The sequence below is a fragment of the Bacillus sp. D48C genome (assembly GCF_053345735.1).
In genome coordinates this window covers 115,094-229,594 of sequence record NZ_JBKFAQ010000009.1, presented here as the reverse complement: position 1 = coordinate 229,594, position 114,501 = coordinate 115,094, and the positions used below count along the sequence as shown (strand labels likewise).

Here is a 114,501-nt window from a genome sequence, read left to right as displayed (position 1 = left end):
TAGAACGATTTGTATTTTTTCATCAGCTGTAAATTTAGCCATAGAAAAACTGCACCCCAATTGTTAGACTGTGTCTAACAATTGGGGTGCAGTTCAGCGGCGTTCTTTTTCTTTAAATAAATTGTTAAAAATCGTACTGATTATAATAAAGATTTATAAAAGTAATTTCTAATTTATGAAAATAAAAGGTTTTTTGAAGTGCTTTCCGAATCAATTTAGTAGTTTACATATTGAAAGTGAGGAAAAAGAATCATGAAGATAAGAGAAGCGTTATTAAGTGAAGCAAATGAATTAAGTGAATTCGCACTACATTCAAAAGCAACGTGGAACTATAGTGAAGAATTCATACTTGCCTGTAAGGAAGATTTAACAATTACGGAAGAGTACATAAAAAATAATTTTGTATATGTTTTAGAAAACGATAATACGAAGATTGGGTTTTTCTCATTTTTACATAACGATAAAGCTCTCGATTTCTTATACATTCATCCTCGTTACAAAGGAAAGGGGTATGGAAAAATAATGTGGAAGTTTGTAATAGAGTAAGCAAAGGAACTAGGAATAAAAAGCTTTACAATTGATAGTGATCCGAATGCAAAAGGGTTTTACTTGAAGATGGGAGCAAAGTTAATAGGAGAGACACCATCAACGGTTTTTGAGGATCGTTTACTGCCTCTTTTGCAACATGATGTGTAAAACAATTAATAGTAGGAGAAGATTAGAATGGATGATGTAAAGATAAAAAGGATATATGAAGCACTAGTAAAATCATGGTCGATTGAAACAAGTTTAAAGTGGACTATTGAGAATCCGGCAAAGGGATAGTGTGGTGTAACGGCTTTAGTCGTTCAAGATATATACGGAGGAAAAATCAAAAAGACAAAAGTAGGGGAGGTGTGGCATTTTTATATCTGTATAGTTGGACAGAGGTTTGATTTTACAGGGACTCAGTTCAATGGAAGATTGAATTATTTGGATGTGGAATCAAATCGAGAAGAAGCATTTGCAGATACAAATGAAAAACAATATAGCATTTTGAAGGAAAAGATAATGAAAGAATTCAAATTATCTTTTGACTCTTAATCTTTAATAAGTTACTATAATGGTGGTAACTTCATTAAAGGGAACTTCATAGAGTTGAAAGGGGAAATACTTTTGAAAACAACTTATGTAAACGCTACAATTGTAACGATGAATGAACAAAACGAAGTGATAGAAAATGGATATATCATTGTAGAAAATGATCAAATTATAGATGTAAAGAGCGGAGAATTTGCAAATGATTTTGAAGTAGATGAAGTAATTGACATGAAAGGAAAGTGGGTTTTACCAGGGCTTGTAAATACACATACACACGTTGTAATGAGTCTCCTAAGAGGTATTGGAGATGATATGTTATTACAGCCATGGCTTGAGACGAGAATTTGGCCACTGGAAAGTCAGTTTACTCCAGAGCTTGCGGTTGCTAGTACGGAATTAGGATTACTTGAAATGGTGAAAAGTGGTACAACATCATTCTCTGACATGTTTAATCCAATTGGAGTAGATCAAGATGCAATTATGGAAACGGTATCAAGGAGCGGGATGCGAGCTGCTGTTTCAAGGACTTTATTTAGCTTCGGAACGAAAGACGATGAAAAGAAAGCGATTGAAGAAGCTGAGAAATATGTGAAGCGTTATTATAAAGAAAGTGGCATGTTAACTACGATGGTTGCACCACATAGTCCATATACATGTAGTACAGAACTGTTAGAAGAGTGCGCTCGTATTGCAGTAGAAAATCAAACAATGGTTCATATCCACCTTTCTGAAACAGAGCGTGAAGTACGTGATATTGAAGCACAGTACGGAAAACGTCCAGTAGAATATGCAGCGAGCTGCGGGTTGTTTAAACGCCCAACAGTTATTGCACACGGTGTAGTATTAAATGAAAATGAACGTGCATTTTTAGCAGAACATGACGTTCGAGTAGCACATAATCCGAATAGTAATTTAAAACTAGGATCTGGTATAGCGAATGTAAAAGCGATGCTAGAAGCAGGAATGAAAGTAGGAATTGCAACAGATAGTGTGGCATCAAACAACAATTTAGATATGTTTGAAGAAATGCGTATAGCGACTTTACTACAAAAAGGTATTCACCAAGATGCAACAGCTTTACCGGTTGAAACTGCTCTTACACTTGCGACTAAAGGAGCTGCTGAAGTAATCGGGATGAAACAAACAGGATCACTTGAGGTTGGAAAGTGTGCTGATTTTATTACGATTGACCCATCTAATAAGCCGCATTTACAACCAGCAGATGAAGTGTTATCGCACCTGGTATATGCAGCTAGTGGAAAAGATATAAGCGATGTAATTATTAACGGAAAGCGTGTCGTTTGGAATGGCGAATGTAAAACGTTAGATGAAGAGCGTATTATATTTGAAGCGAGTCGTTATAAACGAGGTTTACAAAGATAGATAATTATGTGGCAGTTGAAAAAGCTATCCTTTTTTAAAAGGATAGCTTTTTTCTCGAACGAATAAATATTCAAAAGAATGTCGCATCTTTCTGTTAGTATTTCTGCTATAATATATTACGCTTTATAATATTTTATATTTAAGGAGAACAACTCATGAAGCGAAAAAAGAGCCATTTAATGGTAATGGCACTTGTTACATCTTTATTATTAACAGCTTGTAATAATAAAGCGGATAAAAGTGACATAGAGGTTAAAAAACAAGTGTTAAATGTAACAGTATCAGAAGAAATTCCTTCTCTGGACACTGTGAAAACAACAGATGGTACATCAGCGCACGTTATGCAGAATATATTTGAAGGGTTATATGTATTAAATGATCAAGATCAGCCTACTCCAGCCATAGCAAAATCGTTTAAAAGAAGTGAAGATGGTAAGAAATATACATTTGACTTGCGTAAAGATGCAAAATGGTCAAATGGGGATAATGTAACAGCAAATGATTTTATGTTTGCGTGGAAACGTGCAATTAACCCTGAAACAGCATCTCAATATGCGTCCATGCTCTTTTATGTAAAAAATGCGAAAGAGATTAATAAGGGAGCAATGTCTCTAGATGAACTTGGAGTTACGGTTATAAATGATTATAAGTTAGAAGTTGAACTAGAACAGCCAATTCCGTATTTTTTACAGTTGTTAGCATTACCTATATATTTACCACAGCATGAATCATTTTTGAAAGAACAAGGAAACAATTATGCATTGGAACCTAGTAATCTCATATATAACGGTCCATTTGTATTAGAAAAATGGAAGCATGAACAAGAGTTTCAATTAAAGAAAAATGCTACATATTGGGATCAAAAGAAAGTGAAACTAGACGAAATAAACTTTCATATCGTGAAGGATACAATGACAGCTGTAAATTTATATGAAGCCGGAGATTTGGACCGGGTACCTATTAATTCGCAAGTTGTAGACAAGTATAAGGGGAATAAGGAATTACATATGTCGAGTGATTCTGGAATTGCTATGCTTCGTTTTAATGAAAAAAATACCGCGTTAGCAAATAAAAAGGTGCGTCAATCTATTTCATTAGCGTTAAATAAAGATGATTTCGTTGCTCACTTTATTAATAACGGAGCAAAACCTGCAAGTGGACTTGTACCAATTGGTCATGTAAATGAAGAGACTGGCAAAGATTTTAGAAAAGAAAACGGAGATCTTTCTCTATATGACTTACAAAAGGCGAAAAAGATTTGGGAAGAAGCGAAAAAAGAACTTGGAGTAGGCGAAGTAAACCTTGAGTTTCTAACATTTGAACAAGATAACGCAAAACGTATGGCAGAATATATAAAAGGTGACTTAGAAAAGTATTTGCATGGATTAACGATACAAATTAAACAACAGCCATTTAAGCAAAAATTACAGTTAGAACAAACAGGTGATTACGATATAACTATGGCAAATTGGGGACCTGACTATAAAGACCCAATTAGTTATTTAGAGTTATTTACGACAGGGAATCCGAATAATAAAATGAATTATTCTAATGTTCGTTACGATGAATTAATAAAGAAAGCGAAAACGGATTTTGTACTAGATAGGGAAAAACGATGGGAAGCGTTGCGAGAAGCCGAGCAGGTATTATTAGAAGATGCTGCGGTGGCGCCGCTTTATCATATTGGCTCAGCGTATGTACAAAAGGAGTATGTAAAAGGGATTGAAAAACATCAATTTGGTGGTGTTTATACTTATAAGAATGCTTATATTGCTAATGAATAAATACAAAAAACCTTACTTTTTAAAAGTAAGGTTTTTTACACATGAATTCTATTAAACCGATTTTAATAAAGCGTAAAAATTCGTATCATATGGGATATCATCTTGATACATATAATTTTTTAGAACGCCTTCTTTTTCAAAGCCTAATTTTAATAGTACTTTATTGGAAGCTTCATTTTCAAGAAATACAATTGCCCCGATCCGCTTTAAATGAATCGTATGGAAACCGTATGATATAACCTCAGAAACAGCTTCAGTCGCATATCCTTTTCCCCAGTGTTCAGGTAAAAAGGCATAACTTATATTGGCTCGTTTATGCTCAGAAGACCAATCGTGAAAACCAATGGTACCGATGAGTTCTTTCTTGTCTTTTAATTCGATTCCCCATTTTATACCGTTTCTTGCATTGTAACTGAGCTTAAAGTTATGAATGATTTGTTTCACTTGATCAACATCTTGTAACGGTTTTTGGCCATAATAGCGCAGTACATTAGTATTAGAAAAGCATTGTAGTATACGCGGTGCATCTTCTTCGGTAAGTTCTCTTAAAATGAGTCGGTCTGTTTTCAATATAGGAAACATGCTTTCACTCCATTTCTTTTGAAACTAGAATGTGTTGTTATTATATAATCTAGTCTGAAAATAAAGATTATTCAAGAGGGGAGTAAGGTTTTAATTTATGATAAAATTGATTGTGGAATATATTTCAAAAAGAGGTTTGTATATGGAGAAAAATTCAATTTTAATTGTAGATGATGATCAAGATATTGTTCAATTTATAAAAGTGAATCTAATGCAAGAAGGTTTTAAAGTTTTTAGTGCTCATAACGGAGAAGAGGCTTTAGAAATAATAAATAATAACAGTATTCAACTTGCTATTTTGGATATTATGATGCCTCAAATGGATGGTATAGAACTTTGTAGAAGGGTTAGAGAGAAACATAGTTTACCAATTATGTTTTTAAGCGCGAAATCATCGGATGTAGATAAGGTAATTGGATTTAGTACTGGGGCAGATGATTATATTGTGAAGCCGTTCAGTACAATTGAATTTATCGCAAGAGTGAAAGCTCAATTAAGAAGGTATACATATTTCAACCAAAATGCTGTTCAAGTAATGGAAAAGAAAATAAATATTAGAGGTTTAGAAATAGATGAAGTGTCGAGAACAGTAATGTTATATGGAGAAACAATGAATCTTACGAAAACTGAATATGATATTTTGTACTTAATGGCCGCTGCAAAGAATCGTGTGTTCACTATTGAAGAAATGTATGAGAGCGTTTGGAAAGAAAGAGCCTATGAAAGTAATAATACAGTAATGGTTCATATTGCAAGATTAAGAAATAAAATTGAAGAGAATCCAAAAGAGCCGAAGTTTATTCAAAATGTTTGGGGAGTCGGATATAAAATTGAAGATTAAATCATTACAAGGCATTAGAGCTAAGTTTTTTATTGCATTCATATGTAGCATTTTGTTAGCAACTGTAAGTATAATAGCGTTTCAAATTGTAATTGGAAATATATATAGTCATGTTACTGCGTTAGAGGAAAAATATTCATTTTTATATTTTATAGTTTTTTTGATTTTTACTACAACATACTTTGCATTCATGACAAAAACGATGATGAAAAGATTATCTCAAATTAATAAGAACGTGAAGAAAATAAGTGATGGTAATTTTGAAATACATATACCTATTTCGAAAAGCGATGAGATTGGTGAACTAGCGGCAAATGTTAATAGAATGGCGAAAAGTTTAAAAGAGTCTATTGAGAATGAAAAAAAATCACAGGAAATGAAAAATGAAATGATTAGTAATATTTCTCATGACTTACGAACGCCAGTAACATCTTTAATAGGTTATGCGGACCTGTTAGGAAATAAACTTCATTCAAATGGAGAAGAATGTGAAGAGTATGTAAGTATATTAAAGCGAAAAAGTTATGAATTAAAAAATCAAGTAGATGATTTATTAGAATACTGTCAAATAAATTATAGAGAGATTGAATTACATAAAGATGAAATAGATATGAAAGCATTAATTGAACAAATCATGATTGACTTTGTACCACAATTAGATGATGCCAATATGAGCTTTTATATTAAAAGTGATGAAGTGCTACATGTAGAAGTTGATGTGGCACTTATAGTGAGACTATTTGAAAATGTAATAGGTAATAGTATTATGTATGGAAAAGATGGAAAGGAAATTGCAATTGGAATTTCCAATAAAACAATGAATGTTGAAGTAGAAATTAAAAATTTTGGACAATGCATTCCGAAAGAGGACCTTCCTTACGTTTTTGAGAAATTTTATCGTAGTGAAAAATCACGTAGCTCTCATACGGGTGGGAAAGGAATAGGACTTGCAATTTCGAAAAGTATAGCACAGCTCCATCAAGGGGATATAACTGTACGTAGTAACGATAAAGAAACAGTTTTTACTGTAAAATTACCGCAGTATAAAAAAGTAAGAAAGTCGTAAGTATTTCTTTCATATGTCGTAATTTTTACTTTGTATCATTGAGAAAAAGGATATGAGAGTAGGGATACGACATGTGGAAGAAATTTTTATTAGTAATTATAGTTCCTTTTTTAATTATAAGTTGGAGTTTAATTTATGTAGCTAATGGTGTTACATCAGTCTTTGTTTGGTGGTGTATACAGGCTTTTAGTGTAATTTCAGTTTTTCTCTTAATAGGATCAGTAATAATGTTTTTTTTTGAACGGCATTTTTAGAAAGCGGATAGATAGAACGCTACTTTTAATTATTCTGTTTTCTATCATTGGAGCTTGGCCTGTCGGTTGGTTTGCTAATATAGGTAGAATTGCTTATCCAGCAGATATACAATCGATGAGTCCTAAAGCAGTAGTTCGTGTTCCTTTGAATGAACGAGCATTGATAGGTTGGGGCGGTGATCGGTTAGAAACGAACTATCACGTTATAAAACCAAATGAAAGGTGGGCATATGATATCCTTATGCCGCCTGCTGAAGTGAAAAGTAGTATGTTAGAGGATTATGGAATATATGGAGCAGAAGTAATGGCACCAGCTTCTGGAACAGTTGTATCTATTAATAATGATGAAAAAGATGTAGTTCCAGGAGAGGATGATTTTCAGTCGATGGCGGGGAATCATATTTATTTACGACTAGATGAATCAGGGACATTTTTGATTCTTGCCCATTTAAAGAAAGGCTCAATTAAAGTGAGGGAAGACCAACATGTAAATGAAGGAGAGGTTCTTGCTCAAGTCGGTAACTCCGGAAGTTCAAGTGAGCCGCATTTACATATTCATCATCAAAGGCAGGATCCGTCCAAAGTAAATATGTTTTTTGCGGAAGGATTGCCACTTTACTTTCGAACTGAAAATGGTGTCATGATGCCGGAAAGAGGGACATACATAAGTGGTAAGTAGAAGAAAATCATTTCATCCAAAAAGGGTATTCCAAATTAAAATTGGAATACCCTTTTTTCATTACCCTACAAACGTTTGATACAGTAAGAAAATATTTAAAATGATAACGAGTGCTGCAATTATCCATGCGATAAATGTTGTTATACGGTGGTTAACGAGTGCACCCATAATCTTTTTATTACTTGTAAACATAATAAGTGGCACTAGTGCAAATGCAATACCAAATGATAAGACAACTTGACTCATAACGAGAGCGTAAGTTGGATTTACACCTAAAGCGATAATAACTAGTGGTGGAATCATTGTAATAAATCGACGTAAATATAACGGAATATGCATGCGAATGAATCCTTGCATAATAATATCACCTGACATTGTACCGACAGAAGAGCTTGATAAACCTGCTGATAAAAGTCCAATCCCAAATAATGCAGCCGATACAGGACCTACTAAGTTGGTAAATTGAGTGTAAGCAACATCTAAATCTTCAACGTGCATACCGTTTTTAAAGAATAGTGCAGCTGCTACAATTAACATACTTGCATTAATTGCTCCAGCGATAACCATTGCAATAATAATATCGATAAATTCGAAACGAAAAATCTTTTTCTTTTGTTCGTCAGTTGTTCCAACCACGCGGCGTTGTGTTAATGCAGAATGCAAGTATATTGCATGCGGCATAACTGTCGCACCTAAAATCCCTGCTGCAAGTAATATACTGTCTACACCTTGGAATTTCGGAATAAATAGTCCTGAAAGAAGGGGACTTAATTCTGGTTTTGCATAAAAAACTTGGATCCCAAATGCTATTACTACAATAAAGATCATCCCTGTAATAATAGCTTCTAGTGAGCGAAATCCTCTGCGTTGAAACTCAAGAATAATAAATGATCCGACTGCTGTAATTAAAGCAGCTGGTAACATAGGTATTCCAAATAATAAATACAATCCGAGTGCTGCCCCGATAAATTCAGCTAAATCTGTAGCCATAATAACGAGTTCACCTTGTATCCATAAGCCGATAGACACAGGCTTTGGAAAGTTTTCACGAGCTATTTCAGGTAAATTGTTTCCTGTAGCAATTCCTAATTTAGCCGATAAAGTTTGGATTAATACAGCCATTAAGTTAGAAGCGAATATAACCCATAATAGTAAATATCCATATTGTGAACCAGCTGCGATATTTGTAGCAAAGTTGCCAGGATCAATATAAGCAACGGACGCGATAAAAGCGGGCCCTAAAAATGGTAACAGTCTTTTCCAGCCTTTTGTTTCTCCACTTAAAGCTAAGTGAGCTGATTGTACAGTTGTACTTTCAGAAGGGAGATGTTCATCTTTTGTTATATCTTTATTCATAGTAGTTTTCCCCTTTAAAATGTTAACTTGATGAAATTATTGTATTTATTCTTACTCATTATTTCAATACATTTAAATATGGTATGTGATAATTTCATTTGAACACGAAAGTTTCCTTAATGCAAATTATATGCCTTTATGCAATGGATGGTGTGATAATGTAAAATGAATTGGGAGTTTATGGTGTGATGACATGGGGAAACATAGTGAATTAAAGGGCTGTTTTTGAAATTTATGTGAACATAAAGCCGATAATACAGCATATTAATTGATGGAATTGCATTTGTATGATATATAATATATTGGGATTACAACATAACCATAGTGTTTTGATGTGTAATCTTGTTTTTTTATTTTTGTTAACTGATAGAAAATAGTATAAAGAAAAGAAAATGGGATTCATTTTCTTATTATATATGTTTTGATATGAACGTTAACTTATACATGATTTTAAAAATTAGATAGGTGGTAGAAATACATTGGCAACTACAAAACCATACAGAGTATTACTATATTACATGTACACAACAATTGAAAATCCAGAAGAATTCGCGGCAGAGCATTTAGAATTTTGTAATTCACTTGAATTAAAAGGAAGAATTCTTGTAGCAAAAGAAGGTATTAACGGAACTTGTTCTGGAACTGTAGAGCAAACAGAAAAATACATGGAAGCAATGAACAATGATCCACGTTTTGATGGTATCGTATTTAAAATAGATGAAGAAGAAGGGCATGCATTCAAGAAAATGCACGTACGTCCTCGTCCAGAATTAGTTACACTTCGTCTAGAAGATGACATTAACCCACACGAAATAACTGGGAAGTATTTAGAGCCAAAAGATTTTTATGAGGCAATGAAACAAGAAGATACAGTTATCATTGATGCACGAAATGATTATGAATTTGATTTAGGACACTTCAAAGGTGCGATTAAACCTGATATTGAATCATTCCGTGAATTACCAGATTGGATTAGAGAAAACAAAGAAACACTTGAAGGTAAAAAGATTTTAACTTATTGTACAGGCGGAATTCGTTGTGAGAAATTCTCAGGTTGGTTAGTTCGTGAAGGTTATGAAGATGTGAGTCAGCTTCACGGCGGAATTGTAACGTACGGAAAAGACCCAGAAGTACAAGGTGAGCTTTGGGATGGACAATGTTACGTGTTTGATGAGCGTATCGCTGTACCAGTAAATCAAAAAGAACATGTTATCGTTGGTAAAGACCACTTTACAGGTGAACCATGTGAGCGCTATGTAAACTGTTCAAATCCAGAATGTAATAAGAAAATTTTATGTTCTGAAGAAAACGAAGCGAAATATTTACGTGCATGTTCTCATAAATGTCGTGTAAGTCCACGTAACCGCTACGTAATACAACATGAATTAACGGAAGAGCAAGTAGCTGCTGCATTAGAGAAAATCGAAGCAGGGAAGTAAGCTGAATTCGTATAATAAAAAGGTACTCCAAGCTTTATTTTGGAGTACCTTTTTTGTTATACGGTTCTGTCATTTGTCGGTAATTCGATATATTTGAAAAATCGCTGATAAAAATTTCATTTACTGCAGCATACCACATATTTGGAAATAACCTTCTTTAATTTTTATCCTCTTTTTCTTTTACAGCAGACAGTACAGTTTGTTTTACCCATGCTTTTCTTCTTTTGTGCTGCACAGCCCATTGGTATAACCCTTGAGCCCCTAAAATAAGTGAAATGACAATGCCGCTAATCGCAATTAATAGAGCGAAAAATTCAAGAGGTGACGATATTTTGTTTGAATCGGTGTTTCTTAGAAGATCGATCATAGTAAACCCTAACATTTGGCCTACTACAGAGTAGAGCGTTAAAATTAATAATAAGAGACTATCTTTTTTTGAGGCGACATTTTCTTGATATTTAAACAAACTATCAAGATTTTGTTTCGCGTTCGAGTATAAAACCTCAATATTAAAAAGTTTTCTTAAGCGGAAGAAAATATCTTCACTTTGTGATTGAGATACTAATTCTAAAGAAAAATAATTAGCAGTGAACGAATTAATCGAATAAATTAATTTCTCTATTTCATTAGTATCTTGTTCAATATTTAGCTCAGCATAGGCGTTTGCCATTTTTAATAAAACAATTTTATGGAATAGGTTTAATAATAAAGCGTAATAAAATTCTCCGTACATTTGACTAGCAAGTTTATCGATTTCGCGTTCTCCTTCATTTGTTACACATGTAAAAATATGTTCTTCCATAATGAAATAACGATTTGGAGCCCATCTCTGGTAAGCGTGTTTTTTTAAATAGTTATGAATGTAAGGAAGGTTACTTGCACTCACATATGGCTTACCATCACTTGTTAATCCGGAAAGACTGGAAGTACGATAAACATCCACTTCATTAAGTTCCATACCTTCTTTTAGTGACAATAAAGTTTGGACGTACATTCTCTGGTCTTCAAAGAAAGGGAAGGTTTGAAAGTATGAACTTCTTAATCTCTTCTTTTCAAAGAAATCAGTTACGCCATGAAATAAATAACCAAAAATGAATTTCTCAACTTGGGAATACTTTTTTCCGTTACATTCAATACAAATAGACTCATTTGTATCAGTTTTAGTTTCAAGTACACGGAAGCGATCTGCGAATTCGATTGCTTCAGATAAAGTCATGTTTGGAGCAGTGTTTACTTCTGTTCGAATTGTTAAGAAGCCAAGTTCATAAGGACAAAGTGTTACATCAATAGAGTGTATCTTGAATGGAATTGAAATAAGGTTTGTTGTTAAATGTCCAGTTAAGTTAAGATCTTTTGAATAACGTTGCAAGCCCTTTTGATGCTCTGAGTGAGGAAAGAGAATTTTATTTGTAAATGAAAGATAGTATGCTTCCATATTTTGATGTGAAACTTTAAACTCCCCATAATATGTATTTTCATCATCGAGATGATCGAGCCGAAAAGGACGAAAATCGTTTTTTTGTAAGAAAGGGAACATATTTTGTTCATATCCAGTTTTAAACGAAAACGGGAATATAAATTGGAATATAGCTGTTGCTACACCTTTTTCCTCAATTGTTTGTATTGCCTCCATCTACATTGTTTCCTTTCCATATATGCTATAGAAACAACATGCCCAAATTTATTTGAAAATAACCACTGTTTTATACTCAATTGAGAGTGAAAATTCAGCTTATTTAGCAGAGGACATGTATAATGTTATGTATACTAAAAGTTGTAAAATTGTATTTTGAAAAGGGGGATGCTGTATGCGGATTTTAGTATTAGGCGCTGGTGGAGTCGGAGGGTTTTTTGGTGGCAGATTAGTCGAAAAGGGAGAAGATGTTACATTTCTTGTTCGTAGTAAACGGAAAAAACAATTAGAGGAAAGAGGACTTGTAATCCGAAGTGTTAACGGGGATTTTTCCTTCCAACCGAAATTAATAACGAAAGAAGAGAGAACTTCTCCATTTGATGTCATTTTATTTTCAACAAAAGCGTATCACTTAAACGAGGCTATTCAAGATTTGAAGCCGTTTGTTGGCGAAAATACTGTAATCATTCCATTGTTAAATGGTATCGCTCATTTATCACTACTACAAAAAGAATTCGGCGAAGAAAAAGTAATTGGCGGTTTATGCTTTATCGAGACGACGTTAAACGATCAAGGAGAAATTGTACAAACTAGTGCTGCCAACAGACTTGTGTTTGGAGAAATTAAGTCTCAAAATTCAGAGAGAGTAAAGCATATTTCTAAAGCATTTGCAGGTACGAAGTCTAGTTTTGTTTTAAGTGAAAATATTACGCAAGATATGTGGCATAAATATTTATTTATTACTGTAATGTCAGGTGTGACAACGTTAATGCGTGCACCAATTGGACCAATTCGTGAAAGTGAAGGCGGCCGTGATTTTATCCGTAATGTGTTTGAGGAATCTGTACAAATCATGAGAGTATTAGGAGCTCCAGTAAAGGAAAATATTGCCCAGGAACATATGAAAACGATTGATAAAATTTCGTATGATATGAAGTCATCGATGCAGCGTGATATGGAAAAGGGTTCATTTATTGAAGGGAAGCACTTGCAAGGATATTTACTGGATGTAGCAGAGAAATTTTCTATAGCGGCACCATTATTAGGAACTATATATCAAAATTTAAAGGTGTATGAAGAGATGACCTTTAACAAATCTGTAATAGAATTAGATGTATGAAAAAATAAAAAAGATAGCAATATATAAGTGTATTGCTATCTTTTTTATTTTTTTGTATGACAAATCATTTATTTCTTTTCGTTCTATCTGTCAAATTTATTTCCTGTTCACGTTTACCATATAACTGATTAATTTCATTTGCTACTGCATCTAAATATGAATCGGAAAAAATAGGCTTCTTTTCTTTAGACATATGGGTCTCCTTTGTGGATTTTTTAGTATTCATTATGTATATTTCTCAGCGGATTATGCGCAATCATTTTAATTTTTTTCTTATTAAAAATTTTTGTTTACTTTTTGAAAATAAAGGAGTATTATAATCCACAGTTTCAATTTTCTAAATCGCTGAAACCGCATGGTACGGGGGACCCGTTTTTACGGATTAGTACATAATCCGATGGGGTGAATCCTTGAAAAAGGTAGGGCTACTCATAGGCCCGAATCCGACAGCTAACCTCGTAAGCGTTATATTGAGAAGGAAGGTGGAGCTTGTGCGACAAAAAAAATAATGTCTACAAGTCTATTTCGCTATGGCTTGTAGACATTTTTTGTTTTCTGAAGAAATAGTTTACTGGCTGTAACAAGCAGAAAAGTTCGTACAAAATTATTGGAGAGTGGACAGCATTGGTTTCATCTATTAAAAGATTTTTAATTGGAAGACCGTTAAAATCAACGGAGCTTGGAGAACAAAAGCTTAATAAAACGAAAGCTTTAGCTATTTTATCTTCTGACGCATTGTCATCAGTTGCTTACGGTCCAGAGCAAATTTTAATTGCTTTAGCAGGTGTTGGAGCGATCGCCTATTGGTATTCCATTCCGATCGCTGTTGGGGTATTAGTATTATTGACAGCCCTTATTTTATCTTATCGTCAAATTATTTTTGCTTATCCGCATGGCGGGGGAGCGTATGTTGTATCAAAAGAAAATTTAGGGATGAATCCAGGCTTAATTGCTGGAGGATCTTTATTAGTTGACTATATTTTAACTGTTGCGGTAAGTGTGTCCGCGGGTACAGATGCAATTACTTCTGCGTTTCCTAGCTTACATGCACATAACGTAATTATTGCGGTTATATTTGTTATATTAATTACGATATTAAATTTAAGAGGAGTAACGGAATCAGCTTCCGTGCTAGCATATCCTGTTTATTTATTCGTTTTAGCACTATTTATATTAATTGGTGTGGGCATATATAATATTTTAACTGGTCATGTTTCACCTACTTTACATGCGCCGATTGGAACACCAGTTGCAGGAATTAGTTTATTTTTATTACTAAGAGCATTTGCATCAGGTAGTTCTGCTTTAACAGGTGTTGAAGCAATTTCAAATGCAATTCCGAACTTTAAAGATCCTGCGCCAAACAATGCTGCAAAAACATTGCTTGCAATGGGTGCATTACTTGCTGTGTTATTTTCAGGAATTGTATTTTTAGCTTATTATTACGGAGTGACTCCGAGTAAAGAAGTAACAGTTGTTTCTCAAATTGCTGAACAAACATTTGGACGTAATTTCATGTACTATTTCATACAAGGTACAACAGCTTTAATATTAATTCTCGCTGCTAATACAGGCTATTCTGCATTTCCTTTATTAGCGGTTAACCTTGCAAAAGATAAATTCATACCGAGAATGTTTACGATTAGAGGAGACCGTTTAGGTTACTCAAACGGTATTATTATACTTGGAGTTGCTTCGATTATTTTAATTGTAGCTTTCCAAGGACAAACAGAACATTTAATTCCACTATATGCAGTAGGTGTATTTATTCCATTTACACTTTCTCAAACAGGGATGGTATTAAAATGGCTTCGGGAAAAACCTGAAGGATGGGCTTTAAGATTAACGGTTAATTTAATTGGTGCAGTTATTAGTTTTATCGTAATGAGCATGTTCTTTTTAACTAAATTTGCACAAGTTTGGTCGATACTTATTTTCTTACCTGCAATCATCTTCTTATTCCACAGAATTAAGAAGCACTATGATGCGGTAGGTGATCAGTTAAGTTTAAAAACTTGTGAACCACTTGTTCCGATTAAGGGAAATGTAATCGTCGTTCCGGTAGCTGGTATGACTCACGTAGTAGAAAATTCATTGAACTATGCTAAGGCTCTTTCGGCAGATCAAGTTATTGCTGTATATGTTGCTTTTGACAGGGAAGAGGAAAAGAAATTTGAAGAGAAATGGAAAAAGTGGCAACCTGAAGTTAGGCTTGTTACATTACATTCTCATTATAGAAGTATTATCCAGCCGCTAACGAAGTTCATCGATACAGTGCAATATAAGGCAAGTGAATCGAATTACCGCGTTACGGTCGTTATACCACAGTTCATTCCGAAAAAAGGTTGGCATAACATTCTTCATAATCAATCCAGTTTACTCATACGTGCGTATTTACTTTATAAAAGAAATGTTGTTATTACGACAGTTCCATATCATTTGAAAAAATAAGAAGATTTTTTAAGGATAGCTTCGTGAAAATGAAGCTATCCTTTTTGTGTATATGCTATGCATAATTGCATATGGGCTCGAAAATTATATTTATATAATTTTATCAGTTATTTTCAAGTAGTGTTTTCTGTTGTGATATGTAGATATTTCAATCTATAAAGTGAATCGGATTATATTTTGAAATAAGGACACGAAAGCTTGAAAATAAAGGGAATGAAAATACTTCTTTACGTTATATAAACAGCTGTGTTTAAATGACCTTACAGTACAAAACATATATGAAAACAAAACGAAATTTCATATTTACGTATGTTGTTTAGTTTAAAATGAATAATATTTTTATGTAATATATTCACTGTGTGAATGTGGGGATTTCGATGAAATAGAAAATTTATACAATATTATTCATACTAAACACATATGAAAAATAATAAAATGTTTTGTGACGATAAGTAAGTACTGTAGCAATACGAGAGAGGTGGTTCGTACATGGATCGCGGTGAGAACGTTCTCTATTTTAACCATCTCAAATTATAGGTAAGAAAATAGAATAATAAAATGCGATAGTAATAGTTGCTAATACATAGGAGGAGTTAAAGTGAAAAAGACTTTAATTACAGGGTTATTGGTTACAGCAGTATCTACGAGTTGCTTCATTCCTGTAAGCGCTTACGCTAAGGAGGGGCAGACGGAAGTGAAAACAGTATATGCACAAAATGTAATTGCTCCAAATACATTATCCAATTCAATTAGAATGTTAGGATCACAATCACCTCTTATTCAAGCATATGGATTAATTATTTTACAACAGCCAGATATTAAGGTAAATGCGATGAGTAGCTTAACGAATCATCAAAAGTTTGCAAAGGCGAATGTACGAGAATGGATTGATGAATATAATCCGAAGCTAATTGACTTAAATCAAGAGATGATGAGATACAGCACTAGATTTAATAGCTATTATAGTAAGCTCTATGAATTAGCAGGAAACGTAAATGAAGATCAGCAAGCAAAAGCAGATTTTATGAGTGCATATGGAAAATTACAATTGCAAGTACAAAGCATCCAAGAGAGTATGGAGCAAGATTTATTAGAGTTAAATCGATTTAAAACAGTATTAGACAAAGATAGTAACAACTTATCAATTAAAGCCGATGAAGCAATAAAAACACTGCAAGGATCAAGTGGAGATATTGTGAAATTAAGAGAAGATATTAAAAGAATTCAAGGTGAAATTCAAGCTGAATTAACTACTATTTTGAATAGACCTCAAGAAATCATTAAAGGTTCTATTAATATTGGTAAACAAGTATTTACAATCACAAATCAAACTGCACAAACGAAAACAATCGATTTTGTTTCTATCGGTACTTTAAGTAATGAAATTGTAAATGCTGCAGATAGTCAAACGAGGGAAGCAGCTCTTCGCATTCAACAAAAGCAAAAGGAGTTATTGCCACTTATTCAAAAGTTATCACAAACTGAAGCAGAGGCGACTCAAATTACATTCGTTGAAGATCAAGTAAATAGCTTTACAGAATTAATTGATCGTCAAATTACAACTTTAGAAACGTTATTAACGGATTGGAAAGTTTTAAATAATAATATGATTCAAATTCAAACAAATGTCGAAGAAGGCACGTATACAGACAGTAGTTTACTTCAAAAACATTTCAATCAAATTAAAAAAGTAAGTGATGAAATGAATAAGCAAACAAATCAATTTGAAGATTACGTTACAAACGTTGAAGTACATTAAACAGAAAAATAATTAGCGATATAGGGAGAGAAGAAAAATGACAAAAAAACCTTATAAAGTAATGGCTCTATCAGCACTTATGGCAGTATTTGCAGCAGGAAATATTATGCCGGCTCATACGTATGCAGCTGAAAGTACAGTGAAACAAGCTCCAGTTCATGCGGTAGCAAAAGCTTATAATGACTATGAAGAATATTCATTAGGACCAGAAGGCCTAAAAGATGCAATGGAAAGAACAGGTTCAAATGCTTTAGTAATGGATCTGTACGCTTTAACAATTATTAAACAAGGTAATGTTAACTTTGGAAATGTATCGTCTGTTGATGCGGCTTTAAAAGGGAAAGTAATTCAGCACCAAGATACAGCTAGAGGAAATGCGAAGCAATGGTTAGATGTATTAAAACCACAGCTTATTTCAACGAATCAAAATATCATTAACTACAATACGAAATTCCAAAACTATTATGATACTTTAGTTGCTGCAGTTGATGCAAAGGATAAAGCGACTCTTACGAAAGGCTTAACTAGATTATCAAGTAGTATTAATGAAAATAAAGCACAAGTGGATCAGTTAGTAGAAGACTTGAAGAAATTCCGAAATAAAATGACTTCGGATACGCAAAACTTCAAGGGTGATGCAAATCAAATTACATCTATATTAGCTAGTCAAGATGCAGGAATTCCGCTATTACAAAATCAAATTACAACGTACAATGAAGCAATTAGTAAATATAATGCAATTATTATCGGTTCATCTGTTGCGACAGCTCTAGGACCAATTGCAATTATCGGTGGTGCAGTAGTTATTGCTACGGGCGCAGGAACACCGCTAGGAGTAGCATTAATTGCAGGTGGTGCAGCAGCTGTAGGCGGTGGTACAGCTGGAATCGTATTAGCGAAGAAAGAGCTTGATAATGCACAAGCAGAAATTCAAAAGATAACAGGACAAGTTACAACTGCGCAATTAGAAGTAGCTGGATTAACGAACATTAAAACACAAACAGAGTATTTAACAAATACAATTGATACTGCAATTACAGCGTTACAAAATATTTCAAACCAATGGTACACAATGGGATCAAAATATAATTCTTTACTTCAAAATGTGGATTCAATTAGTCCAAACGACCTTGTTTTCATTAAAGAAGATTTAAACATTGCGAAAGATAGCTGGAAAAATATTAAAGACTATGCAGAAAAGATTTATGCTGAAGATATTAAAGTAGTAGATACGAAAAAAGCATAATTGAATACGAATCGTTAGAGCGTTAAGTGTTGATGAATGATTTGAAGCTCCTGTTCAGTTGTGAGCAGGAGCTTTTTATACTCTTATAAAGAAAATAGGTGAAAAGTATGCAGAAAAGATTTTATAAAAAATGTCTTTTAGCGGTAATGATTGCTGGGGTGGCAACGAGTAACGTATCTCCTTTACATCCTTTTGCAGCAGAACAAAATGTAAAGGTACTACAAGAAAATGTGAAAAACTATTCTCTTGGACCAGCTGGATTCCAAGATGTAATGGCACAAACGACATCGAGTATATTTGCAATGGATTCATATGCAAAATTAATTCAAAATCAACAAGAGACGGATTTAAGTAAAATAAGTTCGATTAATAGTGAATTTAAAGGGAATATGATTCAGCATCAAAGAGATGCAAAAATTAATGCAGCATATTGGTTAAATAATATGAAGCCTCAAATTATGAAAACGGATCAAAATATTATAAATTACAATAATACTTTTCAATCGTATTATAACGACATGTTAATAGCGATTGATCAAAAGGATAGCGGAAAATTAAAAGCGGATTTAGAAAAGTTGTATGCGGATATTGTAAAGAATCAAAATGAGGTAGATGGATTATTAGGAAATTTGAAAAGTTTTCGCGATAGAATGGCGAAAGATACAAATAGTTTCAAAGAGGATACAAATCAGTTAACAGCGATATTGGCAAGTACGAATGCTGGTATTCCAGCTCTAGAGCAACAAATAAATACATATAACGATTCGATTAAAAAGAGTAATGATATGGTCATTGCTGGTGGCGTACTTTGCGTAGCGCTAATAACATGTCTTGCTGGCGGGCCGATGATTGCGGTTGCAAAAAAAGATATCGCAAATGCAGAAAGAGAGATAGCTAATTTAAAAGATAGAATTTCAGGAGCACAAGCAGAAATCGTAATTTTGACTGATGTAAAAAATAAAACAACAAACATGACGGAAACAATTGATGCAGCAATTACAGCACTACAAAACATATCAAACCAATGGTATACAGTAGGTGCAAAATATAATAATTTACTACAAAACGTAAAAGGAATTAGTCCGGAAGAGTTTACGTTTATAAAAGAAGATTTACATACAGCGAAAGATAGCTGGAAAGATGTAAAGGATTATACAGAAAAATTACATGAAGGTGTGGCAAAGTAAACAGTGGGCTAGTTCCGCTGTTTATTTTTATTCCGTTTTTTTGTGAGAGTTGAACTTGTAATTTTATATATAAGTTTTCATGTGTTTTATCCATGTGTGTATAAAAAATCTTTTTGTTATCGCTCCCTTTGATAGAATCCATTTTCACATAGGTTTTTTACCGAATTTTTTAAAAATTAAATTTTACGGCTTGATAATTCGTTTAAAATGATTTAATCTTATGTCAAATGATATATTTATCTATCAAAAATGCTTTTGTAAAGATAAAGGAGTGATTGAGAATGTTAAACGCCCCATTGATGGTAAGCCTTTAGGTGCAACCACATTGAAAAGATTGGGAAGAAATGAGTGAGCTTTCACAATAAAGAACTCTATAACTTTATGTAGTGTTTGATGCCCTTTGATTAGATTTTTTTAAAAAACAAACCAATATTAATTGAATCAAAGTTTAGAAATTAAATATATGAGTAGTAGAAAAAAGCCATTAGTTGTTATCATGTCTTGATGAAAAACATAAAAAATAGGCAAGAAAAATTCTGAGAAAACCTGTTCAGAAAGTATGGTATGAAAGCAAGTTAGTGATGGGAATTCAAAACCAATTTGATAAAAGTGAGGTAAATAATATGACTTTTGAAGAAAAATTACAAGCATATGCAGAACTTACGGTGAAAATCGGTGTGAATATTCAACCAGGGCAATACTTATTAGTCAATACATCAGTGGATGCATTGGATTTCGCCCGTATAGTTGTGAAAGAGGCTTATAAGGCTGGGGCAGGGCGTGTTCATGTTAATTTCTCGGATGAAGAAATGGAACGTGCTTACTTTGATTATGCCTCAGATGAAGAATTTAATCGCTTCCCAGAGTGGATAGTCAAAATGAATGATGAGCTGATCGAATGTAAAGGAGCATTATTAATGATAGATGCTACAGATCCTGATAAATTTACAGGTATTTCATCTAATCGTCTAGCTACCTATCAAAAGGTAGCAGGAGCTGCTCTGAGCAACAATCGCAACGCCGTAATGAAGGATTCAGTAGCTTGGTCTATGGTAGCAGTTCCTTCACCAAAGTGGGCATCGAAGGTGTTCCCGGATTTAGCAGCTGAGGATCAAGTACCAGCATTATGGGAGGCTATTTTTAAAGCTGTTCGTATTGGTGAAGGCAGTGCTATTGAAAAATGGCGTGAACATGTAAAAAATTTAGAATCTCGTGCGGTCCTACTGAACAATAAAAAATATATAAAGCTTCACTATACAGCGCCAGGTACTGATTTAACAATTGCATTAGCACCACAGCATAAATGGATTACTGGAGGTGGTAAAACTCCTGATGATACTATCTTTATGGCTAATATGCCGACCGAAGAGGTTTATACGTTACCGATGAAACAAGGTGTAAATGGCTATGTAAGCAATACAAAACCATTAGTTTATCAAGGGAATATTATCGACGGCTTTAAACTGACATTTGAAGAAGGAAAAATTGTTAAAGCTGAAGCACAGGTAGGACATGATTTATTACAGGAGCTTATTAATGTGGATGAAGGCTCGTGCTATTTAGGTGAGATAGCACTTGTACCAAATGAATCACCAATTTCAGCATCGGGAATTTTATATTTTAATACATTGTTTGATGAAAATGCATCGAACCATTTAGCGATTGGTAAAGCTTATCCAACTTGCTTAGAGGATGGAAGAGATTTAGAAAACGATCAGCTTGAAACGTTAGGTGCAAATATTTCAGTAACACATGAGGATTTTATGATTGGCAGCAGTGAGATGGACATCGACGGTATTCTACCAGATGGAACTGTAGAACCAATTTTCCGTAAAGGTAGCTGGGCATTTTAAGTTTTTAATTTGAAGAAAGGAGTAGAGTGGATGAAACGGTTACTAAGCATAATTGGTGCAACTATATAGGGGGTTCATCTGCTTTTGCTTAGGCTGAAAACTACCTCTTTAATTAGAAGTAAAATACATTCAAAGGAGATAGGCCAATGAATTTCTGGGAAGTTGTTTTGATAGTAGTGAATTTTAGTCTATTGAGTTGGATACTGTTAATAGGCAGAGAAACGAAAAAGTGGTCTAAATTAGCTACTTTGATTGCCGTTGTAATGGTTACAGTTCAGTTATTGGCAGAAGGTTTTAGGTGGCAGATGATTCCGGCATATGTATCCCCAGTTATCTTAATTTTATGCTATTTATTAACTGGGCGGAAAAAGGGCTGTAGAAGTTGGGGTATATTCATAGTTAAGACCTCGTTGCTATGTATCTATTTGTCTGTAGCAGTGGCGCTACCCTTACTTATGCCAGTATTTTCATTTGAAGAACCAACCGGCCCACATAGGATCGGTACGAAGGTATATCATTGGATTGATCATCAGAGAAATGAACCATATTCGAAAAATCCAACCGATCGGCGCGAACTGATGGTGCAAATTTGGTATCCTACAGCTGAAAAAAGTAAGGGGGATCCAGAACCTTATATTCGTAACATAAATGAGCTTTCCAAGGGATTGGAAAAAACATTGTCCATTCCTGCATTTGCATTCAGCCACATGGAATTGGTAAAATCTCATTCGTTTATGGATTTACAACTCTCAGATTCAGAGAATCATTATCCCATATTACTTTTCTCTCATGGTTTTAATGGTTTTCGTAATCAAAACACGTTTCAAGTTGAGGAGTTGGCTAGTCAAGGATATATTGTTCTAAGTATCGATCATACCTTTGATGCTGCAGCTACCGTCTTTCCAGATGGTCGAACTGCTTACGTACAGCCCATCAATTTAACTGATGAAGGGGATAGCCACATAAAATTATGGGAGGAAGATGTCAGCTTTGTCCTTAATCAGATAGAGAAACTTAATCAAAACGATGAGACCGGCTTCTTTACAGGAAGAATGGATACTTCGCGAATTGGAATGTTTGGTCACTCTTACGGTGGAGCTACCGCAGCACAAATACTTGCAAAAGATTCTCGTGTCAAAGCAGCTATCAATATGGATGGTACATTGTATGGAGAAATCTTTCCTGAAAGTGGAATTGGAAAACCATTTCTACTCATGAGTGCAGAAGAGCCTGATGAAGCAGATCCCTATGAAGTGAGGGAGCGATATGGACGTGGGTTAGCTGGTGGTGGTATGTCAATGGTCATACCTCATACGGATCATACAAGCCTCACTGATTTACATTTGTTCTCCCCTCTGTTGCAGAGCCCAGGTGAAAATCCAAAGGAAGTTCATCGTATTATCAACGAATTCAGCCTGGCATTTTTTGACCAGTATGTAAAACAGAAGGATGACGGCTCAACCCTTAAAAGGCTGATGACCAAATACCCGGAAGTGAATTTTAAAGTAAACCGATAACTTTATGCAGAAAGAAGCTTCATTATAAAACATTCAGTAATTAAATGAAGTGCAACCGGATTTAATAAAAGTAGAAAAATTACTATAAGTATTAATGCGTCATGAAAAATAGTTTAAAAAACCTAGATAAGGTAATCAATTTCTCTACTAAGAAAGCGATTCGAACCATTTCCTTTGGTTCTTGTATTTATTACATTAAATAATTTAATTTCTTCATCGTTATCTAAATAATGAAATGCTAAAAATGAAACATTCAAAGTACTATCAGTTTCAGTAATATAATTCTTTTTGAAAAGCTACATTCAGCATCTGGACACTTTATTTGAGATTGTTTATTATAATATCAAATGATATATTTTTCTATCAAAAATGACGAATTTATACAGAAAAAGGGAGAGATTGACGATGAAGAAAGACTTGTCAGCGTTGAAGGAAGCGAGATTTAATGCAATTCTTGATTCGGCTACTATATTGCTTGTTGAAAATCCTACTGCTTCGATGAATGAAATTGCGGAATATGCGGGAATTGGAATTGCTACACTCCATCGCTACGTCGAAAGCAGGGAGAAATTGATGCTGTTCTTAGGCCATCGGGCTATACAACTGGTAAGTGATACTGTAAACCAGATTCCACTGGATGAGGAAAGAAGCGAAAACTATATCCCGGAACTCATTGAAGCGTTAATCCCTTTAGGTGACAAAATCTATTTTCTAGGTCATGATGCATCTGTATTTAACAACAAAGAATTAGGTAAAGCAGAAGAGAAGCTGAGGGAACCCTTACGACGCGTTATTGAGCTGTTACAACAAAGAGGTTATTTTCAGCAAACGGTTAGCAGCGAATGGATTTTGAATACGCTTTATGCTCTGCTTTTCCATACTTGGGAACAGGTACATGAAGGAAATGTGGCTAAAAAATCTGCTGCAGAGCTTGTTTTAAATACATTTTATTATGGTTTTAAAGCTAAGGATGATTTGAGAGGTAAGTGAACTGATTCAAATCCATGATAATTAATATCAATAATACAGAAAGCGAAAAGGAGGACTGGGAAATGAATCAAATCTCTATTGTAAAGGCTGTTCATCAATCCATGGTCGGCGCCCAGTTAAATGTAATGGCATTGGAATACATGGCGTTTCCACTTGCAGGATCTGAGGAGAAGAACACAGTCGAAGGGACATTTTGTAAGCTCTGGCGGCAGGAGAACAACCGTTTTAGTCATCAATACGCTTATGAAGCTCAAATGGACGGGAAAACTTTAGGGATGATTACTTGCTATCCCATACCCGTTTTAAACCGTCTTGCCTGGTCCACTTTTAAACAGCTGCTTTCATTCCGAAAGCTGGGTTTTGTTATTTATAACATTTTGAATATCAAAATGCTTTATTCCATGTTTACCTTGAAGGAGGGAGAAGATGACGAGTTTCACATCGGAACAATTGCCTTATTGCCCGAAAGTCGAGGACTAGGGATAGGTACCAGACTACTTAAGTTTGCCGAGGAACAAGCTTCCCTGCAAGGCTTTGCCAAATGCTCTCTGACGGTAAAGAAAGAGAATCAACTTGCCATTAAATTGTATCAGAGGATAGGCTACCAGATTACAGGCGAAATTAATAAACCAAAGTTATCGTTGTACAGAATGGTCAAAAACGTAGAATCTTACAACCGTTTATAAAAAATTTGTACCGTATCAGGGTACCGCCACATACCTATCAACCGAAATATTCTGAATTATCAACAAAATAAAAATGAACTTTTTGTTACAAGTTAATACAAAATTTCGTTCTAGAGGCACTAAAAAATTTTAGCTTGATAGTGATGGGATGGGGCCTCTATATAAAAAAACACAGTTTACACTCAAACTGTGTTTTTCGACGTACAATGATTTATCAACATCTCTTATTATTCTTTAAAATCTGCAACAGAACCAGGATTTCCCCTCAAAGTATAAATTCCAAGGGGAACCGTTTTTTTTATTTACTTATATACGTACAGCTGTACCACTGACAGCAACCATTAACATTCCATCACGAACAACTTCGTAATCTACGTCAATACCAACGATAGCGTTCGCACCTTTTTCTTTTGCAAGTTCTTTCATTTCGCCCATTGCAATATCACGAGCGTCTTTTAGCTTACTTTCATAAGCACCAACACGGCCACCGACAACATCACGAACGGAAGCGAATACATCGCGGACAATATTTGCACCCATAATAGCTTCACCATTTACAATATCAATATACTCAATAATCTCTTTACCTTGAATTCCAGAAGTTGTTGTTACAATCATGACTGACACTCTCCTAATATCTTATAATTTTTGATTAGCTTTCTTATGCCATAGAAAAAGTATTTTTGGCACCAGAAACAAGTCTAGTTTCTTACAGAATGAAACCAAGGCAATTGTTTAACATGTGTATCGCTATAACATATGCAATGGATCTTTTAGAAATAAGATAAGCCGCAGTAAGTATCAACGATCCAGGTAAATAAATAGCAATATCCGAAAGTTGGTTCGTATGAAGAAGTGTAAAAATCATAATCGAAATGATAGATGCAATAGCAGTACCAATATGGTAAGAAAAACGATTTATTAATATGTGACGAAACACAATTTCTTCAAGTATTGGACCCAGAATACCAAATACAAGCAATGTAAATACAAGAGGTACCTCCGCACCCGTTTCAAGGAGCTGCTCTTGGTTCTCTGGTTGACCAGTTGCTAGAAAACGCATAACACACTGTTCCACAATTACCGTAAATAAAACTACCATAGGAATACTTACTATTTTCAAAATTGTCTTCTCTTTAAAATAAGTAAAACTTTCAATAATTTCTTTCCTAAAGAAAATGATTCCTACAATAGCAGGTACAGTAAAACCGATGGCACTAAGAACAAATTCTGATTCAACTAAATTGACATTAGCTAAAAGTGATATGCCAAATAATATGTACAAGCCAATTTGAAATGGTACAAACATTGTAAAGATTATGAGCATAATGATTTCTTTTTTATTCATTTTTATAAAGTTCACTGTATTGCCCCCATAATTAAATTACCTATAATTTTTGATTTTTCTCTCTGCATAACGTTCTCCTTCTAAATATATTTATATAAGATTATAAACCGGACGGTTCGGTCCGGAACCTAATGATACTATAAGTTTCTAGTTTTTTAAACCCTTTTTATAAAGTATTAACAAAATCCAAATGGAAAAAAAGCAAATATATTTATATCTCAGTTTCTTTGGTACAATTTAATTCCAGTAATCATTAATGATTACCCTTTTATAGAATGAAGTGAAAGTGGGGATAGTTCAAACACTTTAGCTAAACATATTAATCAAAATTATATATAATAATCATATGTCTATACGTTAAATTTAACTATATATTTTTACACCTACTACGAAGTTAGGTGAAATTAGTTGTATAACATGACTGAATTAAATAATTGGTCATGTTAATTTTGACAGAAAATTCATTTGAATGATATAGATAATACAATTTGATTAATCTCTTTTCAAACTGTATTGTTTGAGGTTCACATAATATAGGGGTTGATAAGATATTTTCGCTTCAAACTTCTTTATACTTACAAAAAAATTCAAGAAAATAGATGGTAAATATCACCTGGAATATTAAGCTCGTTTTTATTAGGAGGATTACAAAGCATGACTAAAGTTGATAAGGTTAAAGAAAAAATTATTGAAACATCTTTATATTTATTTAATACTAATGGGATAACTCGCACATCCATCCAGGATATAATGACAGCTACTGAACTACCTAAAGGATCTATTTATCGTAGATTCAAAAGTAAAGAAGAAATTGTCCTTGCTGCCTACGACAAAAGTGGTGAGATTATGTGGAGTCATTTTCATAAAGCAATGGAAAATAAAAAGACAGCAATCGATAAAATCCTTGCAATTTTCCTTGTATATCAAGATGCAGCTAATAATCCTCCTATTGCTGGAGGCTGTCCATTACTTAATAGCGCAATTGAAAGTACTGGAGTATTTCCAGAATTACAAAAAGCAGCAGCAAAAGGTTATGATGATACAGTAATGTTAATGGCTTCTCTCATAAAAGAAGGAATAGAGAAACAAGAACTTAAAGAAGATATAGAGGTTATATCACTTGCTTCCTTTCTTGCATCTTCAATGGAGGGGGCTATTATGGCAAGTCGAGTATCTAACGATAATATACACCATCATTATTTTATTGAACAAATAAAACATCATCTTTTCACTTATTCTAAATAAGTGGGAACTTGCATTGTTTTCATCCAATTTTTATAAAATTAAATTGAATACATACCCCTTATAACCAGTATCTTCTGTTTATAAGGGGTATTTGAATAGTTTTTAGACGATGGTTTATGTTTCTTATTGAACGGTTTCATTGTATATAATAAGTGGAATATAAGTTCAGTTAGATAAAATTCGGTAGTCGAATTTTTTTGCATAAAGCTGTATAATGCTTGTAACGAAAGGGAAATACAGGAAGGGATTTGTAATGAGTTACTATGGAAAAAGATAAACAACAATTAAGCGTTGAAGTTGCAAGATTATATTATCAATCAGATTATAGTCAGCAAGAAATTGCTAACAAATTAAATATTTCAAGACCGACGATTTCTAGATTGTTAAAGTACGCGAAAGAAAAAGGGTTTGTTCAAATTAGCATCGCCGATCCATTTGCGGATTTAGATAACGTTGGGAATTTACTAAAAGAAAAGTACAACTTGTTAGAGGCACATGTTGTGTTTTCTCCAGTGCCAGAATATGCAACGATTACAGAGTATATTAGTAAATATGCAGCTGAGTATATGGAAAAGACGGTTAAAAATGGTGATATCGTTGGTGTAAGCTGGGGAATGACAATGTATGAAATCGCTAGAAAAATCGTACCGCAACATGTAAAAGGGATAGAGGTTGTCCAGCTAAAAGGTGGCATTAGTCACTCGAGTGTAAATACATATGCGAATGAGACGATAGCTTTATTTGCAGATGCTTTTCAAACGACGCCAAGAAATCTACCTCTTCCAGTTATATTTGATAATGCAGTGACAAAAGAATTAGTAGAGCAGGATCGACATATTCATCACATTATCGAAATGGGGAAGCAAGCGAATATTGCAATTTTTACTGTAGGAACAGTGCGAGATGAAGCGCTATTATTCCGATTAGGTTATTTCGATAAGGAGGAAACAAGTTTACTCAAAAAACAATCGGTCGGTGACATTTGTTCACGTTTCTTTGATGGAGACGGAAATATTAGTAGTGAAGAAATTAATAAGCGGACCATTGGAATTGAGTTAGAGGAACTGAAATTAAAAAAACGCTCTATTTTAGTTGCAGGTGGTAATAGAAAAATAAAAGCAATTGATGGTGCGTTACGTGGCGGGTATGCAAATGTATTAATTATCGATCAGCATACAGCAAAAGAATTGTTACATTATCAAAAAGATTAGAAATAAAAGGCGTTCTCAAAATGTTAATTTTGAGAACGCCTTTTATTTTGTTATGTATGAATGATAGGTGTTTTTTTTGAACACAAATTGCCTTTTTAAAAATAATTATGGATATGGAGATACATACTACCATTGTTAATATAAAAGTTTTGATTTTAAATAGGAATTGTTTCTTAGTTAGAATGCGCTTTATTTACTACAAGAAAATTCCTTTTAAAAAAGAATGAACAAAATTTCAAAAGTGTATTTACATTTGTTCAACTAAGAGTTAGAATGAAGTTGTTAAAAGATATGAGGAGTGAAGATAATGAACATTGCAAAGTTAATTGACCATACAATTTTAAAAGCTAATACTACTAAAGAAGATGTTATGAAAGTAATCGAAGAAGCAAAGGAATATAAATTCGCTTCTGTTTGTATTAACCCAACATGGGTAAAATTAGCGGCTGATGAACTAGCTGGACATGATGTAGACGTTTGTACTGTAATCGGTTTCCCATTAGGAGCAAGCACTACTGAAACAAAAGCATTTGAAACAAAAGATGCTATCGCAAAAGGTGCAACTGAAGTTGATATGGTAATCAACGTAGGCGCTTTAAAAGATGGCGACAACGAACTTGTTGAAAAAGATATTTATGAAGTAGTACAAGCAGCAAAAGGAAAAGCTCTTGTAAAAGTAATCATTGAAACTTGTCTATTAACAGATGAAGAAAAAGTACGCGCTTGTGAATTATCAGTAAAAGCTGGTGCTGACTTCGTAAAAACTTCAACTGGATTCTCAACTGGCGGAGCAACTGCTGAAGATATCGCATTAATGCGTAAAACAGTAGGACCAAACGTTGGTGTAAAAGCATCTGGCGGTGTTCGTACACGTGAAGATGCAGATAAAATGGTAGCTGCTGGAGCTTCTCGCGTTGGAGCAAGTGCTAGTGTTGCAATCGTATTAAATGATGCAAAAGGTGCTACAGATAACTACTAATCGATAAAAGGTTAAAGCAATAGATATACGTTTAAAGTATATCTATTGCTTTAACAATTAAAAAAAATGTAAGCGGATACGAATGGGAGGAAACGGCTTATGAAATACTTAATCGGTGTTTTTGGCCTCGTATTGATTTTAGGTATCGCTTGGCTTGCTAGTAATGATAGAAAGAAAGTCAAATATCGTCCAATCATAACGATGGTTATATTACAATTCATTTTGGGGTTTCTATTATTAAATACAAGTATAGGGAATATATTAATTAGCGGAATAGCAGATGGTTTTGGAGAGTTATTAAAATATGCCGCTGACGGTGTGAATTTCGTATTTGGTGGATTAGTAAATCAAAAAGAGTTTTCGTTCTTTTTAAGTGTATTAATGCCAATCGTATTTATATCAGCTTTAATCGGTATTTTGCAACATATTAAAGTATTACCTATTATTGTGAAATCTATCGGTCTAGCATTAAGTAAAGTAAATGGAATGGGGAAACTAGAATCATATAATGCTGTTGCTTCTGCGATTTTAGGACAATCTGAAGTATTTATATCAGTTAAGAAACAACTAGGGTTATTGCCAGAGAAAAGAATGTATACATTATGTGCATCGGCAATGTCTACAGTTTCTATGTCTATCGTTGGATCATATATGGTGTTATTAAAACCACAATATGTTGTAACCGCTTTAGTGCTTAACTTATTCGGTGGCTTCATCATCGCTTCTATCATTAACCCGTATGAAGTTACTGAGGAAGAAGATATGTTAGAAGTACAAGAAGAAGAGAAAAAGACCTTCTTTGAAGTATTAGGGGAATACATTATTGATGGATTTAAAGTTGCGATTACAGTAGCAGCTATGTTAGTCGGTTTCGTTGCTCTTATCGCATTCATTAATGCAGTATTTAAAGGTGTAATCGGTATTTCATTCCAAGAAATTCTTGGTTATGCATTTGCACCATTTGCATTTATTATGGGTGTACCTTGGCATGAAGCAGTTAATGCCGGAAATATTATGGCAACAAAATTAGTATCAAATGAATTTGTCGCAATGACAGATTTAGCACAAGGAAACTTTAATTTCTCAGATAGAACGACAGCAATTATATCTGTATTCTTAGTTTCATTTGCAAACTTCTCTTCAATTGGAATTATTGCAGGTGCAGTTAAGAGCTTAAATGAAAAGCAAGGGAATGTAGTCGCAAGATTTGGTTTGAAATTACTATTCGGTGCAACGTTAGTAAGTTTCTTATCAGCAACAATCGTTGGCTTATTATTTTAATAGATTCATATAATATAAAAAGGAATGGTGATTGTAATGAGAATGGTAGATATTATCGCAAAAAAACGTGACGGCAAAGAACTAACGACTGAAGAAATCAAATTCTTTATTAATGGATATACAGACGGAAGTATTCCTGATTATCAAGTGAGTGCGCTTGCAATGGCAATCTTCTTTAAAGATATGACAGATCGCGAACGTGCAGATTTAACGATGGCGATGGTTGAGTCTGGAGAAACGATCGACTTATCAGCAATTGAAGGAATTAAAGTAGACAAACATTCAACTGGCGGTGTTGGTGATACAACAACTTTAGTATTAGGACCATTAGTTGCTGCTTTAGATGTACCAGTAGCAAAAATGTCTGGTCGTGGTTTAGGACATACAGGCGGAACAATTGATAAATTAGAAGCGGTAGAAGGATTCCACGTTGAAATTACGAAAGAACAATTCATTGATATTGTAAACCGTGACAAAGTAGCTGTTATTGGACAAACAGGAAACTTAACACCTGCAGATAAAAAGATTTATGCATTACGCGACGTAACAGGAACTGTTAACTCAATTCCTTTAATCGCAAGTTCAATTATGAGTAAAAAAATTGCAGCTGGTGCTGACGCAATTGTACTTGATGTAAAAACAGGTGCTGGTGCATTTATGAAAACAGAAGAAGATGCAAAAGAATTAGCACATGCAATGGTACGTATCGGAAATAATGTAGGACGTCAAACTATGGCTGTTATTTCGGACATGTCACAACCGCTTGGTTTTGCGATTGGTAACGCTCTAGAAGTAAAAGAAGCGATTGACACGTTAAAAGGTGAAGGTCCAGAAGATTTAACAGAATTAGTACTTGTATTAGGTAGCCAAATGGTCGTACTTGCGAAAAAAGCAAATACGTTAGAAGAAGCTCGTGAAATGCTAATTGAAGTGATGAAAAACGGAAAAGCAACTGAGAAATTTAAAGAGTTCTTAAGCAATCAAGGCGGAGACAGCTCGATTGTAGACAATCCAGAAAAAATGCCACAAGCTAAGTATGTAATTGATGTACCTGCAAAAACTTCAGGTGTTATTTCTAACATTGTTGCAGATGAAATCGGTATCGCAGCTATGTTACTAGGTGCTGGCCGCGCGACAAAAGAAGATGAAATCGATTTAGCGGTAGGATTAATGTTACGTAAAAAAGTTGGCGATGCAGTAAAAGAAGGCGAGCCATTCGTAACAATCTATGCAAACCGTGAAAATGTAGAAGATGTAAAAGCAAAAATCTATGAGAACATTTCTATCGCTGAAACAGCAGTGGCTCCTAAATTAGTTCATACAGTTATTACTGACTAATCATCATTACATTATTTTAAGGGGGAAATAATATGGATAAGAAAAAATATATTGAAGAAGCAAATAAGATGTTAGCAAAAGCATATATTCCGTATTCAAAATTTCCTGTTGGTGCAGCATTAGTTACGAAAGAAGGTAAAATCTATACTGGTTGTAATATAGAAAATGCTTCTTACGGTCTATGTAACTGCGCAGAAAGAACAGCGATCTTTAAAGCAGTATCAGAAGGGGAGCGTGACTTTAGTTACTTAGTTATTACAGGCGAAACAGACGGACCGATTTCACCATGTGGTGCTTGTAGACAAGTAATTGCTGAATTCTGTGAACCGAAAATGCAAGTTTTACTAACGAATGTAAAAGGTGATGAAAAGGAAGTGACTGTTGAGCAATTACTTCCAGGTGCTTTCTCAATAGAAGATTTAAAATAAGTTGAAAAGTGAACTGCACCTCCAGTTGTTAGACACGAATAACAATTGGAGGTGCAGTTTTTTTACTTTATATTGCGGTGAATTATTTACTGATATTTTGTCCCCTTTTTCATCAATTTATTATTTTACCACATGTGAAATTTTAAAAATTAAATATTAATGTAGTGTAAGTACAATATAAATTCCCAATTAATATTAAAAGATGATAGGCTATTTTTATAATTGAATTACCTTTCGTACTCTAAAAAACACCCTACCAACAAAGGTTCTCTATCAATATAAAAATCTATACTAATATGGTATAAATTTCATGCTCTATTAAGTATAGAAGGGGTTTATACGATGGGACAATTTCAAAGTAATTTTCAAAGCGCTACACAAATCGCAACGCAAATGAGGGCAGCTTCAGATACAATCCAAAGCGCAACAAATCGTTCTATAAAAAAGGTGACACGTACTACGCTCTCAGTTAATTCAAAAGCACAAGAAGCGAACCAACAAGTTTTAGATTTGACGAAACAATTTTCCACCACCTTTCAACAAGCGGTCGATAACATTCATTCGGTAGCCAAAGAGTTTGAGAGAATGGATCACGAGCTTCACAATACTTTCCGCTAATATGACCACCTTCGTAAAGATAAAACGGTAGGAGGAAAAAAATGGATCGAGATATCAAAAACCAAATTAAACAGTTAAATCAAAAATTACGAAGTGTATTTGAAGAACAGGACCGAAATTAATCCGCGCTTCGAACTCAGGAACAAGCGGAAGCTGATTTTCACGAATTGAAAAATCGAAGCAACCGCTTATTTAACCGTATTTTAGAAACTTGGCACAATGATAAAGAGTTATCTCATTTCTTTATAAATATCCGTCAAGAAGCACAACACATTGAGCGAAAACTTACATTGAATGCAAAAGATTGGAGTACATGGCCGGGGCACCCTAAATACGGTAATGTTCCGGAAATTATAAGACTAGAAATGTTAGAACGTGAAGCAGTGGCTAGAGAAGCTTTGAAAAAATCAATAAAAGAGAGGTTACAATCCATTGAAAACAATAGTTAAAAATATAGGTGGTAAAAAGATAATAGCTACAGCAGAAGAACATTTAGGCCCCCAGATAGAAAAGTTATTGTATTTGCTAACTAAAGTAGAAGATAACAAATTAGTTGATAGATTTTCTATGCAAGTTGGTTGGTCTATTTTTGTTCTATCCAAACGTGAAGATGGGTATCATATTATTGCCCCAGATTATACAAAAAATCCATTTAAGGATACTACAGGTGATCTAACAATTGCTTTATGGGTGCAATTAGAACAAGTACATTGTTTACGTCAGTTAAATATTGACGGTGAAACAATAAAGTTTAGCGATAAAATAGTGACTTCAAAAAATGTGTTACAACTAGATGAGGTTTATTTACAAAGAGCTAGGGATTGTGACAAAGGTGATTCTGGTTGGTATATCGGTCCTGTCGATGAAACAGAAGAAACTGACGGTGAATTAGAAGTATATTACGCATATCAGCTACTAAAAATTAGACCTTCAATTATTCAAGTTTTAGCCTTACCTTATGAATATCTGGTAGTTTTTGAGAAAGATAAAATCAAAGCCATTTTAGATGATAATGATGTCGATGTTTGGAATGGAGTTACAAACTAAGATTAGTTAAGTTCTAAAATAATTGAGAGGGCTTAACCGCATGAACTCAAAAATCCCGGAAATTTTAGGAATATTAGACGGTTATGAGAAAAGGGTAATTTTAGTAATTATAGAAACTGAAGCAATGGTTTAAATTAAGCTAGAAACTTACAGGATGGAAAATAATCAATAATGAATAAATTATAAAAGAGCATCCCACCATTAAAAACTGAACTGCACCCCAATTGTTAGACACAGTCTAACAATTGGAGGTGCAGTTTTTCTATGGTTAAATTCACAACTGATGAAAAAATATACATCGTTCAACGTTATTTGAACGGAAATGAAAGTTACCGAGAAATTAGTAAAGCTATTGGTATAAGAGACACCGTAATTTTGAAATGGGTAAACCAATATAAACAAAATGGCTTTTTATTTGAAAATAGGATGTAATATTTTATTCATATTCCGTTCATAAACTTTCCGTAAAATGATTGCAGCGAATATAGAAAGTTTACAACAGGAGGAATAGAATGAAGAAATTATATAATGCGGCATTTATTTACTTAATTATTGGTTTATTATCAGGTGTATTTGCAAGAGAGTATACGAAAGCACAAGGAATTAAAGGATCCACAATGTTGCAATTAGTGCATACACATGTATTAGTGCTCGGTTTTGTATTCTTTTTAATTGCTTTAGCTTTATGTAAAGTGTTTCATGTACAAGAAACAAAGAGCTTTTGTGCATGGTTTGTTGTTTATAATGTAGGAGTAATCTTTACTATTGCTACAATGCTATGGAGAGGTCTTCTACAAGTAAATGGAACTGACTTTTACGGTTTAAGCCATATGGCTGGATTAGGTCATGTTATTATAAGTATCGGGCTCGTTTGGTTTATGATTTTGCTAAAAAAGTCATTTAAATAGATAGGAGTGGAAAGTATGATAGCACTTTTATCAAGTGTCGTAGCAGTTTGTATGGCTGTTGGGGTAATGTTTCTACGTTTTAAAGCAGCGAAAAAGCCGGTAACGAAAAAGAAAATTATATTGCCGCCAATTTTTATGAGTACAGGCGGGATGATGTACTTTTTACCAGAGTTTCGATTAACATCGTTAGAAATAGTCGAGGCAATTAGTATAGGGCTTATCTTTTCTATTTTTCTTATTAAAACAACTAAGTTCGAAATAAAAGGCGAACATATATTTATGAAACCGTCAAAAGCATTCATATTTATTTTAGTAGGCTTATTAGCTGTACGCGTGGCATTAAAGTCATATTTAAGCCAATCAATTGATTTGGCAGAGTTAAGCGGAATGTTTTTCTTACTTGCATTTGCGATGATTGTGTCGTGGAGAATTGCGATGTATCGCTCGTTTACTAAATTAGAAAAGACAATAAACAGAGCTGGAATTTCTATATAGGAAATCCAGCTCTGTTTATGTTTTATTAAAATTCTTTAGCGCGGAACTCATTTGCTTAATTTTAAACGTATTTGAGCATCTTGTAATGCGGCTGGTGTAACGTTAAGACCATTTTGATCAACAATTTTTGTGTTTAATAAAATGGAATCTAAGCTTCCACGAAATGTTTGTGTATAGTTTTGACGCAACATTTGTTGTTCTTGTTTTTCATCAACTGTTAATCCAGTTGCTTTTTCTTTTTTGGACAATTCGTTAATACGGAATAAAATATTTTTCATTTGTTTCACCTCTAGTTAGATTTAATTACATTAGCTACTTACTAATGTATAGTTATTTTAACCTATCTTTTAATAAGTGTCAATGTCTATAAAATGCCTTGTTTTGTAAGTGTATGGGGTGAGAGAGAATGTAAATGACTACTAATACTTGAAATAGAAAAGATGTTAATATACAATACCGTAGTAGGGTATAAAATTGTTGTTTTACATTATGAAAGAAATGAGCACAAAGGAGTATGTAATAATGAATGCAGTAATTTCAAAGAAAGAAACAATCATCTCATATACGATTGCTATTTTATTTATTTTAGCCATGGTAACAGCGGGTGTGTTATTAAATGATCCAGAAGTCATTTTGCCGGAAATAGCGGCGATGGCAATTGCTTTATGGGCGTATCGTGAGCCAGGATGGTTAAGACAACCAGAAAAAATTTTTATTGCACCGTCAATAACAGCTGTAATCGGTTTTATGGTGAATCAAATGGATATAGCCTATTTAGGGAAAGTAAGCTTAACGCTTGTATTCATGATGCTGTTTTTGCGTGTAATTCAATCCAATTTAGCACCATCAATTGCGACAGGTTTATTACCATTAGTAACAAATGCGACGGAATGGTCATTTGTTATCGCGGTCTGCGCTTTAACATTTATATTAATGGTTGGTGTACTTATATTTAAATTGAACAGTGGTCTGGAGCGAAAAGTGAATATACAGTATAAGTATATGATTGTATTTCTAATACTAAACTTTGTGTGGATCAGTTTATGTTGGATAACTGGTTATGAACAATTAGCAGTTATTCCACCAATATTAGTTGTCGTGTATGAATCACTTCAAAAGCCGATGTACAATGAAAAAATGGCTTTTAAACAAATAGTCGTATTAACTGCATCTGCAACTGTTGGAACAATATTGTACTTTGCGATTGATTCATGGATTGTAGTCACTTTATTAAATATGATATTAATGCTTATTTTATTAAAAATTGTTGGTGTACGTATTCCAGCAGTGTATGCATTTCCATTATTGCCGCTCGTATTTCCAGATGGAATGATAAAGATGTTACCAGTAGCTTCATTTGTTGCGGGAGTATTTTTATTTGGTGCAGTACTACTGTATAAAAAGTGGGAGATGAAGCAAAAGGGCATGGCAATGTAGATAGAGTAAAGATAGCTTTTAATTAGTAAAATAAATAGACACCTGTGAGTGTCTATTTATTTTATGAAAAATTTAGTTTAATTCATTTAAGTAATGAACAAGTGCCGATGCTTTAGAGAAAAATGGAGAATGATCAGCTTCTAAAGTAATAACTTTCTTGCAAGGTGTTTCTGTATTCATTCGGCGCTGAAAATCAATTGGAATCGCTCTATCTAGAGTCGTTTCAATATAAATGCGATCTATGGCTCCAAAGTTTTCTTCAGATATTTTCAGCTCTTGTTGGAAGGGTCCTAGTGGTTGAGGACGCATTTGATTAAAAGATGCTTCTTTAATAGAACCGTCTTCTGTAGCATTTAAAAATGTTTGTTCAATTAGATTAGGTATAAGTTCAGCAGTCAAGGCATTTTCATTTATAGTGAATTGCGGGCCATCTTCTCCGTCTAATTTACTACCAAGACTTTCTCCGTTTTGTGGTAAAAAGGCACAAAGATATACTAATTTATCGATTTTATTTGGTATAAGTTCAGCAGTTTGAGTAATAACGATTCCACCCATACTATGTCCAACAAGAATAACCTTTTCATTTTGTTGATTTATATTAGCTGTTACTGCATCAACATAGGAATCTAACGTTATATTTTGTGAAGGAGTTGTATCTTTCCCACTTCCAGGTAAGTCTAGTGTAATAACAGTGTGACCTAAAGCCTCTAGTTGAGGTTTTACTAATTCCCATGCCCATTCACCTTGCCATGCTCCATGTACTAAAATGTAAGTACTCATTTAATCAACACTCCTCTAGGGTATATAAGTTTCATCTATTTGTAATATTGATGATGTATACTCAGTGTAAATGAAGTGGTTTCATAAATATAATGAAGGTTATTTATAGATGATATAAATATATTTTATATAAGGAGAACAGAATGAATGTTTTTGATTTTAAAGTCTTTACATATGTGGCTCGTTTAAATAGTATTAGTCTGGCAGCAAAGGAATTACATATGACACAGCCAGCAATAACCCATATTATTAACAAATTAGAGAAACGATATGCTATAACGTTATTTGATCGCTCTAGACAAGGAACGATTCTAACTGAAAATGGCAAAGAATTTTTAGTTGGTGTGAATCGACTTCTAATGGAGTATGAAAAACTTGAGGAAACAGCTTTCCAGTTGAAAAATAAAAGCTTGTATAAAATTGTACTAGCTACGTATCCTTCCGTTACTGTATATTGTTTGGCGGAGTGTATTCAACTAGGGAATATTGATCATAGTCAATATGTACTTGCAGTTCGAGAAGGAAGCTATCAAGAAGTGTTAGATTGGCTATCATCAGGTAGTGCAGATTTTTCTATTTCTATAAAAGAAAATTTAATACAAGGATTTCATTATGATGTCATTGGTGAAGATCCGTATGTTATGGTTTCTTCAAAAAAAGTTCCGCCTAACCTTACTATTAATGATATAAAAAATTATCCTTTTATTATGCCGCTTTCTGGTTGCAAAGAAGTGCTCGAACCGTATTTGATGAAAAATGAAATAACAGTTAATAAAGTGATGGAGTCAGAATCAATTAGTTCAGCATTAGCACTTACTATACAAGTTAATGGCATAACAATCGTTCCGTTATCAGGACTACATAAGCAAATTATTCATGACTTCATTGTACAGCCGATAGAAATTACAATTCCACGACAACTTATTATGCAATGGTCACCTAAAAAAGAGAATGACCCGCTGTTTCTCGCGTTTGTTAAGAACTTATTAGCTCAACTACAGCAAAAGAAAAAATGAATATAATATTACAAAAGGTAAGCTCGTTTCACTGAAGCTTATCTTTTGTATGTATTACCAATAAAGAGCGGTATCATAAAGTCCGATTAATATAAGAAGAACACCGGCTACCTGTTGAACGCGTTTGCCAATATTCCTACTTTTTTTAAGTAATGTTCCATTTAATCCAAGATAAGAGATGATGAACATAATTCCAACGATAGGGAGAGCAGTTCCTAGCGAAAAGAATGTTGGAAACAAGTAACCATAATTATATGAGAAAGATAAAGGGATTAACGTTCCAAAAAATAGAACGAACATGGTCGGACAAAAAGCTAAGGAAAAGAAGAATCCAAGTAAAAATGAGCCAGTTTCATTTTGTTTTCTTATAAATTTGATTGAGAAGAAGTTTCTTGCTTTTATAATACCTGCCAACATTAACCCCATTAAAATTAATAGGGGTCCCATCATTTTGCGTAACCATGGGAAATACAAAGTTAATATTTGCTGAATCTCTTTTCCTAAAAACCATACTAATAGTCCAAGCGTCGTAAAAGCCATTATTTTTCCTAAAATGAATAAAAGTATATGTTTCCATACATGTCCTTTTTGTAAAGATTGGTTGCTATAAAGTGTAATAGCACTAATGTTTCCTGTTAATTGACAAGGAGCAAGTGTACCTACAATGCCTAATAAAAACGCAAATAAAAGAGGTACTGATTTCGTAGCATTCGCGGCATCCATTAAAGGAGACATGAGTTGATAGCTCCATTCACTAATTATTGAAAACACGTTATATTCACCCTTCTAATTAATTTGGAATATTCCTTCTTTAGTAAGCTGCTTCCATGTTTTACCCTCATCCGTAGAAAGGAACACATTTGCTTTCATTGTAGCAAATACAATTTCAGCTGAATTTTGAGGGTTTTGTGATATATACATAATTGTATCTTTAGGATCTAAAGGTGGAATTTGTATGTTTGTCTCCTCATTTGTAGCAATTGATTTCTTCGTTACGATTTGCTTATTGATAGGCGCGTAAATAACATCTTCATTACTTAATGTAATTGCGGTCGATTCAAGTGATTTAGCGAATATTTCAAACGTATTTCCGTAATCTGTAGATAAGTAAACACCGTCTTTGGCACTTACTGCGACTACACTAGATTGATTCGGATGTACGGAAAAGGAATGAATCGTACTTGAAAGACCTTTTAACTTACTATTTTCCCAATCTTGTCCGTTGTTCGTACTGAAATAAAAACCTTGTTGTAATTTAGAATTTGGACGCTCATTGTATAAATAAATTGCTTCTGTATTATATCCGACAGCAAGGTTATGAAAATCAGATTCTCCGTAAAATGCTAGCTTTTCAAGAGTATTACCACCATCAGAACTTTTCAATAATCCTAAAGGGTTTTTTAAATTTGCACCTGGTTCAGGGTGACCGCTGGCAAAGAATCCGTTCTTCGTTGCCTGAAATCCCATATAATCATGTAGCTCAGTCTTAGTTTCAAACCATTTGCCATCTTGATAAACTTTTATCCCGCTATGAGTGGCAATAGAAACACCTAGCATATTTCCTGCATAGCCAATTCCATGAATGTGCTCGATTTTTCCAGATGTAATTTCTTTATAGGAGTCTTGCGGATTCGTATTTGCTGTTTTTGTATTTTTTGGTTGAGATTGCGCCGTTCCTTTCTTCACTGGTGCTGTTTCGACGTTGCTAGAACATCCTGAAATTATTAATAAAGAAGTAATTGCTAACCCTGTTGCTACATAATGTTTCAAATTTGTAGGCCCCTTTCCTATATACGTGATTTTAAGTATATGGAATAAATGTCAAGAAATTGTGGAGTGGTATGCATAATTTAGCGTGGAAGGGACCTTAGTAATGAAAATTCTCCTTTGGCTATGAGTACTATTAATTGACGAAAAATTATAACAATAATAGAATGAATTGTATTGATGATTAGTTTCACAAGCATACATAGAACACTAGGGGGATTATTATGAAATCAACATTTTTTGCTCAAAATAGAGAACGATTAGCAAACACATTACCAGAGGGATCTATTACGATATTATTTGCGGGACAAGCACCGCATATGTCAGCTGATGCACATTATAAATTTGTACCGAATCGTAATTTTTACTACTTAACGGGAATCGATGAACCAAATGTTATTTTTATGCTGAAAAAGGTTGGAAGTAGTGTTGAAGAAACACTTTTCATTGAAAAGTCAGATCCAGTAATGGAAAAATGGGTCGGTAAAACAGTTTCTAACGAAGAAGCAGAGAAAATTTCAGGTATAAAGAAAGTTGTATATTTAGATAGCTTTGAAAAGACAATGTCAAATATACTTTTTACAGAAAATGCGAAGCATCTATATTTAGATATAGAACGTCGTGATTGGAATGGTACGGAGACAAAAACATTAGCATTTGCTAAACATGTAAGAGAAAAATTCCCACACGTAACAATTGGTAATGTATATCCGAACATTTGTGAATTACGAGTATTTAAAACAGAAGAAGAAATTGAAATTATTAAAGAAGCGATTGCTATAACGAAAGACGGTATTTACAACGTACTTAAGCATGCAAAAGCAGGCATGATGGAGTATGAATTAGAAGCACAATTTGATTTTACACTGAAATCATCTGGCATTAAGCACCATGCATTCAATACAATTTTGGCGAGTGGGAAAAATGCTACAGTTCTTCATTATGAAGATAATGATGCACAAATTCAAAATGGTGATTTAGTATTGCTAGATTTAGGCGCTCAAAAAGACTACTATAACGCTGATATTAGTTATACATTCCCGGCAAATGGAACATTCTCTAGTCGCCAAAAACAAATTTATAATATTGTATTAAAAGCATTAAAAGAAACAACAGAGATTATTAAGCCAGGATTAAAGTTCGCTGCATTAAATGAGCATACAAAAAAGGTACTGGCAGAAGAGTGTAAAGCAATTGGTTTAATTCAAGAAGATGAAGAGTTATCAAAATACTATTATCATGGTGTCAGCCATTTCCTTGGTTTAGATACACATGATGTAGGAACATATAAAGATAGAGTGTTAGAAGAAGGTATGGTTATAACAATTGAACCTGGTCTTTATATTGAGGAAGAGTCGATTGGTATTCGAATAGAAGATGATATTCTTGTAACGAAAGACGGGTATGAAAACTTATCAAAAGATATCATTAGAGAAGTTGAAGAAATTGAAGAATTTATGAGTGTAAATAATGAACATGTAAAAGGAAACCAAGCTGTAGTTAAATAATAAAAAAGTCATCACTAATTTATTTGAACTTTATCTCGAATCGTGGACAATTAAAAAATCCAGGATTCGGGATAGGGTTCTTTTTATCTTCGAAATACTAATCTTTAATTATTAATCCTAATAAAGTTGCAAACTGAACAGCTTGATATGTTGATACTTTACATCCTCTTAAATCGTTCACTGAAACTGTAAGTGTATCAAAGGTAGAAGAACTAATATCTATCCCCTTCAGTGATGTCTGATCAAAATTAGCTTCATCAAGACTACATAATTGGAATTCAACTTTTTTAAGTTTACAGTCAAAAAAATCTGCATTATTTAATGAAGTTTCATTAAATATAATTTTTTCTAGTTTAGAATTCCCAAATGCTGCTAAATTCAAAATTGAATTCTCAAATTTAACATTTCCTAAGCTAGATTCTGCAAAATTAACCCCGATTAATTTACTGTTTTTAAATTCGACTCTATGAACAGAAGAATTGCTTAAATTAACATTTGATAAATCGCAGTTTTCAAAACAAACATCTGTAATATCGATATTGCTAAAGTCTGTATTAGTGAATTTACAATTCTTTATCACTGCATCATACAATCGCACTCTATCTACAGATTCATTTTCGAAAGTGGAGTCTATAATTTCACACACTTCTAATGTTGGATCTTCTTCATAAAAAATATCTTGAAAATTCTTTGAAGATAACTCTGGTGAAATTTTTGGTCTATCAATTTTCATCGTATATCAATCCTCTTCTATTTGATATATTTGTGTAATTTGAGTCTATTGTCTTCTTGTAAGGAACATTAGTTCTTATTATACAAAAATGTAAGTTCTTTTGTGAAGAGCATTTTAGCTACATTTTTCTTATTTAATAATAGAAGTGTTATTGTTTCTTAAGAAATAACGTCAAAACAAATACGAGAACGGCTAATATAGTCGCTACAAGGAAAGCATTTTGTATTTCTAAAATATTCGCCTCTTGTAATGTCTCCGCTTTTAGTAATCTTCCAATTAGCTTACGTAAGATCTAATTACATCTCCTTATTTTCTTGAAAATCAACTTCTATAATGATTTTGAAAAAGAAAAAGGGGGGATTTTCCATGAAGCGATTTGTATTAGCAGCCGTTACAGTCTATGTAATATTTTTAATTGCTGCCTGTTCTGTGACGACAAATACAACAAATGATCATAAAAATATGAATGATAAAAAAACAATACAGACTGAAACAGCTACAACACCATTGAAGGTTGAAAAAGGACCAGAAGTTACTTTAATAGCGAAAGAAGAAAAGCAAAAATTAAGTAACGGTGTTATTGTTCCAGTCTGGACATTTAATGGCTCATCTCCTGGTCCAGAAATTCGGGTGAAAAAAGGTGAAAAGGTGAAAGTGACATTAAAAAATGAATTATCTGTACCAGTATCTATTCATTGGCATGGATATCCTGTCCCAAATAACATGGATGGAATTCCAGGCGTGACACAAGATGCAGTTGAACCAGGAAAAAGTTTCACTTACGAATTTGAAGCGAACGTACCAGGAACGTACTGGTATCACTCGCATCAAGATTCTGTAAATCAATTAGATAGAGGTTTGTATGGAGCGCTCATTGTAGAAGATGCAAAGGAAAAATATGATAAAGATTACACATTAATGTTGGATGAATGGGTTACAGATAAAGAAGAAATTAAAAAGCAGTTAAAAGAAATGACAAAAGGGCAAATAGGTAATAAATCTAAAGGTGATGAAAATACGAAAAAGAATGACGATAAGAACGGCATGGATCATTCCGGTATGGACATGGACAGTGATCAAAAAGACTCTGGCAATATGACAGGAATGGACCATGGAAATATGAAGATGGAAGGTCATGATATGAGTATGTATGATTTATTCACAATCAATGGAAAAAGCGGTGATTTAGTAGCGCCATTAAAAGTGAATAAGGGAGATAACGTTCGTCTTAGACTCGTCAATGCTGGTTATCTATCACATGATATACATGTTCATGGTCATGATATAAAAGTAATTGCGACAGATGGTCAACCAATAAACGATCCAAAAGTTATAAAGGATAAAGTAATTTCAATCGCACCGGGTGAACGTTATGATATTGAATTTACTGCTAATAATCCTGGGAAGTGGTATGTTGAAGACCATTCAAAAAATAAAGGTGCAAAAGGAATGAAAGCTGTTATTGAGTATGATGGTAGCAAAGAGATGAAAGATAAAGCAGACGAAAAAGAAAAACTACCGAAAGTAGATATAATGAAATATGGTACTAAAAAATTAGGTAGTTTCACGTTAAATCAAGAGTATACTGCCACATATAATATGGACTTAAATACGCAAATGAATGGAAATGAAATGGTATATACAATTAACGGAAAGGTATTTCCGGATATTGACCCAATTCAAGTGAAAAAGGGTGATTTAGTAAAAGTGAAGTTGGTAAATCGTTCTAAAATGGATGATCACCCAATGCATTTACACGGGCACTTCTTCCAGGTGTTGAGTAAAGATGGAAAACCGATAAAAGGTTCTCCAATTGTAAAAGATACATTGAACTTAAAACCGGGTGAAGAATATGAAGTAGCCTTTGTAGCAGACAATCCGGGTGAGTGGATGTTCCACTGTCACGACCTACATCATGCTTCAGCAGGGATGGTAACGGAAGTGAACTATACAGATTATAAATCTGACTATGTTCCAAACCAAAACATTCCTAATAAGCCAGAATAATAGGAAGCAGTTATCCTATGGATAGCTGCTTATTCATTTTTGTTGCAAGTACTAATGTATATGTTGATTATGCCCAGGTGAAGGAGTATGATCTGGGAATGTCGCGAATACGGCAACGATAATTACTACACTAATTGAAAGTAATAACAAAAAACGCTGTTGGATAAAAGTAGAAAAGTTCTCCGATAACAATTGAATCACACAGGACATAGTAATCGTTATAGTAAGTAAAAGGCTAATGAACAATATACTATGAGCTTGTTGAGCGTTTAACATTTCTGTAATCATTGCTCCCATCGTACTTGCCATTAATCCAGAGAACATTCCTTCTAAAGCAGTATATAGGTGAAAACGTAGACCGATTAAGAAACCGATAAAACCACTAATTAAAATAGCAAGCAAAGTAGAATATAGTAATTCCCCCTTAAAGAGAATGCCTAAGTAAAAACCAATACTTAAACCGATACTCATACTAAAAGACATAATAAATACCATATACTCCATTAGGGTACTCTTACGTTTAGAAATATTGGATGCAATAAGAATTGAGGTACAGCAAAGTGTTAAGGTAGTTAACGTATAAGCAAACATTATGATACCTCCTTGTCCTATCGTTCATTTCATCATATGTTTATATGGAGAGTACTTATGCTTATTAATATCTGCATATTATCTGCACAATTTCATAGATGTAAGCAAAGGAACGCTTGATTTTTTAGGGCGTCTTTTTTAATTGTAAGCATGTGAAAGAAATTGTTATATTATGAGTTTCTATTGTGAAGCCATAAAGAATAAGCGTATAATATTATAGGTCTCACATTTGCGAGACAAACCGCGAATGATAAATAAGATTGTTGTTTTATCATCGCTTCTAAACATATATACAATGAAAGTAACACTGGAATACAGATAGGGAGTTATAAAATGAAATTAATTATTGCCGAGAAACCAGATCAAGGGTTGGCTCTTGTTTCACAGTTTAAATATCGCCGGAAAGATGGATATTTAGAAGTAGAAGCGAATGAGTTATTTCCAAATGGAGCGTACTGTACATGGGCAATTGGTCATTTGACGCAGTTATGTAATCCAGAGCATTATCACGCAGAGTGGAAAAAATGGTCACTTAATACGTTACCGATGATTCCAGAGCGTTTTCAATTTGAAGTTACAAAGTCAAAGTATAAGCAATTTAACGTTGTGAAACAGCTGTTACATAATCCACAGGTAACAGAAATTATTCACGCAGGCGATGCTGGGCGTGAAGGGGAACTGATCGTACGAAATATTATTAATCTTTGTAACGTGCAAAAGCCGATGAAGCGTCTATGGATTTCGTCTTTAACGAAGCAAGCAATTTATCAAGGGTTTAAAAATTTACTTGATGAATCAGATACAATTAATACGTATTACGAAGCATACACAAGATCTTGTGCTGACTGGGTTGTTGGCATGAATGCATCACGTGTGTTTAGTATTTTGTTAAAGAAAAAAGGAATGAATGATGTATTTTCTGCTGGTCGTGTCCAAACACCAACGTTAGCATTGATTGTAAAGCGTGAGAAAGAAATTGAAAACTTTAAGTCAGAGCCTTTCTGGGAAGTGTTTGCAACCTTTAATATAGAAGGAAAGAAATATGACGGGAAATGGGAGAAGGATAATGAATCCCGCTTAAAAGACCCTGATATGGCGAATAAAATTGCGGCATTTTGCCAAGGGAAACCGGCTGTTGTGAAGGAAATGAAAACGGAGCGTAAAGAGTTTCAGCCGCCGCTTTTATTCAACTTATCATCACTGCAAGCAACGGCAAATAAAGCCTTTAAGTTTTCACCGAAAAAGACGCTTGATATAACGCAAGCACTCTATCAAAAAGGGATTGTTTCTTATCCACGTTCAGATTCTAACTATGTTACTCAAGGAGAAGCAGCGACTTTCCCTGATATTTTACAGAAGTTAAGTCAGTTTGATGAATATAAAGGTTTATTACCGGCTCCGGTTGAATCCATTATGAACAATAAGCGTTATGTAAATGAAAAGAAAGTAACAGATCACTACGCGATTATTCCGACAGAGCAAGTTACAAACCCAAGCAGACTATCAGGTGATGAAAAGAAAATATACGATATGATCGTAAGAAGGCTTATTGCAGCTCATTATGAAGTTGCAATCTTTGACTATACAACGATTGTAACGCTTGTAGATGAACGTGCTGAATTCATTTCAAAAGGAAAACAGCAAATTCAAGAAGGTTGGCGTAAAGTTATTTTCCAAGACGATAAAGATGACGAAACCATTCTTCCAATTGTAGCTGAAGGTGAAGAAGGAAAAGTTGTAAAGGTGAAAGTGAAAGAAGGAAAAACACAGCCACCGAAGCGTTATACAGAAGGACAACTTATTACGTTAATGAAAACAGCCGGTAAGTATTTAGAGAATGAAGAGCTAGAGAAGGTATTGAAGAAAACAGAAGGTTTAGGTACGGAAGCGACCCGCGCGGGTATTATTACGATGCTGAAAGACCGTAAATATATAGATGTAAAGAAAAACCAAGTGTATGCGACTGATAAAGGAAAAGTATTAATTACCGCAATTGGTGACAAAATACTAGCTTCACCGGAAATGACTGCGAAATGGGAACAACGTCTTGCGGAAATTGGTGAAGGTACAGCTTCACCAGCTACATTTATGGAACAGACGAAAAAGCTATCAGCTAAAATTATTGAAGACGCAGTGGAAATGTCTGAGAAGTGGGATTTCACGGGACTACATGTTGAATCGATTGAACGAAAAGGATCGAAATTTACAACGGGTAAAAAGGTTGGTAGCTGTAAAAAATGTGATGGCGATGTAATTGATAAGTCAACGTTTTACGGTTGTTCTAACTATAATACAACGCAATGTGATTTCACCATTTCAAAGAAGATATTAAGTAAAACAATTTCGCAAAAGAATATGACAAAGCTCTTAAAAGGTGAAAAGACTGATTTAATTAAAGGCTTTAAAAAGGGCGAGAAAACGTTTGATGCGAAATTAGAGTGGAAAGATAATAAGATTAATTTTGTATTTGAGAATTAATTTGTTAAAAGAGCATGACAGTTTTATGTCATGCTCTTTTGTTTTTTCTTTTATATAAAATTTAACGATAAAAAAAATCCTTTAAATAATAATTTTTTATTGTAAAACGATAAATTTTGTATTAAAATCAAAATCATAATAAATGAGTGAGGTGCTTTTGTTAAAAGGTAACAACCTTATTTTTAAAATTAGAGGAGGTATAACTATGAACAGTAACAATTTGATTGTTAAACATATGGATAACCCCCATGAGTTGGAGAAGATGTATAGAAAAGATCCGAAAGCTTTTAAAAAAGCATTCTCACAAGCATGGGACCAAAACCCTGATTCTCAAATTCTAGGTGCTTGGTATGAAAGGTTGCATTTTAAGGAGAAAGTAAATAAAGAAAAAACATCTTTGTTTCAAAAAGGTTTCTTATTCATGGGCCTTTTAGCTATTCTGGCCGGCATAAGCACCAGGATCATTTTCCACTTTGTTGAGCAGGAAGCAATTGCTCCAATTAATTTGGCTTTTGGTGTAATTCCCTTTATTGCTGCTTATTTTGTTTACAATAATAAGCCGAAAAAAAGTATTATTTATTCCCTTATAGCGTTATTCCTAGTTTCCGGGGTGTATCTTAATACGTTGCCAATAAATTATAAAGACAGTACCATACTTGCGTATTTACATCTTCCTATATTTTTATGGGTCTTAGTAGGGCTTGCATTTACAGGAAATGAATATTCAAAAGGCAGTACAAGATTAGCCTATATTAAATTTAATTTAGAATATTGTCTTCTCTACGGGAGCATGGCAGTGAGCGGAATGATACTAGCAATATTCACCATGCGTTTATTTAGCTTTGTTGACTTAGATATAGGAGAATTCTATTTTAGTAATGTTGTTTTATTTGGAGCAGCGGCTCTCGCTATTGTGACTGCATACTTAGTATCAATGAATCTTAAGCTTGCTAAAAATATTACACCATACATATCTAAAGTTTTTAGTCCTCTCGTCCTGATTACCTTGCTTATCTATCTTATAACGGTAATTTTGGTCGGGAAAAATCCATTCTTGGATCGCAATTTCCTAATGGCCTTCAACGGAATACTGCTTGGTGTATTGGCTGTTACTATATTTTCTATCGTTGAGAGTGACTCAGACGAGAAAAAGAGTATTTCAGATTATATAAATTTTGCCTTAATTGTTCTGGCACTTATTATTGATACTGTTGCATTGTCAGCCATCGTATTTAGACTTTCTTCTTACGGGATTACACCTAATAGACTAGCTGTTTTAGGTGTAAACATACTGATCTGGGCAAATCTAATTTGGATTATGTTTTCCTATATGCGTTTCTTGCAAAATAAATCAGGACCAAAAGCTATCCAAGATGCCGTTACGAAGTATTTGCCAATATACGGACTTTGGGCAGCTTTCGTCATATTTACGTTTCCTATCATTTTTAATTAGAAAGGATCTGTTAATGCGGGAGTGGTGAGGGCTAATAATCATTGGGGGAGGAACAAAACCCCCAATGATTAAAGTTTCACTTTATTATAATTGGTATTATTACGTTTGTAGTTTCGGTAATTTCATTTGTAATGATAAATAAGAAATAAGTGTTGTATGTAATCTTTCCATAATAAAAAACGTCCCAAAATGGGACGTTTTTTATTATGCGTATTGCCGTTTTTTCTTAATAAGCAACAAAACTTGTGACACACAAGCTAGTACTGGTAACTCAATCAATGGTCCAATAACGAGTGCAAGTGCGATAAGAGGCTCATCTGGAAAAGCGGTCACAGCGATAGCGAGTGCAACAGGTGAGTTTCTTGCTAACGTTGTTAAGCTTAGACTTACTGTATCTTTGTAAGATAAATGCATCATGCGCCCGATAAATTGTCCTAGTAAAAAATTAATGATGAAGAACAATAGAACAGGAACGAGTAATAATAAAACGACATTCATATTTTGCAGTAAATATTTACCTTGTGATGCAAACATCGCTACTATTGCTAAACTTAAAAATACAATTTGAGCAGAGCTGAAAAACGGAATGAGTTTATTCTCGAGAGTTTCAGCTTTTTTCATTTTATTCATAATGAATTTTGTAGCGTGTGCAAGTATAAATGGTAAGACGATTACGATAACAATACTTTCTACTAAAACAAAAACCGCTACAGTTTTCATGACACCAGCAAATAAAAATAAATAAATTGGAAGGAGTAGAACTTGCAAAATTAAATTTACAGGTAAAATTGCAGTAGAAAGTGCTACATTTCCTTTCGCTATTTCAGTAAAGATTAAGTACCAATCTGTGCATGGAGTAACCATTAACATTATAAATCCAACCCAAAGTGCTGGATGATCTGAAAGAAATAGTGCCCCTAACCCCCAAGCGAGTAAAGGTGTCCATAAGAAGTTAATAGTAAGACTTGTTCCAGCAAATTTTAAATTGCGAAATCCGTTTTTTATTTCTTTTAATGGGATGCTGAGGAATAATCCATATAGCATAAAAAATAAGAAGGGAACAATAAACTTGTCTGAATACGTATGTATCATATTAAATTGTCCGAGTACGATGCCGCATGTAACAGCAAAAAGAATAATAAAAGTTTGAATCTTTTCTATAGTGCTCATGAATAAATCCTTTCTATATATGAATTTTCCTCTCTAAGTTTATTATACAAGTAATAAAGATGTATTTGGTGTTCAATTGTATTTTAGTTAATATTTTTAAATTGAGATTTTGTTTTTTATTAAAAGTTACTTGACTAAAGTAAGTTGCTATATTACAATCACTTACATAAGGTAATTAAATAACAAAAAGTTTTGATTGGCTTTACTTAAGGTATCAATTGGAACTTTTTATTAGAATAAGAATTTTTATGATGATGAATAATGAATATGATAAGAAAGTTTAGGTGAAGAAAATGGGATTATTTAGCTCGTTATTTGGTAAAAAAGAAGAAAATAAGAATGTAGAGGGGAATAAAAAAATGTCAAAAGTATTATTTGTAAAAGCAAACGATCGTCCAGCGGAGCAAGCAGTTAGTTCAAAAATGTATGAAACATTTGTAAGTACTTATAAAGAAGCAAATCCAAATACAGAAATTACGGAATTAGATTTATTTGCATTAGATCTTCCTTATTACGGAAATATCGCGATTTCAGGTGGATATAAACGTAGCCAAGGCATGGAGTTAACAGCTGAAGAAGAGAAGGCAGTTGCTACAGTAGATCAATATTTAAATCAGTTTTTAGAAGCTGATAAGGTTGTATTTGCATTCCCATTATGGAACTTTACAGTACCAGCACCATTAATCACATATATTTCATACTTATCTCAAGCTGGAAAAACGTTTAAATATACAGCAAATGGCCCAGAAGGTTTAGTTGGTGGTAAAAAAGTAGTTGTGTTAGGTGCTCGTGGTTCAGATTACTCTTCAGAACAAATGGCTCCTATGGAAATGGCAGTTAATTACGTAACAACTGTACTTGGATTCTGGGGAATTACAAATCCAGAGACAGTTGTAATTGAAGGGCACAATCAATATCCAGATCGTTCACAACAAATTGTTGAAGAAGGTCTAGAAAACGTTAAAAAAGTAGCAGCGAAATTTTAATTCATGATAGTAAATGGAAAAACCAACATGGATGACCATGTTGGTTTTTTAGTCTATTTTTCATGTTAAAAAATGTATATTTATAAAATAAAAGAAAAGTTCGAAAATAGTATTGCAAAATATTATATAGCAAACTATAATGAGTTCAAGAATAGTTGATACTTAAATTAAATATTCAGAAAATTCAATTAGTTAAAATTGGAAAATGAGATAAGGAAATTTGAATGGGGGTTATATTATGGCGAATAAAGTACCGTTTTCGTTCATAGTAGTTATTGGATTAATGTTATTTGCACTATTTTTTGGAGCGGGAAATTTAATTTTCCCAGCGATGCTTGGTCAATCAGCAGGAGAGAATGTATGGATTGCTAACGCTGGATTTTTAGTAACTGGTGTTGGACTACCATTACTAGGTGTACTAGCATTTGGTTTTTCAGGTAAAGATGATTTGCAGTCATTAGCAAGTCGCGCTCACCCAGTGTTCGGGATTGTGTTTACAACAGTTTTATACTTAGCGATCGGTCCGTTATTTGCAATACCGAGAACAGGAAATGTATCTTATGAAATTGGTCTTAAGCCGTTTATGCCAGAGGGAGTAGGTTCTACACCTTTAATTCTTTTCACAATTATATTCTTTAGCATCACTTGTTTTTTTTCGCTAAATCCCGCGAAAATTGTCGATATTGTTGGAAAAATTTTAACGCCAATTAAGTTGACTTTCATCGGTATTTTAGTAATCGTTGCTTTTATACATCCGATTGGAGATATGCAAGCACCAGTGGAAGCTTATACATCACATGCATTCTTTAAAGGATTCCAAGAAGGATACTTAACGATGGATACGCTCGCATCATTCGTATTCGGGATTATTATCATTAATGCAATTAAAGAAAAAGGTGCAAAAACGAAAACACAAATTATGGTCGTTTGTGCAAAAGCGACCATAATTGCAGCATCTATTTTAGCAATTATCTATACAGCTCTTTCTTATATGGGTGCTTCAAGTGTTGCAAAGCTTGGACATTTAGAGAACGGTGGAGAAGTATTAGCGAAAGTTTCTAACTACTATTTTGGATCATACGGCGGAGTATTATTAGGATTAATGATTACAGTAGCGTGTTTAACAACTAGTGTGGGACTTGTATCAGCATGTTCTTCATTCTTCCATAAGTTATTCCCAAATGTTCCTTACAAAGCAATTGCAATCACGCTCTGTGTATTTAGTGCCATTGTTGCAAACGTAGGATTAACACAATTAATCGCAGTTTCTGTTCCAGTATTAACAGCAATTTATCCACTAGCAATCGTATTGATTTTCTTAACATTCTTCCATTCATTATTTAAAGGAAGAGCGGAAGTTTATCAAGTAAGCTTGATCGTAACATTTATCATCAGCTTATTCGATGGATTAAGTGCAGCTGGAGTTAACATTGAAGTAGTAAGCCAAGTGTTCACTAAATTCCTTCCGATGCAGGAAGTAGGACTAGGCTGGATCTTCCCAGCGATTATCGGTGGATTTATCGGATATGGCATTAGCATTTTAAAAGTGAAAAACCAAGTTCAACCAGCAACTAGAGCAGATAAGAAAATAGGTTAAATAAAAAAAGTTATAGACTTGTTTCTATAGCTTTTTTTGTTACTATTAATAATGAGAAAAAATAAAGTAGTAGGGGAAATAAAATGAAAAAAACAATTGATCATATCGGAATCGCAGTTCGTGATATAGATAGTACGATACGTTTTTATGAAAATGTGTTACTAGGAACTTTAATAGATCGTTACGTAAGTGAAGCTCCTGGTGTGGAAAGCGAAGTAGCCATTCTTGAAGTGGATGGAGATAGAATTGAATTACTTGCACCGACGAATAATACGACATCTCCAATTGCCCGTTTTATTAAACAAAAAGGTAAAGGTGTTCATCACGTTGCGTATCGAGTAGATGATTTAGATGTGGCTTTAGAGGAATTGAAAGAACAAGGTATTCGAACGTTAAAGCATACACTTCGAATTAATAAACACGGCAGAAGATTAATCTATCTTAACCCAGCGGATACAGAGGGAACAATCATAGAGTATTGTGATTATCCGGAAGAGAAATAGAAGAGGGATATTTTTTAAAAGGTGTTACGTAATAACGTAATACCTTTTTATTTATGTATTTCACACTTTCTTCACAAATGATTCACGATAACTTTTCTTCTTCAGGAACTTACGTAAATATATTTTATGATATAATAACAATCGACTTTAAAAATGTAAGTAGTATCTATGAAGGTAGTTACTATTATATTGGAAGTTTAGAGGTGAGAGAGAAATAAATAGTTATACTGTATAGAAGATTATATTTAATAAGGTTAATATTTCGCCCGATAATCAAACTTGGAAAGTTAAAGTAATGGAAGTATAGCGATGAGTAAGAAAGAAGTGAAGTGATTGTGAAAGTAATGAGAAAGTTAGGGACATGGTTATTAATTGCATGTGTGCTTATCATATCGATACCGAAAAGTACATCTGCTCATGCGTACGTTGTGAAATCAAACCCTGTTGAAAATGAAACTTTGAAGAAGGCACCATCTGTTGTGAAAATCGAATTCGATGAGGACATACAAGTTTCAAGTTTTAATACATTGTACGTGAGGGATACATCAGGTAAAAGGGTCGATTTGAAAGATGCTCATATTGATAAAAAAAACAAAAAACTATTAGAAGCAGGGTTAAAAGAAAATCTGAAAAACGGACTCTACTCTATTCAGTGGAAAGTGATTTCAGCTGATGGACATCCAATTCAAGGAGTTATTCCGTTCCGAATTGGGTCAGCGGAAGCGGGAGCAGATGATGTACAAGTAGAAGAGATGGGGTATGTCCCGCAAATAGATATGATTATGGAACGTGGGGTTCTATATACAAGTTTCTCACTATTTATAGGAGTGCTATTCTTTAATCTTATTATGTATAAAGGGAATGCAACCTCGGTTCGATCAAGGAGTAAGAACATAATATGGATTTCCTTATTTGGGATATTTATTAGCTTGTTATTCAATCTACCACTACAAGCAAAAATAAATGCAGATGTTTCATGGCTAGAAGCATTCAATCCTTTACTCTTAAAAGAAACGTTACAGCTTTCTGTTTTTGGATATGTATGGATTACTCAAATGGTTCTTATTAGTTCACTTATAATTGTTACGTATTTTGCGATGAAGTGTGGGAAGCTATCGTCGTTTAAAGTATGGAGTATTCCAATAGTATTGTTTATCGGGATACTTGTTATGAAAGCCTTTAATAGTCATGCATATGGTTTGAAGTTTAAAGAGATTGCTGTCGTTATGGATTTTCTGCATTTATTTGCAGCTTCATTATGGATTGGCGGTCTATCATCCATTATTCTTCTTTTACGTAAAGAGGATGACAAGTGGAGTATGTATTGGGATATGATTAAGCGTTTTTCACCGTGGGCAACAGGTGCTGTCATCGTGATTTTAATAACAGGTCTTTTTAACAGTACATTTTTTATTCCAACAATCCACTCTTTATTTGATACGAAGTATGGATTAGCTTTATTAGCAAAAATACTTTTATTCATTTTCATGGGGATATTGGGAATTGTACATTATGTGAAAGGGAAAATGAGAGCGCAGAAGGGATTAGGCGCTACGGTGAAAGTAGAGTTTATCATCGGAATTATCATTTTTGTCATCGTAGCTTTTATGACAAACGTACAAACACCACCGATGCCTCCTACTGGACCTTTTACAGAAAGTAAGCTACTGGATAATGGGTATGAACTTACTTTACATGTAAGTCCTAATAAAGTAGGACAAAATACATTTCATATTACTTTAAAGGATGAAAACGGACAACCTGTTACTGATATGGAGCAAATTATTTTAACTACTCAATCATTAGATATGAATATGGGAAAAGGTTCATTTAAAGTTTCAGCAGTTTCACCGGGAGAATATGAAGCAGAAGGTATGTATATTAACATGACAGGAAACTGGAATATACATGTTCATGGATTAACAAAATCTCTGGATAGCTTCGATACAGATTATAAATTTATTGTAGGTGGCAGATAAAGAGGCGTTATAGATGAAAGGGAGTTAATAGAAAATGAAACGTATAAAAAAATTAGGAACAACAATGATCGCAACAATAATTGCAATGGGAATCTTTTCGTTACCTGTTAGTGCTCATGTGACGGTAAAGCCAGAAACTTCTGATGTTAATTCATGGGAGACTTACACAATAAAGGTACCAGTTGAAAAAAATATAGCAACGACAAAAGTCACACTAAAAATACCGTCTGGCGTTGAGTTTCAACAGTATGAGCCAGTGCCAGGGTGGAAAGTGGAAGCGCAAAAAGATAGTGCTGGAAAAGTGAAAACTGTAGTATGGGAAGCGACAGGAGAAGGGATTTTAACCGGTCAATTCCAACGATTTACTTTCGTCGCTAAAAATCCGGATAAAGAGCAAAAAATAGCTTGGGACGCATATCAACAATATAAAGATGGAGAAATTGTTGAATGGACAGGCGATGAAAAAGCTGAAAAACCACATTCACTTACTACAATTGCAAAAGGTACGTCATTAACAGGAGAACATGGTGAAGTGTCTAGTGTAGAAAAGAATGAAGGCACTAGTAATATGCAAGTAATAGCGATTGTCTTATCTATTTTGGCGATTGTATCGTCGGTTGGTGCGTGTGTTTTTGTAGTACGTCGTAAAAAGTAAGACGTAAGAAAGAGCCTACAAACAGTAGGCTCTTTCTTACGTTTATTTCAATTCAACTTGCTGCCTTATAGCAAGTGCTTTTGGTTTTATATTTACAAAACAAATGCTCACAACAATAAATAATAGCCCAATAAATAAGCTCATTGTAATGGCCTCATGTAAGAAAATTGAACTTACAATAATAGCGATTAGTGGAATGAGGAATGTATAAGCCCCAACTTTACTTGCTTCACCAGCTCCAACAAGTGTGAAGTATGCAAGCCACCCCATTGCAATAACGAAGAACGAAATAAAGAGAAGTACGCTAACAAATGGTATACTCCAAGCGATACTAGACCAGCTTTCAAACTCTGAACCAAATCCAATTAAGCAAAGCCCGCCAATAATGAGCTGAAGTGTTACCATCCAAATGGAATTAACGCGGTGCCCAGTCTTCTTAATAAATACTGTTCCAAGTGCCCAGCCAATAGCGCATCCTATCGCGAGAAGGATTCCGATAATAGAGATATGTCCAGTTAAACTACTAGAGCTAATGACACCCACGCCAATAAATCCAAGAACAAGCCCAAAAATTTTTAAGCCGTACATAGATTCTTCAAGCCAAATCCATGAGAAAACGCCGAGTAAAACAGGTTGTAGAAATACAATGGCGGAAAATAACCCAGCTGGCATATATTGAAGGCCTACAGTTTGTAATCCGTAAAATATAATGATGTTAAGTAAAGAAGAAATAACGTATAAATGCCAAGTTTCTTTTAAGTGTAACTCTTTGTATTTCGGTAATGCGAAAAGGAGTAAAATGAATCCTCCAATTAAAGTTCGAACGCCTGCAAATAAAACGGGTGGTGTATAATGCAGGGCAAACTTAGATAAAGGCCAATTGATTCCCCACATGAAAACGAGAAAGGTAAGGATTATGGCCGTCTTAGTTCGAGAAAGCTGTGTCACGGTAAGACCTCCTTGTTGTTATTCATTTCACTATGATATGATATCGACTGTAATAAATAAAATGAATCTTTTTTATGGGGAGTATAAGTGATTAGTTATGACCATTACACAACTGCAAGTATTAATAAAAACCGTTGAGTTAGGTAGTTTTACGAAGGCAGCTCGGGTGTTAAATATGACGCAGCCAGCTGTTAGTCATGCGATTTCAAGTATTGAGTCAGAGATAGGAGTTACGATTCTTATACGTGATAAACGAAAAGGATTAATTGTTACGGATGTAGGAAACAGAATTCTTGTACATATTAGAGAGATTTTGAACGGTGTAGAGAAGATTGAACAAGAAGTTGCGATGGAGAAAGGGCACGAAGTTGGGACGATTCGAATTGGGAGTTTTCCGAGCGCTTCTGCACATTTCTTACCCAAAATGATAAACCTTTTTAAGGAGAAGTATCCGAACTTAGAAGTCGTTCTTTGTGAAGGAACGATTAAAGAAGTTGAAGATTGGTTAGTATCGAGGGTTATTGATATAGGAATTGTTATTTTGCCTAATAAAGATATGGAGATTGTTCCATTAACGAAGGGGAAAATGGTTGCTATCTTAAGAGAGGATCATCCTCTCTGTAAGAAGGACGCTCTTACAATTTGTGATTTAGAGAATGAACCGATCATATTATGTAAGGGTGGATACGAACCACCCATTATTGATATGTTTAAACAAGCAAACGTACCACTTCGGGCTGAATATGTAATTTCGACAGTTACTACAGCTTTAAATATGATTCAAGAAGGATTGGGCATTGCAATATTAGCTGAATTATCTTTAACGAATTTACCAAAAAATGTGCAAACGAGAGAATTGGAACCACAAGTATGGAGAGAAATTGCTTTAGCTGTTCCTTCATTAAAGGATTCTTCAATCGCTGTGCAGCTATTTATTGAAGAATTTCAATCGCTATTTGCAGAATAAAAAGAGGTGTCTCATATATCATAATGGGACACTTTTTAATTTACTTATAAAAAATCTATGAAAAGGATTGACTTATTTTTTAGTTGTAACTATAATGATTACATCGAGGTGGTGATTACGATGAAAATTAGTAGCCGCTTTTCCATAGCTGTTCATATTTTATCTATTTTGAAAAACAATCCATCTTCACTTTGTACTTCAGACTATATGGCTGAGAGTGTCAATACAAATCCAGTAGTCATTCGTAAAATCATGTCGTACTTGAAACAAGCTGGCTTTGTTTACGTAAATCGTGGACCGGGTGGCGCGGGATTACTAAAGGATTTATATGAAATCACATTGTTAGATGTGTATCATGCAGTGAACGTAGTCGAAGAAGACAAGCTATTTCATATTCACGAGCAACCGAATCCAGATTGTCCAATTGGGGCGAATATTCAAGCGGTGTTAGAAATTATTTTAATTCAAGCACAATCCGCGATGGAAGAAGTTTTGGGAAATATTACAATGGGGCAGTTGTTTGAAACTTTGCAAGAAAAAATGAATGCTTAAATCCTATTTATATTTTTTTGTCATTAATGTAACTGATTTGATTACAACAATAAAGGTAAGGTGTAAAAGTTATGACTGTAAAAATGAAAGTATACTCAGATTTTATATGTCCGTTTTGTTTTTTAGCAAAAGGTCCATTAGATGAGGTAGCGAAAGAGAAAGATGTAGAGATTGAATGGATGCCATTTGAATTACGTCCAAGTCCATATTCAAAAATAGATCCATGGAATGAACCAGAAAAATTAGGTTCATGGGATGCTTTCATTCTTCCGACAGCGAAGAAGTTAGGAATTGATATGCGCTTGCCACGTGTTTCACCACATCCATATACACATTTAGCTTTCGAAGGATGTCAATTTGCGAAAGAACGTGGACTAGGTAATGAGTATCATCACCGCGTATTCACAGCATTTTTCCAAGAAGAGCAAAACATTGAAGATATTGATTTGTTAACAAAATTAGCGGTAGAAGTAGGACTTCCTGAGGCGGAATTTAAAGATGCTTTAGTAACTCGTAAATATAAAGAAAAGCATCAAGAAGCAATTCAACACGCATATGATGAAGCGAATATTATGGCTGTTCCAACTGTCATGATTGGAGATGAAGTCATTCAAGGGCTTGCTAGTAAAGAAACACTAGAAAGGGTCATTGATAAAGAAATTGAAAAGGATAAAACAAATTCATTTGAAGGTATGCAATGTAATACCGATGGATATTGCTAATTCGCTTGTTATGAAATAACAAAATAAATTATAAAACAAACATTTGGAGGAATTAAAATGTCAGCAACTACAACAAACTTAAAAGAAGCAATTGTGAATCGCCGTTCAATTCGTAAAGTAGCAAAAAACGATGCAATTACGAAAGAAAGAATTGAAGAAGTGTTAAAAACAGCTTTACACGCACCAACATCTTTCAATATGCAAAGTGGTCGTATGGTTGTATTAATGGATGGAGAGCATGAAAAGTTTTGGGATATTGTTAAAGAAACACTAAGAGCTCGCGTACCAGCAGAAAACTTTGAAGCGACTGTAGAAAGACTAAAAGGCTTCCATGCAGGTGTAGGAACAGTTCTATTCTTTGAAGATCAAGCAACTGTACAAAAAATGCAAGAAAATGCGCCATTATATAAAGATCAGTTCCCATTCTGGTCTCATCAAGGAAATGCGATGTTACAACATACTGTGTGGATGCTATTATCTGCTGAAGGAATTGGAGCGTCATTACAACATTACAACCCAATCGTAGATGCTGAAGTGAAAGAAACTTGGAACATTCCAGCAGAGTGGAGCTTAGTAGGTCAAATGCCATTTGGTGAACCAAACGAACAACCAGCAGAAAGAACGTTCTTGCCTACTGAAGATGTAGTGAAATTTTATTAAGAAATACAATATGTAACGAGAAGGAAGCTGTGCTTAAAAACAGCTTCCTTTTTTGTAGTGGTGTTAATTTATGTGCATTTAGGGAAGAAATATAAGAAATAATCCGGTGAGAAGGGAATTAGAAAAATGAATGATGAGAAAAAATATACAGTGGTAGGTACTGATGTTGAGGAAGTAAAGCGTTTAAATAAAAATTCAGGGTTAACGTATAATCAAGTGAAAGAAATGTTAGCAAAGCAAATGCAAAAAAGAAGTAATTAGATTGAAATCTTTCATTTTTTCATTTAGCATTTTGATTGGAGAGAGTTAAGTAAAAGGTAACTCTCTTTTTCGTGTAACGAAGCACCTTATAGAGTGGAGGAAGCAACATGAAGAAATGGGTAAAGGTAACGCTGTCTATCGCTGGAGGCATTGTCTTATTAGCGTGTGTCGGCGGATATTACGTGTATAAAAATTATTTTCCAAAGGAACCTGAGCGTATTGTATATGATAAAGAAAGAGTGCTACAACCGATACATAATCAGCTTAAAGGAATCAATATAGAAAATGTAAAAATAAAAGAAAAAGAAGTCGTAAATGCGACTGTAGATGAGCTTCAAAAAATGATTGATGATGGAAAGTTGTCATATGAAGAATTAACGAGCATTTATCTCTTTAGAATACAAGAACATGATCAAAATGGAATAACATTAAATTCTGTTACAGAGATAAATCCTAATGCGATGGAAGAAGCAAGAAAGTTAGATCAAGAGCGGGGTAGAAACAAAAATTCGAATTTATATGGTATTCCTGTCGTTGTAAAAGATAATGTACAGACGGAAAAAGTGATGCCGACTAGTGCAGGAACTTATGTATTAAAAGATTGGATTGCAGATCAAGACGCAACAATTGTGAAGCAGTTGAAAGAAGAAGGAGCATTTGTTTTAGGAAAAGCGAATATGTCTGAGTGGGCGAATTATTTATCTTTTACAATGCCAAGTGGGTATAGCGGGAAGAAAGGACAAAATTTAAACCCGTACGGTCCGATTACATTCGATACTTCAGGATCAAGTTCAGGATCTGCTACAGTAGTTGCGGCAGATTTTGCGCCGCTTGCAATTGGAACAGAAACGACGGGATCGATTGTTGCACCAGCGGCGCAGCAATCAGTAGTTGGGTTACGTCCATCTTTAGGTATGGTAAGTAGAACAGGAATTATTCCATTAGCTGAAACTCTTGATACAGCAGGACCTATGGCAAGAACAGTAAAAGATGCAGCAACGTTATTTAATGCAATGATAGGTTATGACGAAAAAGATGTTATGACAGAAAAAATGAAAGATAAAGAAAGAATTGATTATACAAAGGATTTATCAATAGATGGATTAAAAGGGAAAAAGATAGGGCTTCTTTTTTCTGTAGACCAACAAGATGAAAATAGAAAAACAGTAGCAGAAAAAATTAGAAAAGACCTTCAAGATGCAGGTGCGATATTAGCTGATAATATCCAGTTAAGTGCTGAGGGTGTAGATAATTTGCAAACATTAGAATATGAGTTCAAGCATAATGTAAACGACTATTTTTCACAGCAAAAAAATATACCGGTAAAATCGTTAGAAGAGATTATAGCGTTTAATAAAAAGGATAGTAAAAGACGAATAAAATACGGACAAACATTAATTGAGGGGTCTGAAAAATCTGCTATAACGAAAGAAGAGTTCGAAAACGTAGTACAAACGAGTCAAGCAAATGCAAAAAAAGAGCTAGATAGGTATTTAGTAGAAAAAGGTTTGGATGCTCTAGTTATGATTAATAACGATGAAATTCTTCTATCAGCTGTAGCTGGTTATCCGGAATTAGCGGTTCCTGCTGGATATGATAAAAATGGAGAACCAATCGGTGTAGTGTTTGTAGGGAAACAGTTTGGTGAAAGAGAGCTTTTCAATATGGGATATGCGTATGAACAGCAGTCTAAAAATAGAAAATCACCTAGTTTATAAAAAGATTATATGAAAAATAACTGGAGTCCACCGAAATATGTTGGTGGATTCCAGTTAAACGAATCTAACAATATGAAAAGAAAAAAAGGATTCTTCTCAATTAGTAAGAAAGATTGTCTATAGGAGTTCATAAAATGTAATAGATTCAATTTCCATCCATTGGAGGGGGAGGTTAATTCTTAATGAATGAAGTAAAGAGTTTTTTTCGAAGTAGAGGGTTTCAACGGTTTCTCGTTTTAATAATAGTAGCGCTTGTATTATATGCATTAAAAAGTATGATCAATTTAATATTAATTACGTTTATACTGACGTTTTTAATGGATCGATTTCAACGTTTTATTTCAAGGGAATTGAAAGTAAACCGGAAAATTGTTATTGCATGTTTGTATATAATACTAGTTTCCTTTATAGGCACAACGTTATATAAATATTTACCTGTGCTGACGATACAAATTTCACAATTAATTTATCAATTTAAACTATTTTTTCAAAATCCACCTGATAATGAAATCGTTAAATATGTACTTTCGACAATTAATGGGATGGAAGTATCAAAATATATAGAACAAGGTGTAGATGTTATATATCAATCAATAGCAAATATAGGGAAGGTAAGTTTACAAATATTATTATCTCTAATTTTAAGCTTATTTTTCTTATTAGAAAAAGAGCGTATTATTACATTTACATCTAAGTTTAAAGATAGTAAGTTAAAAATCTTTTATGAGGAAATTGCATATTTTGGTGAAAGATTTGCAAGATCGTTCGGAAAAGTAATTGAAGCTCAGTTTTTAATTGCCGTTGTAAATTGTATTCTTACTGTCATTGCATTAATTGTTTTAGGATTTCCACAGCTACTTGTATTAGCTGTTATGGTTTTCTTACTAGGGTTGATTCCTGTTGCAGGTGTGATTATTTCTTTGTTTCCACTTTGTATCATTGCTTACAACGTAGGCGGAGTTATGTACGTAGTATACATACTCGTGTTCATAACAGTAATCCACGCTCTTGAAAGTTATTTTTTAAATCCGAAGTTTATGTCTGCAAAAACAAATTTACCAATCTTTTATACATTTATGATTCTCATCTTCTCAGAGCATTTCCTCGGAATATGGGGGCTTATTATCGGGATACCAATCTTTATCTTTTTATTAGATGTACTTGATATAAATAATGAGGATGCGACTAAAAAATAAGAAATGATAGAAAATCATTAAAAGGTCATAGGGGATAATTAAGATAAAAAAGCAATCCAAAATAAATTGGATTGCTTTTTTATCTTAATTAAAGAACCGGAGCCATTGTTTCTTTTAATACTTGAACAGAGTGATCGAATTTTAATTCTTCTTCTTCACTTAATTCAACCTCTAAAATTTCACGAACACCGCCGCGATTTAAAACAGCAGGCACCCCGATATAAACATCTTTTTGACCATATTGACCTTCTAAGTAAGCTGATACAGTTAATACACTATTTTCGTCGTTTAAAATTGCTTTTGTAACACGTAGAAGTGACATACCGATACCATAATAAGTTGCGCCTTTACGCTCAATAATATGGTAAGCTGCATCACGGACGTTTATGAAAATTTTGTCTAAATCTTCTTGATTATACGTGTTGTCTTTTTCAAGCAGTGTTTGTAGTTTTTGGATACCAACGGAAACATGACTCCAAACAGGAAGTTCAGTATCGCCGTGTTCTCCGATAATATAAGCGTGAATGTTGTGTGGACCAATATCGAAGTACTCACCTAACATATAGCGGAAACGAGCAGAATCAAGCGTTGTACCAGAACCGATTACACGTTCTTTCGGTAAACCAGATTCTTTCCAAGTTACGTAAGTTAAAATATCTACAGGGTTTGTTGCGATTAAGAAGATGCCATCAAATCCGCTATCCATAATACTGCGAACGATTTGTTTAAAGATTTTAGCGTTTTTCTCAACTAAATCTAAACGTGTTTCGCCTGGTTTTTGTGGTAATCCAGCTGTAATAACTACAAGGTCAGCATCTTTACAATCTTCGTAGCTGCCTTTCCATACTCTAGTTGGAGCTGGTGCGAATGGAACAGCATGACTTAAATCCATTGCCTCCCCTTCAGCTTTTGCCTCATTTACATCGACTAAAACAAATTCTTCAGCTACGGCTTGGTTAATCATGCAGTAAGCATAACTACATCCAACTGCTCCTGTTCCTACTAATACAACACGGTTAATACCTTTTTTCATTTCAAAATTCCTCGCAATTTCATTGATTTTATTATGTAAGATAATACGTCTTACTTCTATAGAGTCATATCTAGTTTATTACATTTTATAAAAGATATTCAAGTATTTGAAAATGTATCCGTGCAAATCCGCGAACAAAACATAGGAATTCAGTGAACCGAATATAATTCAGTAAAATCCTTTGTAAAAGGGGAAATGGCATGGGGAACCCATTAGCAATGGAAGAAATGCTTCATATTATTCATGCAGGGCTTGTCAAAAAGAATAACCCAAAACGGATTACGATTGCAGGTGCAGGGATTTCTGGATTAGTTGCAGGTTCTTTATTAAAAGAGGCTGGGCACGAAGTAACGATTATAGAAGCAAATAACAGAATAGGTGGCAGGGTGTATACGATTCGGGAACCATTTAGTGTGGGTTTATATTTTAATGCGGGACCGATGAGAATCCCTGACACCCATAAGTTAACCTTAGCGTATATTCATAAATTTAAACTACCTTTAAACCTTTTTATAAATAAAACTTTTGCAGATATCATTTATACGAATAACATTCAAACGAGATTGAATGTGTTTGAAAATGATCCAAGTGTACTTGAATATCCGGTTTTGGATAAAGAAAGAGGAAAAACGGCAGAAGAGCTAATGATTGAGGTATTAGAACCAATACTAAATTATATTAAGAAGGATCCTGATAAAAACTGGCTTATCGTTGAAAAAAAGTATAAAACGTATTCGCTTGGTTCATTTTTAATGGAGTATTATTCAGATAGTGCAATAGATATGATTGGGGTACTTCTTGATATGGAAGCTTATATGGGAATGTCCTTAATTGAAGTATTACGTGAAATGATTTTCTTTACTTCAACGACGAAATATTATGAAATAACTGGTGGAATGGATAAGTTATCGAATGCATTCTTACCACAATTAAGAGAACATATTTTAATGCCATATAAGGTTGATAAAATTATACAAGAAGATAATAAAGTAATGTTACAAGGAAATCATGAACAAACGTTAGAGCAATTTACAATAACAAGTGATTTTGCTATTATTACAATTCCATTTTCAGCGTTAAGATTTGTAGAAGTTCAGCCATACTATTTATTCTCTTATTTTAAAAAAAGAGCAATTCGTGAATTAAATTATATTGCTGCAACTAAAATTGCAATAGAGTTTAAAAGTAGATTTTGGGAGAAAGCGGGACAGTGTGGCGGTAAATCTATTACTGATTTACCGATACGGTTTACATACTATCCGAGTTATGGCATTCATACTCCAGGACCAGCTATCGTAATAGCAAGTTATACGTGGGCAGATGAGGCGTTAACATGGGATAGTCTCCCGCAAAGAGATCGTATTCGTTACGCATTAAAAAATTTAGCGGAAATATACGGTGACATCGTCTATAGTGAGTTTGTCACTGGAACATCTTTTAGCTGGAGTAAAAATCCGTATTCTTGCGGTGCATTTACAGCTTTCGAACCAGGCCAAGAGCTCGAGTTATTTCCGTATATTACACCACCATCTGGAAAAGTACATTTTGCAGGAGAGCATACGACATTAACACATGGATGGATGCAAGGGGCAATTGAGTCTGGAGTAAGAGTTGCATATGAAGTAAATGAACAGTGAATCTCTTATATTTACAAATGGTCATTCTTTTAATAAAATGATAAATATAAATCGTAATTATTACGCTTTGAATACATTTGAAGTAAAGAAATGGATGGTCGGTTGAATGAATAAAGTGGAGATTCATATATTAGGTGGTTTTTTAGGTAGTGGAAAATCAACATTATTACAAAATTTATTGTTAGCAGAGAAAAAGAAGAATAGAAAAGTTGCAGTATTAATGAATGAAATTGGTGAATACTCGGTAGATACAGATATTATTGGAAAAGAGAATGTTTTAAGAGAACTTCTTAAAGGCTGTATTTGTTGTACGTTAAAAGAAGAGCTTGAAATACAATTACATTCGTTATACCAACAAGAAAGACCAGATGTCATTTATATAGAAACGACAGGTGTTGCGCATCCAATTGAAGTGTTAGACGCGTGTGTCTCGCCAATTTTAGCTCCTTTCCTGGAAGTGAAATCAATTGTAGTCGTTTTAGATGCAGTAAGGTGGTTAAACAAAAGTATATTAAGTGCAAATGTACAACAGCTATTGCATGAGCAACTGAAATTTGGTAGTCACATTCTTGTTAATAAAGCAGATTTACTAACAGATGAAGATAAGAACATAGTACTTGAAGAAGTAAAGACAATAAATGATCATGCGAAAATGTATGAGACAAAGTATTGTAATATATCTTTAAAAGATATAGAAGAAGCAGAATTTCCAAATGATGAGGAACATGAGACACTACACGTTAAACAGCATTTACATATACAAACGATGACGTATCAATTTACGAAACCGATTGATCAAGACAAATTATATGAATGGCTTTCGAATTTACCAGATAGTATTTATCGAGTGAAAGGCTTTGTGAAATTCCATGGAGATAAATACCCTCACCTATTCCAATATTCGTTCGGAGTACCGACTTTACTGGAACAAGATTTCGGTTTCCCAACAAACTTAGTAGTAATTGGAGAAGGAATAGATAAGAAACGATTGGCTGAAGGGTTAGAGAAAGTAGAACTTAACTCTAATTAAGGTGAAAAGACTAACTTAAAAAATAAGTTAGTCTTTTTGTATGGCCATTACTAAAATGAAACAGTATTTTCAATTGGATTGCAGAATATATATTGATTGTATGTCCGTTTCCATTACATAGGAAGGTGATTATATATTTGTGCCGAATGTAGAGGGTACTACAAGAGTTTTCCATTATCTATCGTATTAGTTAGTCATGATTACGGACAGGGGATTTTGGCGTGTTTGATTCTATCAGAAAGTAAAGTATGGGGAGGATCACAATGTCGATGAAAAAACGTAAGTGGCTAAAGACAATGTTTACTGGTTGTGTTTTAGGTTCGTTATTAATAACGGCAGCTTGTTCAGGAAAGAAAACAAGTACAGAAGATGAAAAAACGATTAAGGTAGGAGTCCTTGCTTCTTTAACAGGACCGCTAGAATCGTATGGAAAACAAACAGTGAACGGATTTGAATTAGGGTTAGACTATGCAACTGGTGGGACTGGGAAAGTAGATGGGAAAAAGATTAAGTTTGTTGTAGAAGATACAGAAACGAAAGCGGATGTAGCAGTGAAGAAAGCTACGAAGTTATTAGAAGAAGAGAAAGTTGATTTTTTAGTTGGATCGTCTAGTTCAAGTGATACGTTAGCGGTTTTACCACTGGCAGAAGAATATGAAAAGATTATGGTTGTAGAACCGGCAGTTGCGGATAGTATTACCGGGAAGAACTGGAATAAATATATTTTTAGAACTGGAAGAAGTTCCTCACAAGATGCGATTGCAGGAGCAGCAGCAATTGCGAAAAAAGATGTAAAGATTGCGACATTTGCCCCAGATAACGCTTTTGGTCGTGAAGGGATTGCTGCATTTAAAGCGGGTGCGAAAAAATTAGGTGCGAACATTGTGAATGAGCAATACGCGGATACAAATTCAACAGATTTTACAGCGAATATTCAAAATATCATTAGTTCAAAACCAGATTATTTATTTATCGTTTGGGCAGGGGCAAATTCACCTTGGAAACAGTTGAAAGATATGAATGTGGAAGCGCAAGGTATTAAAATTTCTACAGGTGCGCCAGATATACCAGCATTAAAAACAATGGATGCATTAGTAGGTATGCAAGGTTTTTCTGTATATTATCACACGCTTCCAAAAAATAAAGTGAATGATTGGCTAGTTGAAGAGCATAAAAAACGTTTTAATGGTGCAGTGCCAGATTTGTTTACAGCGGGAGGAATGTCAGCAGCAATTTCTATTGTAGAAGCCTTAAAGAAAACAAAAGGTGATACAGATGTAGATACCTTGATTAAGAAAATGGAAGGAATGGAATTTGATACACCAAAAGGAAAGATGAAGTTTAGAGAGAAGGATCACCAAGCGATGCAGACACTGTATTCTATCACATTGAAAAAGCAAGACGGTGTTGATTATCCGGTGCCAGTGTTAGAGCGAGAATTAACGATGAAAGAAACAGAACCACCAGTTCAAAATAAATAGACTGAATTTTCTGTTGTTTTTGTATAAAGAGGGGGGACCCTCTTTATACATATTTCTTTCATACTCACGGCTTTAAAGGGAGGGGATTTCGTGACACATTTGTTAGAGACGAAAAATCTTAGCGTATCTTTTGGTGAAGATCATGTTATTAAAGATGTAAATTTAACTGTCCAAAAAGGAAAACTCATTTCTATTATCGGGCCAAATGGTGCGGGGAAGACAACATTATTTAATTTACTAAGTGGACAGATTTCACCCACAACAGGTGAAGTGTATTTTAAAGGGCAAGATATTACAAAACTATCGATTTCAGATCGAACACGCTTAGGAATCGGTCGCTCTTTTCAGCTTACAAACATATTCCCAGAATTAACGGTACTTGAAAATGTCCGTTTAAGTGTTCAATCATTCGTACAAGATTACTATAGTTTTTTCCCGAGTCCAGCAAAATTAAAGCAACAAGTTGGAGAGGCGAGACGTTTCTTAAAAACAGTATTACTTCACGAGAAAGAGAACGTATTAGCGAAAGATTTGGCACATGGAGAGAAAAGAAAGCTAGAACTTGCGATGTTATTAGCTTTAAAAACGGATGTGTTATTACTTGATGAGCCGACGGCAGGTATTTCGGTTGAGGAAGTCCCTGCTATATTACAAGTGATTGAAAATATTAAGAAACATCCAGAGAGCACAATTGTACTTATCGAACACAAAATGGATATGATACTAGGTTTGTCAGATCATCTTATCGTTTTATTTCATGGAGAGTTATTGGCTGAAGGATTGCCAGAAGAAATTATAAAAGATGAGCGTGTACAAAGTGCTTATTTAGGGGGATTATATAGTGGCACTATTACAAGTGAATAATATAGAAACGTATTTAGATCAGTTTCATATTTTGCAAGGAGTATCTCTTACTGTTGAGAAAGGGACGATTACTGTACTGTTTGGTAGAAACGGGGCAGGGAAAACAACGACATTACGCTCAGTTATGGGGTTTCACCGGATTGCAGATGGTGAAATTTATTATGATAGTGCAAAAGTAAGTGGATTACCTACACATTTAATTTCAAGGAAAGGAATAGGGTATGTACCAGAAAATCAAGGTATTTTTCATGATTTGACAGTAGAAGAAACATTCGCTCTTGCTAGGGGGAAAGGTGAAGAAGTAGAAGGGAAAATAGAGTGGATGCTGGAACTATTTCCGGATTTAAAGCAGTTTTGGAATAAGAAAAGTGGGCTCTTGAGCGGAGGGCAAAAGCAAATGTTGGCTATTTCAAGAGCTTTTATTAATAGTGATGGATTATTACTTATTGATGAACCGAGCAAAGGGCTATCCCCGATAATGGTGGAGAAATTAATGGTAGCTATTTTGAAGATGAAAGAGAAAACAACAGTTTTACTTGTTGAGCAAAATTTTATGATGGCTAGTCAAATTGGCGATTATTTTTACATTATGGATAACGGACGAATTGTTCATAACGGTTTTATGAATGAATTAAAAAAGGATAAGGAAATGTGTCATAAATATTTAGGAATCTCTTAACATGAACCCGAGGTGAAAAGGATGGATGTGTTAATAAATTTATTTGTAAATGGGATTTCAACAGGGATGCTCATTTTTTTGTTAGCATCAGGTCTTTCACTTATTTTCGGTCTAATGAGCGTTTTAAACTTTGCACACGGTGGTTTATTTGCGTGGGGAGCATTTACAGGTGTTTGGTTATTTAATATGACAGGAAGTTATATATTAGCTTTAGTTGGAGCAGTAGCTATGGGAATGTTCCTAGGATTTATTTTAGAAAGGTTTCTTATTAGACCAGTATATGGAAATCATGTTCGACAGCTGCTCGTTACGCTTGGAGGAATGCTCGTTCTTAGTGAGTGTATTAAAATATTTTGGGGGCCAAACCCTATTAGTGCAAAATTACCGTTATGGTTACAAGGAAGTTTTACATCCGGAGGTATTATATTAATTAAATATCGTCTATTCGTTATTTTGATTGGGATAATTATTTACATTGCACTACTATTATTACTCAAAAAGACGAAGATAGGTCTTATGATCCGTGCTGGTGTAATGGATAAAGAAATGGTTCAAGCGCTTGGTATTAATGTAAAAGCGATATTTTCTTTCGTCTTTTTATTAGGAGCAGGGATGGCAGCTTTGGGAGGATTCTTATTAGCACCGTATTCGGGTGTTATTTTCGCCGAGATGGGCATGCAGTATGCAATTTTAGCATTTATAGTAGTAATTATCGGTGGATTAGGAAGCGTACAAGGTTCAGCTATTGCTTCTTTAATTGTCGGATTAGCTGGTGCTTTTACAGCGTATTTTATACCAGATTTATCACTTGCAATTAATATGTTAATGTTACTATTTTTCTTAATAGTGAAGCCAACTGGACTTGTTGGTGAAAAGGGGTGAAATGGTGAACAACACATCGGACCGAATTAAAGTATACTCCGGAGTATGTATGCTCATTTGTTTAAGTGTATTTCCGTTCGTAAATGATTCACGGAGCCTGTTAATTTTGTTCACTCAAATCTTCATCTTTGCTATTTTTGCAATGAGTTTTGATGTATTGCTTGGGTATACAGGAATTGTATCGTTCGGTCATTGTATGTTCTTTGGGATAGGAGCATATGGGGTAGCGCTTTTATTTGATCGACAAGGCGTATCAATAACGAACTTTTTAATTGGAATAGTAGCTGCAATTATCGTTTCAGCAATCGTTAGTTATATAATTGGTTTGCTTTCTTTACGATTGAAAAGTCATTTTTATGCAATGTTAACACTTGCTATTTCACAGTTGTTTTTCGTACTTGCTGAAAAATGGCGTGTGCTTACTCACGGAGGAGATGGTTTTACATTTGGGGTACCAGAAATATTCCGTGATCGTTTTACTTTTTATTATGTATCACTTGTATGTTTATGCTTCATTTTTATTCTATTACGTCTTTTTACAAAGTCTTCTATTGGGAAAGTATTAAAGGCAATTTCACAAAATGAACAACGTGTTGAAGCACTTGGATATAAAGTCCTCCATTATAAAATAATCGCAAGTGTAGTCGCAGGAATAGTAGCTGCAATTAGCGGTGGTTTATTTGTTATTACATTACGCTTTGTCAATACGACTGTATTTTCAATTGAAATGACACTAAATGCACTCTTAATGACAATGATTGGAGGAGTCGGAACATTAATTGGAGCTATTGCTGGGTCTGGGATTATTGAATCACTAAAATATTATTTATCAGAACTAGCGACGGAATATCCGATTTTTGAAAGATGGACGATTATTCTAGGTTTATTGTATATTATCGTGCTACTCGTTTTTCCGAAAGGATTGGTTGGGACGGTTAAGAAATTGAAGAGTTTTAAAAGGAATAAAAAGGAGAAAAGTACAGAAGTGGAGCAAAACGTGTGAAAAATCAATTGTATACAAAATAAAAATCCCTCTTGTATATTCGTTAAAGAGGGATTTTTATTTTGAAAAAAGTTTGTAATCAAAGTCATTTTATTAATCAAATAGTTCATCAGGGATATGCTTGATAAAGGTTTGATTCGTAAAAAAATGAACAGCTAAATTCTCAAGGGGAACATCTTCAATTATTACTAATGTATCATTTTTAATCGGTAAAAAAGCTATTCCTTTTCCATCAGCAATAAACTCTTCCATAAGCGAATAAGAATCCAACTGTTGAAGTTGTCGCTGAGATAGATTGTTTTCTTTTAGAAATTGTATTGTCTTATTCCTAAAAGGGCACTTTTTGTCATTGCTAACGAAGAAAATTTCTTTTGAATAATCAATGGTACATTTTTCTTTCGCTTTTAATAAGCCTACAGAAATTGAGGTTGTGAACACTTTTTTAAACGATGCGTCAGGATAATCCTCATAAGTTATGACCATATCAACTTTTTGTTGCTGCAGTAATTTTTGCAAATGACTACTACTTTCTACATATATTTGATAATTTCTGAAATTTACTTTAATACGCTTACTTAAATAATTTGTCAAAATAGATTGTGACGTCGCTATTATATAAGAAGAACCACTCGTTTTAATTTCATCTTTTACTTCTTATAATAGAGTTAATATTTTATTCGTGTAATCTAATAAAATGTCACCAGCAGGTAACAAGGAAACACCTTTGTTATCTCTATGTAGTAAAGGCGTTTCTAATTCTTGTTCTAATTTTTTGATTCGCTCAGTTACGTTCGGTTGAACATATCCTAACTCTTTAGCAGCTTTACTAATAGAACCCTCACTGGCCACAGTTTTGAATATAATAAGATCATTTATTTCCATGTATCTCAGCCCCTTATGCACTATCATTATAAATGATACCAAACATAATTTATACCTATTTTACGTTAGCCGCTTATCGATTTATCATAATGTATATAAGATTGAAAGCGAGTGATAAACATGATTGGAATGCAATATAAGGTCATTCTTCCAAAGGATTATGACATGGAAATTATTAAGAAAAGGGTAAAGGATAATGGCTATAAAACTGATGGTTTCCAAGAACTAAATTTTAAAGCTTATTTAATTACGGAAACGGAGAAAGACGGGAATTTTTATAACTGCTATGCACCTTTATATATTTGGAATGGTCATGAAGGGATGAATAAATTTATCTTTGAAGGGTATTACGATAACATTTTACAATCTTTTGGATGGCAACAAATACATATAGGTGTTCCATTAGTGGTTAATCTAAGTGATGGATTTAAGAAAAGTAGATATGTTGTTGAATATGCAGGAAGTATTTCTCAAAGTAAAACGTTGATTGGGACTCAATTAAGCACGATAAATGAAGATGTACAAAACAACGAAAAGTGTTTAGGGAATGTAATCGTTTATAATCCGGATAAATGGGGATATAGTAGGTTTGAGTTTTATGAAGAGAAGCCTGAAATGGTAACAAATAAAGGTGTTACAGTATATGAGATTTTGCACATTTCACGATGAAAACTTGTTGAAATTAAATTAAGAAAAAGGAATGAAAATGTATGCCTTTTGTGAACGTTTATTATCATGAAAATATATTAAATAAAGAAGAGTTGAAAAAGATAGGTGAATGTAGCCTATATAAATGTAACTACAGCTAAAACCTCTGAAGATGTGACGTAAAGTAAGCGATATCTACAGTGGAGATGGTTTTTCTATTTTTTTAATCATAACTTACAGAATTATTCTTTTGAATAAGACGTCTTTCACCAGTGTTAATTGGTTCAATATCTTATAAAATAATGTATAGTAAATTAAAAACTAAAAGTGGAGTAAACATATGGACAAAAATCGGAGTTGAAAATGGAATATTATAAGGTTAGTTTTATAAAAATGAAGACTATAGTTCTATTATTGTTAGTAAATTCTAAATAGTAAATTACATTTTAGCTTACTGAACAAGTGATAATCCCCATGCCCAGTAAGCTAAAAAAATTATAAATTTGTACATCAAAATTCCGGGCGTTTTGTAAGGTTTACACCAACCCCACTTTATGGAAGCCTATTAATCGTTTACGTCTATTGTCTGCTCTAGCCAATACATGCTCAGGAACCCTATAATTTAAGAGGGGATAAAATGACTGAGAAATATAAGATTTACTATAAACAACTTGCTGTACGATTCTTGGTTTTTGATTAAGGTTTAAACCGCCACGGTGCCAAACCTGATTGTTAAAAATTAGACAATCACCAGCTTTTGCTTTAAAAGTCACGGGTTTTTTTCCATTATAAACAGGGAGTTCTTGTTTAGTGTCTGGAAATTTACCGCTTCTATGGCTACCAGGAACTAATTGTGTAGGTCCCATATCTTCCTCAACATCCGCGAGATAGTATAGACAGTTGACAATAAATACTGGCATTTGAATATTATTATCCCAATCAACATTTTTTGGAAGTGGGAAAAACATTTCATCATCAATTAAATCGATATGCCATTGATCTATTCCTGTTCTTCTAGGGGTCTTAATTGCATTCATACTACGCAAATGACAATTATCCCCTAAAATTGCTTCGACTAAATTAATAACTGGAGGCAAATCGATTAAATTTTCAAAGACTTCACCACGTTCGAACATCATACCACGAAAAATAGGAGCGTACCCATTCCTTGGACCTCGAAAAGCTTCTTCAACCCCGGTATTCAATAAATTGATTTGGTCTTCATTTAGAACATTACTCATAAAAACAAAGCCATCACTATGAAATTGTTTCACTTTATCACTTAGATCATGCATAAAATATTTCCCCCTGAATCCTAGAGTTTTTTATAATTTCCTATTGCTGAAGATAATTATTAGATAAAAAATTCACTTTACTGTTCAATAAAAACTAATATAACAGTACAAAAAAATGCAACCGATTGCATTTTGGAGGGGAGGAAGGTTTATTTAGAAAAAACATATTCTATCATCTCCGCCTCTTGGATGAAAGTGTTTTCATTCCACCTTCGGTAATTAGTCTAACATTATTTTTGGTAAAAATAAACAAGAGTAGTAACTTCAATTGTTTATTTTCCGAGTTTGATTTTTTTGAAAAGTATGTTTGATGAAGTAACAGGCAGTAAATATTATGAAAATATCTTGATTTATAAGCTTTTTGTATATTTTTCACAAAAAAATAATAGTAAAGAAGTTAATGTAGAAGTAGATATTGAATTATTATTAGAATATTTAATTTATTTATCAGGTTGCGTTTTGTTTTGTTGGATAATTCATAATTAGATAAAAATAGTAAAAAAATGTATTTACAATTTATAGTAATAGGTTTATAATCCATAACTGTGCAAACGTTTTCTTTTATGGTTCGAATTTTAAGAATCAATAAAATATTTGCTTAGTAAAATACATACGAAAGGATGAGATAGGTGAAAGTAGTTATTCTTTGTGGTGGTTTTGGAACGAGAATGCAATCGCATAAAGATAATATTCCTAAACCGATGATTACGATAGGGGACAAGCCAATATTATGGCACATTATGAAATACTATTCTTCATGGGGACATAATGAATTTATTTTATGTTTAGGTTATCAAGGGTGGAAAATAAAAGAGTATTTCATGAATTATAAGTTAATCAATAGTGATTTTTCAATTTCTCTTAATCAGCCCAATGATATTCAATACCATAATAGATTGAGTGAGGAAGATTGGAAAATTACGATGGTAGAAACAGGTTTAGATTCAATGACAGGGAGTCGTATTAAACAAATTCAAAAGTATATTGGAGATGATTCAACCTTTATGCTTACTTATGGAGATGGAGTTTGTAATCTTAATATTAATCGTCAATTGGACTTTCATCATTCACATGGAAAAATACTAACTGTTACAGGTATTTCAAGAACAGGGCAGTATGGGGAGTTGCAATGTGACAGTGAGGGGCATGTAACAGAGTTTCAAGAAAAACCTCAAGTTGCTGATGCAAAAATTTCTGGTGGATATTTCATTTGTAACAGAGGGATTTTTGAATATCTAGACAATGATAAAGAATTAGTATTTGAAAAAGAACCGCTACAAAAATTAATGGGAAATAAACAAATGATGGTATATAACCATAGTGATTTTTGGGGAAGTATGGATACATATAAAGATCAATTAACTTTAAATCAAATGTATGAAAATATGGAGGCACCTTGGAAATTATGGAATTAACTAAAGACTTGTCTATATTTAAAGGGAAAAAGGTACTTGTTACTGGGGATACAGGATTTAAAGGTGCATGGCTTTGTATGTGGTTAGATATGTTAGGTGCAGATGTTGTCGGATATTCACTACCTCCTGATAAAAAAGATTGTCTTTACAATATATTAGGTTTAGAGGAAAGGATTTTACATATTGATGGAGACATACTAGATTTAGAATATCTAAAAGAAGTTTTCAGAAAACAAAATCCAGAATTTGTTTTTCATCTGGCTGCTCAACCACTTGTAGGAGTTTCGTATACAGAACCCAAACGCACTTTTGATGTTAATGTAATTGGTTCAGTGAATTTGTTAGAAGTTGTTCGTCACAATAAGTCGGTTAAGTCGGTAGTATATGTTACGTCTGATAAGTGCTATAAAAATAAAGAATGGTTATGGGGGTATAGGGAAAATGATGAATTAGGAGGAGGAGATCCTTATAGCGTTTCTAAAGCAGCTGCAGAGCTAATATTTACTGCATATATAGATGCTTATTTTTCTGAGGACAGTAAAATTGGTTTAGCGAGTGCGAGAACAGGAAATGTAATTGGTGGAGGAGATTGGGCGGAGGGGCGAATTATACCTGACTGTGTTAGAGCTCTTTCAGCGAAAAAAGTAATTGAATTAAGAAAGCCCTATGCTTTTAGACCTTGGCAGCATGTACTTGACGTATTGTATGGTTATTTGCTACTAAGTATAAATTTGTTTCACAACCCTAAAAAGTATAGTGGAAGTTGGAACTTTGGGCCAACTAATACTTCCATTTTACCAGTACAAAGATTAGTAGAAACGTTTATTGATAATTGGGGGAACGGGTCCTATAACTCCGAAAATTATAATGAAAATTTTTATGAATCTAATAGTCTAAGTGTTAATTCTGAAAAAGCTGTTTATCAATTAAAGTGGAATTCAAAATGGGATTTTAATCGTACAGTTAGTGAAACAGTAAACTGGTATAAAAATTTTGAAGAAGGTAAGGATTCTTATCATTTCACGTTAGAACAAATTCAGGCATATATGAAAATACATAAAGAAAGGGAAGTGAAACCTTGAAAGTATTAATTTTTTCGCGTGAGTATCCGCCTAATACAATTGGCGGAACAAGTACAGTAGCCAGATCATTGGCTGAAGGTCTAGCAAAATCAGGATATAAAGTAGGAGTAATTACAAATAATATAGAGGAAATTTTAGTAACAGAAGTAATTAATGATGTTAATATATATCGAATTAGCAATAAATCTTTATATACAGAAGAAGCTGGTATAAGTGACAATTCTCTTGTTTCTCATAGAAGATTAATGAAGGGTGTAAATCATTTCGTAAATAAGTTTGGTGCACCATCAATAATTATTTTTCCGGACTTGTTTTGTTTTCCTGAAGCTTCTATTTTAGCAAAACAGTTTGGATGCCCACTCATTAATATCCTTTTACAAGATTTTTCAAAGATGGTTCCTTACGATAGAAATGGGGTTCATCGAGTTTCAAATAATGTTGAAGCTAGGAAAGAGTTAATTCTTGAATTGGAGAGAAAAGCATTAATGCACTCTACCCATACTGTGTTTATTAGTAATGCGTTATCCGAAAGTATACATAAGCAGTATGAGGATTTATCGAGAGATAAAACAAGCGTAATTCATTTAGGAATTTATCCAGATGAACTTGCAAGAAAAGAAAATGTAAATTATAGACGAAGAAGAAGCGTTCTAGCAAAAGAGGAAGAAATTATAATTTTAGGTTGCGGTAGATTAGTACCAGTGAAAGGATTTGATTATTTAATTAAAGGATTTGCAAAAGTTTGGAGAAATTACCCAAAAGTTAAGCTCGGAATTATTGGTGTTGGACCAGAGCTAGAATATCTCAAGGAACTAACTAAAAAGTTAAATGTAAGCGATTCAGTAATTTTCTTAGGTGATATAACACGAGAGGAGGCAATTGAATACTTTCATGTAGCAGATATATGTGTAGTACCTTCATTATGGGAGTCGTTTTGTTATGTTGCTGCTGAATTTATGGCTGTAGGTAAGCCTATAATAGCCTCTTCGGTTGATTCGTTAAATGAGTTATTACGTGATAACAAAGAAGCTTTGAAATTAACTGTAAACGAAGATAAGTATGGTATACGTGAGTTAGATGAAAATGAAATTGCCTATAAGATTGAAAGATTGTTAAATAATCAAGAATTAGGTGATAGTTTAGCAAACGCGGCTAGAGAAAGAGTATCAAGGTATTTCATTAATCAACATTTTATTAATGGTGTATCAGAATTAATAGAGGAGAAACTCCATAAGAACACAGATAAAATTGCGGGGTGTTCTGAATGAAAGAGAATATTCAATCATTAAAAGAACTTATTGATAAGATAACACCTATCGATAAATATGCCGAAAGAAAATTTCACATTAGCCAAATGCGAATAGCAAAGCCATTAAAAAGTTTAGGGGCGTTAGATAAGATAGCCTATCAGATTGCAGGTGTACGAGGAATAACTCAGATAGATGATTTCAAAAAAAGTATTGTTATTTTTGCAGGTGACCATGGTATAGCATCAAAGCATGTATCATTATTTAAATCAAATGTTACGAGTAAGGTATTCAAAACGATAGCCGATGGTTTAGCACCTATTAATGTAATTGCTAAGCAGGTTGGGGCAGATATTACTTTAGTTGATTTGGGTTTGAAAGAATGTATTGATTCAGATAATTTTCTTAACTGGAAGGTTAAGGAAGGAACGAATGATATGACGAATACAGTGGCAATGAGTATATCTGAAACAATAGAGGCTATATTAAAAGGTGCTAAAGTACTAGAGACTGAAAAAAATCAAAATTCAAATATTATAGCAGTTGGGGAAATTGGTATTGGAAATACCACAGCCGCTAGCGCTATAACTTCAGTTGTTTGTAATATCTCACCAAATGATGTTGTAGGAAAAGGAACGGGTATATCGTGCGAAAAGGTTAAATATAAAACTGAAATTGTAAAAAAGAGTATAGATTATCATAATCTCAAGGTCACTGATGATCCTCTTCGTATAATTAGTTCTATTGGTGGACTGGAAATAGCTGGGGTAGTAGGGCTAATTCTGGGAGCAGCAGCACGGAAAATACCTATAATTATTGATGGATTTATAACTACAGCTGCGGCTAGTATTGCGCAATTATTATGTCCAGATATATCTAATTATCTTATTGCGTCCCATGTCTCTTCTGAACCTGGGCATAAATTCTTACTGGAAAAGATGGGGTTGTCACCATTACTTGATTTACAGATGAGATTAGGAATGGCTTCGGGAGCGGCAATTGCAACTTCATTAGTAGAAATAGCCTGCAAAGTAAGCTGTCAGACTGGACCATATATCGATATGAATATTGAACATATTGATCGAAATTTAAACTGGGGGAGTACTGAACATTAATGATTAATAAAGTATCCACAGTCATATTTGATTTAGATGGAACGTTGGTTAATAGTTGGAAAATTCATTTGGAAAGTTGTAAATATGCTTATTCAAGGGTTATGAATAAAACTTGTAGTACACTTCTAATCAAAAGATATGCTATGCCTACAGAAGAGGCTACACTTGGTTGTTTAGTAGGAGAAGAAAATAAAGAAAGAGCATTAAAATTTTATAATAAGTATTTCCTAGATAATTTGTGTGAATTATTTTTAATACCTCCAATTGATATACACAATATGTTGGAGTACCTAAAAGATAGGAAAATGAAACTAGGGATTTTTACGGGCAGATCAAGAGAAACGACTTACGCACTACTTAAATATACCGATTTAATTAAATATTTCGATGTAATTATTACTTCTAGTGATAATATACCAAGTAAACCCAATCCAGATGGATTAGCTTTAGCAATAGAGATGTTGGAGGCAAAAAAAGAAGAAAGTATATTTATTGGGGATACAGAGAGTGATTTGGATATAGGTAAGAAAGTAGATGTTTATACAATCAAAGTAGATTGGTTTACTGAAAATTTTTCAATGAATAAATCATACGAGGTAGTTACCGCTAGTACGCCAATGGATTTGAAAAATAGAATAACTTCAAAGATATGAGGGGTTTTTAGTGATATACAATCAGATCAAGAAGAACAATCCAGAACACATCGCTTTTATAAGAGACGAAAAAGAGGTTAGTTACAAAGAGTATATAGAAGAAATTGAAAAATGCCGTAGTACGATTATTAAGATTGGGTTATCTCAAAGTAAATTAGTAGGATTATGTTTAAAAGATTCATATAGATTCTCAATACTTTTCGTTTCATTATGTTCTTTGAAAATTCCAATTATACTATTGGATCCTTATACAAAAAGTGAAGAATTTCAAACTGTTATCAACATGTATAAGCCAAGTATTTTAATAACAGATACAAAAAAACTAATAGATATAGAAGATGATATGGTAATTGAAGAAAAAATGGAGTTTGAGAAGCCCATAAGACTATTTAATTTAAGAACACAAAATTTGTTCTTTAAGAAGAACAAAAGTGTTGATGAAGGGAACTTAGTTATCTTTTTATCATCGGGATCCACCAATATTCCAAAAGCTGTTTTGAAATCAGAGAAACGATTATTAAATGAAGGTTTACAACTTAAAAAAACATTAGATTTAAAAGAAGAAGAAAGAATACTGTCTATTGCACCAATATTCCATGCGTATGGTTTTGCTTTTGGGTTTATTGCACCATTAATTTCGGGTGTAACAATAACTTATTTACCCGCGTTAACTCTCGCAACAAAGATTGAGAAGGTAATTTTAGAAAGGGAAATTGAAATTTTAATTGCACTTCCAGTTCATTATGAGATGTTAGCAAGCCATTGTAAAAGTAAGTTAACAAACTTGAGATACGCTCTTACCGCAGGAGGGATATTAAACCAAGAAGTGTTAACAAAGTGTGAGGAATTAATTGGATTAAATTTAAACAATGTATACGGTATGACAGAAACAGGTGCCATTTCAATCTTACATGAAAAGTATGAAAATAAACTATATAATCAACCATCTGTTGGAAAAGTAATATCGGATACAAGTGTATTACTAAATTATTCAGATCCTGTGGAATCAAAAGGGTTACAAATTTTCGAAATACTGATCAAAAATAAAAGTATGACAATGGGTTATCTAGATGGTGAAGGTAATTTGGATTCCATTATCGATAAAAAAGAGTATTTTAAGACTGGAGATTTAGGGATATTAGATGAAAAGTGTCATCTTTATATATATGGGAAGCAAAAACTCACTATTAATGTATCCGGAAAGAAGGTAAATCCTTTAGAAGTTGAAGAGGTTATTCAAACTCATCCTGCTGTTAAAGAAGCAGTAGTAGTGGGACAAGAAGATTCAATTAGAGGAGAAATACCAGTCGCCCATATAGTTTTAAATCATCCTTCTAAGCAAGAAGAAATATTATCCCATTGCAGAAGGTATTTATCAGCATATAAGGTACCTAGAAAGATATTTTTTCAAGAAAAACTTGAGCAGACTTCAACAGGTAAGGTGAAAAGGCAAGCGTTGAAAGAGAATTTATAATCTAATTATAAAAAATAAAAGACAAAAAAGGGGTTAATAAAAATGAACACACATGTTGAGATGGAAAACATTCAAAAGGTATTAAAAAACATCATTGCTGAGGGTGTAACAGAAGGAACCGAAACTAATATTTCACCAAATGAAATCCCTAACGATAGCAATTTAATTGATTATTATAATATAGATTCAATAATGGTTTTAGAAATTTTATTGAAAATAGAACAAACATTTGAAATAGAAATTCCAGATGAAGAACTTAGTGTCGATCTTGTTAGCACAGTTGAATCTTTAACTACTTATATTATAGAAAAGTTAAATAAATAATAAGAAGAACTATGGGGGGAGGAAAAGGTGTGTATTCAATAAAAGTAAATAATCTTCAGAAAGAATATCGCTTTCATCGAAAGGAGCCTGGGTTTCTTGGTTCTATTAAATCTATGGTAAATAGAAAGTACGAGCAGAAAATAGCGGTTAATGATTTAAGTTTTAAATTAAAACAAGGAGATTTTGCTGGTTTTATTGGTCCTAATGGAGCAGGTAAAACTACAACTCTAAAAATCTTAACGGGAATTTTAACGCCCTCCCATGGTGAAGTTGAAATAATGGGATGTGTACCGTGGAAGAGAAGTTTGGAACATCGAAGACAAATATCGATTATGATGGGAAATCGAGGACAACTAATTTGGGATTTACCTCCATTGGAAACTTTTGAACTTAATAAGGAATTATATTCTATATCAAGTAAGGATTATAAAAATCGGCTTGAAGAATTATCTGGTTTATTAGAAGTTGAGCATTTGCTCAAAGTTCAAACAAGAAAATTATCTCTTGGTGAAAGAATGAAAATGGAAATGATTGCAGCTCTTCTTCATGCTCCTAAAGTTCTGTTTTTAGATGAACCAACTATAGGGTTAGATTTGTTTGCTCAAAAAAAAATTAGGGGTTTTCTCAAAGAATATAATCAACGTTATAATGCTACAATTCTGCTAACAAGTCATTATTTAGATGATATACAAGATCTTTGTGAGAAGTTAATGATATTAAATAAAGGGAATTTAGTATATAACGGTTTAACAGCAGATATAATGAAAGATTTTGATGTTAATAAGTATATATCTGTTAGTTTTAAAGAAAAAATATCCTCATCACAAATTGAACGATTAGGAGCAAAAGTTACATTGCAAGAGCAAAACAAAATGGTATTATGTGTGAATAAAAATGAAATGAAAAATGTAGCTACAATTTTATTAAATTCTTTTCCTATAGAGGACTTAACAGTAGAGAATATCTCAATAGAAGGCGTAATAGAGAAAATTTACTCAAAATCCAACAAACAGCTAATTAGGGGTTAATCACATGAAAAAAGCTATACCAATAAATGCTTATTTTAAAATTGCACAAACAAGTTGGCTTAGAGGAATAGAATATCGTTTTGGGGTATTCTATATGATTTTAGAAGCTTTTTTACCCACAGTTGCAATGTTTTTGATGTGGAAAGCTATTTATGCAAACGGAGATACAGTAGCTAATTATTCACTTAATCAATTAATAACTTATTTTATTGGTGCTCGAATAATAAACTATTTAATTTGGTATCAGGTAGATTGGGATTTGAATGAGAAAATAAATAAAGGAATATTAAGCAGTCTGTTATTGAAACCAATTGATGTTCAAGCTTACTATGTTTCTGAAATGATAGGTGATAGGTTTGTAAAGTTTTTCTTGGGTTGTATACCTTTGTCCATAATCATGCTAATTTTAAAAAAATATATTAGTATATCTTTAGATTTAAAGTCCATAATAATATTTATTATTGCAATTATAGGATCAGCGGCTCTATGGTTTCTATTGTCATGGATAATTGGCTGCTATGCATTCTGGGCACATAACCTGGTAAATATTTTATTTGTAAAGCATTTAATTATAACTATACTGTCAGGAGGATTTTTTCCGCTAGATTTGTTACCACATACAATAGTAAGGGTAATAGATTTTACACCTTTTCCATATCTAGCATTTTTTCCATTAAAAATAATTACTGGATCCGCTAGTCAAGATTATATAGTACATGGACTTATAGTCCAACTGATTTGGATAATATTATTTTTCATATTAGGGAGAGTAATTTGGAGAAAAGGGGTTAAAAATTATGTGGAAGTAGGTGGATAAAATGAATAAAATAAAGGTTTTTAAAAAAATAGCTACATTAAGTTTACAAAAGGATTTAGAATACCGAGCAAATTTTTTCGCTATGGTTGTATCAGGATTACTTTGGATTAGTGTACCATTAATATTCTTTAAAGCTATATATTTAAATGTAGAAAATATATTGGGATGGCAATGGGCCGAAATGTTAATTTTAGTAGGGACATATATGATTATTGATGCAATTATGATGTTCTTAATGATACATAATATGGGTATGCTTCAAAATGACATTATGGATGGAAGACTGGATTTATTGTTGATAAAGCCTATTGATTCTCAATTTTACGCATCATTTAGAACTTTGAATTATACCCAAATATTGAATGTAATTCCAGGGATGATAGTTGTAATTATTGGAATGAATTCAATGTCCAATGTTTTAAATTCAATTAATTTATTGGGATATTTTCTCTATTTATTTTCAGGAATGATTATTTACTACTGTATTTGGTTTATGTGGACCATTACAGCTTTTTGGTGGCCAAGTATTCAAAATAGAGAAGGAATGTTTTTAAGTACAATAATAATGGCTAGATTTCCAGATGATATTTATCAAGGCATAATAGGAATGATCTTCAAGTATATGTTCCCCATTGCTTTAGTTGCTAGCCCTGCTGCAAAAATAGTTACTGGAAAATTAGATATTGTATTGGGAATACTTACTTTTGGGATTAGTATAGTGCTTTTAATTATTACACGTTTTGTGTGGAATAGGGGATTAAAAGCGTACAATAGTTCTGGAAACTAAATAAAAGGAGTTTTATTAACATGGCAAATATCGCTGCTAGCATTGTACTAATCACAAGAAACAAGCTCGAACGTATACAGCATACTTTGAAATCGCTTTCTCTACAGAATACCAGGGGGATTCTTTTTGAAGTAGTTATTGTTAATAACGGTTCTACTGTGGATTACACGTCAGTAATAGAGTTGTATAAGGGGCAACTACATATGCAGTATACAGAAAGAGAAGCTGCATCTATTGCAAAAGCTAGGAATATAGGAATTAAAATGGCAAAAGGAGATATCATCATTTTTTTAGATGATGATATCTTATTTGGATCGCAATTTATATACGAGCATATAAAACCGCATTTAGAAAGTAAAGATGAAGTCGTTGTTGTAGGTGACCGTTATAATGTATTTTTTGGGAATATAACTTCTCATAGGACAGAAACAATCATACATAATGCATTATTAAATGATATAAATCAACTAAATGGAACAGCTAGAGAAGATTTTTATGCCAAACAAACGTTTAAATTGTTTGGGTGGCATCCAAATGGAGGGCATATTGCATGGACCTGCTTTGTAACACGAAATGCCTCGGTTAGTAAAAAGTTGTTAGAAAAGGTAAATTATTTTGATGAAAAGTTCCTTGGTTGGGGGGGAGAAGATATTGAATTAGGATATCGCTTATATAATCAGAATGCTAGATTCATATATCAGAAAAACGCTAAAGTTTATCACATGGAACATCCAGTTGGTAAAAATAGAATTGAAAATTTGGCTAAAAATATGAACTATTTCTGTGAAAAATATTCTGAGCACTTAGATCCCAAATTATTTGTAAAATTTATAAATAATCAAATATCATTAGAGGAATTTTATAACTCAAATAATGCTTTAAAGCTACACATTAAAAATAGTTCACAAACCTATTTTAAAATGATTAGGTAATGAAGAACTGGAGAGTAGGAGGAAAATAAAATGAAGGTTTTAGGATTGGGTGGATCTTTACATGATTTTTCAGCATGTTTAGTTGATAATAGTGAAATTAAGGTTGCTGTAGAAGAGGAAAGGTTAGTACGGGTTAAATATGCATATAAGCTAGGTGAACGTGTTTCGAGGTGTAAGGCTGCAAAATATTGTTTAGATTCGGAAGGAATTTCTATTGATGATGTAGATTTAATAGTGGCAAATGATTATCTAACACCTGGTTATTACCTTAAATATAGAAAAAAAGTTAAGTTAATTAGTCATCATCTTAGTCATGCAGCTAGTGTATTTTATCCATCGAAATTTGAAAAATCAGCTATTTTAGTTTTAGATGGTGGAGGGAGCCAAATAAATAGTAAGAATCAAATATTTGGAGAAACAATAACATATTATTTAGGAGAAGGATCTCAGATTTCTACTTTAAAGGATATTAAAGGCGAAGTAGTAGGTGAGGATTATGAACAGGTTTATACAAATTCATTAGGATTTTTTTATGGAATAGTTACTAATAGCATAGGATTTAACTCACAGGGTTATATTGAACCTGGTAAAACAATGGGCTTAGCTCCTTATGGTACGGACAAATATGTGAAGGAATTTTATAAATTCTATAATTGTGATATAAATGGGAATTTCAATCAAAGCTTAGAGCAACAGAGAGAAATGGAACAGTACATAAATCACGTATTGGAAAATATGAAAACGCTTAAGAGATTGGAGCAAGCAAAAGCTGATTTTGCTTTTGCAGTTCAATATCATACTGAGGATATTGTAATTAAACTTTGCAATTATTTATATGAAAAAACTCAAATAAAAAACTTATGTATTTCTGGAGGTGTAGCTTTAAATAGTGTTGTAAACTATAAAGTTTTAGAGAATACTCCTTTTGAAAATATATTTGTAATGCCTGCAACAGGTGATACCGGTACTGGAATTGGAGCGGCCCTTTATGGGTATTATGCTTTAGGAGGAAAGCATAGGAATCCCTCTAAAACAGATTTTTCTCCGTACTTAGGAAAGGAATACACTGAAATAGAAATAAAACAGTCTCTAGAACAATATAAAGAATCAATAATAGTATCAGAACCAAAAAATTTGCATAAAACGGTTGCTAAATTAATTAGTGATAAAAATATTATAGGGTGGTTTCAGGGGAAATCAGAAGTAGGTCCAAGAGCATTAGGAAATCGTAGTATATTAGCAGATCCTAGATATAATGATATGAAGGACCTTATAAATACAAGAATTAAGCATAGAGAACCGTTTCGACCATTTGCACCTGCTGTTTTAGAAGAAGAACAAGATAAATATTTTTCTATGAAAGAAAGTTCTTACTATATGTTGTTTGTTCCGAAAATCCATAATTCTAAACAAAAGGATGTACCTTCAATTACTCATATTGATGGGACTGGAAGAATGCAAACAGTATCAAAGGATATGAATCTGAATTTTCATAAATTAATTTCTGAGTTTAAAAATTTAACAGGTATTCCAATTCTTTTGAATACTTCATTTAATGATAATGGAGAACCGATAGTTGAATCACCAAATGATGCTATTAAATGCTTTTTAAATATAGATTTGGATTATTTAGTAATCGGAAAGTATTTAATTCAAAAAAATAAAAATTAGGAGAGAATGCCGTGTGCATATAAAAGAATACGAACTAAGTAGTTATGGGCGACTAGTGACATATACTAAATCTTCGATGACTGAATTACTAGAAATATACCATAATACTATTATAAAAGTGAATTTAATACGGCAGAATACAGATCTGCCTATACTAAAAGTATTTAATACAAAATTACCTGATTATTTCCTAGTTAGAGAAGCAACTTTAGAAAGTGAAGAAACAGGCGAAATATTCTTATATGCCATTTCTATTGTATTTATAGAAAAGTTTCAAAAAGAAGTTATGGAAGATTTGATAAAAGGGGTTGAGCCAATCGGAAAAATTTTAGATAAGTATAAGCTAGATACCAGTAGGAAAATTGAAAATGTAAATATATATCAAGAAGAGGGGATGGCTAAACATCTTCAAATAGGGTGTGAAGACAAAATTTTAGGGAAAACCTATACTATTAACAGTGAAAAAGAACCACTGTTTCTAATTTCTGAATTTTTCCCTTTAAAAAAACTAATTGAATAGGAGAAAATAATGGGTAAAAAAAAGTTGCCAATAGAAAAACCACCAGTTTATGGATATCAATTTTACGCCTATCCATTAGCCATTATCTTAAATCACGAAGAAGCGTATCCATGGTTCTATAGTAATTACATTCAAGTAGCATTTGATAAGGAATTTAAATCACCGGTACCATTTTGTTTTTATATGTATGATCATACTATTTGTCCATGGTTAAAAGTACAGAAGCTACAAAGAGATTTAATTAAATTTACAAATCAGGACATAATAGATTTTGTAATAAAGTCCCTGAATGAAAATTATTATGTGTATTTGAATGTAGATGAATATTATATTCCGGATAGACGTACCTATAAAAAGAGACATTTTTCTCATGATATATTAGTATATGGTTATGACATAAATTCAGAGACGTTTGATGTATTAGGGTTTAATAAGAATGTTTCTTTTAAGAGTTCAAAAGTAAGTTTTTCTGAATTTAGAAAATCCTATTTATACCTAGAGAATATAGAGAATGAATGTAATCAAGTTTACTTATATAAGTTTAATCCAGAAGGAGAATATGAATTTAATAAAAAATTAGTGATTGAATCTTTGGAAGATTATCTTCATTCGAGAAATACTTCTGAGAAGTTTAGTATGTTATTGGAACCCTGGGAAAGATTTTATGGTATGGAATCTTATAAGCAACTTTATAATTACTTCGAAGCATTAATCCAGGGAGAGGTATATATAGATATAAGAAATACACATATTTTGTGGGAGCATAAAAAGGTTATGGCCTCCCGGATTAACTTTATGTTAGAAAATCAAATAATAGAAACGAAAATATATCAAGATGCAAAGAAAATTGAAGATCGAGCATTAATTATACGCAATATGTTTGTTAAATATAGCTTAGTAAAAGATAATGATATTATTTTGAAAATTGTAGATAGGCTAGAAGAATTAAAAAATGATGAGGAAAAATTGATAAAAGATTTGATTAATGCATTAAAAATATAGATAAATTTCATTATTTCATTAGGTAGCTTCTTGGGCATGAATCCGATATTGTATCGGACTCATGCCTTTTAGTTTTGCCTTAATTCTTTTATGATTATAGTACGCTATGTACTTTGTTAGTTCGTGTTTAAAGTGGTCTATATTTTTAAATTCTTTTCGGTATAGAAATTCAGACTTCATGATTCCAAAGAGATTTTCAATTACTGCGTTATCGTAACAGCTGATGCATCCATATCAAAATTAAAATTGGTTATTAAATATTTAGGCATTAATTTATGAAATACAGTAGAATTTGAAGGTGCTTCAGCTCTTATGTGCAGTTGAGATAACTAACTCAATTGGGAAATCAATAACACAGCTGTAATTACAACTATACTCCATTTTTTGAATAGATTTTGGCTCGTTTCTAGGATTCACATCGTTAAATAATCCATCAATTTTCTGAAAATAGATAAATCAGAAATTCATTAATAAGAATATTTGTAATTAATAAATGATTAACTTGAATTCATTTTACATACCTTCACAAATGTAATTAGCCGTACATAAGGATATTGTAGTAGATAGGATAAGGGTATAACCAGTGTTATATTACGCTATAAGAGTGATTATGAATATTCATTTTTTAGTTTTTTACATTTATTCAATAATTATTTATTATTTTCATACCCTAAAATCTACAAAGATATCAGAGTGTTAGGAAACCTAAAGGGTTTATCTAAGCACTCTTGTTTGTTTATTGGTGATTCAGGAGTTATATAGATTGGTTTAGTGGATACGTAATATAATGTCGAATACTTTTTCACTTGCATTACCATCACTTGAGTGGTAAAGTGATAGTAAGATGAACGCTAGGAAGTGATGAAACATGCGTGATAATACGATAGGATCATTAATATGGTTACGTTTAATACGATTTACGAACCAAAGTAATCAAATGTCAAATGAGTTTTTAAAACGTTTTGATTTAACGACAGCTCAATTTGATGTGCTTTTGCAAATACGTACGTATCAACCACTAACACAAATGGAGTTAGCTGAAAAGGTAACTGTTACACAAGGTGGCATTTCTCGAATGTTAACTCGTCTTGAAAAAGAAGGATATATTGTACGAAAACAAGATTGGAAAACGAAAACAATTAGTCTTACAGAGCAAGGAGAAGCAGCTTTAGAGAGAGCATTGCCAGAGCAACTTGCATTTCAATCTTCGTTTTTTGATGATGTATTAAATGAAGAAGAGCAGAAAATATTATACGAGCTGATGACGAAAGTTCATAAGCATAGCGAAAAAAAAGAATTACCGCAAGAGTAATTTTTTTTACATCATCAATTGACTAATCAAGTGATGAGATAGGTAATACGGAGATATACTTGACTTACCAACGTTTTTAGAAGAAAAACTAATACTACTTTATTAAAGGGGAGAGTAACTATGGAAAAATACCGTATAGATACAAGAAAAGGAATTGAGTTTGGGTTATATTCAATTGGCGATCATGTATTAAATCCACATAATGGGGAGAAAGTTACGCCAGAAAAAAGAATTCACGAACTAATTGAAACAGCTAAGTTAGCAGATGAGGCAGGGCTTGATGTGTTTGCTGTAGGTGAAAGTCATCAAACGCATTTTACAACGCAAGCTCATACAGTTATTTTAGGTGCGGTCGCGCAAGCTACGAAAAATATAAAAATTGCAAGTTCCGCAACGATATTAAGTACATCTGACCCAGTTCGAGTATATGAGGATTTCGCTACCATTGACTTGATTTCTAATGGTCGTGCTGAAATCGTAGCTGGTCGTGGATCTCGTATTGGAGGATATAGTTTACTTGGTTATGACGTGAATGATTATGAAGAATTATTTGAAGAGAAGATGGATCTTTTATTAAAAATTAATAACGAGGAACATGTAACATGGAATGGACAGTTCAGAGCACCGCTCGCACATGCATCGGTTATTCCAAGAGCGAAAAATAATAACTTACCAATTTGGCGTGCAGTTGGAGGTCCACCAGCTAGTGCAATTAAAGCAGGACGTGCAGGTGTGCCAATGATGATAACAACACTTGGTGGTCCAGCAATTAACTTTAAAGTGTCAGTAGATGCTTACCGCGAGGCTGCTCAGCAAAGTGGATTTGATCCAGCTAGTTTACCAGTTGCGACAACGAGTTTATTTTATACGGCAAAAAATTCACAAGATGCACTTAGTGAATATTATCCTCACATTAATGCTGGTATGCTTACACTGCGCGGTGGTGGGTATCCGAAACAGCAATTTACAAATGCAATAGATTACCGTGATGCTTTAATGGTTGGTAGCCCACAACAAATCATTGAGAAAATGCTTTACCAATATGAATTGTTTGGCCAACAACGCTTTATGGCACAAATTGATTTTGGCGGTGTACCATTTGATAAAATTGAGAAAAATATTGAATTAATTGCTACTGAAATATTACCAGCCGTTAGAAAACATACAGCAAAATAAATAAAAAAACTGGGAGTCTAATTGACTCTCAGTTTTTTATTTGTTATGGAAAAATGACAAAAAAATGAACTTTTAGTCGAGGGAGAGGGAAGTTGTTTTCTATTTTTGAATAACATTATTTCGAGTTTGAATTTTGAAAATACATTTTTCTCTTGACAAAAAATAAGCATTTATCGAGGGTAGTTTCGAGGACATTTTTTCGGTTGAAAGTCAAGTGTATGAAGAAAAAACGATTGTTTTATAGATATAAAAGTAAGAAGTATATTGAAAAAACACATTTTGCTAATGAAAAAAATCTGATTCAAAAAAATGACAAAAGACATATTTCAGACAAAATGATGTCAATAATACGTCAAAAATAACCTGAATTTACTATGCAGGTATATTATACAATTCGATTAACGAATAAAACACTACAGAAATAGTGAAAAGGTAAAAATTAGCATTGCAATAGTTTGAAAAACTGAAACTTCATATTTTTCGACAATACATACAAAATGTTTTTGTCTTTTCGTATTTCTTAATAATTGAGTTTGATAAGATTGCTCAATTAACTTTTATTATAAAAACTATGAAGGAAGTGATTTTAGTATGGAAACGCTCGAATTGGCACGAATACAGTTCGCATCAACAACGATTTTCCATTACTTTTTTGTTCCGCTGTCAATTGGTTTAGCTTTTATTATTGCGATCATGCAAACGTTGTATGTGGTAAAAGGGCAAGAAGTATATAAGAAGATGGCAAAGTTTTGGACGCAATTATTCCTTATTAACTTTGCAGTAGGTGTAGTAACAGGTATTTTACAAGAATTTCAGTTTGGTATGAACTGGTCAACGTATTCACGTTTTGTAGGTGATGTATTTGGTCCCTCGCTTGCAATTGAAGGATTACTGGCATTTTTCATTGAGTCTACATTCCTAGGTTTATGGGTATTCGGTGAGGATAAATTACCGAAGCGAATTCACTTAATGTGTATTTGGCTCCTTTCAATTGGAACGATGTTATCAGCATTCTGGATTTTAACTGCAAGTGCATTTATGCAGTCACCTGTCGGGTATGAAATGGCAGCTGATGGTCGTGCACAAATGAATGATTTCTTAGCCATTATTCAAAACCCACAACTATGGGTACAATTCCCGCATACAATTACAGCAGCAATTGCAACAGGTGCATTCTTTATTGCGGGTGTAAGTGCATGGAAAATTACAAAAGGACAAGAAACTGTAGTATTTAAAAAATCTTTCCGCATTTCTATCATTGTTGGAACAATTACAACGGCGCTTGTATTATTCTTCGGTCATGCACAAGCGCAACAATTAATTAAGACACATCCAATGAAGATGGCGGCAGCTGAAGCACTATGGAATACAAGTGAGGATCCAGCGCCATTTACAGTATTTTCGAAAATTGATACAGAGAAGAAAGAAAATTCGTTTGAAATTCAAATCCCTTATATGCTAAGTCTATTATCGTATGATAAGTTTAGCGGTCAAGTTGAAGGGATGAATCAAATTCAAAAACAATATGAAGAAAAATATGGACCTGGGGATTATATTCCTCCAGTGCATACAATGTTTTGGAGTTTTAGAGCGATGGTAATGAGTGGAACATTCATGCTTCTTCTAGGAGCTTACGGATGGTTCTTATCAAGAAAAGATCGTTTAGCTGAAAAAACGTGGTATTTAAAATTAATGGTGTATGCAATTTCTCTTCCATTCATCGGTAATACAGTAGGGTGGATTATGACTGAAATGGGTCGTCAACCTTGGGTTGTATTTGGTGTAATGAAAACAGAAGATGCTGTATCACCAAATGTAACATTCGGTGAAGTATTATTCTCACTTATTTCATTCACATCAATGTATTTAATTATGGGTGGAATTTGTGTGTACTTATTTGTTCGTACCATTAAGGGCCACACGAATAAGAAAACGAAAAAGGATTATCAAAGCCATGATCCATTTGATAAGGAGGAAGAGTATGTTATCTCTTAATGAGTTATGGTTTTTAGTTATTGCAATCTTATTTGTTGGATTCTTCGTACTGGAAGGTTTCGACTTTGGGGTAGGAATGGTTTCGAGGTTTTTAGGAAAGAATGATTTTGAAAAACGAGTTTACTTAAATACAATAGGACCGTTCTGGCACGCGAATGAAGTATGGCTTGTTTGTGCTGGTGGAGCCATGTTTGCGGCATTTCCGCACTGGTATGCAACTTTATTTAGTGGTTTTTATATTCCGTTTGTATTTATGCTTCTTGCTTTAATTTTAAGAGGTGTTTCCTTTAAATTTCGTGCGAAAATAGATAATCATAAATGGAAGAGTGCGTGGGATTGGGGGATGTTTATTGGAAGTATGTTACCTCCTATCCTTTGGGGAGTTGCGATTGCAAACTTTATGGTAGGTGTACCTATTGATGAGAGTAAAAATGTTGTAGGTGGATTCCTGCAATTACTTCATCCATTTGCGTTACTTGGGGGAGTAATGTTTCTCCTACTATGTATTGTTCACGGATTACAATTTCTTACGATACGTACAACTGGTAAATTGAGAGAACGTGCACGAATTGCTGCAATAAAAATTGCACCATTTTCATTAATTACACTTCTTGTTTTTGCTGGTGTGGGGTTATGGAAAACCGACATTTTCACTGCTCATGGAACAGAATGGATTATGGTACCAATCGGAGCTTTTGTAGCACTATTAGTGTCCACTTTATTAAATAAAAGAAGAAGAGATGGTTGGGCTTTCTTTATGACGAGTTTAACAATCATTTTACTAAGTGCGAGTGTATTTATCGGTATGTTCCCACGTGTTATGATTAGCTCTTTAGGAGCAATGAATGATTTGACAATTTACAACGCAGCATCAGGAGCTTATGCATTAAAACTTATGACTTACTTTGCGATTGCTATTTTGCCTTTCGTTATCGGAAGTCAAATATGGAGTTATTATGTATTTAGACAACCTGTTAAGTCAGACAACGATTTGGAGTACTAATGAAAAGAAAAAGAGGACTTCCGTCTTATCCCGGTAGCCGTATTTTATATGTAGCGTTAACGATTATTAGTATTTTAGAAGCTTTTAGTATTATTGCGCAAACAATCTTTTTAGCACGAGCTATTACGTTTTTATTTCATGGAGAGACAGTACAAACAATATTAAGTGAAATTGTTTATTTTGGTATCGCGTTTGCAGCGCGTCACATAGTAGTTCGAACATCACAAATATTAGTGGAACGTTTTGCCGAAAAAACAGGGTCGTTACTAAGAAAACAATTGATAGAGGCATATTTCACATTAGGTCCAAGGTATGTTCAAACGGTTGGAACTGGTCATCTGGTTACCTTATCAATTGAGGGGATTGAGAAATTTAAAACATATATTGAATTAACGATTCCTAAAATGATTAGAAGCAGTATCGTTCCAGGTCTAATTGTACTATATGTTTTTACGCTAGATATTGAGTCTGGAATCATTTTAGTTGTAACGATTCCTATCGTGATCATATTTATGATTCTTCTCGGATTAGCAGCGCAAAAAATGGCAGATAGTCAGTATGAGATATATCGTGTACTTTCGAACCATTTTGTAGATACGTTAAAAGGTTTAGAAACATTAAAGTATTTAGGGAAAAGTGAACAGCACGAAGGAAAGATTGAAAAAGTAAGTAAAAGATATAGAAAAGCAACGATGCGTACTTTGCGAGTTGCTTTTCTTTCTTCTTTTGCATTAGATTTCTTTACGAGTTTATCAATCGCGTTTGTGGCAGTTGGATTAGGGATACGCTTAATAGATGGAACGATTATACTATTACCAGCCCTTACAATTTTGATTTTAGCTCCGGAATATTTTCTGCCGATTAAACAAGTGGGAGCAAATTATCATGCGACATTAGATGGACAAATTGCGATGGAGCAAATAGAAGAGATTTTGCAACAACAAAAAGGAATAGAAAAGAAAGATTTAAATGAAGATATAGTATGGAATGCCTCTAGTAGCTTGAAATTACAAGATATCAAAGTTAATAATACTGAATCTGAGAAGGCTATATTAGAAAGGATTAATTTTACTTGGGAAGGTAACGGTGCTATTGGTGTTATTGGTGAAAGTGGTGCGGGGAAATCGACGTTAATCGACGTATTAGCCGGGTTTTTATCTCCTTCGAGTGGAAAGATGTTAGTAAATGGTCTAGAAGTTGATGGATCTACTCGTGAAGATTGGCAAAAAAATATTGCTTACATTCCGCAGCAACCTTATATTTTTCCGCTTTCATTAAAGGATAACATTCGTTTTTATGAAACAAAAGCAACAGATGAAGAAGTTGAAAGAGTTATTAATGAAGTCGGCCTTCGTTCACTCGTTACATCACTTCCAAATGGGATGCACGAAAGAATTGGGGAAGGTGGACGTATGCTAAGTGGCGGACAAGAACAGCGTGTAGCTATGGCGCGTGCACTTTTAAGTAAAAAACCAATCATTTTATTAGATGAGCCTACGGCACATCTTGATATTGAAACCGAATTTGAAATAAAGCAAGCGATGTTACGTCTATTTAATGGAAAGTTAGTATTTTTAGCAACTCACCGTCTACATTGGATGAAACAAATGGACCATATCCTTATTTTAAATAAAGGGGAAATGAAAGAAAGTGGGACGTATGAAGAACTTTTAGAGAGTGAGACATTACATTTTCATAGGGAAGAGAGGGGAGAGAAATGAGTAACTGGGTTAAACCTTATATAAAACAAAATAAAGGTAGAATGACTTTAACTATTTTCCTTGGTCTTCTTGGAGTTAGTTCAGGAGCGATGTTACTTTTTATTTCAGGTTATTTAATCTCAAAATCTGCCCTTAGACCAGAAAATGTAATGGCTGTATATGTTCCTATTGTTGCAACAAGAGCGTTTAGTATAGGGCAAGCTGTGTTTCATTATATAGAGCGCTTAGTCGGACATGATGTCGTACTACGTATATTAGAAAAAATGAGAACGAAGCTATATAGAATAGTAGAACCACAGGCGTTATTTTTCCGTTCTCGATTTCAAACGGGTGATATGTTAGGAGTGTTATCCGAAGATATAGAGCATTTGCAAAACCTATATTTACGTACAATATTTCCTAGTATATTAGCGCTAGTTGTTTATAGTATCTTCGTACTTGTTATCGGTGCATTTGACCTTGTGTTTGCACTTATTGTAGGTTGTATGTTAGCTATTATCGTGTTTCTTCTTCCATTTGTATCATTACTTTTGATGAAGAAACACCATGTTACTTTAAAGCAAGGCAGAAGCCGTTTGTATCAACAACTGACGGATGCTGTTTTTGGATTATCTGATTGGCAGGCAAGTGGTCGTAAAGGTGAATTTATTAATGAGTATGTAAAACAAAATGATCAGTTGTTAAAAATCGAAAAGAGAGTGAAACGCTGGTATCATATTCGGGACAGTATCATTCAATCAGTAGTAGGTATTGTAGTTATTTCGATGATTATATGGACTGGAAATGAAGCGGCAAGTGAGCAAATTACTCCTACAGTTATCGCAGCTTTCGTATTAATGACTTTATCTGTAACGAATGCGCTTATTCCTATTGCAGATGCCATCGATCGAATCCCGTCGTATGTAGAATCTACCCATCGTCTTAATGGCGTAGAAAGTGATATTGTTTTACATGATAAAATGGATTTGTATGGAGATAATGATTACGTTGAACCAAGACATGTAGATATTGAACTGAATCACGTATCGTATAGTTATCCAGATAGTAATGAGATTGTATTAAAAGACGTATCATTACAAATAAAAGCAGGGAAGAAAATTGCTATTTTAGGCAGAAGTGGGACAGGGAAATCTACTTTACTAAAATTGTTAACAGGGGCGTTAAGCCCAGTAAACGGCCAAGTTGTATTGAATGGTGAACGAGCTCATACGAATCTTTTATCTAAATATATTTCTGTATTAAATCAAAAGCCCCATTTGTTTGATACGACAATTGGAAATAATGTACGAATTGGCAAACCAGAGGCGACGGACGAAGAGATATGGAAAGCTTTAGAGAAAGCACAATTAGCTTCACATATTACTTCTCTTCCGGACGGATTACAAACAAAAATGCATGAAATGGGAAAGCGGTTTTCTGGTGGTGAAAGACAAAGGGTTGCTTTTGCTAGAACTCTTATGCAAGAAACACCCATCATTGTACTTGATGAACCGACTATCGGTTTAGATCCGAAAACAGAATTGTCTTTAATTGAAACAATGTTTTCTGCAACGGAAGAAAAGACGGTTATTTGGATTACGCACCATCTTGTAGGAATAGAACATGTAGACGAAGTTATATTCCTTGATCGTGGCCAAATTGTCATGCAAGGTAGTCATAAACAACTTCTGAAAGAAAATGAAAAGTATCGTAAACTTTATGAGTTAGATAAAGGAATATGATTTGAATAAGCAATAATTGTAAAAATAGCTACGCCTAATGGTGGAGCTATTTTTTTGTTAGATTGCAGGTGTATATGATTGTTACGAATTAAAAATGAATTTCATATTATACATATAATGGAGGGGATGTACATGAAGGAGCAGTATAAAATCATTGTTTTAAGTGATGAATTATCCGGGGAGAGGATTCGAAATACATTAGACAAAAATAAATGTAAAACAATAGTTCATGTTGTAGACGTTTCAGATGTTGTTCGAATAGAAAATTCTTTTCAATATATAGTCATTTGGAGAGTGGAAGCAGAAAAACTTACAAATGACTTGATAAATAGGGGCGTGCAAAGTTCAAAAATTATTAATTTAACAAAATACATGTATGAATGGAAGGATAAATTAATTTCTATCTATCAAATAAATCCAGAGCTTATGTCTTTATACATTTCTATGAAAAAAGCAAAGAGTGATCCGACGTATGAATTGTTTGCTACCGGTTTGTCTTATCCACATTGTGGCATAAGTACGGAGCTCCTCTCAAAAAAGTCAATAAAATTAACACTTCCATCGCAAGATCTATACTATGATTATTTAATAGCGTCACAACTTCTATCAAACACTCATTCATTTCAATATTGTTTAATAGGAATAGCCTATTTTTCGTTTTTCTTTGATATGTCGTTATCATCTGAATCATATAGAATTCACAAAGTATATTATCCATTGTTTCAAGATGGTCATCATACTGTAGTTCATTCTCCTCTACCCACTGATGGATTCTCACATCTAAATACTCCGAAACCACTTCTTTCTATTTTTAATTTGCATTTTGAATATATTTTATTAGATGAACTAAAAGATGAATCATTGGTACTGCCTTGGATAAATGCTGAATGGAATACTACTCCTCTTTACATTCCTTTTGAAGAACACGGGAAAATAAGAGCAGCTTCACACGCTAAATTGGCGTATCCTCATACTTTAGTTGAAAATAAAATGATTTTTAAGAAATATTTAGAATTACTATTAAAAAACGATATAAAGCCATTAATTGTTGTATTCCCTGTTACTTCACATTATTTCAATTGTAGTAGTAAGAAATTAAAAGAAGATTTTTATAAAGTTATAAATGAGTTTCAAACTCAATATTCTTTTCAAATCATAGATCTATTTGATTCGCCATTATTTTGTGAGGATGATTTTTATGATAGTGATCATATGAATAAAAAAGGTGCAAATAAAATGTCCGCGTTATTAAATATGTTTATTCAGGAACGAAAAGTATGATATTTTGTTTCATGTTTGCATAAAAGTATATAGGCTCCATACAGTTAAAGTAATGTGATTTTTGTGTCGCGTATATAAATAATATGCGAAGAGGTGAGAGAGTTAAAATGAGAAATCGTATTGAAAGAATTGAAGAGGTCGTAGAGCAACTTCCGTTGGTAAGTGTGTTAATTCCTACGTATAATCGTCCTCGCTACTTTGAAAAGGCGTTATGTAGTGTGTTAGAACAAACGTACCCTAATATAGAAATTATAGTTGGAGATGACAGCACGAATGACGAAACAGAAAAGGTGTTACAAAAATATTTATGTGATCATTTAAATATTATTTATATAAAAAACAGATCAACTCTCGGACAATTTGAAAATGCGCTAATGTTATTTCATGAAGCGAACGGTGAGTATATAAATTTTTTAATGGATGATGATATATTTCATGTGAATAAAATTGAAAAGATGATGAAGTATTTTTTCAATGATCTAGATAATGAAATTAAGCTAGTAACATCTCATCGTCAAGTAATTGATGATAAAGGGAAAGAACTACGACATATTTATTCAACTGTTCGTTTATTTGAAGAGGATACGATTATAGAGGGAATAGAATTAGGAAATAAGGTAATTGTGGATCAAAAAAATTATATTGGAGAACCAACAACAGTTTTATTTCGTAAAAATGAGTTACAAGAACCGTATGGGATTTTTGATAAGAGGCGGTATTTATGTAATGTAGATATAGCTTCATGGTTATCTTTATTAAGTGAAGGAAAAGCAGTATATATAGCAGAGACACTTAGTTACTTTCGATTACATCCAGATCAACAGTTAAATGAATCTAATAAAATAATGGATGGGTTAGAAGATTTTTCACACAGTATTATAGCGGGAGAAAAATATGGTTTCTTATCCAACGAAAAAGATTTAGACAAAGCGATAACTAATTTTCTAGATTATGCAAGAAGGATAGTTCCATCATCGATATTATATACATTAGACTATTACCAAAAAATTAGAGGAAAGAAAATAAATATAGAAAAGAAAAAACAGCATATAAATAATAATTCTTCTTTACCGAAAGTAAGTATACTTATTCCTGCATACAATAGACCTTATTACTTGGAATTAGCGCTCAACAGTGCTCTGAATCAAACATATGAAAATATAGAAATTATTATTTCTGACGACAGTACAAATAATGAAGTCAATGTTATGATTCAACCGTACTTACTTGAATATGAGTGTATTACATATGTTAAAAATGAAACGCCATTAGTTGCTGAAAACTTTAATAAGTGTATAGAACTTGCGAATGGCGATTATATAAACTTTTTATTAGATGATGACTTATTTCATCATGAAAAGATCGAGAGAATGATGAAATACTTTTTGGCATTAGAAAACATTTCATTTGTGACGTCATATCGTGAACTGATTGATGAGAATGGAGAGATATTACCACCTTCAACATTGAATATGAAAATCGCGAAAGAAACAACACTTTTTGAAGGAAAAGAATTAGGGAATTATATGTTAAAAAACTTAAAAAATATAGTTGGTGAGCCGACAACTGTTTTGTTTAATCGGGATTTGTTTGAAGGTAAGTTTGGGTATTTTAAAGGAAAGGCTTATTCTGCTATTAATGATATTGCAACTTGGATAGATATGATGAGAAAAGGAAAAGTAGTTTATATACAAGAACCTCTTAGTTATTTTAGACAACATAGTGGACAAAATCAAAAACAAATGCATTTTATGTTAATGACAATTGAAGAGTGGATTGAATTAATTATAGATGCATATAATAGTGGATTTTTAAGTTCTGAAAGTGAGTATAAAGAGAGTTTATCTTATTGTTTAGAAAATGCGGGATTTATAGTTAAGGATGCAGTAAGAAACGGCGAAATAGATCAAATTTATAATGAAAAGATAAAAAAAGGGTTACACAAATTAGTTGCTCACATGTTTGAGAAAGAATTCTGTTATTGTCAATATTGCAATCAACAATTTGAAAAATTTTCACCTTGGCCAGCACATTATGATTTTCCGAAATATAAATTTGAGATGTGGAATAAAGATACAGGGATATGTCCAGTTTGTAATTCGATGGATCGTGAAAGATTGTATCGTACATACATTGAAACGGAAACAGACTTGTTAAATAGAAACTATACTATGCTTCATATTGCACCTGAAGCGAAGTTAAGAGATTGGTTTAACGAGTATAAAAATATTACGTACGTATGTGGTGACTTAGAACCAAAGGATCCATTAATGAAGGAAATTGATGTTACAAGGATTACATATGATAGTAATACCTTTGATGTAATATTATGTAGCCATGTGTTAGAACACGTTCCTGATGATGACAAAGCAATGCGAGAGTTATATAGAGTGTTAAAGCCAAATGGATGGGGAATTATTCAAGTACCAATCGTAATGAATGTAGATTTTATTGTAGAGAATGAATTAATTGTAACACCACAATTGAGGAAATTAGCTTTTGGTCAAGAAGATCATGTGAGAATTTATAATCAATCGGGATTTATTCAACGATTAATGAATGCAGGATTTAAGGTGGAATTATATAACATAGCGGAAAAACAAGGAATGAAAAGTGCTAGGAAATTTGGATTATCTGAAACAGATATGCTCTATATTGTCCGAAAATGATAGGAAGGAATAGATAGATATGGAGAATATTCCTTTTTTACGTGCTTCAACTGTACCTGTAATTGAGTATTTGGACGAATTGAAGGAAATTGATACATCTCACATATATACGAATTATGGACCTATAAATCAACGTTTTGAGGAAACAATTATGTCGGTATTTTTTCAAAACAGGGGAGCTGTTACAACAGTAGCAAACGCAACGTTAGGGTTAATGGCGGCTATTCAACTAAAGAAAAGAAGAAAGGGAAAGTATGCTCTCATGCCTAGCTTTACATTCCCTGCGACTGCCTTAGCCGCTATTTGGTGTGGATTGGAACCTTACTTTATTGATATTTCAATAGATGATTGGTATATGGATAAAACCGTACTTTTGGATAAGATAGAAGAATTAAAAGAAGAGGTTGCGATTGTTGTCCCGTACGCCACTTTTGGATCATGGATGAACTTAGAAGAATATGAAGAATTAGAGAAGAAGGGGATTCCGGTTGTCGTAGATGCGGCACCGGGATTTGGATTAATGAATAGAGGGATGCATTACGGTCAAGATTTTAGTGGAATGATCGTATATAGCTTTCATGCAACAAAGCCTTTCGGAATTGGTGAAGGAGGGCTCATATATAGTAAAAACGAAGAAGATATACAACGTATTAAAAGAATGGGGAATTTCGGATTTGATAAAAATCGTGAATGCACGATGATGGGGTTTAATTGCAAAATGTCTGAATACGCAGCGGCTATTGGGATTGCGACTATAAAAAAGTGGGATCAAAAATTAAAAGAACGAACCCGTATTTCTAAATGGTATAAACAGTTGTTACAAAGTACTGGGTTAATGAAAAAAGGGTGGGGAGTTCAAAAGACAGAAGCAGTTATTCACCAATTTATGCCTATCATTTGTCCAGAAGAAGTTCACAACATACAAGTAATAGAAGAGCTGAAAAAACAGAAAATAGAAGCTAGATTATACTTTTCACCATCTTGCCACCAACAAGTTCTTTTTAGAAAATATAAGTCTACAGATTTAACAAAAACGAATAAAATAGCAAAACGAATCGTAAGTTTACCTTTATGGGAAGGAATGACGAAAGAACTAGTAGAGCAAATTGTAATCTGTTTAGAGCAGAAGGTGGTGTCGGTAGATGAATAGTTTTTATAGTCAAGAAGAGCTAAAGAAAATTGGGTTTTTATCTGTTGGGAAAAATGTATTGATTAGTAAAAAAGCAAGTATATATAATCCGGGTGCTATATCAATTGGTAATCATGTAAGAATTGATGATTTTTGCATTTTAAGTGGCAAAATCACAATTGGAAGTTATTCGCACATATCAGCGTATACAGCGTTATATGGAGGGGAAGTTGGGATTGAAATGCATGATTTTGCAAACATCTCAGCTAAAACAATTGTATATGCAGTACTTGATGATTTCAGTGGAAATACATTAATGGGGCCAACCGTCCCGAATCAATATAGGGATGTGAAAGCAGAAAAAGTTATTTTAAAAAAACATGTGATTATTGGTGCTAATTCTATTGTTTTTCCAAATGTAACTGTAGGAGAAGGTACGGCAGTCGGCGCGATGAGTATGGTAAAAGAGAGTTTAGATGATTGGTATATTTACGCTGGAGTTCCCGTAAGGAAAGTAAAACCTCGTCAAAAAAAGATGCTAGAGTTAGAAATTGATTTTTTAAAAAGCATTCATTCTTAACAAAAAAGAATGAATGCTTTTTATTTTTATCCCGCTATTTGCCGGTAAAGATTCGACTGGTGAGGGCTAATTAAAGTTTCACTTTATGATAGAGCAGAGTGTATCTTAACTTATTATGTTTTAAATTTTGCTGACCAAGGCAATACTGAGCCATAGTGAATGTAAAGTTGGAGGGCGAGCGTATATGTTTGATGAGGATGGGATTGTATTAATTATGGAACCAGCTGATGAAAGAAACTTGAGGAGATTTATTTTTTCAGTGCCAAAGTCAGTGTATGAAAAGAAGGGGCTTACATTACACTATGGAACAGCTATAGGACAAGGATATATGGATATAATTGAAGATATTATAAGCGTACATATAGAAATAGATGTTGTAACGATAATAGGGCATGTAAGAGGATAAATAGCTATTTGAAAAAGGTTATAAACAATTTAGCTAGAAGTTATGTATAGAGAAAACTACAGACAATTATAAAAACGAAGGGAGTCTAAAATGAAAATAAAATCAATTTTATTAGTATTTATAGTTTCAATTGGTTTAATGGGATGTTCAATAGTGGAGGAAGGAAAGAACTCGATAGATTATGCTCAAAAGGCGACAGACTATGTAAATGAAATAAGTGCATTTGCAAATGATGCACCAGCATTAGCAGAAAAGGCCGTTAATGATAGTGAGGCTCGAAAAGAATTAGAAACGAAGCTTAGTGAAATTAAACAAGATATACCCGCATTCAATGAATTAACGCCACCTGATGTAGCAAAGGATCTTCATCAACAAATCGTCGGATATAACGAAAAGTTAAATACGTTAATTGATACGGCGATGACAAAGATAGAAGAAGGGAAAGTGGATGTAGAGCAATTTAAAAACTCAGAGCTTATGCAGACGGTAGATCAAGTTCGAGATTTGAAAGATAAGGTGCAAAATTTAGGTCAATAGTAAAAAGCTCCGTTTGTGATAAACGGAGCTTTTTACTATTGGATACAATAAACGATTACACCAAAGATAATAATCATGTTACCGATGAGTTTACGTTTCGTTATTTTTTCCCCTAGGAAATACCAACCGAAAATTAATATGATGATATAACTTAAGGATTCTAATGCTGATGCTTGTTTTAATTCCATGCCCTTCATGGCGATTACATTTAATCCAGCGTTAAGTACAAATAAAGAGTAGCCGATAATAACATAAGGATTCACATATTCTTTTATTCTAGAATCGTATTGTTGTAAAGTAGCTTTTTTTAATAATATTTGTGAGTAATTAGCTAAAATTATCCCGAAAATAAATAATAACATATAACTATTCATCTTTTGTCACCACCACAATTCCGACGATAATAATAGCTGCACCAAGTAAATGATTCCACTGAATCGTATCTCCAAATAGAAATACTGACCAAAGCATTGACCATAGTATAATAATCCCGCGATGTGAATATGCTTTTGAAATTTCGAAATGTTTAATTACTTGTTGCCATAAAATTGCATATCCGAATAAAAGTACAACTAGTCCGAAATAAGCAATAAAAAATGAGATTGAAGCAATTGGAAATTGAGCTGCCCATTTCATGTAAACCATAATGATAGAATATATCAAAAAAGCTACATGTAAAAATACATAATTTTTAATAGTTGGTTTCATTTATTCACTCTCTTTTGCATATAAATATATATCTATACCTAATTTTTCTAATGATAGATATTGGAACGTATTTTGTTTAATCTTTCACATTCCAAAGTATATAGTATCATGGCTTTTATTGTAAAACAATAGAAGCCATGCATTCATTTTTTCCAAGGTTCTACAATATGTATCGTTTTATTTGTTGCATCTAACTCTACTTGAACACCGATAGGCATGGTAATCATTGGATGTGTATGACAACAATCGAAGTCGGCTAGAAAAGGAATTCTTTGATTTTGAAGTACTTCTAATAGTATTTCAAAAGGTTTTCGATTTGTACCACAATCATCAAATTGCTCATGTTTTCCAAGAATGATACCTGAAATTTTATCGAATACACCGTTAATTTTAAGGAATGAAAAGCTTCTTTCGATAGTAGCTGCATCTTTTGAACTGTCCTCAATAAAGAGAATATCGCCCTCTTGAATATGTGGCATATAGGGGCTACCAAAAATTCCTTGTATCGTGTTTAAATTCCCGCCAATAATACGCCCAGTAGCTTTTCCATCAATTACTGAAATCCAATTGTTTGGTCGAAGTTCTTTCTCCTTCGTCTTTTTTTCCCAATTAATAAATTCATCTGACCAAAATAATGGTTGTTTTATATGATAAGGAAGAGATTGATCATGTAGTAAAGTTTCTGCAAAATATTTGTATGTGCAATTAACAAAAGGTTCAAATTCGCCAAAGGAAGGGACGAGAGCTGGCCCATAAAATGTAGGAATTCCTGTTTTAACATAAATTCCTAGTAATAAAGCAGTTGCATCTGAATATCCAATCATTATTTTAGGGTTATTTAGAAAAGCATCATAATCAATATAAGGTAATAGTGAATTTGAATTCATCCCACCAATTGTTGACATAATACAAGAAATATTAGGATTTCTTATCAAGGCATTTAGTTCCTCAGCGCGCTCTTGTATACTACCAGAACGATAAAAATCATATCGACCTGTTAATGAACCTTCTAATATATGAAACCCTTTCTGTTGTAAGTAAGATTTTGCTCGTTCAAATCTTTTTAGAGAAGTGTAAGTTACTGGTGAAGAAGGGGAATAGATCCCAATTGTGTCTCCGTATTGCAATGATTTTGGAAGTAGCATTTGAATGAATCCCTTCTATTAAATAGTTTATCCCGCTATTTGCTGTGCAGTAAGATCCCCACCTCAAAATTCAGTGAAAGCGAAGAAGTTAGGTGGGGGGCGGGCTGCCCGTAAAAGCCCGATTGGTGGGGCTGATTAAAGTTTCCTTTATTTACGAGAATTCATTATTGAATATTCTTACGTTTCAATATTGTAAGTTTACCATAAATAAATTAAAATAATCATTGCTGTATATGAATAAACATACCTTTTTGCCTTGACTGTATAAAGGAATTGTTGTTAAGGTTAAATGTGAGTGTATAAAAGGTTTGCTAAAGGAGTTTTGAAATGAATCGGTTAAAATGGGGAAGGATGACAGTCCTATTAGTCATTATTTTAGGGGTATGTTGGTTCTTATTCCAAGGAAATCAAAAGAGCGTAGCAAATGTAGAGGGACAACCTTTGCAAGTGGCAGAACTACCTAAAGCAGGATTTTCTGAAAAAGTAGTCCCGCCAAAGTACATCCCACCAGAAATTAATGCAAAAGCAGCTATGATTATCGATGCGAGTGATGGAGATATTATTTATCAATATAATGAAAATGAAGCTTTTGCACCGGCTAGTATGTCTAAGATGATGACAGCGTATCTCCTACTAGAGAGTATACATAACGGGAAAGTTCGCTGGGAAGATCCAGTTAAAATGAGTGCGAAGGCGGCACAAACAGAGGGAGCGAGAATCCCAGTACAAGTTAATGACACATTAACTGTTAAAGATTTATATCATGCATTAATGATTGAGTCAGCTAATAATTCAGCTGTGGCTTTAGCAGAACATATGGCAAAATCGGAGAAAGATTTCGTTCAGCTTATGGATGCAAAAGCGAAACAGTTAAAAATGTCGGAACATGCTAAATTTGCAAATGCTTCTGGATTACAAGAGCCAGATGGAAGTGAAACAAAAATGACGGCTGCTGATGTAGCACAATTGGCGTATCATCTTATAAAAGATTATCCGGAAATATTAGAAGTGACTCACTTGCGTCAAAGTCAGCTAGCATTTAATAATATTAATGTTATAAGCACAAACGACATGTTAAACAAAAATAATAAAAGTTTATATATAGAAGGAATGGACGGACTAAAAACAGGATTTACAGATAGTGCAGGATATTGTTTTACTGGGACTGCCAAGCAAGGTGATAACAGAATTATTACAGTAGTCATGGGGACCTCAAGTAAAACAAAACGTTTTACAGAGACGAATAAGTTAATGTCGTATGCATTTGGATTAGTTAATTAAGTAAGTAAAATACCAATCTAGATCGCTACATAAGTAAGGCTGTTTGTTGTTACTAATTTTAGATAACAATAAACAGTCTTTTTATTTTAACTTTAAAAAGGCAAAAGATTCTAAATACAAGTGTTATCATTTGAGTTTATTTGTTGCTGTGATATTATAAAGTTATAAGCTTATTAATAATAAGTTTGAGGGGCGTAATATGATGTATACATATGAAATAGCCTCAATTGAAAATTGGAGGGAATTATGATGGCAAAAGATTTTTACTCAGCAATTGAAGACAGAAGATCTATTTATGCAATTAGTAAAGAGCAAGTAGTTTCTGATGAGAAAATTCAAGAAGTGATTTATCATGCTGTAAAACATACACCTTCAGCTTTTAATTCTCAAAGTGCTCGTGTTGTTGTTTTATTAGGAGAACAACATGATAAATTATGGGATATTACGAAAGAAACGTTAAGAAAAATTGTACCTGAAAATAACTTTGCACCTACTGAAGAAAAAATGAATGCATTTAAAAGTGGTTATGGGACGGTTTTATATTTTGAAGACAGTGAAGTAGTGGAAGGCCTTCAAGCAAACTTTGCATTATATAAAGATAATTTCCCAACTTGGTCTCAGCAATCATCAGGAATGTTACAATTTGCAATTTGGACAGCTTTAGAAATTGAAGGGTTTGGTGCTACGTTACAGCATTACAATCCGCTAATTGATGAAGAAGTGAGAAAAGAGTGGGATGTTCCAGGAAATTGGAAACTCACTGCGCAAATGCCATTTGGTAAACCGGTAGTACAGGCTGGTGAAAAAGAATTCCAATCGTTAGAAAACCGTGTAAAAATTTATAAATAATTTGATAAAAGGTGAACAGGAATATAACCTGTTCGCCTTTTTTTATAAGTAATAAGGTTTTTTTTGTCCTTCATTTTTTATCTGATTTTTCAATTCATCTTTACGTGTTTCAACAACTGATATTTTTTGTAATGTTATCATTGAAACGAATTGAATAAAAGCATAGTACAGCTCTATATTTTTTTGTATAGGATCATCTATTATATGTCTCACAAATATGCCTCCTCTTTTTATTAGGATATGTATATAATACTATGGTTATCCTATAAATTCTATAATCAGAAAAAGAGAACAATTGGTATAGTGTGTGCTTTCTTTAAAGGAGAAATGGTTTTTATAAAATAAATCTTACAATTCGTCAAATTATTTCAAAATTGTAGATAGTATAGAAAATTAGTTTTCTAAAAATATTATACTATTGATTAATAGAGTGATTTTTGTCATGATGAAAGTATACTTTATGTAAGGAGCTTTATAAGGAAATACATAATGTAGTTTGTATTAGGTTAATAGAATTTTTCATAGAAGATAGAAAAGGGATATTTTATATTGAGATATTAAATGAAATGTCGAATTTTTATGCGATATACAAGAAATTTGAAAAAATCATTGCAAAAACACTATGTTTAATGATAAAGTTCACATGAAGTTCACACGGATTTCACTTTGTTCATTTAAAATGAACTCTGTGTGAAAAATAAAACTCTTGCTAAAAAATGGAACTGGATGAATATTTTACTTTGATAATATTGTAAAGTATTAAAGTTTTAAGTTTTTTTAAGAGGATAGTAGGGAAAGGAAGTAAAGACAACTTATGAAAAAAGTAATTGCAGGTTTAGCAGCAGCTTCTGTAGCTGGCGTTGCAGTTCCAGGAATGGATTCTGCTCATGCACAAGTTTCAAATGAAGCGCTAAAAGAAATTAATGGACAAACTCAAACTCAAACTCAAACGACTGTAACTGAAACAAAAACTGTAGAAACAACTTCTGAATTAAAATACACAGTAACTGCTGATGTATTAAATGTTCGTTCAGGTGCTGGTACAGGACATAACGTTATTTCTAAAGTAAAATCAGGCCAAGTGCTACAAGTAGTTGGACAAGAAAATGGTTGGTTCAAAGTAAACGTAAATGGTCAAACAGGTTATGTAAGTGGTGACTTCGTAACGACTGGTGGCAAAACAGGAACGACTGTTCAACAAGGAACAGGTACTTACACAGTAAACGTTTCTTCACTTAACGTACGTACAGGCCCAAGTACATCTCATACAGTATTAGGTTCTGTAAACAAAGGTAAAACAGTACAAGTTGTAGGTGAAGTACAAGATTGGTTTAAAATCAACTTCAATGGTGGAACTGGATACGTAAGCAAAGACTTCGTAACAAAAGGTGGTTCTGCTGTATCTAACGAAACACAACAACCAACTACAAACAACAATACTACAATAGTTCAAACTGGTGGTTCTTATGTTGTTAACACTGGTGCTTTAAAAGTACGTACAGGCCCAGCTACATACAACGCTGTAATCGGTGGAGTAACAAATGGTAAAGTATTAAACGTTACTGGCGCTGAAAATGGTTGGTACAAAATTAACCATAACGGCCGCACAGGTTACGTAAGTGCAGACTTCGTTAAGTTTGTAAAAGGCGGAGTAAATAACGTTACAAATAACAATAACAATAACGTTACAAATAACGTTCAACAACCAGGTAAAGACGTACAAAAACCAACAACAGGTGGAGATACATCTTCAATCGCTGGATTCGCTAGATCTTTAAATGGTTCACCATACAGAACTGCTGGTACAACACCTGCTGGTTTTGACTGCAGTGGATTCATTCACTACGTATTAAATCAAACTGGTCATAAAGGCGCTCGTCAAACAGTTGCTGGATACTGGAGCTCTAAAACAAAAACTAGCAATCCACAACCAGGTGATTTAGTATACTTCCAAAATACTTATAAATCAGGTCCTTCTCACATGGGTGTTTACTTAGGAAACGGTCAGTTCATTAGTGCAGAAACAGATGCAACTGGTGTACGTATTAGTTCTGTAAGTAACTCTTACTGGAGCAAGCACATTTTAGGTTACACAAAAGCATACTAAGAAAAAGTAGTTTTATATACTTTTCGTATAGAGAAAAGGCTTTCCAAGGAAACTTGGGAAGCCTTTTTATAGTTGAATAAATTGGAAGTTTAATAGTTTTTATTTTAACTTTCCATTTAAAAATCGATCATATAAGTCGTGGAAATAGTTAGGACGAAATAAGTTCGCTGCATGTCCTGCTAAAGGTATTTCCTTGTATAGAACGTTAGGTAAAATAGATTTCAAATCAAATAGACAAGATTTATAGAGATGATCATGCTCTCCCATTACCCATAGTATAGGGTGAGGGAGTGATTTTAATTTAGATTTTAAATCGAATTCTAACCGATGTCGTAATGACTGGGCAATTATGGATGAATGTAATTGTAATCCGAAACGGTAGTAAATATTTCTTGAAATGACTGCGAATGGATTTGCTTTTAGTATACCACTTGGAAAAATAGTATTTGCGTATTGAGAGAGCCATTTAGAGTATTCATCTCCTCGCTTCTCCCAAAAATTTTGAAATACATTATATAAACGAGAAGGGTTATTGTAATGTCCTCCAATATGACAAATACTTAATACTTTTTCTGGATGCATTTGTGCAAAAATTGTAGAGATGTAACAGCCGTAACTTAGTGCACAAATATGAGCTTTTTTAATATTTTCTTGTTCATATAAGTTTAATAATTGATCTACGAGGCGCTGTAATGAAAAGTCGATTGCTTCTCCTTTATCATCACCGTGACCTAATAAGTCATAAGTTATAATGTTGTAGGAGGCAGAAAATCGTTTTTGCTCCTTTTTGAAGGCGCGACGATTACCAACTAACCCATGAATAAAAATAATTGTTTCCTTTTCAGAATGTATATTTGTTTGCAAAAAGGATACTCCTTTCACTAACTGGAGATTTATATCGTGTTGTAAATTATTTATAATTTACATAGAATAATATTAAGTACCAGGTAATAATATCAGATGTTTATATCTGTTGTAAAGATGAGTTTTTATGTATATTTTGTAAAAATAGAAAAAGTGTGTTTACATTCAGTTTACATTTGTATCGTATTCTAATTTTAGAAAGAACAGATTTGTTTAACACGAGGAGATGAACAGGAATGGAAGTTAGAAATGAAATGAAGAAAAAAGGGAGTTGGAGGCAGTTTTTACGCCTTATTCAAGATACAAATCCTCCGAAAGGAATTTTAGTTTTTGCATTATTAATGAGTTTGCTTTCTACGGGAGCGAGTTTATTTATTCCCATGCTAACAAAAGGATTAGTAGATAATTTTTCGCTTTCTTCAATTAGTGCAGGACAAATTGTTGGGTTAGTTGCTTTCTTTGTAATGCAAACTATTGCGGCAGGGTTATCTATATATTTACTAAATTATATTGGGCAGAAGATTGTAGCGGGACTAAGAGAACGTTTGTGGAAAAAGGTACTTATCTTGCCGGTATCTTATTACGATCAAAATAGAACAGGTGATACGATTAGCCGTATGACGAATGATACAGGTGTTGTGAAAACGTTAATTTCTGAGCATTTGTCAAACTTATTAACAGGTGGTATTTCAATTGTTGGATCGTTAATTGTATTATTTGTTTTAGATTGGAAAATGACTGCGTTACTTTTAACGGTTATTCCGTTGTCTGTATTAATTTTAGTTCCACTTGGACGAAAAATGTATAAGATTTCAAAAGCGCTTCAAGATGAAACGGCATCTTTTACAAGTGTGTTAACGCAAGTGTTATCGGAAATTCGTTTAGTGAAATCTTCAAATACAGAAAAAAGAGAATATGAAACGGGTAATACAGGTATACAAAAGTTATTACAATTTGGTTTGAAAGAAGGAAAAGTGCAAGCATTAATTTCGCCAGTTATGTCGTTTGTTTTAATGGCACTACTTGTTATTATCGTAGGATATGGCGGGATGCGAGTTTCTAGCGGTGCATTAACAACTGGTGAACTTGTAGCGTTTATTTTGTATTTAGTTCAAATTATAATGCCGATGAGTCAATTATCTATGTTCTTTACACAATTTCAAAAGGCAATCGGTGCAACGGAAAGAATTAGTACGATTTTAGAATATGAAGTAGAAGATCATGAAACTGGTGTGAAAGTGGCAAATGCTAAGCAGCCGATCGTTCTTGAAAATGTACATTTTGAGTATAACGAAGAAGAGCAAGTTTTGAAAAATATTGATTTCATAATTGAATCTGGAAAAGTGACAGCGATTGTAGGACCAAGTGGTAGTGGGAAAACAACGTTATTCTCATTACTGGAACGTTTTTATGAGCCAACTAGTGGTGCCATTAAATTAGGAAAAGAATCAATTACGAGTTATTCATTACAGTCATGGCGACGTCAAATCGGTTACGTATCACAAGATAGTCCGTTAATCGATGGAACGATTCGTGATAATATTTGTTACGGTGTTGAAGGCGAAGTAACGGATGAAGAAATTGAAAAAGTAGCAGCAATGGCATATGTTGATGCATTTATTCATGACTTACCAAACGGTTATGCAACAGAAGTTGGAGAACGCGGTGTGAAGCTTTCTGGTGGACAAAGACAGCGAATTGCCATTGCCCGAGCGTTACTTCGAAATCCGCAAATTCTTATGCTAGATGAGGCAACTTCAAGCTTAGATAGTAAATCTGAGTCTGTCGTTCAAAAAGCGTTAAATAACTTAATGAAAGGCAGAACAACGTTAGTGATTGCGCATAGACTTTCTACTGTTGTAGATGCAGATAAAATTATCTTTATTGAGAAAGGGAATCTTACAGGTAGTGGTACGCATGATGAATTATTACAGACGCATGATATGTATCGTGAGTTTGCAACGCAACAATTGAAAATTAAAGAGGGTGCCTTATAAAATGAATCATCAGCGGGGATTTTACTCCATTGATGATTCATTTTTAAAAAATATATTAGATGCTAAGTAGAAAGGAAATGGTTCCTTTGATACCTAAAATTTTAATAGTAGATGACGATCCACACATTAGAGAACTCGTTTCTGTATTTTTAGAACGAGAAGGTTTTCAAACATATGAGGCAATTGATGGAGTAGATGCACTTCAGAAAATGGATGACGTAAAAGTCGATATGGTTATTCTTGATATCATGATGCCAAATATGGATGGATTTGATGTATGTTTTGAATTAAGAAAATACTATGATATCCCGGTGCTGATGCTAACTGCCAAAGGGGAAACATCACAAAAAGTAAAAGGATTTCACCTTGGGACAGATGACTATCTTGTAAAGCCATTTGACCCTATAGAACTAGTAGTGAGAGTAAAGGCATTGTTAAAACGTTACCAAATTACAGTTTCGCAATCGATTCAAGTTGGAAATGTATTATTAAATCGTAAAACATTCGAAGTTACATCTGGAGAACAAACGGTTACGTTACCGTTAAAAGAATTTGAGCTGCTCTTTACTTTAGGGTCTAAATCGGGAAGAACTTGTTCGAGAGAACAATTAATTGAAGAAATATGGGGATATGATTTTGAAGGGAATGAACGTACACTAGACGTTCATATTAATCGGTTACGTGAGAAGTTTCAAGAAGAGCAGTCGAAATTTAGTATTAAAACAATAAGAGGATTAGGGTATCGCTTAGAGGTAAGTAAATGAGAAAAAGAAAACGAATGAGTAAGTTGAAGATGCTGAAAGTATTTGGAGCGGTATTAGCGCTCTTTTCTTTTCTTACTATCATTTGGTCTATCGCATTTTATGTAGCAACTAGTTTATTGAATGCTTTTGACGTAAACGTATCGCCGTTTGTTGCCTTTCTAATTAGTGATATGGTCGGTTTTGTATTTATTATTCTTATTTGGACATTAATTGGAATATTAATGAGGCCAAAACGAGAGGCAATGATTTGGACTATTATTGAACCGA

103 protein-coding genes, 8 pseudogenes and 1 riboswitch (1 of these 112 running past the window's edge) are annotated in these 114,501 nt (G+C 33.4%); of the genes and pseudogenes, 88 read left to right on the top strand and 23 right to left on the bottom strand.

Annotated elements, in window-relative coordinates:
- The first annotated feature begins 252 nt into the window (after nt 1-252).
- The 4 genes and pseudogenes from ACLBXA_RS21350 (at nt 253) to ACLBXA_RS21335 (ending at nt 4,247) form a co-directional block, all read left to right on the top strand.
- Nucleotides 253-696: pseudogene (locus tag ACLBXA_RS21350) on the top strand (GNAT family N-acetyltransferase).
- Nucleotides 697-723: 27 nt separating this feature from the next.
- A pseudogene (locus ACLBXA_RS21345) lies at nt 724-1,083 on the top strand (YunG family protein).
- 54 nt (nt 1,084-1,137) lie between these two features.
- Nucleotides 1,138-2,463, top strand: coding sequence for a bifunctional S-methyl-5'-thioadenosine deaminase/S-adenosylhomocysteine deaminase (locus ACLBXA_RS21340; RefSeq protein ID WP_141526677.1), 1,326 nt, complete (start codon nt 1,138-1,140; stop codon nt 2,461-2,463).
- 155 nt (nt 2,464-2,618) lie between these two features.
- A complete protein-coding gene (locus ACLBXA_RS21335; protein ID WP_098832842.1) occupies nt 2,619-4,247 on the top strand; it encodes a peptide ABC transporter substrate-binding protein in 1,629 nt (542 codons plus the stop codon).
- A 51-nt stretch (nt 4,248-4,298) separates the two neighbouring features.
- Here the strand turns inward: ACLBXA_RS21335 and ACLBXA_RS21330 are convergent, their stop codons facing one another.
- Entirely contained in the window at nt 4,299-4,829 is a 531-nt protein-coding gene (locus tag ACLBXA_RS21330) for a GNAT family N-acetyltransferase (protein WP_000483974.1), read from the bottom strand.
- A 142-nt stretch (nt 4,830-4,971) separates the two neighbouring features.
- Here ACLBXA_RS21330 and ACLBXA_RS21325 point away from each other — a divergent pair, with 142 nt between their 5' ends.
- The 3 genes and pseudogenes from ACLBXA_RS21325 to ACLBXA_RS21315 all read left to right on the top strand — a co-directional run bounded on the left by ACLBXA_RS21325 (nt 4,972) and on the right by ACLBXA_RS21315 (nt 7,669).
- Entirely contained in the window at nt 4,972-5,670 is a 699-nt protein-coding gene (locus tag ACLBXA_RS21325; RefSeq protein ID WP_447617440.1) for a response regulator transcription factor, read from the top strand.
- Nucleotides 5,636-6,736, top strand: a complete 1,101-nt coding sequence (locus ACLBXA_RS21320; RefSeq protein WP_114365417.1) for a HAMP domain-containing sensor histidine kinase — start codon at nt 5,636-5,638, stop codon at nt 6,734-6,736. Before ACLBXA_RS21325 ends, ACLBXA_RS21320 begins: the two co-directional genes overlap by 35 nt.
- Before the next feature lie 71 nt (nt 6,737-6,807).
- Nucleotides 6,808-7,669: pseudogene (locus tag ACLBXA_RS21315) on the top strand (M23 family metallopeptidase).
- Nucleotides 7,670-7,729: 60 nt separating this feature from the next.
- Here ACLBXA_RS21315 and ACLBXA_RS21310 read toward each other — a convergent pair.
- Nucleotides 7,730-9,025, bottom strand: a complete 1,296-nt coding sequence (locus ACLBXA_RS21310) for an Nramp family divalent metal transporter (protein WP_001030674.1) — start codon at nt 9,023-9,025, stop codon at nt 7,730-7,732.
- 479 nt (nt 9,026-9,504) lie between these two features.
- Between ACLBXA_RS21310 and trhO the strand changes: the two genes are divergently transcribed.
- Nucleotides 9,505-10,464, top strand: coding sequence for an oxygen-dependent tRNA uridine(34) hydroxylase TrhO (gene trhO / locus ACLBXA_RS21305; RefSeq protein WP_000246235.1), 960 nt, complete (start codon nt 9,505-9,507; stop codon nt 10,462-10,464).
- Nucleotides 10,465-10,621: 157 nt separating this feature from the next.
- Here trhO and ACLBXA_RS21300 read toward each other — a convergent pair whose 3' ends face one another.
- Nucleotides 10,622-12,097 carry a hypothetical protein gene (locus tag ACLBXA_RS21300; protein WP_000387459.1) on the bottom strand — a complete coding sequence of 492 codons (1,476 nt, stop codon included), beginning with the start codon at nt 12,095-12,097 and terminating at the stop codon, nt 10,622-10,624.
- Between the two features lie 175 nt (nt 12,098-12,272).
- Here ACLBXA_RS21300 and panE point away from each other — a divergent pair, with 175 nt between their 5' ends.
- On the top strand, nt 12,273-13,217 hold the full coding sequence (gene panE, locus ACLBXA_RS21295; protein ID WP_001221905.1) for a 2-dehydropantoate 2-reductase: 945 nt from the start codon (nt 12,273-12,275) through the stop codon (nt 13,215-13,217).
- 64 nt (nt 13,218-13,281) lie between these two features.
- On the opposite strand, the gene ACLBXA_RS21290 is transcribed toward panE, so the two are convergent.
- Complete coding sequence (locus ACLBXA_RS21290) at nt 13,282-13,410, bottom strand: hypothetical protein (RefSeq protein WP_000031873.1); 129 nt, start codon at nt 13,408-13,410, stop codon at nt 13,282-13,284.
- 140 nt (nt 13,411-13,550) lie between these two features.
- A riboswitch (cyclic di-AMP (ydaO/yuaA leader) is annotated at nt 13,551-13,697 on the top strand.
- A gap of 144 nt (nt 13,698-13,841) precedes the next feature.
- Here ACLBXA_RS21290 and ACLBXA_RS21285 point away from each other — a divergent pair.
- The 8 genes from ACLBXA_RS21285 (at nt 13,842) to ACLBXA_RS21250 (ending at nt 24,906) form a co-directional block, all read left to right on the top strand.
- Entirely contained in the window at nt 13,842-15,668 is a 1,827-nt protein-coding gene (locus tag ACLBXA_RS21285; protein WP_000254886.1) for an APC family permease, read from the top strand.
- Nucleotides 15,669-16,266: 598 nt separating this feature from the next.
- Nucleotides 16,267-17,427 (top strand): non-hemolytic enterotoxin NHE subunit A, encoded by a 1,161-nt coding sequence (nheA, locus tag ACLBXA_RS21280; RefSeq protein WP_000751828.1) that lies wholly within the window; start codon nt 16,267-16,269, stop codon nt 17,425-17,427.
- Nucleotides 17,428-17,464: 37 nt separating this feature from the next.
- Nucleotides 17,465-18,673 (top strand): non-hemolytic enterotoxin NHE subunit B, encoded by a 1,209-nt coding sequence (nheB, locus tag ACLBXA_RS21275; protein WP_000162968.1) that lies wholly within the window; start codon nt 17,465-17,467, stop codon nt 18,671-18,673.
- A 107-nt stretch (nt 18,674-18,780) separates the two neighbouring features.
- Entirely contained in the window at nt 18,781-19,860 is a 1,080-nt protein-coding gene (nheC, locus tag ACLBXA_RS21270) for a non-hemolytic enterotoxin NHE subunit C (protein WP_001172000.1), read from the top strand.
- A 623-nt stretch (nt 19,861-20,483) separates the two neighbouring features.
- Nucleotides 20,484-21,713: an aminopeptidase gene (locus ACLBXA_RS21265; protein WP_000141970.1), complete on the top strand. Its 1,230-nt coding sequence runs from the start codon at nt 20,484-20,486 to the stop codon at nt 21,711-21,713.
- A 146-nt stretch (nt 21,714-21,859) separates the two neighbouring features.
- Nucleotides 21,860-23,230: an alpha/beta hydrolase family protein gene (locus ACLBXA_RS21260; protein ID WP_001012300.1), complete on the top strand. Its 1,371-nt coding sequence runs from the start codon at nt 21,860-21,862 to the stop codon at nt 23,228-23,230.
- Between the two features lie 405 nt (nt 23,231-23,635).
- The gene (locus ACLBXA_RS21255) at nt 23,636-24,220 is read left to right on the top strand and encodes a TetR/AcrR family transcriptional regulator (protein ID WP_000710982.1); all 585 of its coding nucleotides are present in this window, start codon (nt 23,636-23,638) and stop codon (nt 24,218-24,220) included.
- 62 nt (nt 24,221-24,282) lie between these two features.
- Nucleotides 24,283-24,906 (top strand): GNAT family N-acetyltransferase, encoded by a 624-nt coding sequence (locus ACLBXA_RS21250; protein ID WP_001071938.1) that lies wholly within the window; start codon nt 24,283-24,285, stop codon nt 24,904-24,906.
- 306 nt (nt 24,907-25,212) lie between these two features.
- Here ACLBXA_RS21250 and ACLBXA_RS21245 read toward each other — a convergent pair whose 3' ends face one another.
- Nucleotides 25,213-25,524: a heavy metal-binding domain-containing protein gene (locus ACLBXA_RS21245; protein WP_000637518.1), complete on the bottom strand. Its 312-nt coding sequence runs from the start codon at nt 25,522-25,524 to the stop codon at nt 25,213-25,215.
- Between the two features lie 91 nt (nt 25,525-25,615).
- The gene (locus tag ACLBXA_RS21240; protein ID WP_001009305.1) at nt 25,616-26,269 is read right to left on the bottom strand and encodes a CPBP family intramembrane glutamic endopeptidase; all 654 of its coding nucleotides are present in this window, start codon (nt 26,267-26,269) and stop codon (nt 25,616-25,618) included.
- A 639-nt stretch (nt 26,270-26,908) separates the two neighbouring features.
- On the opposite strand from ACLBXA_RS21240, the gene ACLBXA_RS21235 reads away from it, so the two are divergent.
- From ACLBXA_RS21235 to ACLBXA_RS21180, 12 genes and pseudogenes are all read left to right on the top strand, one after another.
- On the top strand, nt 26,909-27,499 hold the full coding sequence (locus tag ACLBXA_RS21235; protein WP_000169651.1) for a TetR/AcrR family transcriptional regulator: 591 nt from the start codon (nt 26,909-26,911) through the stop codon (nt 27,497-27,499).
- A 263-nt stretch (nt 27,500-27,762) separates the two neighbouring features.
- Entirely contained in the window at nt 27,763-28,710 is a 948-nt protein-coding gene (locus tag ACLBXA_RS21230) for a sugar-binding transcriptional regulator (protein ID WP_000409779.1), read from the top strand.
- Nucleotides 28,711-29,017: 307 nt separating this feature from the next.
- On the top strand, nt 29,018-29,689 hold the full coding sequence (gene deoC / locus ACLBXA_RS21225) for a deoxyribose-phosphate aldolase (RefSeq protein WP_001017441.1): 672 nt from the start codon (nt 29,018-29,020) through the stop codon (nt 29,687-29,689).
- Nucleotides 29,690-29,788: 99 nt separating this feature from the next.
- Entirely contained in the window at nt 29,789-30,970 is a 1,182-nt protein-coding gene (locus tag ACLBXA_RS21220; protein ID WP_000876177.1) for a NupC/NupG family nucleoside CNT transporter, read from the top strand.
- Between the two features lie 36 nt (nt 30,971-31,006).
- Nucleotides 31,007-32,308, top strand: coding sequence for a pyrimidine-nucleoside phosphorylase (locus ACLBXA_RS21215; RefSeq protein WP_001983022.1), 1,302 nt, complete (start codon nt 31,007-31,009; stop codon nt 32,306-32,308).
- A gap of 32 nt (nt 32,309-32,340) precedes the next feature.
- Nucleotides 32,341-32,736: a cytidine deaminase gene (locus tag ACLBXA_RS21210; RefSeq protein ID WP_079245343.1), complete on the top strand. Its 396-nt coding sequence runs from the start codon at nt 32,341-32,343 to the stop codon at nt 32,734-32,736.
- Between the two features lie 342 nt (nt 32,737-33,078).
- A complete protein-coding gene (locus ACLBXA_RS21205; RefSeq protein ID WP_046392616.1) occupies nt 33,079-33,354 on the top strand; it encodes a TIGR04197 family type VII secretion effector in 276 nt (91 codons plus the stop codon).
- A gap of 41 nt (nt 33,355-33,395) precedes the next feature.
- Nucleotides 33,396-33,659 (top strand): annotated as a pseudogene (locus ACLBXA_RS21200) (DUF3958 family protein); the annotation flags it as partial.
- A 127-nt stretch (nt 33,660-33,786) separates the two neighbouring features.
- Nucleotides 33,787-34,401 (top strand): immunity protein Imm33 domain-containing protein, encoded by a 615-nt coding sequence (locus ACLBXA_RS21195; protein ID WP_447617439.1) that lies wholly within the window; start codon nt 33,787-33,789, stop codon nt 34,399-34,401.
- Nucleotides 34,402-34,665: 264 nt separating this feature from the next.
- Nucleotides 34,666-34,809 (top strand): annotated as a pseudogene (locus ACLBXA_RS21190) (transposase); the annotation flags it as partial.
- A 104-nt stretch (nt 34,810-34,913) separates the two neighbouring features.
- A complete protein-coding gene (locus ACLBXA_RS21185) occupies nt 34,914-35,309 on the top strand; it encodes a DUF2871 domain-containing protein (RefSeq protein ID WP_000737876.1) in 396 nt (131 codons plus the stop codon).
- Between the two features lie 15 nt (nt 35,310-35,324).
- Entirely contained in the window at nt 35,325-35,804 is a 480-nt protein-coding gene (locus ACLBXA_RS21180; RefSeq protein ID WP_000561076.1) for a CcdC family protein, read from the top strand.
- 47 nt (nt 35,805-35,851) lie between these two features.
- On the opposite strand, the gene ACLBXA_RS21175 is transcribed toward ACLBXA_RS21180, so the two are convergent.
- Nucleotides 35,852-36,082: a DUF896 domain-containing protein gene (locus ACLBXA_RS21175; protein ID WP_000789783.1), complete on the bottom strand. Its 231-nt coding sequence runs from the start codon at nt 36,080-36,082 to the stop codon at nt 35,852-35,854.
- 244 nt (nt 36,083-36,326) lie between these two features.
- Between ACLBXA_RS21175 and ACLBXA_RS21170 the strand changes: the two genes are divergently transcribed.
- Nucleotides 36,327-37,241, top strand: coding sequence for a hypothetical protein (locus ACLBXA_RS21170; RefSeq protein ID WP_000994721.1), 915 nt, complete (start codon nt 36,327-36,329; stop codon nt 37,239-37,241).
- A gap of 72 nt (nt 37,242-37,313) precedes the next feature.
- Here ACLBXA_RS21170 and ACLBXA_RS21165 read toward each other — a convergent pair whose 3' ends face one another.
- Complete coding sequence (locus ACLBXA_RS21165; RefSeq protein ID WP_447617437.1) at nt 37,314-38,021, bottom strand: alpha/beta fold hydrolase; 708 nt, start codon at nt 38,019-38,021, stop codon at nt 37,314-37,316.
- 143 nt (nt 38,022-38,164) lie between these two features.
- Between ACLBXA_RS21165 and ACLBXA_RS21160 the strand changes: the two genes are divergently transcribed.
- Nucleotides 38,165-39,037, top strand: a complete 873-nt coding sequence (locus ACLBXA_RS21160; protein WP_001100328.1) for a LysR family transcriptional regulator — start codon at nt 38,165-38,167, stop codon at nt 39,035-39,037.
- A gap of 54 nt (nt 39,038-39,091) precedes the next feature.
- Here the strand turns inward: ACLBXA_RS21160 and ACLBXA_RS21155 are convergent, their stop codons facing one another.
- Together ACLBXA_RS21155 and ACLBXA_RS21150 are read right to left on the bottom strand one after the other, a co-directional pair.
- Entirely contained in the window at nt 39,092-39,808 is a 717-nt protein-coding gene (locus ACLBXA_RS21155) for an urease accessory protein UreH domain-containing protein (protein WP_222124715.1), read from the bottom strand.
- Between the two features lie 15 nt (nt 39,809-39,823).
- Nucleotides 39,824-40,807 (bottom strand): F510_1955 family glycosylhydrolase, encoded by a 984-nt coding sequence (locus tag ACLBXA_RS21150; RefSeq protein ID WP_025710125.1) that lies wholly within the window; start codon nt 40,805-40,807, stop codon nt 39,824-39,826.
- Between the two features lie 221 nt (nt 40,808-41,028).
- On the opposite strand from ACLBXA_RS21150, the gene ACLBXA_RS21145 reads away from it, so the two are divergent.
- On the top strand, nt 41,029-42,312 hold the full coding sequence (locus ACLBXA_RS21145) for an aminopeptidase P family protein (RefSeq protein WP_447617436.1): 1,284 nt from the start codon (nt 41,029-41,031) through the stop codon (nt 42,310-42,312).
- Nucleotides 42,313-42,409: 97 nt separating this feature from the next.
- Here the strand turns inward: ACLBXA_RS21145 and ACLBXA_RS21140 are convergent, their stop codons facing one another.
- A complete protein-coding gene (locus ACLBXA_RS21140; RefSeq protein ID WP_000687268.1) occupies nt 42,410-43,045 on the bottom strand; it encodes a pentapeptide repeat-containing protein in 636 nt (211 codons plus the stop codon).
- Nucleotides 43,046-43,411: 366 nt separating this feature from the next.
- On the opposite strand from ACLBXA_RS21140, the gene ACLBXA_RS21135 reads away from it, so the two are divergent.
- Nucleotides 43,412-45,052: a multicopper oxidase family protein gene (locus ACLBXA_RS21135; RefSeq protein WP_098832836.1), complete on the top strand. Its 1,641-nt coding sequence runs from the start codon at nt 43,412-43,414 to the stop codon at nt 45,050-45,052.
- Nucleotides 45,053-45,103: 51 nt separating this feature from the next.
- Here the strand turns inward: ACLBXA_RS21135 and ACLBXA_RS21130 are convergent, their stop codons facing one another.
- A complete protein-coding gene (locus ACLBXA_RS21130; protein ID WP_086403329.1) occupies nt 45,104-45,643 on the bottom strand; it encodes a hypothetical protein in 540 nt (179 codons plus the stop codon).
- A 333-nt stretch (nt 45,644-45,976) separates the two neighbouring features.
- On the opposite strand from ACLBXA_RS21130, the gene topB reads away from it, so the two are divergent.
- Nucleotides 45,977-48,121: a DNA topoisomerase III gene (gene topB / locus ACLBXA_RS21125; RefSeq protein ID WP_000766771.1), complete on the top strand. Its 2,145-nt coding sequence runs from the start codon at nt 45,977-45,979 to the stop codon at nt 48,119-48,121.
- 205 nt (nt 48,122-48,326) lie between these two features.
- Entirely contained in the window at nt 48,327-49,574 is a 1,248-nt protein-coding gene (locus ACLBXA_RS21120) for a DUF4153 domain-containing protein (RefSeq protein WP_447617435.1), read from the top strand.
- 204 nt (nt 49,575-49,778) lie between these two features.
- Here the strand turns inward: ACLBXA_RS21120 and ACLBXA_RS21115 are convergent, their stop codons facing one another.
- A complete protein-coding gene (locus ACLBXA_RS21115) occupies nt 49,779-50,744 on the bottom strand; it encodes an arsenic resistance protein (RefSeq protein ID WP_000103812.1) in 966 nt (321 codons plus the stop codon).
- Between the two features lie 293 nt (nt 50,745-51,037).
- Here ACLBXA_RS21115 and ACLBXA_RS21110 point away from each other — a divergent pair, with 293 nt between their 5' ends.
- The 5 genes from ACLBXA_RS21110 to ACLBXA_RS21090 all read left to right on the top strand — a co-directional run bounded on the left by ACLBXA_RS21110 (nt 51,038) and on the right by ACLBXA_RS21090 (nt 56,464).
- Complete coding sequence (locus ACLBXA_RS21110; protein WP_000522502.1) at nt 51,038-51,730, top strand: FMN-dependent NADH-azoreductase; 693 nt, start codon at nt 51,038-51,040, stop codon at nt 51,728-51,730.
- Nucleotides 51,731-51,968: 238 nt separating this feature from the next.
- Nucleotides 51,969-53,327, top strand: a complete 1,359-nt coding sequence (gene brnQ, locus ACLBXA_RS21105) for a branched-chain amino acid transport system II carrier protein (RefSeq protein WP_001284783.1) — start codon at nt 51,969-51,971, stop codon at nt 53,325-53,327.
- A gap of 83 nt (nt 53,328-53,410) precedes the next feature.
- Entirely contained in the window at nt 53,411-53,830 is a 420-nt protein-coding gene (locus tag ACLBXA_RS21100) for a VOC family protein (protein ID WP_000750851.1), read from the top strand.
- A gap of 329 nt (nt 53,831-54,159) precedes the next feature.
- On the top strand, nt 54,160-55,809 hold the full coding sequence (locus ACLBXA_RS21095; protein WP_041488119.1) for a copper resistance CopC/CopD family protein: 1,650 nt from the start codon (nt 54,160-54,162) through the stop codon (nt 55,807-55,809).
- A gap of 34 nt (nt 55,810-55,843) precedes the next feature.
- Entirely contained in the window at nt 55,844-56,464 is a 621-nt protein-coding gene (locus ACLBXA_RS21090) for a YcnI family copper-binding membrane protein (RefSeq protein WP_000821388.1), read from the top strand.
- A 42-nt stretch (nt 56,465-56,506) separates the two neighbouring features.
- On the opposite strand, the gene ACLBXA_RS21085 is transcribed toward ACLBXA_RS21090, so the two are convergent.
- Nucleotides 56,507-57,412: a DMT family transporter gene (locus ACLBXA_RS21085; RefSeq protein ID WP_000192819.1), complete on the bottom strand. Its 906-nt coding sequence runs from the start codon at nt 57,410-57,412 to the stop codon at nt 56,507-56,509.
- 97 nt (nt 57,413-57,509) lie between these two features.
- On the opposite strand from ACLBXA_RS21085, the gene ACLBXA_RS21080 reads away from it, so the two are divergent.
- The 7 genes from ACLBXA_RS21080 (at nt 57,510) to ACLBXA_RS21050 (ending at nt 63,488) form a co-directional block, all read left to right on the top strand.
- Nucleotides 57,510-58,379 (top strand): LysR family transcriptional regulator, encoded by an 870-nt coding sequence (locus tag ACLBXA_RS21080; RefSeq protein WP_000156761.1) that lies wholly within the window; start codon nt 57,510-57,512, stop codon nt 58,377-58,379.
- Nucleotides 58,380-58,499: 120 nt separating this feature from the next.
- Nucleotides 58,500-58,931 carry an Rrf2 family transcriptional regulator gene (locus ACLBXA_RS21075; protein WP_000704083.1) on the top strand — a complete coding sequence of 144 codons (432 nt, stop codon included), beginning with the start codon at nt 58,500-58,502 and terminating at the stop codon, nt 58,929-58,931.
- A gap of 71 nt (nt 58,932-59,002) precedes the next feature.
- Nucleotides 59,003-59,653 carry a DsbA family oxidoreductase gene (locus ACLBXA_RS21070; RefSeq protein WP_000216665.1) on the top strand — a complete coding sequence of 217 codons (651 nt, stop codon included), beginning with the start codon at nt 59,003-59,005 and terminating at the stop codon, nt 59,651-59,653.
- 57 nt (nt 59,654-59,710) lie between these two features.
- Nucleotides 59,711-60,313 (top strand): nitroreductase family protein, encoded by a 603-nt coding sequence (locus tag ACLBXA_RS21065; RefSeq protein ID WP_001277013.1) that lies wholly within the window; start codon nt 59,711-59,713, stop codon nt 60,311-60,313.
- Between the two features lie 126 nt (nt 60,314-60,439).
- A complete protein-coding gene (locus ACLBXA_RS21060) occupies nt 60,440-60,574 on the top strand; it encodes a hypothetical protein (protein WP_000997346.1) in 135 nt (44 codons plus the stop codon).
- A 107-nt stretch (nt 60,575-60,681) separates the two neighbouring features.
- Nucleotides 60,682-62,292, top strand: coding sequence for an amidase family protein (locus ACLBXA_RS21055; RefSeq protein ID WP_000759451.1), 1,611 nt, complete (start codon nt 60,682-60,684; stop codon nt 62,290-62,292).
- Nucleotides 62,293-62,474: 182 nt separating this feature from the next.
- A complete protein-coding gene (locus ACLBXA_RS21050; RefSeq protein ID WP_001006594.1) occupies nt 62,475-63,488 on the top strand; it encodes an AI-2E family transporter in 1,014 nt (337 codons plus the stop codon).
- An 88-nt stretch (nt 63,489-63,576) separates the two neighbouring features.
- Here the strand turns inward: ACLBXA_RS21050 and ACLBXA_RS21045 are convergent, their stop codons facing one another.
- Nucleotides 63,577-64,521 carry an L-lactate dehydrogenase gene (locus ACLBXA_RS21045; RefSeq protein WP_000715322.1) on the bottom strand — a complete coding sequence of 315 codons (945 nt, stop codon included), beginning with the start codon at nt 64,519-64,521 and terminating at the stop codon, nt 63,577-63,579.
- A gap of 200 nt (nt 64,522-64,721) precedes the next feature.
- On the opposite strand from ACLBXA_RS21045, the gene ACLBXA_RS21040 reads away from it, so the two are divergent.
- The 7 genes from ACLBXA_RS21040 to ACLBXA_RS21010 all read left to right on the top strand — a co-directional run bounded on the left by ACLBXA_RS21040 (nt 64,722) and on the right by ACLBXA_RS21010 (nt 72,097).
- The gene (locus ACLBXA_RS21040; protein WP_000528005.1) at nt 64,722-66,158 is read left to right on the top strand and encodes a flavin monoamine oxidase family protein; all 1,437 of its coding nucleotides are present in this window, start codon (nt 64,722-64,724) and stop codon (nt 66,156-66,158) included.
- A 106-nt stretch (nt 66,159-66,264) separates the two neighbouring features.
- Nucleotides 66,265-67,188, top strand: a complete 924-nt coding sequence (locus tag ACLBXA_RS21035) for a CobW family GTP-binding protein (RefSeq protein ID WP_001044926.1) — start codon at nt 66,265-66,267, stop codon at nt 67,186-67,188.
- Between the two features lie 263 nt (nt 67,189-67,451).
- A complete protein-coding gene (locus ACLBXA_RS21030) occupies nt 67,452-68,669 on the top strand; it encodes a substrate-binding domain-containing protein (protein ID WP_000061996.1) in 1,218 nt (405 codons plus the stop codon).
- A gap of 90 nt (nt 68,670-68,759) precedes the next feature.
- Nucleotides 68,760-69,533 carry an ABC transporter ATP-binding protein gene (locus ACLBXA_RS21025; RefSeq protein ID WP_000149310.1) on the top strand — a complete coding sequence of 258 codons (774 nt, stop codon included), beginning with the start codon at nt 68,760-68,762 and terminating at the stop codon, nt 69,531-69,533.
- Entirely contained in the window at nt 69,511-70,212 is a 702-nt protein-coding gene (locus ACLBXA_RS21020; RefSeq protein ID WP_001196709.1) for an ABC transporter ATP-binding protein, read from the top strand. The genes ACLBXA_RS21025 and ACLBXA_RS21020 overlap by 23 nt, the downstream gene beginning before the upstream one ends.
- A 21-nt stretch (nt 70,213-70,233) precedes the next feature.
- Complete coding sequence (locus ACLBXA_RS21015; protein ID WP_000382788.1) at nt 70,234-71,094, top strand: branched-chain amino acid ABC transporter permease; 861 nt, start codon at nt 70,234-70,236, stop codon at nt 71,092-71,094.
- A gap of 49 nt (nt 71,095-71,143) precedes the next feature.
- Nucleotides 71,144-72,097 (top strand): branched-chain amino acid ABC transporter permease, encoded by a 954-nt coding sequence (locus ACLBXA_RS21010; protein WP_447617441.1) that lies wholly within the window; start codon nt 71,144-71,146, stop codon nt 72,095-72,097.
- A gap of 93 nt (nt 72,098-72,190) precedes the next feature.
- On the opposite strand, the pseudogene ACLBXA_RS21005 reads toward ACLBXA_RS21010, so the two are convergent.
- A pseudogene (locus ACLBXA_RS21005) lies at nt 72,191-72,979 on the bottom strand (LysR family transcriptional regulator).
- Nucleotides 72,980-73,099: 120 nt separating this feature from the next.
- On the opposite strand from ACLBXA_RS21005, the gene ACLBXA_RS21000 reads away from it, so the two are divergent.
- Together ACLBXA_RS21000 and ACLBXA_RS20995 are read left to right on the top strand one after the other, a co-directional pair.
- Nucleotides 73,100-73,648 carry a DUF4865 family protein gene (locus ACLBXA_RS21000; RefSeq protein WP_000579907.1) on the top strand — a complete coding sequence of 183 codons (549 nt, stop codon included), beginning with the start codon at nt 73,100-73,102 and terminating at the stop codon, nt 73,646-73,648.
- A gap of 41 nt (nt 73,649-73,689) precedes the next feature.
- Nucleotides 73,690-73,761: pseudogene (locus ACLBXA_RS20995) on the top strand (tautomerase family protein); the annotation flags it as partial.
- A gap of 402 nt (nt 73,762-74,163) precedes the next feature.
- Here the strand turns inward: ACLBXA_RS20995 and ACLBXA_RS20990 are convergent.
- A complete protein-coding gene (locus ACLBXA_RS20990; RefSeq protein WP_000543792.1) occupies nt 74,164-74,922 on the bottom strand; it encodes a phytanoyl-CoA dioxygenase family protein in 759 nt (252 codons plus the stop codon).
- Nucleotides 74,923-75,551: 629 nt separating this feature from the next.
- On the opposite strand from ACLBXA_RS20990, the gene rfbF reads away from it, so the two are divergent.
- Genes rfbF through ACLBXA_RS20920 form a run of 14 tightly spaced genes read left to right on the top strand, consistent with a single transcriptional unit; the run spans nt 75,552 to nt 88,989 of the window.
- Entirely contained in the window at nt 75,552-76,337 is a 786-nt protein-coding gene (rfbF, locus tag ACLBXA_RS20985; protein ID WP_000869622.1) for a glucose-1-phosphate cytidylyltransferase, read from the top strand.
- Nucleotides 76,328-77,419 carry a CDP-glucose 4,6-dehydratase gene (gene rfbG, locus ACLBXA_RS20980; protein WP_242297115.1) on the top strand — a complete coding sequence of 364 codons (1,092 nt, stop codon included), beginning with the start codon at nt 76,328-76,330 and terminating at the stop codon, nt 77,417-77,419. Before rfbF ends, rfbG begins: the two co-directional genes overlap by 10 nt.
- Nucleotides 77,416-78,687 (top strand): glycosyltransferase family 4 protein, encoded by a 1,272-nt coding sequence (locus tag ACLBXA_RS20975; RefSeq protein ID WP_044783463.1) that lies wholly within the window; start codon nt 77,416-77,418, stop codon nt 78,685-78,687. The genes rfbG and ACLBXA_RS20975 overlap by 4 nt, the downstream gene beginning before the upstream one ends.
- On the top strand, nt 78,684-79,781 hold the full coding sequence (cobT, locus tag ACLBXA_RS20970; RefSeq protein ID WP_000662058.1) for a nicotinate-nucleotide--dimethylbenzimidazole phosphoribosyltransferase: 1,098 nt from the start codon (nt 78,684-78,686) through the stop codon (nt 79,779-79,781). Before ACLBXA_RS20975 ends, cobT begins: the two co-directional genes overlap by 4 nt.
- Nucleotides 79,781-80,434 carry an HAD family hydrolase gene (locus ACLBXA_RS20965; protein WP_000608988.1) on the top strand — a complete coding sequence of 218 codons (654 nt, stop codon included), beginning with the start codon at nt 79,781-79,783 and terminating at the stop codon, nt 80,432-80,434. The genes cobT and ACLBXA_RS20965 overlap by 1 nt, the downstream gene beginning before the upstream one ends.
- 10 nt (nt 80,435-80,444) lie before the next feature.
- Nucleotides 80,445-81,908 (top strand): class I adenylate-forming enzyme family protein, encoded by a 1,464-nt coding sequence (locus ACLBXA_RS20960; protein WP_000639966.1) that lies wholly within the window; start codon nt 80,445-80,447, stop codon nt 81,906-81,908.
- A 42-nt stretch (nt 81,909-81,950) separates the two neighbouring features.
- Nucleotides 81,951-82,232 carry an acyl carrier protein gene (locus ACLBXA_RS20955; protein ID WP_001091896.1) on the top strand — a complete coding sequence of 94 codons (282 nt, stop codon included), beginning with the start codon at nt 81,951-81,953 and terminating at the stop codon, nt 82,230-82,232.
- 29 nt (nt 82,233-82,261) lie between these two features.
- Nucleotides 82,262-83,260: an ABC transporter ATP-binding protein gene (locus tag ACLBXA_RS20950; protein ID WP_000286890.1), complete on the top strand. Its 999-nt coding sequence runs from the start codon at nt 82,262-82,264 to the stop codon at nt 83,258-83,260.
- A 4-nt stretch (nt 83,261-83,264) separates the two neighbouring features.
- Nucleotides 83,265-84,077, top strand: a complete 813-nt coding sequence (locus ACLBXA_RS20945; RefSeq protein ID WP_000709301.1) for an ABC transporter permease — start codon at nt 83,265-83,267, stop codon at nt 84,075-84,077.
- Nucleotide 84,078: 1 nt separating this feature from the next.
- Nucleotides 84,079-84,864 (top strand): ABC transporter permease, encoded by a 786-nt coding sequence (locus ACLBXA_RS20940; RefSeq protein ID WP_001033633.1) that lies wholly within the window; start codon nt 84,079-84,081, stop codon nt 84,862-84,864.
- A 20-nt stretch (nt 84,865-84,884) separates the two neighbouring features.
- The gene (locus tag ACLBXA_RS20935) at nt 84,885-85,796 is read left to right on the top strand and encodes a glycosyltransferase family 2 protein (protein WP_001273689.1); all 912 of its coding nucleotides are present in this window, start codon (nt 84,885-84,887) and stop codon (nt 85,794-85,796) included.
- A gap of 30 nt (nt 85,797-85,826) precedes the next feature.
- Nucleotides 85,827-87,467, top strand: a complete 1,641-nt coding sequence (locus ACLBXA_RS20930; protein ID WP_242297117.1) for a carbamoyltransferase family protein — start codon at nt 85,827-85,829, stop codon at nt 87,465-87,467.
- Between the two features lie 13 nt (nt 87,468-87,480).
- Nucleotides 87,481-87,987: a chorismate--pyruvate lyase family protein gene (locus tag ACLBXA_RS20925; protein ID WP_000547679.1), complete on the top strand. Its 507-nt coding sequence runs from the start codon at nt 87,481-87,483 to the stop codon at nt 87,985-87,987.
- 9 nt (nt 87,988-87,996) lie between these two features.
- Nucleotides 87,997-88,989 (top strand): hypothetical protein, encoded by a 993-nt coding sequence (locus ACLBXA_RS20920; RefSeq protein WP_000516762.1) that lies wholly within the window; start codon nt 87,997-87,999, stop codon nt 88,987-88,989.
- An 18-nt stretch (nt 88,990-89,007) separates the two neighbouring features.
- Here the strand turns inward: ACLBXA_RS20920 and ACLBXA_RS20915 are convergent.
- A pseudogene (locus ACLBXA_RS20915) lies at nt 89,008-89,211 on the bottom strand (IS3 family transposase); the annotation flags it as partial.
- 646 nt (nt 89,212-89,857) lie between these two features.
- On the opposite strand from ACLBXA_RS20915, the gene ACLBXA_RS20910 reads away from it, so the two are divergent.
- The 12 genes from ACLBXA_RS20910 (at nt 89,858) to ACLBXA_RS20855 (ending at nt 104,519) form a co-directional block, all read left to right on the top strand.
- Nucleotides 89,858-90,301 carry a MarR family winged helix-turn-helix transcriptional regulator gene (locus ACLBXA_RS20910; protein WP_001205523.1) on the top strand — a complete coding sequence of 148 codons (444 nt, stop codon included), beginning with the start codon at nt 89,858-89,860 and terminating at the stop codon, nt 90,299-90,301.
- A gap of 120 nt (nt 90,302-90,421) precedes the next feature.
- The gene (locus ACLBXA_RS20905; RefSeq protein ID WP_000417553.1) at nt 90,422-91,477 is read left to right on the top strand and encodes an LLM class flavin-dependent oxidoreductase; all 1,056 of its coding nucleotides are present in this window, start codon (nt 90,422-90,424) and stop codon (nt 91,475-91,477) included.
- A gap of 591 nt (nt 91,478-92,068) precedes the next feature.
- Nucleotides 92,069-93,472, top strand: coding sequence for a cytochrome ubiquinol oxidase subunit I (gene cydA, locus ACLBXA_RS20900; protein ID WP_000448870.1), 1,404 nt, complete (start codon nt 92,069-92,071; stop codon nt 93,470-93,472).
- Nucleotides 93,459-94,475, top strand: coding sequence for a cytochrome d ubiquinol oxidase subunit II (gene cydB, locus ACLBXA_RS20895; protein WP_000950083.1), 1,017 nt, complete (start codon nt 93,459-93,461; stop codon nt 94,473-94,475). Before cydA ends, cydB begins: the two co-directional genes overlap by 14 nt.
- Nucleotides 94,475-96,196, top strand: coding sequence for a thiol reductant ABC exporter subunit CydD (gene cydD, locus ACLBXA_RS20890; RefSeq protein ID WP_000824019.1), 1,722 nt, complete (start codon nt 94,475-94,477; stop codon nt 96,194-96,196). The genes cydB and cydD overlap by 1 nt, the downstream gene beginning before the upstream one ends.
- Complete coding sequence (gene cydC, locus ACLBXA_RS20885) at nt 96,193-97,917, top strand: thiol reductant ABC exporter subunit CydC (RefSeq protein WP_063675229.1); 1,725 nt, start codon at nt 96,193-96,195, stop codon at nt 97,915-97,917. Before cydD ends, cydC begins: the two co-directional genes overlap by 4 nt.
- 132 nt (nt 97,918-98,049) lie before the next feature.
- Complete coding sequence (locus ACLBXA_RS20880) at nt 98,050-99,198, top strand: hypothetical protein (RefSeq protein WP_000664257.1); 1,149 nt, start codon at nt 98,050-98,052, stop codon at nt 99,196-99,198.
- Nucleotides 99,199-99,305: 107 nt separating this feature from the next.
- Nucleotides 99,306-101,867, top strand: coding sequence for a glycosyltransferase (locus ACLBXA_RS20875; protein WP_098900210.1), 2,562 nt, complete (start codon nt 99,306-99,308; stop codon nt 101,865-101,867).
- A 19-nt stretch (nt 101,868-101,886) separates the two neighbouring features.
- Nucleotides 101,887-103,017, top strand: a complete 1,131-nt coding sequence (locus tag ACLBXA_RS20870) for an aminotransferase class I/II-fold pyridoxal phosphate-dependent enzyme (RefSeq protein WP_086397420.1) — start codon at nt 101,887-101,889, stop codon at nt 103,015-103,017.
- Entirely contained in the window at nt 103,010-103,576 is a 567-nt protein-coding gene (locus ACLBXA_RS20865) for an acyltransferase (protein WP_001084172.1), read from the top strand. The genes ACLBXA_RS20870 and ACLBXA_RS20865 overlap by 8 nt, the downstream gene beginning before the upstream one ends.
- A gap of 184 nt (nt 103,577-103,760) precedes the next feature.
- Nucleotides 103,761-103,982: a hypothetical protein gene (locus tag ACLBXA_RS20860; RefSeq protein WP_000459099.1), complete on the top strand. Its 222-nt coding sequence runs from the start codon at nt 103,761-103,763 to the stop codon at nt 103,980-103,982.
- 90 nt (nt 103,983-104,072) lie between these two features.
- Complete coding sequence (locus ACLBXA_RS20855) at nt 104,073-104,519, top strand: DUF6376 family protein (RefSeq protein WP_000695203.1); 447 nt, start codon at nt 104,073-104,075, stop codon at nt 104,517-104,519.
- Between the two features lie 35 nt (nt 104,520-104,554).
- Here the strand turns inward: ACLBXA_RS20855 and ACLBXA_RS20850 are convergent, their stop codons facing one another.
- The 3 genes from ACLBXA_RS20850 to ACLBXA_RS20840 form a co-directional block, all read right to left on the bottom strand.
- The gene (locus tag ACLBXA_RS20850; protein ID WP_001089871.1) at nt 104,555-104,893 is read right to left on the bottom strand and encodes an EamA family transporter; all 339 of its coding nucleotides are present in this window, start codon (nt 104,891-104,893) and stop codon (nt 104,555-104,557) included.
- Complete coding sequence (locus tag ACLBXA_RS20845; RefSeq protein ID WP_000805128.1) at nt 104,886-105,227, bottom strand: EamA family transporter; 342 nt, start codon at nt 105,225-105,227, stop codon at nt 104,886-104,888. The genes ACLBXA_RS20850 and ACLBXA_RS20845 overlap by 8 nt, the downstream gene beginning before the upstream one ends.
- A gap of 143 nt (nt 105,228-105,370) precedes the next feature.
- Complete coding sequence (locus tag ACLBXA_RS20840; RefSeq protein WP_000926336.1) at nt 105,371-106,372, bottom strand: S66 family peptidase; 1,002 nt, start codon at nt 106,370-106,372, stop codon at nt 105,371-105,373.
- A 327-nt stretch (nt 106,373-106,699) separates the two neighbouring features.
- On the opposite strand from ACLBXA_RS20840, the gene ACLBXA_RS20835 reads away from it, so the two are divergent.
- Both ACLBXA_RS20835 and ACLBXA_RS20830 read left to right on the top strand, forming a co-directional pair.
- Complete coding sequence (locus ACLBXA_RS20835; RefSeq protein WP_001080883.1) at nt 106,700-107,653, top strand: D-alanyl-D-alanine carboxypeptidase family protein; 954 nt, start codon at nt 106,700-106,702, stop codon at nt 107,651-107,653.
- Nucleotides 107,654-107,899: 246 nt separating this feature from the next.
- A complete protein-coding gene (locus tag ACLBXA_RS20830; protein ID WP_002083262.1) occupies nt 107,900-108,502 on the top strand; it encodes a nitroreductase family protein in 603 nt (200 codons plus the stop codon).
- A 42-nt stretch (nt 108,503-108,544) separates the two neighbouring features.
- On the opposite strand, the gene ACLBXA_RS20825 is transcribed toward ACLBXA_RS20830, so the two are convergent.
- Entirely contained in the window at nt 108,545-108,715 is a 171-nt protein-coding gene (locus ACLBXA_RS20825; RefSeq protein ID WP_001215911.1) for a hypothetical protein, read from the bottom strand.
- Between the two features lie 601 nt (nt 108,716-109,316).
- On the opposite strand from ACLBXA_RS20825, the gene entFM reads away from it, so the two are divergent.
- Nucleotides 109,317-110,609: an enterotoxin EntFM gene (gene entFM / locus ACLBXA_RS20820; RefSeq protein WP_098832517.1), complete on the top strand. Its 1,293-nt coding sequence runs from the start codon at nt 109,317-109,319 to the stop codon at nt 110,607-110,609.
- Between the two features lie 99 nt (nt 110,610-110,708).
- Here entFM and ACLBXA_RS20815 read toward each other — a convergent pair whose 3' ends face one another.
- Nucleotides 110,709-111,473, bottom strand: a complete 765-nt coding sequence (locus tag ACLBXA_RS20815) for an alpha/beta fold hydrolase (protein ID WP_001194308.1) — start codon at nt 111,471-111,473, stop codon at nt 110,709-110,711.
- Nucleotides 111,474-111,709: 236 nt separating this feature from the next.
- Between ACLBXA_RS20815 and ACLBXA_RS20810 the strand changes: the two genes are divergently transcribed.
- From ACLBXA_RS20810 to hitS, 3 genes are all read left to right on the top strand, one after another.
- Nucleotides 111,710-113,470 carry an ABC transporter ATP-binding protein gene (locus ACLBXA_RS20810; protein ID WP_098832518.1) on the top strand — a complete coding sequence of 587 codons (1,761 nt, stop codon included), beginning with the start codon at nt 111,710-111,712 and terminating at the stop codon, nt 113,468-113,470.
- Between the two features lie 86 nt (nt 113,471-113,556).
- A complete protein-coding gene (hitR, locus tag ACLBXA_RS20805; protein WP_000612414.1) occupies nt 113,557-114,234 on the top strand; it encodes an envelope stress response regulator transcription factor HitR in 678 nt (225 codons plus the stop codon).
- Nucleotides 114,231-114,501, top strand: the beginning of a protein-coding gene (gene hitS, locus ACLBXA_RS20800) for an envelope stress sensor histidine kinase HitS (protein ID WP_017763041.1). The gene runs 803 nt beyond the window's last position; the window shows 271 of its 1,074 coding nt (coding positions 1-271); it begins with the start codon at nt 114,231-114,233; its stop codon lies beyond the right edge, outside the window. The genes hitR and hitS overlap by 4 nt, the downstream gene beginning before the upstream one ends.

Bases quoted from the DNA above. Each gene is read 5' to 3' on its own strand.
- ACLBXA_RS21245 (WP_000637518.1), bottom strand. From the start codon at position 25,524: ATGATTGTAACAACAACTTCTGGAATTCAAGGTAAAGAGATTATTGAG.
- cydB (WP_000950083.1), top strand. From the start codon at position 93,459: ATGTTATCTCTTAATGAGTTATGGTTTTTAGTTATTGCAATCTTATTT.
- brnQ (WP_001284783.1), top strand. From the start codon at position 51,969: ATGGCGAATAAAGTACCGTTTTCGTTCATAGTAGTTATTGGATTAATG.
- ACLBXA_RS21235 (WP_000169651.1), top strand. From the start codon at position 26,909: ATGACTAAAGTTGATAAGGTTAAAGAAAAAATTATTGAAACATCTTTA.
- ACLBXA_RS21055 (WP_000759451.1), top strand. From the start codon at position 60,682: ATGAAGAAATGGGTAAAGGTAACGCTGTCTATCGCTGGAGGCATTGTC.
- ACLBXA_RS21165 (WP_447617437.1), bottom strand. From the start codon at position 38,021: ATGAGTACTTACATTTTAGTACATGGAGCATGGCAAGGTGAATGGGCA.
- cydA (WP_000448870.1), top strand. From the start codon at position 92,069: ATGGAAACGCTCGAATTGGCACGAATACAGTTCGCATCAACAACGATT.
- ACLBXA_RS21300 (WP_000387459.1), bottom strand. From the start codon at position 12,097: ATGGAGGCAATACAAACAATTGAGGAAAAAGGTGTAGCAACAGCTATA.
- ACLBXA_RS20850 (WP_001089871.1), bottom strand. From the start codon at position 104,893: ATGAATAGTTATATGTTATTATTTATTTTCGGGATAATTTTAGCTAAT.
- ACLBXA_RS20875 (WP_098900210.1), top strand. From the start codon at position 99,306: ATGAGAAATCGTATTGAAAGAATTGAAGAGGTCGTAGAGCAACTTCCG.
- ACLBXA_RS20845 (WP_000805128.1), bottom strand. From the start codon at position 105,227: ATGAAACCAACTATTAAAAATTATGTATTTTTACATGTAGCTTTTTTG.
- ACLBXA_RS21220 (WP_000876177.1), top strand. From the start codon at position 29,789: ATGAAATACTTAATCGGTGTTTTTGGCCTCGTATTGATTTTAGGTATC.
- ACLBXA_RS21135 (WP_098832836.1), top strand. From the start codon at position 43,412: ATGAAGCGATTTGTATTAGCAGCCGTTACAGTCTATGTAATATTTTTA.
- ACLBXA_RS21080 (WP_000156761.1), top strand. From the start codon at position 57,510: ATGACCATTACACAACTGCAAGTATTAATAAAAACCGTTGAGTTAGGT.
- ACLBXA_RS21065 (WP_001277013.1), top strand. From the start codon at position 59,711: ATGTCAGCAACTACAACAAACTTAAAAGAAGCAATTGTGAATCGCCGT.
- ACLBXA_RS20870 (WP_086397420.1), top strand. From the start codon at position 101,887: ATGGAGAATATTCCTTTTTTACGTGCTTCAACTGTACCTGTAATTGAG.
- ACLBXA_RS21170 (WP_000994721.1), top strand. From the start codon at position 36,327: ATGAATGCAGTAATTTCAAAGAAAGAAACAATCATCTCATATACGATT.
- ACLBXA_RS21000 (WP_000579907.1), top strand. From the start codon at position 73,100: ATGATTGGAATGCAATATAAGGTCATTCTTCCAAAGGATTATGACATG.
- ACLBXA_RS21250 (WP_001071938.1), top strand. From the start codon at position 24,283: ATGAATCAAATCTCTATTGTAAAGGCTGTTCATCAATCCATGGTCGGC.
- ACLBXA_RS21180 (WP_000561076.1), top strand. From the start codon at position 35,325: ATGATAGCACTTTTATCAAGTGTCGTAGCAGTTTGTATGGCTGTTGGG.
- ACLBXA_RS21035 (WP_001044926.1), top strand. From the start codon at position 66,265: ATGAATAAAGTGGAGATTCATATATTAGGTGGTTTTTTAGGTAGTGGA.
- ACLBXA_RS20935 (WP_001273689.1), top strand. From the start codon at position 84,885: ATGGCAAATATCGCTGCTAGCATTGTACTAATCACAAGAAACAAGCTC.
- ACLBXA_RS21215 (WP_001983022.1), top strand. From the start codon at position 31,007: ATGAGAATGGTAGATATTATCGCAAAAAAACGTGACGGCAAAGAACTA.
- ACLBXA_RS20930 (WP_242297117.1), top strand. From the start codon at position 85,827: ATGAAGGTTTTAGGATTGGGTGGATCTTTACATGATTTTTCAGCATGT.
- ACLBXA_RS21075 (WP_000704083.1), top strand. From the start codon at position 58,500: ATGAAAATTAGTAGCCGCTTTTCCATAGCTGTTCATATTTTATCTATT.
- ACLBXA_RS20810 (WP_098832518.1), top strand. From the start codon at position 111,710: ATGGAAGTTAGAAATGAAATGAAGAAAAAAGGGAGTTGGAGGCAGTTT.
- ACLBXA_RS21110 (WP_000522502.1), top strand. From the start codon at position 51,038: ATGGGATTATTTAGCTCGTTATTTGGTAAAAAAGAAGAAAATAAGAAT.
- ACLBXA_RS21040 (WP_000528005.1), top strand. From the start codon at position 64,722: ATGGGGAACCCATTAGCAATGGAAGAAATGCTTCATATTATTCATGCA.
- ACLBXA_RS21115 (WP_000103812.1), bottom strand. From the start codon at position 50,744: ATGAGCACTATAGAAAAGATTCAAACTTTTATTATTCTTTTTGCTGTT.
- ACLBXA_RS21030 (WP_000061996.1), top strand. From the start codon at position 67,452: ATGTCGATGAAAAAACGTAAGTGGCTAAAGACAATGTTTACTGGTTGT.
- cydD (WP_000824019.1), top strand. From the start codon at position 94,475: ATGAAAAGAAAAAGAGGACTTCCGTCTTATCCCGGTAGCCGTATTTTA.
- ACLBXA_RS20905 (WP_000417553.1), top strand. From the start codon at position 90,422: ATGGAAAAATACCGTATAGATACAAGAAAAGGAATTGAGTTTGGGTTA.
- ACLBXA_RS20830 (WP_002083262.1), top strand. From the start codon at position 107,900: ATGATGGCAAAAGATTTTTACTCAGCAATTGAAGACAGAAGATCTATT.
- nheB (WP_000162968.1), top strand. From the start codon at position 17,465: ATGACAAAAAAACCTTATAAAGTAATGGCTCTATCAGCACTTATGGCA.
- ACLBXA_RS21120 (WP_447617435.1), top strand. From the start codon at position 48,327: ATGAACAGTAACAATTTGATTGTTAAACATATGGATAACCCCCATGAG.
- ACLBXA_RS21050 (WP_001006594.1), top strand. From the start codon at position 62,475: ATGAATGAAGTAAAGAGTTTTTTTCGAAGTAGAGGGTTTCAACGGTTT.
- ACLBXA_RS21210 (WP_079245343.1), top strand. From the start codon at position 32,341: ATGGATAAGAAAAAATATATTGAAGAAGCAAATAAGATGTTAGCAAAA.
- panE (WP_001221905.1), top strand. From the start codon at position 12,273: ATGCGGATTTTAGTATTAGGCGCTGGTGGAGTCGGAGGGTTTTTTGGT.
- ACLBXA_RS21140 (WP_000687268.1), bottom strand. From the start codon at position 43,045: ATGAAAATTGATAGACCAAAAATTTCACCAGAGTTATCTTCAAAGAAT.
- ACLBXA_RS21160 (WP_001100328.1), top strand. From the start codon at position 38,165: ATGAATGTTTTTGATTTTAAAGTCTTTACATATGTGGCTCGTTTAAAT.
- ACLBXA_RS21265 (WP_000141970.1), top strand. From the start codon at position 20,484: ATGACTTTTGAAGAAAAATTACAAGCATATGCAGAACTTACGGTGAAA.
- nheC (WP_001172000.1), top strand. From the start codon at position 18,781: ATGCAGAAAAGATTTTATAAAAAATGTCTTTTAGCGGTAATGATTGCT.
- ACLBXA_RS21185 (WP_000737876.1), top strand. From the start codon at position 34,914: ATGAAGAAATTATATAATGCGGCATTTATTTACTTAATTATTGGTTTA.
- ACLBXA_RS21070 (WP_000216665.1), top strand. From the start codon at position 59,003: ATGACTGTAAAAATGAAAGTATACTCAGATTTTATATGTCCGTTTTGT.
- ACLBXA_RS20880 (WP_000664257.1), top strand. From the start codon at position 98,050: ATGAAGGAGCAGTATAAAATCATTGTTTTAAGTGATGAATTATCCGGG.
- ACLBXA_RS21230 (WP_000409779.1), top strand. From the start codon at position 27,763: ATGGAAAAAGATAAACAACAATTAAGCGTTGAAGTTGCAAGATTATAT.
- ACLBXA_RS21060 (WP_000997346.1), top strand. From the start codon at position 60,440: ATGAATGATGAGAAAAAATATACAGTGGTAGGTACTGATGTTGAGGAA.
- ACLBXA_RS21330 (WP_000483974.1), bottom strand. From the start codon at position 4,829: ATGTTTCCTATATTGAAAACAGACCGACTCATTTTAAGAGAACTTACC.
- ACLBXA_RS21090 (WP_000821388.1), top strand. From the start codon at position 55,844: ATGAAACGTATAAAAAAATTAGGAACAACAATGATCGCAACAATAATT.
- ACLBXA_RS21130 (WP_086403329.1), bottom strand. From the start codon at position 45,643: ATGTTTGCTTATACGTTAACTACCTTAACACTTTGCTGTACCTCAATT.
- ACLBXA_RS21175 (WP_000789783.1), bottom strand. From the start codon at position 36,082: ATGAAAAATATTTTATTCCGTATTAACGAATTGTCCAAAAAAGAAAAA.
- ACLBXA_RS21335 (WP_098832842.1), top strand. From the start codon at position 2,619: ATGAAGCGAAAAAAGAGCCATTTAATGGTAATGGCACTTGTTACATCT.
- ACLBXA_RS20920 (WP_000516762.1), top strand. From the start codon at position 87,997: ATGGGTAAAAAAAAGTTGCCAATAGAAAAACCACCAGTTTATGGATAT.
- ACLBXA_RS20835 (WP_001080883.1), top strand. From the start codon at position 106,700: ATGAATCGGTTAAAATGGGGAAGGATGACAGTCCTATTAGTCATTATT.
- entFM (WP_098832517.1), top strand. From the start codon at position 109,317: ATGAAAAAAGTAATTGCAGGTTTAGCAGCAGCTTCTGTAGCTGGCGTT.
- ACLBXA_RS20955 (WP_001091896.1), top strand. From the start codon at position 81,951: ATGAACACACATGTTGAGATGGAAAACATTCAAAAGGTATTAAAAAAC.
- ACLBXA_RS21145 (WP_447617436.1), top strand. From the start codon at position 41,029: ATGAAATCAACATTTTTTGCTCAAAATAGAGAACGATTAGCAAACACA.
- ACLBXA_RS21045 (WP_000715322.1), bottom strand. From the start codon at position 64,521: ATGAAAAAAGGTATTAACCGTGTTGTATTAGTAGGAACAGGAGCAGTT.
- ACLBXA_RS20840 (WP_000926336.1), bottom strand. From the start codon at position 106,372: ATGCTACTTCCAAAATCATTGCAATACGGAGACACAATTGGGATCTAT.
- ACLBXA_RS20940 (WP_001033633.1), top strand. From the start codon at position 84,079: ATGAATAAAATAAAGGTTTTTAAAAAAATAGCTACATTAAGTTTACAA.
- ACLBXA_RS21255 (WP_000710982.1), top strand. From the start codon at position 23,636: ATGAAGAAAGACTTGTCAGCGTTGAAGGAAGCGAGATTTAATGCAATT.
- ACLBXA_RS21290 (WP_000031873.1), bottom strand. From the start codon at position 13,410: ATGTCTAAAGAAAAGAAGCCTATTTTTTCCGATTCATATTTAGATGCA.
- ACLBXA_RS20965 (WP_000608988.1), top strand. From the start codon at position 79,781: ATGATTAATAAAGTATCCACAGTCATATTTGATTTAGATGGAACGTTG.
- ACLBXA_RS21310 (WP_001030674.1), bottom strand. From the start codon at position 9,025: ATGAATAAAGATATAACAAAAGATGAACATCTCCCTTCTGAAAGTACA.
- ACLBXA_RS21320 (WP_114365417.1), top strand. From the start codon at position 5,636: ATGTTTGGGGAGTCGGATATAAAATTGAAGATTAAATCATTACAAGGC.
- ACLBXA_RS20910 (WP_001205523.1), top strand. From the start codon at position 89,858: ATGCGTGATAATACGATAGGATCATTAATATGGTTACGTTTAATACGA.
- ACLBXA_RS21100 (WP_000750851.1), top strand. From the start codon at position 53,411: ATGAAAAAAACAATTGATCATATCGGAATCGCAGTTCGTGATATAGAT.
- ACLBXA_RS21010 (WP_447617441.1), top strand. From the start codon at position 71,144: ATGCTCATTTGTTTAAGTGTATTTCCGTTCGTAAATGATTCACGGAGC.
- ACLBXA_RS20865 (WP_001084172.1), top strand. From the start codon at position 103,010: ATGAATAGTTTTTATAGTCAAGAAGAGCTAAAGAAAATTGGGTTTTTA.
- ACLBXA_RS21260 (WP_001012300.1), top strand. From the start codon at position 21,860: ATGAATTTCTGGGAAGTTGTTTTGATAGTAGTGAATTTTAGTCTATTG.
- ACLBXA_RS20855 (WP_000695203.1), top strand. From the start codon at position 104,073: ATGAAAATAAAATCAATTTTATTAGTATTTATAGTTTCAATTGGTTTA.
- cydC (WP_063675229.1), top strand. From the start codon at position 96,193: ATGAGTAACTGGGTTAAACCTTATATAAAACAAAATAAAGGTAGAATG.
- deoC (WP_001017441.1), top strand. From the start codon at position 29,018: ATGAACATTGCAAAGTTAATTGACCATACAATTTTAAAAGCTAATACT.
- ACLBXA_RS21325 (WP_447617440.1), top strand. From the start codon at position 4,972: ATGGAGAAAAATTCAATTTTAATTGTAGATGATGATCAAGATATTGTT.
- cobT (WP_000662058.1), top strand. From the start codon at position 78,684: ATGAAAGAGAATATTCAATCATTAAAAGAACTTATTGATAAGATAACA.
- rfbG (WP_242297115.1), top strand. From the start codon at position 76,328: ATGGAATTAACTAAAGACTTGTCTATATTTAAAGGGAAAAAGGTACTT.
- ACLBXA_RS20945 (WP_000709301.1), top strand. From the start codon at position 83,265: ATGAAAAAAGCTATACCAATAAATGCTTATTTTAAAATTGCACAAACA.
- topB (WP_000766771.1), top strand. From the start codon at position 45,977: ATGAAATTAATTATTGCCGAGAAACCAGATCAAGGGTTGGCTCTTGTT.
- ACLBXA_RS21015 (WP_000382788.1), top strand. From the start codon at position 70,234: ATGGATGTGTTAATAAATTTATTTGTAAATGGGATTTCAACAGGGATG.
- ACLBXA_RS20860 (WP_000459099.1), top strand. From the start codon at position 103,761: ATGTTTGATGAGGATGGGATTGTATTAATTATGGAACCAGCTGATGAA.
- ACLBXA_RS21205 (WP_046392616.1), top strand. From the start codon at position 33,079: ATGGGACAATTTCAAAGTAATTTTCAAAGCGCTACACAAATCGCAACG.
- ACLBXA_RS20990 (WP_000543792.1), bottom strand. From the start codon at position 74,922: ATGCATGATCTAAGTGATAAAGTGAAACAATTTCATAGTGATGGCTTT.